Annotated in this window: 75 protein-coding genes, 12 tRNA genes, 3 CRISPR repeat arrays and 1 riboswitch (1 of these 91 only partly in view); of the genes, 26 read left to right on the top strand and 61 right to left on the bottom strand. The window is 49.2% G+C overall.

Annotation, left to right across the window (positions count from 1 at the left end):
- Positions 1 to 274: 274 nt before the first annotated feature.
- The 16 genes from BMW55_RS12610 to BMW55_RS12530 form a co-directional block, all read right to left on the bottom strand.
- Positions 275 to 1,423, bottom strand: a complete 1,149-nt coding sequence (locus BMW55_RS12610) for a peptidase MA family metallohydrolase (RefSeq protein ID WP_089969773.1) — start codon at positions 1,421 to 1,423, stop codon at positions 275 to 277.
- A gap of 350 nt (positions 1,424 to 1,773) precedes the next feature.
- A complete protein-coding gene (locus BMW55_RS12600) occupies positions 1,774 to 3,105 on the bottom strand; it encodes an NCS2 family permease (protein ID WP_089969769.1) in 1,332 nt (443 codons plus the stop codon).
- Positions 3,106 to 3,126: 21 nt separating this feature from the next.
- A complete protein-coding gene (guaA, locus tag BMW55_RS12595; RefSeq protein ID WP_089969801.1) occupies positions 3,127 to 4,665 on the bottom strand; it encodes a glutamine-hydrolyzing GMP synthase in 1,539 nt (512 codons plus the stop codon).
- 323 nt (positions 4,666 to 4,988) lie between these two features.
- A riboswitch (purine riboswitch) is annotated at positions 4,989 to 5,090 on the bottom strand.
- Between the two features lie 26 nt (positions 5,091 to 5,116).
- On the bottom strand, positions 5,117 to 7,366 hold the full coding sequence (locus BMW55_RS12590; protein WP_089969767.1) for a DUF4129 domain-containing transglutaminase family protein: 2,250 nt from the start codon (positions 7,364 to 7,366) through the stop codon (positions 5,117 to 5,119).
- Positions 7,344 to 8,552, bottom strand: a complete 1,209-nt coding sequence (locus BMW55_RS12585) for a DUF58 domain-containing protein (RefSeq protein ID WP_089969764.1) — start codon at positions 8,550 to 8,552, stop codon at positions 7,344 to 7,346. Before BMW55_RS12585 ends, BMW55_RS12590 begins: the two co-directional genes overlap by 23 nt.
- Positions 8,553 to 8,565: 13 nt before the next feature.
- Positions 8,566 to 9,540 (bottom strand): AAA family ATPase, encoded by a 975-nt coding sequence (locus BMW55_RS12580; protein WP_089969761.1) that lies wholly within the window; start codon positions 9,538 to 9,540, stop codon positions 8,566 to 8,568.
- Positions 9,541 to 9,770: 230 nt separating this feature from the next.
- A complete protein-coding gene (locus BMW55_RS12575) occupies positions 9,771 to 10,745 on the bottom strand; it encodes an ROK family protein (protein WP_089969759.1) in 975 nt (324 codons plus the stop codon).
- Positions 10,723 to 11,376, bottom strand: a complete 654-nt coding sequence (locus tag BMW55_RS12570) for a D-sedoheptulose-7-phosphate isomerase (RefSeq protein ID WP_089969757.1) — start codon at positions 11,374 to 11,376, stop codon at positions 10,723 to 10,725. The genes BMW55_RS12575 and BMW55_RS12570 overlap by 23 nt, the downstream gene beginning before the upstream one ends.
- Before the next feature lie 225 nt (positions 11,377 to 11,601).
- The gene (locus tag BMW55_RS12565; RefSeq protein WP_089969755.1) at positions 11,602 to 14,076 is read right to left on the bottom strand and encodes an alpha-mannosidase; all 2,475 of its coding nucleotides are present in this window, start codon (positions 14,074 to 14,076) and stop codon (positions 11,602 to 11,604) included.
- 21 nt (positions 14,077 to 14,097) lie between these two features.
- A complete protein-coding gene (locus BMW55_RS12560; RefSeq protein ID WP_211663677.1) occupies positions 14,098 to 15,948 on the bottom strand; it encodes an MBL fold metallo-hydrolase in 1,851 nt (616 codons plus the stop codon).
- Between the two features lie 361 nt (positions 15,949 to 16,309).
- Complete coding sequence (locus BMW55_RS12555) at positions 16,310 to 17,785, bottom strand: FGGY-family carbohydrate kinase (protein ID WP_089969752.1); 1,476 nt, start codon at positions 17,783 to 17,785, stop codon at positions 16,310 to 16,312.
- The gene (locus BMW55_RS12550) at positions 17,782 to 18,453 is read right to left on the bottom strand and encodes an aspartate/glutamate racemase family protein (RefSeq protein WP_170839915.1); all 672 of its coding nucleotides are present in this window, start codon (positions 18,451 to 18,453) and stop codon (positions 17,782 to 17,784) included. The genes BMW55_RS12555 and BMW55_RS12550 overlap by 4 nt, the downstream gene beginning before the upstream one ends.
- The gene (locus tag BMW55_RS12545; protein ID WP_089969748.1) at positions 18,446 to 20,194 is read right to left on the bottom strand and encodes a TIM-barrel domain-containing protein; all 1,749 of its coding nucleotides are present in this window, start codon (positions 20,192 to 20,194) and stop codon (positions 18,446 to 18,448) included. Before BMW55_RS12545 ends, BMW55_RS12550 begins: the two co-directional genes overlap by 8 nt.
- Positions 20,195 to 20,218: 24 nt before the next feature.
- Positions 20,219 to 21,094: a carbohydrate ABC transporter permease gene (locus BMW55_RS12540; RefSeq protein WP_089969745.1), complete on the bottom strand. Its 876-nt coding sequence runs from the start codon at positions 21,092 to 21,094 to the stop codon at positions 20,219 to 20,221.
- Complete coding sequence (locus BMW55_RS12535) at positions 21,091 to 21,984, bottom strand: carbohydrate ABC transporter permease (RefSeq protein WP_425283862.1); 894 nt, start codon at positions 21,982 to 21,984, stop codon at positions 21,091 to 21,093. Before BMW55_RS12535 ends, BMW55_RS12540 begins: the two co-directional genes overlap by 4 nt.
- Positions 21,985 to 22,119: 135 nt before the next feature.
- Positions 22,120 to 23,430 carry an ABC transporter substrate-binding protein gene (locus BMW55_RS12530; protein ID WP_089969743.1) on the bottom strand — a complete coding sequence of 437 codons (1,311 nt, stop codon included), beginning with the start codon at positions 23,428 to 23,430 and terminating at the stop codon, positions 22,120 to 22,122.
- A gap of 384 nt (positions 23,431 to 23,814) precedes the next feature.
- On the opposite strand from BMW55_RS12530, the gene BMW55_RS12525 reads away from it, so the two are divergent.
- Positions 23,815 to 25,023 (top strand): ROK family transcriptional regulator, encoded by a 1,209-nt coding sequence (locus BMW55_RS12525; protein WP_089969740.1) that lies wholly within the window; start codon positions 23,815 to 23,817, stop codon positions 25,021 to 25,023.
- A gap of 110 nt (positions 25,024 to 25,133) precedes the next feature.
- The gene (locus BMW55_RS12520; protein ID WP_089969739.1) at positions 25,134 to 26,090 is read left to right on the top strand and encodes a phosphotransferase enzyme family protein; all 957 of its coding nucleotides are present in this window, start codon (positions 25,134 to 25,136) and stop codon (positions 26,088 to 26,090) included.
- Positions 26,091 to 26,132: 42 nt separating this feature from the next.
- Here BMW55_RS12520 and BMW55_RS12515 read toward each other — a convergent pair whose 3' ends face one another.
- From BMW55_RS12515 to BMW55_RS19595, 7 genes are all read right to left on the bottom strand, one after another.
- On the bottom strand, positions 26,133 to 27,146 hold the full coding sequence (locus BMW55_RS12515; protein ID WP_089969736.1) for a murein hydrolase activator EnvC family protein: 1,014 nt from the start codon (positions 27,144 to 27,146) through the stop codon (positions 26,133 to 26,135).
- Positions 27,147 to 27,399: 253 nt separating this feature from the next.
- Complete coding sequence (locus tag BMW55_RS12510; protein ID WP_089969735.1) at positions 27,400 to 27,858, bottom strand: DoxX family protein; 459 nt, start codon at positions 27,856 to 27,858, stop codon at positions 27,400 to 27,402.
- A gap of 144 nt (positions 27,859 to 28,002) precedes the next feature.
- Entirely contained in the window at positions 28,003 to 28,437 is a 435-nt protein-coding gene (locus BMW55_RS12505; RefSeq protein ID WP_211663676.1) for an RrF2 family transcriptional regulator, read from the bottom strand.
- Between the two features lie 256 nt (positions 28,438 to 28,693).
- The gene (groL, locus tag BMW55_RS12500; RefSeq protein ID WP_089969729.1) at positions 28,694 to 30,325 is read right to left on the bottom strand and encodes a chaperonin GroEL; all 1,632 of its coding nucleotides are present in this window, start codon (positions 30,323 to 30,325) and stop codon (positions 28,694 to 28,696) included.
- Between the two features lie 68 nt (positions 30,326 to 30,393).
- Entirely contained in the window at positions 30,394 to 30,678 is a 285-nt protein-coding gene (gene groES / locus BMW55_RS12495; RefSeq protein ID WP_089969727.1) for a co-chaperone GroES, read from the bottom strand.
- A 203-nt stretch (positions 30,679 to 30,881) separates the two neighbouring features.
- On the bottom strand, positions 30,882 to 31,157 hold the full coding sequence (locus BMW55_RS12490; RefSeq protein ID WP_244527551.1) for a glycine zipper domain-containing protein: 276 nt from the start codon (positions 31,155 to 31,157) through the stop codon (positions 30,882 to 30,884).
- Positions 31,150 to 31,683, bottom strand: a complete 534-nt coding sequence (locus tag BMW55_RS19595; RefSeq protein WP_211663678.1) for a hypothetical protein — start codon at positions 31,681 to 31,683, stop codon at positions 31,150 to 31,152. The genes BMW55_RS12490 and BMW55_RS19595 overlap by 8 nt, the downstream gene beginning before the upstream one ends.
- Positions 31,684 to 31,836: 153 nt before the next feature.
- On the opposite strand from BMW55_RS19595, the gene BMW55_RS12480 reads away from it, so the two are divergent.
- Genes BMW55_RS12480 through BMW55_RS12470 form a run of 3 tightly spaced genes read left to right on the top strand, consistent with a single transcriptional unit; the run spans position 31,837 to position 37,042 of the window.
- Positions 31,837 to 36,519, top strand: coding sequence for a cation-translocating P-type ATPase (locus BMW55_RS12480; protein ID WP_425283860.1), 4,683 nt, complete (start codon positions 31,837 to 31,839; stop codon positions 36,517 to 36,519).
- 18 nt (positions 36,520 to 36,537) lie between these two features.
- Positions 36,538 to 36,786, top strand: a complete 249-nt coding sequence (locus BMW55_RS12475; protein WP_089969724.1) for a hypothetical protein — start codon at positions 36,538 to 36,540, stop codon at positions 36,784 to 36,786.
- A 19-nt stretch (positions 36,787 to 36,805) separates the two neighbouring features.
- Positions 36,806 to 37,042 carry a hypothetical protein gene (locus tag BMW55_RS12470; protein ID WP_089969721.1) on the top strand — a complete coding sequence of 79 codons (237 nt, stop codon included), beginning with the start codon at positions 36,806 to 36,808 and terminating at the stop codon, positions 37,040 to 37,042.
- Positions 37,043 to 37,127: 85 nt separating this feature from the next.
- Here BMW55_RS12470 and tatC read toward each other — a convergent pair whose 3' ends face one another.
- The 3 genes from tatC to BMW55_RS12455 form a co-directional block, all read right to left on the bottom strand.
- Positions 37,128 to 37,859: a twin-arginine translocase subunit TatC gene (tatC, locus tag BMW55_RS12465; protein ID WP_089969719.1), complete on the bottom strand. Its 732-nt coding sequence runs from the start codon at positions 37,857 to 37,859 to the stop codon at positions 37,128 to 37,130.
- A 44-nt stretch (positions 37,860 to 37,903) separates the two neighbouring features.
- Positions 37,904 to 38,593 carry a redox-sensing transcriptional repressor Rex gene (locus BMW55_RS12460; RefSeq protein ID WP_089969717.1) on the bottom strand — a complete coding sequence of 230 codons (690 nt, stop codon included), beginning with the start codon at positions 38,591 to 38,593 and terminating at the stop codon, positions 37,904 to 37,906.
- 158 nt (positions 38,594 to 38,751) lie between these two features.
- A complete protein-coding gene (locus BMW55_RS12455; protein ID WP_089969714.1) occupies positions 38,752 to 39,330 on the bottom strand; it encodes a 5-formyltetrahydrofolate cyclo-ligase in 579 nt (192 codons plus the stop codon).
- A 117-nt stretch (positions 39,331 to 39,447) separates the two neighbouring features.
- Here BMW55_RS12455 and BMW55_RS12450 point away from each other — a divergent pair, with 117 nt between their 5' ends.
- A complete protein-coding gene (locus BMW55_RS12450) occupies positions 39,448 to 41,355 on the top strand; it encodes an ABC-F family ATP-binding cassette domain-containing protein (RefSeq protein ID WP_089969712.1) in 1,908 nt (635 codons plus the stop codon).
- Positions 41,356 to 41,534: 179 nt separating this feature from the next.
- A CRISPR array of direct repeats spans positions 41,535 to 42,025; the repeat unit is 30 nt; unit sequence GTTTCAATACCAATATGGATACAACTAAAC.
- A 109-nt stretch (positions 42,026 to 42,134) separates the two neighbouring features.
- Here BMW55_RS12450 and BMW55_RS12445 read toward each other — a convergent pair.
- From BMW55_RS12445 to BMW55_RS12435, 3 genes are all read right to left on the bottom strand, one after another.
- Entirely contained in the window at positions 42,135 to 42,458 is a 324-nt protein-coding gene (locus BMW55_RS12445; RefSeq protein WP_089969710.1) for a hypothetical protein, read from the bottom strand.
- Between the two features lie 53 nt (positions 42,459 to 42,511).
- Positions 42,512 to 42,742: a hypothetical protein gene (locus BMW55_RS12440; RefSeq protein ID WP_089969707.1), complete on the bottom strand. Its 231-nt coding sequence runs from the start codon at positions 42,740 to 42,742 to the stop codon at positions 42,512 to 42,514.
- A gap of 99 nt (positions 42,743 to 42,841) precedes the next feature.
- On the bottom strand, positions 42,842 to 43,132 hold the full coding sequence (locus BMW55_RS12435) for a hypothetical protein (protein ID WP_089969706.1): 291 nt from the start codon (positions 43,130 to 43,132) through the stop codon (positions 42,842 to 42,844).
- Between the two features lie 276 nt (positions 43,133 to 43,408).
- Between BMW55_RS12435 and BMW55_RS12430 the strand changes: the two genes are divergently transcribed.
- Positions 43,409 to 44,824, top strand: a complete 1,416-nt coding sequence (locus BMW55_RS12430; RefSeq protein WP_089969703.1) for a tetratricopeptide repeat protein — start codon at positions 43,409 to 43,411, stop codon at positions 44,822 to 44,824.
- Positions 44,825 to 45,086: 262 nt separating this feature from the next.
- Positions 45,087 to 45,908: direct repeats of the CRISPR family, unit length 30 nt; unit sequence GTTTCAATACCAATATGGATACAACTAAAC.
- 196 nt (positions 45,909 to 46,104) lie between these two features.
- Here BMW55_RS12430 and BMW55_RS12425 read toward each other — a convergent pair.
- From BMW55_RS12425 to BMW55_RS12410, 4 genes are all read right to left on the bottom strand, one after another.
- Positions 46,105 to 46,641 (bottom strand): DUF4309 domain-containing protein, encoded by a 537-nt coding sequence (locus BMW55_RS12425; protein WP_244527553.1) that lies wholly within the window; start codon positions 46,639 to 46,641, stop codon positions 46,105 to 46,107.
- Positions 46,642 to 48,091: 1,450 nt separating this feature from the next.
- Positions 48,092 to 48,733 carry a hypothetical protein gene (locus BMW55_RS12420; protein WP_089969698.1) on the bottom strand — a complete coding sequence of 214 codons (642 nt, stop codon included), beginning with the start codon at positions 48,731 to 48,733 and terminating at the stop codon, positions 48,092 to 48,094.
- Positions 48,730 to 49,596 (bottom strand): ABC transporter ATP-binding protein, encoded by an 867-nt coding sequence (locus BMW55_RS12415; RefSeq protein ID WP_089969695.1) that lies wholly within the window; start codon positions 49,594 to 49,596, stop codon positions 48,730 to 48,732. The genes BMW55_RS12420 and BMW55_RS12415 overlap by 4 nt, the downstream gene beginning before the upstream one ends.
- Position 49,597: 1 nt before the next feature.
- Positions 49,598 to 51,703, bottom strand: a complete 2,106-nt coding sequence (locus BMW55_RS12410; protein WP_089969693.1) for a M1 aminopeptidase family protein — start codon at positions 51,701 to 51,703, stop codon at positions 49,598 to 49,600.
- Between the two features lie 264 nt (positions 51,704 to 51,967).
- On the opposite strand from BMW55_RS12410, the gene BMW55_RS12405 reads away from it, so the two are divergent.
- Positions 51,968 to 52,189 (top strand): ABC transporter C-terminal domain-containing protein, encoded by a 222-nt coding sequence (locus tag BMW55_RS12405; RefSeq protein WP_170839913.1) that lies wholly within the window; start codon positions 51,968 to 51,970, stop codon positions 52,187 to 52,189.
- Positions 52,190 to 52,387: 198 nt separating this feature from the next.
- Positions 52,388 to 52,688: direct repeats of the CRISPR family, unit length 30 nt; unit sequence GTTTCAATACCAATATGGATACAACTAAAC.
- A gap of 1,298 nt (positions 52,689 to 53,986) precedes the next feature.
- Here the strand turns inward: BMW55_RS12405 and BMW55_RS12400 are convergent.
- The 19 genes from BMW55_RS12400 to BMW55_RS12310 all read right to left on the bottom strand — a co-directional run bounded on the left by BMW55_RS12400 (position 53,987) and on the right by BMW55_RS12310 (position 61,504).
- Positions 53,987 to 55,621 carry a peptide ABC transporter substrate-binding protein gene (locus BMW55_RS12400; protein WP_089969688.1) on the bottom strand — a complete coding sequence of 545 codons (1,635 nt, stop codon included), beginning with the start codon at positions 55,619 to 55,621 and terminating at the stop codon, positions 53,987 to 53,989.
- Between the two features lie 268 nt (positions 55,622 to 55,889).
- Positions 55,890 to 56,648 carry a 4'-phosphopantetheinyl transferase family protein gene (locus BMW55_RS12395; RefSeq protein WP_089969686.1) on the bottom strand — a complete coding sequence of 253 codons (759 nt, stop codon included), beginning with the start codon at positions 56,646 to 56,648 and terminating at the stop codon, positions 55,890 to 55,892.
- Positions 56,649 to 56,684: 36 nt separating this feature from the next.
- Positions 56,685 to 57,701 (bottom strand): tRNA (adenosine(37)-N6)-threonylcarbamoyltransferase complex transferase subunit TsaD, encoded by a 1,017-nt coding sequence (gene tsaD, locus BMW55_RS12390; RefSeq protein ID WP_089969684.1) that lies wholly within the window; start codon positions 57,699 to 57,701, stop codon positions 56,685 to 56,687.
- Positions 57,649 to 58,161 carry a ribosomal protein S18-alanine N-acetyltransferase gene (gene rimI / locus BMW55_RS12385; RefSeq protein WP_089969681.1) on the bottom strand — a complete coding sequence of 171 codons (513 nt, stop codon included), beginning with the start codon at positions 58,159 to 58,161 and terminating at the stop codon, positions 57,649 to 57,651. The genes tsaD and rimI overlap by 53 nt, the downstream gene beginning before the upstream one ends.
- Positions 58,145 to 58,882, bottom strand: a complete 738-nt coding sequence (gene tsaB / locus BMW55_RS12380) for a tRNA (adenosine(37)-N6)-threonylcarbamoyltransferase complex dimerization subunit type 1 TsaB (RefSeq protein WP_089969679.1) — start codon at positions 58,880 to 58,882, stop codon at positions 58,145 to 58,147. The genes rimI and tsaB overlap by 17 nt, the downstream gene beginning before the upstream one ends.
- Positions 58,879 to 59,340, bottom strand: coding sequence for a tRNA (adenosine(37)-N6)-threonylcarbamoyltransferase complex ATPase subunit type 1 TsaE (tsaE, locus tag BMW55_RS12375; RefSeq protein ID WP_089969677.1), 462 nt, complete (start codon positions 59,338 to 59,340; stop codon positions 58,879 to 58,881). Before tsaE ends, tsaB begins: the two co-directional genes overlap by 4 nt.
- Positions 59,341 to 59,344: 4 nt before the next feature.
- The gene (gene thiL / locus BMW55_RS12370) at positions 59,345 to 60,337 is read right to left on the bottom strand and encodes a thiamine-phosphate kinase (protein WP_089969675.1); all 993 of its coding nucleotides are present in this window, start codon (positions 60,335 to 60,337) and stop codon (positions 59,345 to 59,347) included.
- 72 nt (positions 60,338 to 60,409) lie between these two features.
- Positions 60,410 to 60,483 (bottom strand) — tRNA-Gly (locus tag BMW55_RS12365).
- Between the two features lie 25 nt (positions 60,484 to 60,508).
- A tRNA-Pro gene (locus BMW55_RS12360) sits at positions 60,509 to 60,585 on the bottom strand.
- Between the two features lie 24 nt (positions 60,586 to 60,609).
- Positions 60,610 to 60,696: transfer RNA gene (locus BMW55_RS12355), tRNA-Leu, on the bottom strand.
- An 11-nt stretch (positions 60,697 to 60,707) separates the two neighbouring features.
- Positions 60,708 to 60,791 (bottom strand) — tRNA-Leu (locus BMW55_RS12350).
- Positions 60,792 to 60,812: 21 nt separating this feature from the next.
- Positions 60,813 to 60,888, bottom strand: a tRNA-Lys gene (locus tag BMW55_RS12345).
- 10 nt (positions 60,889 to 60,898) lie between these two features.
- Positions 60,899 to 60,973 (bottom strand) — tRNA-Gln (locus BMW55_RS12340).
- A 3-nt stretch (positions 60,974 to 60,976) separates the two neighbouring features.
- Positions 60,977 to 61,052 (bottom strand) — tRNA-His (locus BMW55_RS12335).
- A 10-nt stretch (positions 61,053 to 61,062) separates the two neighbouring features.
- A tRNA-Asp gene (locus BMW55_RS12330) sits at positions 61,063 to 61,139 on the bottom strand.
- Between the two features lie 20 nt (positions 61,140 to 61,159).
- Positions 61,160 to 61,235, bottom strand: a tRNA-Val gene (locus BMW55_RS12325).
- A gap of 6 nt (positions 61,236 to 61,241) precedes the next feature.
- Positions 61,242 to 61,317: transfer RNA gene (locus tag BMW55_RS12320), tRNA-Glu, on the bottom strand.
- A gap of 13 nt (positions 61,318 to 61,330) precedes the next feature.
- Positions 61,331 to 61,423, bottom strand: a tRNA-Ser gene (locus BMW55_RS12315).
- Positions 61,424 to 61,429: 6 nt separating this feature from the next.
- Positions 61,430 to 61,504, bottom strand: a tRNA-Asn gene (locus BMW55_RS12310).
- Positions 61,505 to 61,809: 305 nt separating this feature from the next.
- On the opposite strand from BMW55_RS12310, the gene BMW55_RS12305 reads away from it, so the two are divergent.
- A complete protein-coding gene (locus tag BMW55_RS12305) occupies positions 61,810 to 62,265 on the top strand; it encodes a DUF3888 domain-containing protein (protein ID WP_089969672.1) in 456 nt (151 codons plus the stop codon).
- A gap of 150 nt (positions 62,266 to 62,415) precedes the next feature.
- Positions 62,416 to 62,634 carry a hypothetical protein gene (locus BMW55_RS12300; RefSeq protein WP_089969670.1) on the top strand — a complete coding sequence of 73 codons (219 nt, stop codon included), beginning with the start codon at positions 62,416 to 62,418 and terminating at the stop codon, positions 62,632 to 62,634.
- 81 nt (positions 62,635 to 62,715) lie between these two features.
- On the opposite strand, the gene BMW55_RS12295 is transcribed toward BMW55_RS12300, so the two are convergent.
- Together BMW55_RS12295 and BMW55_RS12290 are read right to left on the bottom strand one after the other, a co-directional pair.
- Complete coding sequence (locus BMW55_RS12295; protein WP_089969667.1) at positions 62,716 to 63,432, bottom strand: Bax inhibitor-1/YccA family protein; 717 nt, start codon at positions 63,430 to 63,432, stop codon at positions 62,716 to 62,718.
- 196 nt (positions 63,433 to 63,628) lie between these two features.
- Positions 63,629 to 63,955 carry a hypothetical protein gene (locus BMW55_RS12290; protein ID WP_089969666.1) on the bottom strand — a complete coding sequence of 109 codons (327 nt, stop codon included), beginning with the start codon at positions 63,953 to 63,955 and terminating at the stop codon, positions 63,629 to 63,631.
- 132 nt (positions 63,956 to 64,087) lie between these two features.
- Between BMW55_RS12290 and BMW55_RS12285 the strand changes: the two genes are divergently transcribed.
- The gene (locus tag BMW55_RS12285; RefSeq protein ID WP_425283859.1) at positions 64,088 to 65,122 is read left to right on the top strand and encodes a ThiF family adenylyltransferase; all 1,035 of its coding nucleotides are present in this window, start codon (positions 64,088 to 64,090) and stop codon (positions 65,120 to 65,122) included.
- 147 nt (positions 65,123 to 65,269) lie between these two features.
- On the opposite strand, the gene BMW55_RS12280 is transcribed toward BMW55_RS12285, so the two are convergent.
- From BMW55_RS12280 to BMW55_RS12270, 3 genes are read right to left on the bottom strand one after another with little or no spacing between them, the layout of a single operon-like run.
- Positions 65,270 to 66,172: an NAD(P)-dependent oxidoreductase gene (locus tag BMW55_RS12280; RefSeq protein ID WP_089969663.1), complete on the bottom strand. Its 903-nt coding sequence runs from the start codon at positions 66,170 to 66,172 to the stop codon at positions 65,270 to 65,272.
- 15 nt (positions 66,173 to 66,187) lie between these two features.
- A complete protein-coding gene (locus BMW55_RS12275) occupies positions 66,188 to 66,754 on the bottom strand; it encodes a thioredoxin family protein (RefSeq protein WP_089969661.1) in 567 nt (188 codons plus the stop codon).
- 12 nt (positions 66,755 to 66,766) lie between these two features.
- Positions 66,767 to 67,225, bottom strand: a complete 459-nt coding sequence (locus BMW55_RS12270) for a SprT family protein (protein WP_089969659.1) — start codon at positions 67,223 to 67,225, stop codon at positions 66,767 to 66,769.
- Between the two features lie 120 nt (positions 67,226 to 67,345).
- Here BMW55_RS12270 and cmpA point away from each other — a divergent pair, with 120 nt between their 5' ends.
- Positions 67,346 to 67,462, top strand: coding sequence for a cortex morphogenetic protein CmpA (gene cmpA / locus BMW55_RS12265; RefSeq protein ID WP_089969656.1), 117 nt, complete (start codon positions 67,346 to 67,348; stop codon positions 67,460 to 67,462).
- A 109-nt stretch (positions 67,463 to 67,571) separates the two neighbouring features.
- Here the strand turns inward: cmpA and BMW55_RS12260 are convergent, their stop codons facing one another.
- From BMW55_RS12260 to BMW55_RS12250, 3 genes are all read right to left on the bottom strand, one after another.
- A complete protein-coding gene (locus BMW55_RS12260; RefSeq protein ID WP_089969655.1) occupies positions 67,572 to 69,728 on the bottom strand; it encodes a Tex family protein in 2,157 nt (718 codons plus the stop codon).
- 198 nt (positions 69,729 to 69,926) lie between these two features.
- Positions 69,927 to 71,342, bottom strand: coding sequence for a sensor histidine kinase (locus tag BMW55_RS12255; protein WP_170839912.1), 1,416 nt, complete (start codon positions 71,340 to 71,342; stop codon positions 69,927 to 69,929).
- A gap of 20 nt (positions 71,343 to 71,362) precedes the next feature.
- Entirely contained in the window at positions 71,363 to 72,058 is a 696-nt protein-coding gene (locus BMW55_RS12250) for a response regulator transcription factor (protein WP_089969649.1), read from the bottom strand.
- Between the two features lie 162 nt (positions 72,059 to 72,220).
- On the opposite strand from BMW55_RS12250, the gene BMW55_RS12245 reads away from it, so the two are divergent.
- The 14 genes from BMW55_RS12245 (at position 72,221) to BMW55_RS12180 (ending at position 83,636) form a co-directional block, all read left to right on the top strand.
- Positions 72,221 to 72,979: an ABC transporter ATP-binding protein gene (locus BMW55_RS12245; protein ID WP_089969647.1), complete on the top strand. Its 759-nt coding sequence runs from the start codon at positions 72,221 to 72,223 to the stop codon at positions 72,977 to 72,979.
- Positions 72,969 to 75,557 (top strand): ABC transporter permease, encoded by a 2,589-nt coding sequence (locus BMW55_RS12240; RefSeq protein WP_089969645.1) that lies wholly within the window; start codon positions 72,969 to 72,971, stop codon positions 75,555 to 75,557. Before BMW55_RS12245 ends, BMW55_RS12240 begins: the two co-directional genes overlap by 11 nt.
- A gap of 153 nt (positions 75,558 to 75,710) precedes the next feature.
- A complete protein-coding gene (locus BMW55_RS12235; protein ID WP_089969642.1) occupies positions 75,711 to 76,361 on the top strand; it encodes a winged helix-turn-helix domain-containing protein in 651 nt (216 codons plus the stop codon).
- Positions 76,362 to 76,445: 84 nt separating this feature from the next.
- Positions 76,446 to 76,712 carry a PqqD family protein gene (locus BMW55_RS12230; protein WP_089969639.1) on the top strand — a complete coding sequence of 89 codons (267 nt, stop codon included), beginning with the start codon at positions 76,446 to 76,448 and terminating at the stop codon, positions 76,710 to 76,712.
- The gene (locus tag BMW55_RS12225) at positions 76,706 to 77,128 is read left to right on the top strand and encodes a lasso peptide biosynthesis B2 protein (RefSeq protein ID WP_089969636.1); all 423 of its coding nucleotides are present in this window, start codon (positions 76,706 to 76,708) and stop codon (positions 77,126 to 77,128) included. The genes BMW55_RS12230 and BMW55_RS12225 overlap by 7 nt, the downstream gene beginning before the upstream one ends.
- A gap of 4 nt (positions 77,129 to 77,132) precedes the next feature.
- Positions 77,133 to 78,944 carry an asparagine synthetase B family protein gene (locus BMW55_RS12220; protein ID WP_089969633.1) on the top strand — a complete coding sequence of 604 codons (1,812 nt, stop codon included), beginning with the start codon at positions 77,133 to 77,135 and terminating at the stop codon, positions 78,942 to 78,944.
- Position 78,945: 1 nt separating this feature from the next.
- Entirely contained in the window at positions 78,946 to 79,395 is a 450-nt protein-coding gene (locus BMW55_RS12215; RefSeq protein ID WP_089969630.1) for a thioredoxin domain-containing protein, read from the top strand.
- Between the two features lie 5 nt (positions 79,396 to 79,400).
- The gene (locus BMW55_RS12210; protein ID WP_089969628.1) at positions 79,401 to 79,805 is read left to right on the top strand and encodes a MauE/DoxX family redox-associated membrane protein; all 405 of its coding nucleotides are present in this window, start codon (positions 79,401 to 79,403) and stop codon (positions 79,803 to 79,805) included.
- Between the two features lie 20 nt (positions 79,806 to 79,825).
- Complete coding sequence (locus BMW55_RS12205) at positions 79,826 to 81,625, top strand: ABC transporter ATP-binding protein (protein WP_170839911.1); 1,800 nt, start codon at positions 79,826 to 79,828, stop codon at positions 81,623 to 81,625.
- 16 nt (positions 81,626 to 81,641) lie between these two features.
- On the top strand, positions 81,642 to 81,938 hold the full coding sequence (locus BMW55_RS12200; RefSeq protein WP_089969621.1) for a hypothetical protein: 297 nt from the start codon (positions 81,642 to 81,644) through the stop codon (positions 81,936 to 81,938).
- Positions 81,935 to 82,585: a DsbA family protein gene (locus BMW55_RS12195; protein ID WP_089969618.1), complete on the top strand. Its 651-nt coding sequence runs from the start codon at positions 81,935 to 81,937 to the stop codon at positions 82,583 to 82,585. The genes BMW55_RS12200 and BMW55_RS12195 overlap by 4 nt, the downstream gene beginning before the upstream one ends.
- 71 nt (positions 82,586 to 82,656) lie before the next feature.
- Positions 82,657 to 82,839, top strand: a complete 183-nt coding sequence (locus BMW55_RS12190) for a hypothetical protein (protein WP_089969616.1) — start codon at positions 82,657 to 82,659, stop codon at positions 82,837 to 82,839.
- Positions 82,840 to 82,962: 123 nt separating this feature from the next.
- Positions 82,963 to 83,148, top strand: coding sequence for a hypothetical protein (locus tag BMW55_RS12185; RefSeq protein ID WP_089969614.1), 186 nt, complete (start codon positions 82,963 to 82,965; stop codon positions 83,146 to 83,148).
- A 92-nt stretch (positions 83,149 to 83,240) separates the two neighbouring features.
- Entirely contained in the window at positions 83,241 to 83,636 is a 396-nt protein-coding gene (locus tag BMW55_RS12180; protein ID WP_089969611.1) for a vitamin K epoxide reductase family protein, read from the top strand.
- A 142-nt stretch (positions 83,637 to 83,778) separates the two neighbouring features.
- On the opposite strand, the gene BMW55_RS12175 is transcribed toward BMW55_RS12180, so the two are convergent.
- A protein-coding gene (locus BMW55_RS12175; protein ID WP_089969608.1) for a L,D-transpeptidase family protein crosses the window boundary here: on the bottom strand, positions 83,779 to 84,401 show its 3' portion. Its footprint extends 130 nt past the window's final position; the window shows 623 of its 753 coding nt (coding positions 131–753); its start codon lies beyond the right edge, outside the window — the gene reads right to left on this strand; the stop codon is at positions 83,779 to 83,781.

The following is an 84,401-nucleotide window of genomic DNA, read 5'->3' as shown; positions in this document are numbered from 1 at the left end:
CCTGAGCCAGGATCAAACTCTCCATCAAAGTTTGACTGCTCAAAAAGAATCAACAGGTCGTGTGTCACTCTTTAGTTTTCAAGGAACACTTTCTTTCTTTTTTCGTTACCAACCGCTCTCGCGGCGACAAGATACATCTTATCACACCCGCAAGATCGTGTCAACAACTTTTTTCTTGTTTGTTTGCTGCCTCCCTCCTTGCGGGAGACAAGTTGTCGCATCAGCGACGTTGATTAATATAACATGGTCTCTCAATATAAGTCAACACTTTTTTTTACTTTGTTCTTCTCCAATTCCTATCCAGTTCTTCCATACTGATGCCCAGCACTTCCCGAACGGCCTCCCCGGTTTTCTCGTTCAACAACCGAAGTTTTTGGCTGCTGTCTACATCGACGGGGGGACTTTTTCTCAATACGGAGAAAACCTTCTGTATTTGTTGATCCCCATAGGTTTCAATCAAATATGAAAACAGCCGGTAGCAAGTTTGATAGTATCGGGCCGCTTCGCGAGGGGACAATCGTTCCAAGTTGGTATGCTCCAATTCGGATACGGACATCATCTGCTCCGTATCCCATTCCAGCGAATATCCGTCATGCAATCCCGGCAGCAGGTGTAGTTCGTAGTACATCGCAGCACCTTCCTGCAACCAGTAAGCCGCATTATCATTGGTCAGCTCGCTAACCATCTGATGTGTCAGTTCATGAACCAGCCCTGAGGCAAACACGGCGGAATTGGGCAACCCGCCGATCAACTTAATGGATTCGCCTGCTTCGTGCCAGCCTCCCGCCCATGAAGGGAGAGAAGGTTTGACCGATTGGCGGAACAACTCGGGATCGTGATACAGCTTCACTTCGATCCGGGCCGGTGACCAATCAAATCTCTGTTTGAAGACATATACCGCTTTGTTCAAGGTGTCCAGGGCAATATGCGCCTGGTCTTCCAATGAAGAATCCGAATAATAAACGGTTATAAAATCACTTGGCAACTGTTTAAACGCCAAATCCGCATCCTTCCATCCTTGCCGGGTCCTCAGGAATAATAGCGGAAATTTCACGGCATACATCTTTCCGTTTTTCGTATACGACTGATGGACCCAAACGCACATTTGATCTTTGTTCAGCGGTACTACTGACAAAACTTTCAAGCGAAAAGAACCTGCATCGATGTATTGAACAGCATCCTGAAACCACCTTTTTTGCTCCTGGATATACATCTTCTTCGCAGGGTCAAGAAGCCTTAGGTAGGACCGCCACTTTCTTTGATTAACGGCTTGTTCTTTTTGTTTTACCAACTCACGAACCATCTTCTCATCGGAATCGGGACGGGCAGCCATTTCCGCATACGCTTCTGCAAGCCAAATCTGCTGGCTGATTCCCGATATGAGAAGAAGGATACAAAGATGAATCAGTCCGCGTCTTAACAAGTTCCATTTTCCTCCTCTCGGCAACACCTTTTTCTATTTTGAGAAAACAACCGGAAAATATACGGATCAGGAAGGGATTCGGGATGATAAGGAGCTGACAGCCGGTTATAACCCGGGATGAAGCGGATCACCTGTTTGAGCGACAGCGAGTTTGATCACGGCTGAAGCGAGGGGCGAGCGGATAGTTTTTGCTTCTTTGCCGGGGTCAAGAGCGTCGGGCAACACGGCCGGCCGCCCCCCGAAGCAAATCACAGAAACACCCTTAAACAGCACACTTTCACAGAAAAAAAGAGCCTTCTCCCCGGCGATCAGCCTCGCGGGAAGAAAGCTCTTCATCTGACTTTGTTTAGTTAGATGCTCCCCAGGAATATGAATCGCAGAACAAACACAACCCCCAAAACATAAACGATCGGATGAACTTTTTTTCCCTCGCCGGCAAAAAGTTTGCACAGGGGATACAAGATAAATCCAGCCGCAATACCTGTGGCAATGCTAAACGATAAAGGCATCATCACGATGGTTAAAAACGAGGGAACTGCCTCTGAGAAGGATTCCCATTCGATTTTCTTCAAGTTGCTCGCCATGAGCACTCCGACGATAATCAGTGCCGGCGAAGTGATGGCCGCGACAGAAGCAAACGTTTCGACCAGCGGGAAGAAGAACAACGCACCTGCAAAACAAACGGCTGTCGTGACAGAAGTCATGCCTGTCCGACCGCCTGAAGCCACGCCTGCTGAAGATTCGATATACGAAGTGACCGTGGATGTACCCAAAACGGCACCTGTCATGGTGGCAATCGAATCCGTAATCAGCGCGCGCCCGGCACGGGGCAGCTTGTTATCCTTTAAGAGCCCGGCCTGGCTGGTGACTCCCACCAATGTACCGGCATTGTCAAACAGATCTACAAACAAGAAGGAAAAAACGATCGTGATCAGTCCCAAGTCGAAAGCGCCGGCAATGTCCAATTGAAAAAAGGTTGGAGCCAGGCTTGGGGGCAGGTCGAAGATTTTTACCGGAACTTTTACTTGTCCGGTGATCATTCCCGCAACCGCAGTTACCACCATTCCGATAAAAATGGCACCTTTGATCCTGCGAATCATCAAAAACAGGGTAACGAGAAGGCCGAACAGGGTCAGCAGGATGCCCGGATGGGTGGTGATCCCCGGATTAAACGTGACAAATGTCGCTTCGGACGGAATGATGATCTGGGCGTTCTTCAGTCCGATAAAAGCGATAAATAGCCCGATTCCGGCGGAAACCGCGTATTTCAATCCCGCGGGAATGGAATTGATGATCAGTTCGCGAACCTTGGTCACCGTCAACAAAAGAAACAGTACTCCTGAAATAAATACGGCACCCAATGCGGTTTGCCACGGAACTTTCATCCCCAGGACAACCGTAAAGGCAAAGTAAGCAATTAACCCCACTCCCGGCGCCAGCGCAATGGGGTAGTTGGCCACGATCCCCATCAAGAAAGTGCCGATGGCTGCCGAGACTGCGGTTGCCACAAACACAGCTCCCAGATCCATCCCGGCTTTGCTCAAGGTTGCCGGGTTGACAACCAAAATATAAGCCATGGTAAAGAAAGTTGTAAGCCCGGCCAAGACTTCTGTTTTCAAGTTTGTCCCGTGTTCGGCGAAACCAAAATAACGAGCCAGTCGTCCGGATGTTGTTTGCGCCATGGATATTCTCTCCTGTTGTTATTATTCCCATTCAATGGTGGCCGGCGGTTTGGAGGTGATGTCATAAACAACGCGGTTTACATCTTCGACTTCATTAATGATGCGGTTGGAAATACGTTCCAACACCTCATACGGAATTCTTGCCCAATCCGCCGTCATCCCGTCGATCGAGGTAACCGCGCGAATGCCGACCGTGTAAGCATAAGTGCGAACATCCCCCATGACCCCCACGCTGCGGAAGTCGGGCAAGGTGGTGAAGTACTGCCAGATTTCACGATCCAAACCCGCTTTTTTGATCTCTTCCCTTAAGATCGCGTCAGATTCGCGGACGATGTTGAGCTTATGCTCGGTCACTTCTCCGATGACCCGAATGCCGAGACCCGGTCCGGGGAACGGCTGACGCCAGACGATCTCGTCAGGCAAGCCCAATTCTTTCCCAACCTTGCGCACTTCATCTTTGAACAGCGTGTTGAGCGGCTCGATGAGTTCCATCTTCATATCTTCCGGCAATCCGCCCACATTGTGGTGAGATTTAATGGTATGAGCCGTATCCGTTCCCGATTCAATGATGTCGGTGTACAGCGTCCCTTGTCCGAGGAATTGATGGTCGCCAAATTTGGCCGATTCCTCTTCAAAGACACGGATAAACTCATTGCCGATGATTTTTCTTTTTTGTTCCGGATCGGTGACACCGGCCAATTTCTTCAAGAAGCGGTCTTTGGCGTCGATTTTGACCACGTTCATCCGAAAATTGTCGCTGAACGTTTTCATCACGCTTTCCGCTTCACCTTTGCGCAGCAAACCGTGGTCCACAAACATACAAGTCAATTGGTCGCCGACCGCTTTGTGGATGAGAGCGGCCACTACCGAGGAATCCACACCGCCGCTGAGCGCGCACAAGACTTTGCGGTCACCTACGCGCTCCCGGATCTCCTCGACCGCGTCTTCGATAAACGTCTCCATGTTCCAGTTCCCGGAGCATTTGCATATTTCATATAAGAAGTTGCGCAGCATTTCGTTTCCGTATACGGAATGGCGAACTTCGGGATGGAATTGAACTGCATAAATTTGTCTTTCCGGATGGCTCATCGCCGCGATCGGAGCGGAATGCGTTTTGCCGTCCACCCTGAAACCTCCGGGCGGGGCCGTGACTACATCACTGTGGCTCATCCAGACCGTCTGTGTTTTATCCATGCCTTTAAACAATGGAGTTTCAGACACGATATCAAGTTCTGCTTTTCCGTATTCCCGCTTTTCGGCACGGTCTACTTTGGCGCCAAAATGATACGCAATCATTTGCATTCCATAGCAAATCCCCAAAATCGGAAGCCCGAGATTGAACACTTCGGGATCGCATTTGGGGGAATTTTCTTCATAGACGCTGTTAGGACCGCCGGAAAAGACAATCCCTTTCAGATTCATCTTTTTCAGTTCTTCAGCGGAAGTGTTGTAAGGCAATAATTCGCTGAATACACCCAGATCACGGATCCGGCGGGCGATCAATTGATTATACTGTCCTCCGAAGTCCAGGACGACAACACGTTCAAATGACTGATCCATCGCTATTCCCTCTCTTCTTCCTGTGTGATTTGCCCCGATGGCGGTCGCACGGGTGTTCAGGCCTCCCCGGACGATCCAGTTTTCATATCCAGATTGTGTCAGCCGGTGAAAGCCATAGACACGGCGAAACGGAGGATTCTGTTTCCGGCGGAGCAACACTGCACTGCATCGGAGCAAGGCGGAAAACCATTTCCGGAACGCGCTTGCGCACGAATGGACTGGTATACAAAAAAACCAGGGCCTATACCGCTTCTTTGGCGATATAGGACCCGGTTCCCCAGTTTCTTCACAATTCTGTCACATCGTATGAAGAAGCATTAGGCATCCGGCGACCTATAACACGTAGTCCGGCTGTTTACGGCAGCCGGGTAGAAACGTTCAGGCCATATCCCTGAATATATACGAGTCTAGATCAACCAGAAAATATCATACCAGAGCCGTTCTGAAGCGGTCAAGGACGATGCTTTTTTAGCATTACTTTCCAATGTTCCCGTACTTGCTGCCAGTCTGTCTGTCTTTTTTCGTTTTTCCCATAACGCGCTTCTTCATACAATCTGGTCAAAGCCACTGTTTCTTCCGAGGGGGGCATCCAGCGGCCGGAATGCCAATACTCTCTCAGTGTTTGATCTTTCCTCCTTTTTCCGGCCCTTGCTTCCATCCATCCCAGCAAACGTTGATAAGCCTTGACAAATGTCTGGCGATCTTCGGGCCTGCGGAAAAGGTAGAGCATCCACCAACCGATTTTTCTCCTGGACAACCAGAGGAGAAACATACTGATGAGCACCCCCGGCACTACGAGAAAAAGATTTAGCCAAAAAGCAGGCTGCCCGTTCTCGGAAACATTCAGATGCTCGTCATTGGTCTGCTGGTTCCGGTTGTCACGCTCCAACTGTTTTTCCAATAAACGATTTTGGTTCTGCCCCTGGTTCCCGTACGGGTCAGCTTGTGTTGCAGCTCCTTGATCGGCGGACGATGGGAGATCATACAGCGTGGGCAGGTAGAAGGAAGGGGTAGGGTCGAACGGAATCCAGCCGACACCGGCAAAATACACCTCAACCCAGGAATGGGCATCGCTGTTTCTTACAGTTACTTCATATTGGAGTGTCTGCCGGTTGAACCGGCTTTCCCCCTGAGCAAATCCTTTTACCCATCTGGCAGGGATGCCGACGGACTTCAGCATGACCGCCATGGCACTGGAAAAGTGATCACAATAGCCCCGTTTGCTCTCAAACAAAAAGTGGTCGACAAAATCCTGATCCTCCGGCAATTCCGGGGCATGAAGGTCGTACCGAAACTGCCCTCCGGTCTTTAAAAAACTTTCGACCGCTTGTACTTTATCATACGGGTTTTTGGCTGATTGGGTCACTTGGAGCGTTAATTCCCGAATCCTGTCCGGAACGGTTTCCGGAAGGCGGGTCGCTTCCATCATCATCCTCCGCTCCGTCTCAGAGGGTGCCGGCTGTTGGCGCAGCTTTTCTTCATCAATGACCGGAATTTCCGCCTCCAACGAATAGCTTGCAAATTTTTGCTCAGACAGGGAACGGATATAGCTGGTGGAAGAGAACGGATCCGTAATCACATCAAATTTGCCCATCGGCCGGGTTCCGTCAATCCGGTAGATTCGCCTCAATTGGCCCGGGACAAACATGGTCGTGTACATGGGCTTCAAAAAGCGTACATCCACGCGGTTTTTCTTTACTTTCGTATGACCGAACAGATTGGAAAACAATTGCGACTCGACAAGGTCGACCCAGCCGTTCTCTGTCTCTTCCATACTGTTTCTTGGCTGTTGGACAAATTCGCGATCCGTGAGCACCCATCCCCTGCCCGTATAGAAGTTTTTGGCTTCCCCGCGCCAATAATACAATTCCTCTGCTTTCGCCTGAAAGATGATTTTATGATCGAGGTGAAGGGGGCCACCCAGGCGGGTATCATCGCGGCTGTAACCGATCCGCTTGCCCCCGGTCCCCGCGCCGTTTCCTCCTTCCCAATCCCAAAAGGGAAGTTCCCCGTCGGCGGCAGCCGGAAACTTGGGCAGCACAGCTCCCACACAGACAAACAAGATCAAGAGCAGGGCTGTCCATCGTGCCCACCCCCTCGGCGCTTCAACCAGAATCGGCAGACGCAGGCGCAAGGTTTCCCATTGAACCCAGGATAAGCAGCAAACCGCATAAATGATGACACGGATCACGGCGTCCTTTGCCTCATAGCCCGGGCCTCCTTCCAAAACGGCCAGATAAAAAACAGTAAGGACAAAGGGGATATAAATCCATTTTGCGGACATAAACCAGTGAATCCACCATCTGCTTACAGACCAGAGTACGAGAAAAAAGCAGAAGGAACGAATCACGGGATACCGGGCGGTAAAAAAAGCACCCAGGTCCATCTCCCGCCATTCAGCGGCAACATCTGCCATGAGATGGGTATACCAACCGCTATCTGCAAAATGAAGGTCCGGGTAAAAAATACTGTTCATCAGATTGTAAATGACGATTCCTGCAAGCAGGGCCTGAATCCAGAAAGTAAAACGGCTGGAGCGTATGAGAAGGAAGAGGATAAAACCAAAGAAAAAGGTGCCGATCCGATCCGTATCCGTGATTTCAGAAAGGGGTTTCAGCATTTCCCAAAACAGCAAAGCCGCTACCAGAAGCAAACCAGCCTTTTTCAGACGGCTCATTTCATGGAGAGCGCTTTGAGCCAATCCACACACCTCCCTTCATGGACAGGTCAAAGGAAGGCTGATCGATTTTCCATACGGGCCATTGCTGCAAGATTTCGTGCGGTTGCCTGACGGGGGCGGATGAATCGGCAATCCAAAAAAGCTCAGCATCCACTTTTTTCTTCCGTAATTGATGAAGAAAAGCGCCAACCTGTTCATCGATACGCGGACTGATCAGAACCACCCGTTTGTTTTTACTCCACGGGATGCCCCCGTGGCTGACGAGGGCGGGAAGCAAGAGTTGCCCGTCCGGTTTGACATCGACCAAATATTCCAGCACCCTGATCAGATGTTCCCGGCTTCGGCCTCCATTCACATAAAGGGGAGAAGCACCTGTCAAAACTAAAGAAAAAACCAACCGATGGGAGATGGCGTGGTGGATGAGCGAGGCGGCCAGAGAGACCGCCCGTTCAAACAGTTCCCCGGGCAGCCGCTGGTAAGCGCTTTGATCCTGGTCCAGAACAAATATATATTCACAGGCGGTTTCCTGTTCTGACTCTTTAACTTTGATCCCCTGGCCGCGTGCAGTTGCTTTCCAGTGTATTTGTTGCAAGCGGTCTCCGACCCGGTAGTTTCGGAGCCCGGAAACGAAAGTTACATCCTGTGCGTTTGGCCGGTATCTCTGCATCCGGTTCCCCCGATGAACGGCATAAGTCAGCCAGTAGGAAACGGGTTGAATCTCAGGATAGACCCTGACGGTCTGCGGCTCCCAGCAAAACACTTTCCTCTCCACGATGCCAAACAGATCGCCGGCTGTGCATTCCAATTGGTTAAAATGATAACGCCCGCGCCTGACACCGTAAATTTTGTAATCCAGATCCACCGTTCTCTCATTTTCAACCAGAAATGAGGATTTGCCGAGCGACGAGCGCTTCTCCAGATCGTTTTGATCCCGGAGGATCAGCCAAGTAAAGGGAAACACATATGGCCGCGACAGCTTGATGGACACATGCAGGCTCTGCCCTGCCGTGAGAACGGGACTGGAAATTTCCCTCTTGACGAACAAACCCCGAACACACGAGACATAGACGAGGATTTCGTACAAGAGAAGAAACAGCAAACTATAGAAAAGAAAACCGGTTACAAAGCCGCCCCAGGCATAAGTCAGAATCGACCAGATCAGGGTCAAAGCGGCCAATGAGATTAAACCTGTCAGCTCACGGTTCATTTGTCTCACCCTTTTATTTCCGCATCACGGGAACAGACACCTGACTGAGTAAGCGTGCCAAAATTTTCTCCGGAGTCTGTCCTTTCATATGCACTTCCGAGTGTAAGAGAATTCGGTGAGACAGGACATACGGAACCAGAAACTTGATATCATCCGGAATGACGTACATTCTGCCCCGGAGAAGAGCCAAGGCTTGGGAAGCGCGGTAGAGGGCGAGTGAGGCCCGGGGACTGGCTCCAAGATAGATGTCCGCTTCACGGCGGGTGGCATCAACAATGTTCACCATATACTCAATCAGCGAATCTTCGACAAACACCTCGTGAACCTGCTCCTGCAAATGAAGTAACTCCTGCAGAGACCACACTTCTTCCACATCTTCAATCGGATGTTTATACTTAAAACGCTTGAGCATTTCCGTTTCTTGCGAATGAGTCGGGTAACCCAGATGAAGTTTGAGCAGAAAGCGGTCCAGTTGGGCTTCGGGAAGCGGAAACGTTCCTTCATATTCAATCGGGTTTTGGGTAGCCATCACAAAAAAAGGAGCCTTTAAGCAGTACGTAGTTCCGTCGATCGTGACACTGCCTTCTTCTAAGGCTTCCAGCAAGGCCGCTTGGGTCTTGGGCGAAGTGCGGTTGATTTCATCAGCCAGAATGATATGCGACATCAAAGGGCCGGGACGAAACTCAAATTCCAGCGTCTTCTGGTTAAAGATCGAGACGCCCGTCACATCTGACGGAAGCAAATCCGGGGTAAATTGAATCCGGCTGAACCTGCAACCGAGCGAACGAGCCAGCGCCTTGACGAGCATCGTTTTGCCCACGCCGGGAACATCCTCCAACAGCACATGCCCTTTGGAAAGAAGGGCCACCAAACAAAGCTCGATCGCAGAACGTTTGCCGATTAGCACTTTTTCGATATTTTGAATCATCTTTTTTACCCACTCATTTTCCTGATCCCAAGCCGGATTCGGCCCGATTTGGTTCGTCATGATGATTCCTCCGCTTGCATGAAAGTTTCTGCATCAGGGAATATTCAATCGTTTCTATACAATTATTATAGCGGATTTGTTTGACGGTTTGTTAAAAACCGGTTGCAAGCCCAATCAACCGATTTAACCAGGATCCTGCCACGCTTTGCATCCGATTATCCCGGCTCCAGACTCCATTCCCTTGTTCAAACGATGAAGAGAACAAAAGCCGCCGCTAGGGCGACTTCTGCTTACCTGTGTATCTGTTTGCACATTTGCATCGCAACGGACAGGCTGGCCAGATCCCCGACTGATTCGCCGAGCCCGGCGGGAACAATTTGGCAGACGGACAAGTTGTGCGGCAACGCTTCTTTTTGTAATACGTCCATGACGATCGGTTTGAGCAGCTCTTGCTGCCTTCCGTAGATACTGCCGATCACGATCCGTTCCGGGTTGAGAATATCGACCAAGACGGCCAGGCCTTTGCCGAGCTTCTCCCCGACAATACGATAGATCTCCAATGCCAGCGGATCTCCGTTACGGGCGGAACGCCCCACCGTTTCGGCCGTCACATGGGGCAACTCATCCAAATGGCGGCAGAAGGAAGGGGGATTGCCCGCCCGAATCCGTTCTTCCGCCATCTGCCTGGCCAGTCGGGCAATGCCACCTCCGCTGCAGAAACCTTCAAATGAGCCGGCTTTCCCATACCCCACCGGTCCGTCTTCCTCTAACCGGATATGCCCCACTTCTCCCGCCATATCATTCTCTCCCGCATAAAGCTGCCCATTCAAAATAAGCCCTGCTCCCATGCCTGTACCAAACGTTAGAAAGATCATATTGTCACAGCCCCGGCCCGCCCCCCAGGTCCACTCTGCCAGAGCGCAGGCATTGGCATCATTTTGCAAGCCCACGGGGACTCCAAATTCCCGGAACGGCCGGATCACATCGATTCCATCCCATGCCGGCAGATTGGGAGGCGAGAGAATAAGGCCGCGTTTGCTGTCCAGCGGACCTCCGCAACTGATGCCAATCGCTTCGATCCGGTCCACTTTTTCTTCTTTGATCAACTGATGCAAAGATGCGATGGCCCTTTCCAAGGCTTCGTCGGGCGATGGAGGTGTGGGATATTTGATTTTGTTCAAAATCTTCGGTTGCTCTCCAGATACCGTTGCAATCGAGACAGAACATTTCGTTCCGCCAATGTCAAATCCGGCTAGCACTGTCACGGGCAAAAAACTCCTTTTCCAGCATGGTACAAAGAGCATGATAGATCGGAAGATGCTTTTCCTGTATCTCAGGCACGGAATGTTTGGGGACACAGATGACTACATCGCAGCATTCATGCATCCGTCCGCCGGATCCCCCGGTCAGGCCAATCGTTTTTAACCCTTTGGCCCGGGCTACCTGCATAGCGTGGATGACATTTTTGGACCGGCCGGATGTGCTGATCCCGATCAGGACATCCTGTGGTTGGCCGTACCCCCACACCTGCTGGGCAAAGACAAGATCGGCTGCGATATCATTGGCGATCGCGGTTTGCAGAGCGGTCTGATTCACCAGGGAAATGGCCGGCAGTGCCCCTTGGAGGCGTTCGGCCAGATAAACTCCGTCATCACCAAACTGGTCGGCCAGCCTTTTTTTCATCTCAGGCGCGAGGGAGCGCCTGATCATAAAGTCCTTCATCAGTTCGCCAACCATGTGTTCGCTGTCTGAAGCGCTTCCCCCGTTTCCGCATATCAGCACTTTTCCGTTTTGGCGATAACAATCGACCAGCAGTTGATATGCTTGTTTAATCTCTTTTTCACATAATCGCAAATCTTCGTGGTCGGAGAACAATTTCTCCAGTATTTCGTTCATCACCAGCCACCCTCTGCTCTTGATTCCCGTTTGTACACCTCATGGCGAAAAGCCGCTTTCTTACCGAGAAGCCCTGACTTTACCGTTTATGAACCGGTCAAATCACCCCTATGACGGATACCCGGCCGGAAACGGAACCGGATCTGCGTCTGCGGATCGCGTTTGCAAACGAATCTCCATCCTTTGCGGGCTAAGCACATTCCCTGTGATCTTTCGCATCCGCCATCACCGGTTAACCAGGCGCGGATTGCCGTATTCTTCGATGCCTTCCCCATCTGTTTCATCCGTCCATTCCAACAGGTTGGTTTCCACAATGGGTTGTTCCGCATTTTTCGGGACCAGAAAAGTCTTGATTTCACACGGTTTAAAATCGGCTTCGATCACCCGGTTCCATTTCGGCAGTTCGATGCGCGCCGAGCTTGCCCAATGATTCGTTTCCACACAGCGAACGATGAGAGCATCGCTGTCTTCCGCCTTTTTCAGCACGGTCACGATCACGTTGTCCTGATTCACGGTCAAAAACGAATCGATTTGCGGAAGCGGGCCCTCGTGATAGGTCTCGATCAGCGTGACCGGCTTTTGATTCAGCTCCGCTGCCCGTTTGACCGTGCCCGCCGTTTCCCAGCTGCCGGAGTGCGGAAGCAGGGAGTAAGTAAAACGCTGGATTCCCTGATCGATAAAGGAATAGAACCCCTCTTCATCCGGGACAGCCGGATCATGGTGTGCATAGATCGGACTGCGCAGAACCGTGAGCGACATTTCTTTGTTGTGGATGTCAAAGCTGTACTTGCCGTCATTGAGCAAGCTCAAACCGACCAACTCTCCCGTTTCCGGATGGGTTCCGGAGACATCGATCCAGCTTTGGCCCGGTTCTTCTTCGCCGTTATTTTCCCTGACGATATGACCATACGGAATTTCGTAAGTCGATTTGCGGAAAATGAGATTGACCGGAAATTTCAGCTTTAACACTTTAAACTGCTCCTGCCAGTTCACCGTGACATGGACATCGATCTGGTTCAACTCGCGATACATCGTGAAATCTTGAATCAGGGTCGACTTGCCGTACTCGCTGACGACGCGGATCACCGACTTGACCGGCCCGTGTTCCGCCAGGTACACTTTTTTCGCTTTAAAGGAACCCACTTCTTTGTCAAAACGCAGCACATTATGGGACCACGTATCGCTTTTGTCTTCGATCACCACCGGACGGGCCGCCGGTCCTGCCAACAGGTCCAGCTTTTTCTCTTTGTCGAACAAGCGGGTCAAGAACCCTGTCGACGGATCGATCTCGATGCGGTAACGATCATTTTCCAGGGAGTGATTGTCCGCATGGACGGTTGGAAACGATTCCTTCTCTTTTTGCAGGCGGATTTTGTAGACGCGGTAACCCATGGGCGGAAGATCGGCGATAAAGCAGATCCGGTTGCGGCCCGCCGTGGCATGCGACTGTACGGTTTGCACGGGAACCTGATTGCCTTTTTCATCCACCAGGACCGCATCCGGCTTCAGTTTGTTTACCTCTTGTTCCACATTTACCTTGGCGTTCCACGAATGGGGGTTAAAAACAACGATCGGCAGCATTCCCTCTTCCTGTTCAATCCCGATCCTCCAGGAGAGCGATTGGATGGCATAGTTCAACCCGCGGCTGGCGATCGACATCGCTTCCCCGTACATGTTGCGCGCATCTTCATACGCCTCTTCCAGACTGGTTCCGGCCAAAATATCATGAAACTGGTTGAAGAGAACATTTTTCCAGGCCCGGTCGAAATCCTCCGGGTACGGCTGACCCGTGGTCCAATTGGCCAGAATCGAAAATTTCTCGGCAGCCAGGAGCAGATTTTCCGCTTGCCGGTTCCACTTTTTGATGCCGGAATGAGCCGCATAACAACCGCTGGCATGATGCTGCAAGTCATCGTGAACAACCGGGAACGGCAAATCTTGCTTGCTGATTTCAGCAAAGAAGCGGTTGGGTGTGCTGAATACCAGCGTCGGGAACCGGGGGTCGGCATGTAAGCGGCGAATGCTGGCCAGATTTTCTCTGGTTGGTCCTCCGCCGTGGTTGCCCACCCCGTAAAAACACATCAATTCATCAAACGGGGGTCGCAGTTCACCTGCGGTTCGCCGTACATGCTTTTCAATATCTTTGCCCCAGGTGCAATACTCAAAGGGAATACGGAAGGTGAGTACACGTGAACCGTCATCCGACTCCCACCAGAACAGCCGGCCGGGCAAGCCTTTTTCCTGAGGATTGGGACGCATGAAAATATAAAAATCCATTCCGCTTTTCTTTAAAATTTGCGGCAACATGGCGTGATGCCCAAAACTGTCCACGTTGTAACCCACCTTGGCGGTCACGCCAAACTTTTCTTTAAAATAGCGCTGTCCATACAGCCCCTGCCGCACAAACGATTCTCCGCCGGGAAGATTGCAATCCGGCTCCACCCACCAGCCGCCCACAATTTCCCAGCGTCCTTCGGCTATGCGCTGTTTGATCTCTTCAAACATTTCCGGCTCGTTCTTTTCAATCCACTCATAATTGGCCGCCGAACTGGAAGTGAATAAAAACTCGTCGTCTTCTTTCATCCGGTCGAGCGCGGAACGGAATGTGGCTTTCGTCTCCTGAAATCCTTCCTGCCATTGCCACAGCCAAACCGGGTCCAAATGGGCGTTGCCGATCATGTGCAATTTTTTATCTTTCATCTCGCTCGCCTCCAACCGAGGTTATGATGTAATCGTTACCAGCGCTTCTGCCAGCTGGCCCCATTTCCGTCCGCCTGCGTTCACATCAAGACCAATCCGGGCACGGCGCCGGGGCTGGGTAGCCGGGGTTACTTCAAAGCGTGCGGTCCCTGTTCCATGCCCTTGGAGCGTCATCTGCACCGTCTCCGGCTGAGCGGACCAACCATGCGGAACCGCCAGCGATACGCTTACCTCACAGCGATGCGCAAACGGATTGGTGACGGTCGCCTCCAACTGAAACGTTTTCCCGGCCCTTGCTTCGATCTGATAAGGTTCGAGCCATGCTCCTTGCCCGCCTGTGCCAAAGTTGACCTCGTTCAGCGGCAAAAGCTGCTCGTGCAGTTGATGCAAACATTCTCCTTTTTCGAGATTTTTCCGGAAGAAGTCAGGGGTCACCCAAAACGGTTCGGAATGGCCCGTCAGGATCAGATCCGGGGCAAGTTGCTGATACAGTCTGGCACTTTCCACGTAATCGCTGCTCTGGAATCCGTTCTTGTACACATAGTTCCACTGTTCGCATTGATCTCCCCCGTGCTGGTCCCCGATGGCGAGGATCTTTTTCCCGTCCGCTTCAAACGAAATGGCTACCGCATGAGTGGTATGGCCCGGCTGTTCATACAGGGTGAGCGTATACTCCTCCCACCGGATCGGTGTGCGAAGCGGCAATTCCCGGTCGACGGAAATGGGATCGTACCAGAGACAAGGCAAATCATACCGTTCCGGGCGGCGAAGAATAGCAGCGAAATTGCGGGGAACCCAAACCTGTGTCCCTTCCGCATCCCTGAGCAGATTCAAACCGGCCACATGGTCATCATGATAATGAGTCGGGATGGCGACATCCACTTTGGACACGCCAAACCGCTTCTTCAAAGCGTCCAGTGTTGCCAGCCAGGGCCTGCGAGCCGCGCGGTCAGCTCCGCTGGCGAATCCGGCCATGAAGTCATATCCGAAATCGATGAATAGCGCTTTTCCGCTGTCGGACAAAAGCACATAGGAGTAAGCCACGCTGGTCCGATTGCGGAGGAGATGGGGCGTTAATGGTTCATACGGTTGATCGCGGAATTGGAAGAGACGAAGATTATGCCCGCGATGGCGGAGAAGCTCCCACAACCGATCCACGAGCAGATCGATGGCCCGCGGCGGATTAACCATCTGCTCTCCGTGTGAGGGCAGCAGCCATTCGGGCGACTCCTCTTTGACAGAAAGCAAAGACAAAATCGTGTAAGGAATTCCTTCCGCTCCGTTATAGCTCCACTGGGTGGCGGCCAGCGACCAGATTTTCCCCTCCCCGTAAATCAGGTCCCCCGTGAACGCGATTTTCCTGCCGTCCACCGTGGTGAGAAAACTGACCGAACCTACCGTGTGCCCCGGAGTCGGCAAGACCCGGATGTCGACGGGGCCAAACCGGTGAACCGCATAATCTCTCAACGTCCCTGCGATCGGCACCGATTCCAGCAGGGAAAACCGGTCCTGCCTCATGTTGTAGTTGTTGAAAAGCTCACGCGCCTGCCAGTGGTCGTCGACACGGGCAAACAGGTCCTGCTCCGCATGGGGAACCCAGATGCGAATCCCCTGCTGTGCGGCACGTCCCAATCCTTGTCCCTGATCACGGTGATGATGGGTCATCAAGATGTCAGTGATGCGTTCCACCCCGATGTGGGGAAGGGCTTCAAGCACCGCGCCCGATCCGAAATCGACGCAAATCGCCTCCCTCCCGTGTTTGATCACATACACATGGCAGGTATCATCAAATTGAAAGAGATGTTCTGATAACTGTCTCATCCGCTCTCTGCCCTTCTGTTTGACCGGGGCACCACCCTGCTTGGCCCCCAACCGTTTTCTCCATGGATCAATGAAATGCGGCAAAGAACCGTCGCCATCGACCCGTAACGGACTGCCGCAGCCGCCCGGTGATGCCGATCACTTCCTGGTCGCCGCCTTTTTCCTGCTGTAAAAACAATCATTTTAAACAGTGTTTAATAATGGTTGAAATCTTTCCGGCTCATGATGATCGGAACGACCGCTACTGGCAGGCGGACATCTCTTTTTGTGAACTCCGGGCGAGTGGTGGGGATATATTCATCTGTCCGGCGCGCAAAAGGGGAAAACGGGAACCAACGCGCGATGGCGGTAACTGGGTTTCGGAGTGATGATGTTTCCCGGTATTACGATATATTCATTTCCTCGTCGCCGTTCATTCCATTCGCCTGACCCACTCCCCCGCCAGCACATATCCTTGCTCAAAGAGCCGGCGGTAGGCGGCGTGATGATCCGGATTTGGCGATAATTTCTCTGTCTGTTGTGAACGGCTCAGAATAGAGGCTTCCTCCACTCCGCGATAGATCCCGCAACCGATTCCCGCCGTCATGGCAGCACCGAGCAGCGTCGCTTCAGCCAATTGCGGGAGGTACAGCTCGCATCCGGATATATCGGCTTTAATCTGCATCCAGTGCCGGTTTTTAGTGCCTCCGCCCACAGCAATCAGCTCGCGAATGGAGGTACCTGTCACCCGTTCTGCTGTCCGCCGAATCGACTCCATCTCATAAGCGGTCCCTTCCAGAATCGCCTTGAGCAAGTCGGAGCGGGTGTGATGGGCACGCAAGCCAAGCAAGGCTCCCAGCGCTCCCGGATTTGGATGAGGCGCTCCCGAACCGGCTAAATACGGATAGTAGAATATACCCGTTGGCCCCGGAGTTGCTTGACCCAACAGATCGATCACCTGCTCATAGGAGAGAGGCTCTTCTCCAAGCTGTGCCCTCATCCATTCAACAGAGCCCCCGGAAGCGGAACATCCCCCCATCCAAAAACCATAGCCTGGAAGCACATGAATTCCGTAACTGAGTCCTGACTTATATTCTCTGGCTCCCAAGGCCTGTTCCGGCATGATCCCCATTAGCGTCTCTGCCGTGCCGATGGAATCAAACACGACCTGCGGGCGGACAGCGCCGACAGCGAGTGCGGCACAGACATGATCATGGCCGGCAATCGCCACGGGGATGCCGTCAGCGAGACCCAGCTGTCCACACTCCCTCGTTTCGCCGATCTTCTGCCCGCTTGCCACCGCTTCGGGAAATAAGTCGGTTTTCAGTCCGAAATGGCGGATCCACGATTCGTCCCAGCTTTTTTCATCGATGCGGAATGCATAGGTTCGCGCGGCCAGCGTATAATCGGTTGCCAGCACTCCCGTCAGCCGGTAAGCAATGTAATCTGCCGCAGACAACCAGACCGCGCCGAAGGTGATCTGCGGGTCCTGCTCTTTCAGCCATAAAATCTTGGTCAGTCCGTATTTAAAGCTGGGGTGCAACCCTGTCTTGGAAAAACGGGACAGGGCCGGATCCTCCCGGGCGATCTGCTCCGCTTGCGGCAAGCTCCGGCGGTCAAACCACGGGATCATGAAAGATCTCGGTTTCCCTGTCCGCCGGTCGATGAGCAACCCCGTTTCCGCCATACTGGCGATGCCCACAGCCGCAACCGTTTCTCCATTCGCCAGAACTTCCCTGATCGCCGAGGCAACCGAACCCCACAACTCTTCCGGATCAAAATAAGTTTCACCCTTTTGATTTACATGAGCGGTTGTTTTACGGACCGCTGTTTTTCCCGTCCGTCCGTCTGCCCCGAACCATCCTGCCTTCGCATGGGTGGTGCCGATATCGATCGCCAGGAGATTCATTGCCCTGCGCTTCCCTGCATCACATCAGCAACAAGTTTCATACCGAGTTCGGGGCTGGTCAAACATTTCTCTTGTTCCGGTGCAGGGAGTTGAGCCGCGGCTCTCGCCATGGATGCCTGGGCAAGCACCACTACATCCATCTCTTTGCTTAACTCGGACAGCTTTTCGACCAGCAGTTGATCATGACCATCGGCATCCCCTGCCTGTAAGCGGCGGAATGCTTCCTCTACCAGTACCGGGTGCAGGTGAATCTGCTTCCTGTGTTCTGCCGCTTTCGTCTCCAATAACTTTCGGGTTGGAACCAAAGTAGTGGAAAGGGTCGCTACAACCGCGATCCTCTTCCCGCGCCGGATGGCCTCTTCCGCCATCGCCTCATCAATGCGGACAACGGGGACCTGAACCCGTTCTTTCATTTTTTCCGCCACTTCTCCCACAGAGGAACAGGCGTTGAGAATCACATCTGCCCCCGACTGTTCCGCAAAAGCGGCATACTGAACCAGCCGTTCTTCCACTTCTTCGATTTTTCCCCCGTTCTCACGAAGCTGCGGCAGGATCGATTCATCAATAAAATGGATCAGTTTATAATCGGGCAGATAACGAGCGGCCAACTCTTTTAATGATGTGACGGTCACCGGAGTGGTATGAATGATCGCCAGGGTTTTAGCCATCTTTCTGCACATCCTTTGCGGAGCGTTTCCCGGCTGGCTTTTGCCTGCGGGCTTGCTCCCAGGTTTGGCGAATCAGCGCATAATCATCTTCTGTCAACTCTTCCTGAGTGGAATCGATATGGCTCACATAGTACAGGGACGGAACGCCCAGCTGGGGCTGCAAGGCAACATAATCGCGCCAGGCAGCACTGTCCGTCATCGGCCAGTTATCTGTATCAATCACCGCATCCGGACAGGCAATCGACGCTACTTTGGCCCGGTGGGTCATCGCCTTGATCACGTCTTTACCCGTATTGATATCATTGAGCCGGATCATATCGACCACATCGTTGAGATAGGGGTGGGGTGTATGAGTCATCACCAATGCGTCCGGCTTCACTTTTTTCGCTTCATCGTAGATGATGCCGAGATAGAGGCGCATCAGCTCCAATCCCCATGCCTCTCCCGCTTTTTTCACCCCCGGTCCGCTGGCGATCCGCGCTGAAAAGTCTATTTTGAAACCATCGGCATCATATCCGTCAGCGGACAACATGTGACGGACAGACTGTCGGAGCCGCTGTTCAAAGACCGGGTTGGTCGGGTCAACGATCATCGCCATTCCCGAGGCGTTGGTCATGCATTCCGCTGCCGGCACACCTTCAGCATCCCAGGCCTTCAACCAGAGAAGAACTTTTTTTCCCGCCTGATGCTGTTGATCGATAAATCCCCGCAAATCGGGCCATTTCTCCGGGTCCACCTTGTTGTCGCCATAGGCTGCCTGCCATTTGTCGTCAAGGACGATGATGCCCGGGTTGAGCCCCTTTTGATCGAGGGTCTTCATAAACTGTTCATACAGTTGCTGCCGGCAGTAGTCCGGAGCATGTCCCCGTTCCAATGAAGCCGCATAACACTGCGAACCCCACCCGCAAAAAATCGGCTCAACCCACCAGGACGGTATTTCTTTCTCCGGGTTGAACGTGACGTACCCCGCTTGGGCCAGTGAATCAACATGTGCCTTCAATACATCATATTCGCTGTCTGCAAAATCAAAACCGATCGCCGGTAAGCGGTAAGAGCCGCGGACGGTCGTATAACCTTCGTAAGAGAGAGAAAGATAGAAGCCGAATTGTTGCGCGTGATACATATATTCCGTATAGGTGTTGGACCCCGGCTCGGCCTCCACTCCCATGCTGATCCAACCTTTTTCTGTTTCAAAGGCGAAACAAAAAGGCGGCGGGGTGAAGAACCAATCCCCTTTTCCCGGAAGGGGAACTCCGGTCAGGTCGATCACGGAACCGCTGTCCGGTGAAAAGTAATTCTCTTCCTGCATATTCGGTTCGGGATTAAACCCTTGCTTGAAGGAGGTTCCCGACCAGAAAAATCCGGACCCCCAGCGCGGATTGGCCGAACAGTATCCCCCAAAATAATTCACTTCCGCCAGCCTTCCGGTTCCTTCCACTTCCATTTCATATGAAAAACGGTTCGGCCTGCATCGAAAGCGATAGGTTTTCGCCTTCCAGACTGAACTTTCCGCCTGAAGCGTAAACACCACTTCCTGACCGGACCGGCAAACGCTCCAGTTTCCCGCCGTTGTCGTATCATCACGGCCCTGGAGCGGATGGATGCCGGAAAGCACAAAGAGTTCGGCCAGCCTGTTCCCGCTTTCATCTTCCAGATGGACAAACGGCCGATCCTGCGCAAAGATGAGCCGGTAGCGATCAGCGTGCAGTTCAAGCCGCTTGGCTTCATGGATCCATTTCATCCGTCCATTCCTCCACCCAATAACTTAGCCTTTGATGCCGGCGGTAATGTTTGCCCCTTCAATAAAATAGCGCTGGAAAATAAAGAACAGAATGATCACCGGCAAGAGGACGAGCAAGGACCCGGCCATCAAGTAGTTCCATTGGGTCGCTGCTTCTCCTTTAAAAATTTGCAGCCCGATCTGCAAGGTGTACAAAACTTCATCATTCAAATAGAGCAGCGGACCCTGAAAATCATTCCAGGCACTGTTAAAGGCAAAGATCGCAACGGTGGCGATGGCAGGCTTGGCCAACGGCACGGCGATCCTCCTCCAAATGGTAAAATGGCTCGCTCCGTCGATTTTTGCCGCTTCGATCATTTCATGGGGGATGCCCATAAAAAACTGGCGCAGCAAAAAGATATAGAAGGCCGATCCAAAAAAAGGAGGAACAATCAACGGAAGAGCTGTATTCAGCCATCCTAACTTGGAGAACAAAACATATTGCGGAATCAAGGTGACAAATCCCGGAATCATCATCGTAGACAAAACGACGGCAAACAGAACCTTCTTACCGCGAAATCGAATCTTGGCAAAACCGTAGGCAATCAGCGAGTTGGACAACACGCTGCCGATGACGGCAAATGTCGTGATAAACAACGTATTCAGCGTATAAAGGGTAAAAGGTGCAGATTTCCATGTATTGATGTAGTTCTCAAAATGGAATTCCTCCGGAATGATCGTCGGCGGAAATCGGGTAATTTCCTGCATCGATTTCAGGGAAGTGGAGATCATCCACCAGACAGGGGTCAGGATCAGGATGCTCCCTGCAATCAAGAGAAGTGAAATAAGAACGTTCATCCATTTTTTTCGAAGGCGGACACTTTGGAAATAGCTGTGTTTCGGTTGTGTGAATGAACTCATGATTCATCGCCCCCTTCGTAGTGCACCCAGCGCGGAGCCAGTTTCAGGTTGATTAAAGTGAGGATGAGCACGACCACAAACAGAACCCAGGACAAGGCCATGGCATAACCCATGTCAAACACTTCAAATGCCTTGTTCCACATATGCAGATTGTAGAATAGGAGCGAATTCACCGGTCCGCCGTCCCCGTTGTCGGACATCACATAAGCCTCCTGGAAGATCTGGAAGCCGTAGATCAAACTGGTCACGATGTCGAAGAAGATCACCGGAGTGATCATCGGCAGGGTAATATGGAAGAAGCGCTGAATCGCATTGGCGCCATCGATTTCGGCTGCTTCATAAAGAGATTTCGGCACTCCCTGCAGACTGGCGAGATACAACAGCATGCTGCCCCCGACACTCCACATTTTCATGAAGATCAGCGCATTCTTGGTCCAGGCGGGATCGGTCAGCCAAGCAGGACCCTCAATGCCGAACAAGCCGAGAAAATGGTTGACCAAACCTGTGGATGGAGCGAGAAGCTGCATCCACAAGAGATATACCCCCACCCCGGACAGCACGGCGGGCAAGTAAAAAATGGTCCGGTAGAGGCGCATGCCGGGCACTCCCTGGTTGAGCAAGAGCGCCAGCACAATCGCGCCGACCGTTGTCAGCGGCACAGAGAAAAGGACATAGTAGATGGTGTTCCAGAGGGAGATCCAAAACAAATCATCATTGGTAAACATGCGGATGTAGTTATCAAGGCCGATAAAATCCATTTTTGAGGTCACATCGTAATTGGTAAAACTTCCATACAGGGAGAAGAGCATCGGACCGGCCGTCAAACAGACGAAGCCGATCAGCCAGGGTGACAAAAACAGGTAGCCCTGGAGCTCCTCTTTCCTTCGCATCGATAACAGCTTTTTCTTGGGTTTGCTTTTTACATGGGTCATAATCGCCTCCATTGTTTTCATAAACTCCATCTCCTTTATCATCGTAAATCGAAGGGAGTGAACAAGGTCGCCCACTCCCCTTCACCGCTCTTACTATTGTCCGGCCATTTGCTTGAGCACCGCTGCTTGCGCATCCTGGAGCGCTTTTTCCGGCGGTTTGGAACCACGGAGGGCTTGATCCAGCTCCGGGTTGATAAACTTGTCATAATCAGGGGCCTTGATCGGCATGTTTTGCATCACCGATAGTTTCAAATTATCCACAGCGGCCTGGTACACCATTTTGGCCTCCCCGGAAAGCTGTGCCAAAATCTTGTCATTCGCATGCTTGTTGGCTACATTGTCAAAGAGTTTCGCGCCCCAGTAGGTTTGCGCCTCCACATCGGTCAGATACTTGATAAATTCATAGGCTTCTTTCACATGCTTGGAACCTTTCGGAATTTCGGCCACAAATCCGCTGCTCCAACTGTAATGGCCGCTGCCCGGTTTGCGCTCCGGCAACGGGGCCACCCCAAAATTCATTCCCTTCCCGTAATCGCGAATTTGTGTATAAAAAGTCGTATTCTTTACATACATGGCAACTTTTTGCGAGATAAACGGTTCAGACTGTTTTTGTCCAAATTCGCCTTTGAAAGCGTCGATGGTGTTCAAACCGTATTTCTCGTTAAATTTCTTGATCCACTTTAACGCTTCTGCGTTTTCCGGGTCCGCAATCATTGATTTATCGTTTTTGTCGAAGTACGGTTCACCGTCGGCATTGACCATCCATATATCCGGGCCTGCGTCCCAAAGGGGATAGAAGCCGATCCGCTCATATTTGTTTCCGTTTTTCTTGTCCAATTTATGGGAGTATTCCAAGGCCTCATCCCAAGTTTTCGGCGGCTTGTCCGGGTCCAGCCCCGCTTCTTTGAACAAATCTTTGTTGTAAAAGAGCATATATGTGTCCAGGTTAAACGGCAGCGCATACGGTTCGTTGTTGTAGAGGACGGCTTCCCATGCTTGCGGCAGGAAGCGGTCTTTAATGGATGGGTCGTTTTTGACATAAGGGCCCAAGTTTTCAACCTGGTTCTTTTGCGCCCGATGTTTTAACTTGCCCAGATCAGAAATGACAACGTCCGGCGGATTGCCGGCTGCAACTGCTGCCAACTCTTTCGTCCAGATATCACCAAACGGAATAAACGTATATTTTACAAAAATCTTGTCCTGGGACTTGTTGAAATCGTCAACAATCTTCTCGATCACAGGCCGGCGTGTTTCCGAACCCCAAAACGACCAAAAATCAATCTGCACACGGCCGTCTTTTCTTTGCTCCGATTCCGTTGAAGCACCAATTAAATTCCCGCAACCCGTGAGAAAGATCATGAATACCAACACGATTGCCACCAGAGAAGAAAGCGCTTTCTTCATATTCCGCAGTCACCCCTTATGAAAAGATCCAACCAAGCCATTCTCCGAACACTTATTAAACTCTATTTAATAAGTGTTTAAACATGTTTTTATTTATTCCTAAATTAGATTATAGTCTGAATTATATCTTTGGTCAATTTCTATTTTTAATAGATTGATCGTTCACAGTATGGCCGGGCAAGCCGTCCCTTTCACCCATTTCCCCTTTACTCATGGTGAAGCCGGGGAAAAGGAAACTGTTTCCTCTCCGGTCTGTGAATGTCATAAACATTTTTCCGTTTCCACTTTGATTAAAATCTGTTAAGTATTAAGATTATACATAAGAATAACGATTGGGAATCATGGCTCATTTCAGCCATTCCTGAAAAAATAGGGGTCTTCATTATGCAACAGCTGAGAGGAAATCTTCATCTGCTTAAAAAATTAAACCAAACCCGGATTCTGGACTTTATACGCAAACAGGGGCCGGTGAGCAAAGCGGATATCGCAGAGGGAATACAGTTGACCTTTATGGCTGTATCCAAGCTGATTAATGAACTGAACGAGATCGGGATTTTGAGAGTTCAAGGAGTGGGAAAATCAAGCGGCGGCCGCAAGCCGATCCTGTACGATTTGAATCCCGACGCTTTGTATGTGATCGCCATTGATCTGTCGTCAGAGGACATCAAGTTGGAACTCGTGAATTTCCATACGGAATTGATTGCCCAACGGCATATCCCGGCTCCGCCGGATAAAGAGCCGGCATCCTATATCAAAATCATTGCAGAAAGTGTCAGGCAAATGGTTGCCGACGCGAAGATAGACGATACGAAATTAATAGGAATCGGCGTTTCCGCCCCAGGACCGATCAACACCCACTCCGGGGAAGTGCTCTTCCCGCCAAACCTACCCAAATGGGAGATTGTTCCGCTTCAACATCTCCTTCAAGAAGCCTTAAATATACCGGTAAAAGTAGAAAAAAACGCTAATTTATCAGCCTTGGGTGAAAAATGGTTCGGCGTGGGCAGCGATGTGGACAATATCATCTATGTTTTGCTTGGCGACGGAATCGGCGGCGGGATTATCATCGACGGTGTGCTTTATAAGGGGAATCAATTCGGTGCAGGAGAAATCGGACATGTGACCATCGACCACAACGGCCCCCGGTGCAACTGCGGCAACTACGGCTGCCTGGAAGCCATGGCCTCCAGCATCGCAGTTGTCAAACGCATCCAGAAAGAACTGCTGTTAAACGGAGGCAAATCCCATTCATATCCTGCCAACGAACAAGTCAATATCACTGCTGTGATGAAAGCTCTCTCCCATCAAGATGAACTGACCGTCCGGGTGATTGAGGAGGCATCCTACCTGCTTGGAATCGGTCTGATCGGCATCATCAACTCCTTCAATCCCCAGAAAGTCATCATTGGAGGAAACCTTCCCCAAGCTTACCCGAAAATGGTTGAAATCGCTGCTTCTGTGGCTAAAACTCGGGTGATCCCCGTTTTCCGCGATAAATTGAATATTGTGCCCGCAGCTCTGGGAGAACGTTCCGCGATCGCAGGCGCCGCCGCGTTGATTTTGGAAGAGATTTTTACTCTTCACTTGACTTGACGCCGCGAATCAACCGGCTCCCCTCCCCGCCCGGTGTAATCAACAAGCTGTTGCCCCTTTCCCTGATATATAATGAGGATGAGGCCATAAACAAGAGGTGGGAAAATGACATGTGGAAAGAAGAGCTCGTAAAGGAAGCCTGCCGCAAATTCCGGGGAACTGAAAGTTCTCTGAAACGAATCGGTGGCTTCTGGGAAAATGTCTACGAATACGAACGTGACGGGGAAGCTTGTGTATTGAAGCTGATTCCGATCGCTGTCAAAGATAGAAACCTTATTTATTCTGAATTGCAATGGGTGTCGTTTTTAAGAACACAAGGAATCCGCATTCCCAGGCAAATCCTCTCTGTGCATGGGAAAACTGTGGAGGAGATCCGCCGCCTTCCCGTCCCCTGCTGTATCATCTCTTTTCAGAAAGCCCCCGGAAAGTTTGTCAACCCTGAAAATCCGTCCGAATGGAACCGGACCCTTTTCCGCCGCTGGGGACAAGTGATGGGCAGGATGCATTCCTTATCCGGCAAATTTCACCGGCACCAGTCCGTTCCGCCATTTGAAGAATGGAATGAAGGGGAAATTTATCACCGGGATTTATCCTTCGCGGAGAGTTCCATCAGGGACCGCTTGAACGCATGCCTGGCCAGGATCGAGACTTTCCCCAAAAACGAACGTTCGTACGGACTGATACATAATGATTTCCACCATCGGAATTTTCTGCTCAGCTACCGGGGGGAAATGATTCTCTTCGATTTTGCCGATGTGAAGTATCACTGGTTTACCTATGATATCGCGATCGCGTTATACCATGCGCTGAGTTCGGTCGAACAGCAGGACAGGGCAGGGTTTAAAACGATGTTTCTGGAAAGCTTTATGTCCGGCTATCTGCTGGAACACCAACTGGAAGAGGGATGGGAGGAGCAGATTGACTTTTTTCTCGAGTTCCGCCTGCTTTTCTCGTATCTCCATCAGATGACCCATCTGAACAGGGAAAAAGCGAGTGAAGAGACGATCCGGCATCTGCGGCGGATGAAAGAAAAATTGCTGCGCGGCGAATCGGTTCTCGCATCATAAACGACCAAGGCTCTCTGGTTCAGAGAGCCTTGGCTGCAGTGTTTATAAATAAGGTCTCGGATTCACAGGCCTTCCGTTTTTATGGACTTCAAAGTGCAAATGATAACCGCCTCTCGCTCCATACGAACGGCCGGCGTTGCCGACACCGGCGATCCGTTGCCCTCTGCGAACGCGCTGTCCTTCATAGACAGAAATCGTATACCTGTACATATGGGCATACCGGGTGGTTAAGCCGTTCCCGTGACTGATGTCAATATAGTAGCCATATCCTCCGGGATCAGATTTGATCAGCGTTACGGTCCCGTCTTCAGCGGCATAGATCGGAGTCCCGGGTGGCCGTGGGATATCAATCCCGGCGTGGAAGTGGCTTCCCCGGTCCTGCCCGAAGTTCCAGGAAACGTAACCGGGTGTGCTCGGAAACCCGAGTATGCCGTTTCCGTACGACACAAAACCCAGCGCACCCAGCTCTTTCTTTTCCAGCTCCTCAATCGTTTTTTTATGTTTCGCATACGCTTTTTGCAATTCCTCTACCGCTTTCTTTTCTTCTTCCAGGAGAGGAGCCAGTTCGGCTTTCTTTTGGTTCAGTGCTTTGATGTTGTCTTCATATTTCTTTTTTGTCTTCATAAAACTTTGCAAAATGGATGCATCCCGTTTCACGAGGAGGCGAACAACTTCGAACCGGGCCAAAAATTCGCTGAACGAACGCGCTTCCAGCAGCTTCACCGTGTATTCCATTTCACCGCTTAAATAAACACGTTCTATGATCGTTTTAAATCTCTTAAATTGCTCGTTCAACGCTTTTTCATTTTGTTGCTTCTCCTGATTCAACTTCGCAATTTGCGCGTCCAACGGCCCCATTTTTTCTTCGATCTTCTCAATCTCTTTCTTTTTCTCTTCAAGAAGATCCAGGACTTTCTCAGCTTCCTCTTTTTGTTTTTGCTTGTCCTGTTGAATTTTCTTCAATTCCGACTGACTTGCCGCAAAACCGCTGCTTGGCACGAAACCGCAAAACGCCAGACTGATTACGATTAATCCAATGCCGATCCGTCGTTTCATACGAGTTTCTCCTCTGTACAAATGATGGAATTCGGTTCAAGCAACCGCTTGAATCGTCACTTTAAAAATCAGTTATGTAGTCGCCAACTCCACCAACAGGATACCATACTTAAAAACTACTATTTTTTCTGCTCATATTCAATATAATCCCTCTCATTTGACAGCATATTTTGACTGTATGCTCTGCCGCAACCTGAAAAAAAGCTGCCGGACCCGTCAAAAGTCCGGCAGCTGTCCTGAGATCGTCAAGCTTTTACGATTCTGGTGCGTCTTTTTTCTTAAACAAGGAATCCAACGCGTACATCCCGCTGCCGCAAAGCGCGAGGAAAACGGATATGGCCAGCAGTGCGAGATCCAATTCATATCCTGCCGACTTCCCGTTTCCCATAAAACCGGCAGCTCCTTTTACGGTAATGATGGCACCGATCATAGTCAGAGCCAGGAGCAGCGAGAAGATTCTTGTGCCCAACCCGATGATGAGCGCGATCCCGCCCACCAATTCAATGATTGCAACGATATAAGCAAGAAATCCCGGCAGGCCCATCCCCTCAAAGAATCCCGCAACATTTCCAAGTCCGGTCTGGAACTTGGACAGGCCGTGCACGAAAAAGGTGATTCCCAGTACAAGCCGTAACAGCAACGTACCTGCTTCCACTCTGCTCAATGTTCTCCCCTCCACAAAACTAAAACTAATCTGGTTACAGTTAATCATAGAAAACAGTTCAGAATGACAAAACAGAAGAAATCCAAGCCTGCAACCGCTTCTGCTCTTTACTATAACTATTTCAGTTACAGTTAGTCAATCATTTTTACATTCAATTATTTTAAAGGTAAGATCAACGGGAAGCTCGCCATTTCAATTGTCATGCCATCCAGTTTCCGAAACTTCTTTTTGCAGAGCAAATTGGATGGCCCGATCGGCAATTTGCTCGACTGTATACTGTTCTAATGTCTGAATAATGGATTTCTCCACTTCAATAGCAATTTCGTCAAAAGCGAGTGCAATTCCTGCTCCTACGGGACAAGCAGGATTCGGTTCGGCAGGACTGGGGGCCAGCGCATTTTCCAATTCCATCGCCTTGTATACTTCAGCAAGGGTAAGCTGGTTCGCCGGTTTAGCCAGTCGATATCCGCCGTCCCGTCCCTCTCTTGTCTCAATAATTCCCGCTTTGACCAGGCGTGCTAATACTCTTCTCAGAAAAACGGCATTCGTATTGACGCTTCCCGCGATATAACAACTGGTATAACCTTCTTTGGATTGAGCTAAAACGGCCAGAGCATGCAAAGACATCGAAAACCAACCTGAAGCCATAGTTTTCACTCCCATAGATCGGTTCCGGTTAAAAGCATGACCGGTCCCGTAAATAACGACAACAAAAGATGGATTCCCGGTTATTTCTGTATACATGTTATTTTACATGAATCGGTATTCCATACACATGGCCGGCATGGAGATTTCATCATGATCAACGATCGCGATTCCGGATATAAAAAAACTCCCATGGGAATCATCCCACAGGAGTTTTCGGGCCCACTCTTGGCCGGAATTACATCATACCGCCCATTCCGCCCATGTCCGGATTGGCGCCGCCTTTGTTTTCTTCCGGTTTGTCGGCAACAACAGCTTCAGTGGTGAGAACCATTGCTGCAACGGAAGCGGCGTTTTGCAGAGCGGAGCGGGTTACTTTAGCCGGGTCAACGATACCGGCTTGGATCATGTTTACCCATTCACCGGTGAGGGCATTGAAGCCGATGCCGACTTCTTCTTTTTTCAGGCGATCAACGATGACGGAGCCTTCGAGACCGGCGTTGGCAGCGATTTGACGTACCGGCTCTTCGAGAGCGCGTTTGATGATGGCAACACCGGTTTTTTCGTCTCCTACCGGCAAGGAAGCTTCGAGGTCTTCCACAGCGCGGATCACATTGACGAGAGCGGTACCGCCACCGGATACGATTCCTTCTTCCACAGCCGCACGGGTAGCGTTGAGAGCATCTTCAATGCGCAATTTTTTCTCTTTCAATTCGGTTTCGGTTGCCGCACCTACTTTGATGACAGCTACGCCGCCAGCCAGTTTAGCGAGGCGCTCTTGCAGTTTTTCTTTGTCGAATTCGGAAGTGGTTTCTTCGAGCTGTTGACGGATTTGGTTGACGCGGGCTTTGATTTCTGCCGGTTCACCATAACCGTCCACGATGATGGTGTCTTCTTTTTTCACGCGTACTTGACGTGCGCGGCCAAGTGCGTCGAGACCGGTGGTTTTGAGATCGAGGCCCAGTTCTTCCGTGATGACTTGACCTCCGGTGAGGATGGCGATGTCTTGAAGCATGGCTTTACGACGGTCACCGAAGCCCGGAGCTTTCACGGCAACAGCGGTGAAGGTTCCGCGCAGTTTGTTTACAACGAGGGTAGCGAGAGCCTCACCTTCAACATCTTCTGCGATGATGAGGAGCTGTTTGCCTTGTTGAACCACTTTTTCAAGGAGCGGCAGGATTTCTTGGATGTTGCTGATTTTCTTGTCCGTGATCAAGATGTACGGCTCATCGAGAACAGCTTCCATTTTGTCGGTGTCCGTGATCATGTACGGGGAGATGTACCCGCGGTCAAACTGCATACCTTCAACGACTTCCAGTTCGGTGGTGAACCCTTTGGATTCTTCAACGGTGATTACGCCGTCTTTGCCTACTTTTTCCATAGCTTCAGCGATCAATTGGCCGGTGTCTTCATCGTTAGCGGAGATCGCTGCGACTTGGGCGATGTTTTCTTTGCCTTCGATGGTTTGGGCGATCTTTTTGATTTCACTGACTGCGGCATTTACGGCTTTTTCAATCCCTTTGCGCAAAACCATCGGATTCGCGCCGGCCGCTACGTTTTTCAAACCTTCACGGATGATCGCCTGTGCAAGAACGGTCGCAGTGGTCGTACCGTCACCGGCTACATCGTTGGTTTTGGTGGCAACTTCTTTGACGAGTTGCGCACCCATGTTTTCAAATGCGTCTTCCAGTTCGATTTCTTTTGCGATGGTTACACCGTCATTGGTAATCAGCGGAGAACCGAATTTTCTTTCGAGTACCACATTGCGGCCTTTCGGGCCAAGGGTTACCTTTACAGCGTTTGCAAGCGCATCTACACCACGCAGCATCGCGCGACGAGCGTCTTCGCTGAACATAATTTCTTTCGCCATCTTCTTCCTTCCCCTTTCCTTATGTAGGGTTTAATATTTAAGTCCCCATCTGAACGATCCGTTTTCAATTATTCAACGACAGCGAGAATGTCGCTTTCACGGAGAATGAGGTATTCTTTTTCGTCGTATTTCACTTCGGTACCGGCATATTTGGAGAAAATGACCCGATCCCCTACTTTTACTTCCAGAGGAACCCGGTTGCCTTTTTCATCCAAACGACCGGAACCAACAGCTACGATGCGTCCTTCTTGCGGCTTTTCTTTTGCCGTTTCCGGAAGAACGATCCCGCTTGCTGTTTTTTCTTCTTTTTCAACTGCTTCCAAAACAACACGATCACCTAACGGTTTGATCATGGGAATACCCTCCTTCATGAGGTGGATAATTTCATTATTAGCACTCAGTGTCATCGAGTGCTAACACCAATTATTATGATATTCATCTCTGACTCAATTTGCAAGACTATGGGCAAAAAAAATTAAAGGCAACTTGAAGCCAAATAAAAAAAACGTTTTCACCGGACGGAAAACGCTTTTCATGGCTGGGGGCCGGACTTTTTTCAGCGCCCCTCACAGCATTCCATATGGTTGGTGACAGAAACCTTCTCGGCCTTTACTTTAATGATTTGTTGATTACACACCAGATGTCCGGTTTGCTTCCCCACATACCGGCCGAACCGGTCTCCGACTAACCCCCCGATCACTGATCCAACCGCGGTACCCACGCCGGGCAGCACGGATGACCCCAGCAGGGCTCCGTATTCAATCCCAGCCATCACTCCCAGGGCACTCGATACATTTTCCGTTGTTTGTACCGCATACTCCTTTTTATTCAACTTCCCCTTGAGAAAAGCAACCGTGTCTGATAGTTGGGTAACGGCCCCTGTGAGAACACCCGCCCAGAAAGAGCCCCCTCGGATCATTTCTTTCATCACGAAACTCCCCCTTAACTTTGGTCTTCTTTCCAGTTTGATTCTTCCTTTTGAAATGGTTCATCCGGCCTGTTTTGTTCGATCTCCAGCCGGCCGTCCGGTGAAAAGTCGATTTGTGTTTGATTGCGGGCTTTTCCGTCTCTGTTGGTTCTCCGTTTACAGCGTTCGGATGTTTTTGTTCAGGATGTTTCACCTCTGTGCTTGCAAAGCTGCCGAAATCAAATTCATGTTTTTCCTGCTGGCCCGGCATCTTCAGGTCGCCGACCTTATTCCGTATTTCATCTGTCAGCCCTAATACCGCAGCCGTTCCCTTGACCGCCAGCCGGCGAATTGTTTTTCTGGCTTCGGGGGAAGTGGCGATCGCCACAACGCCAGCTGCAATCAGCCATCCAAGCGGGGACCGTGTCGGCAAGATCTTCTTTAATTTCATCTCTGTTGCCCTCCAATTCAGTTACCAAACGCTATTTCCGAGTCTGTCCCAAACCGGGTGATTTATGTACGGAAAAGCTCATTTTCGTTTACATATTTTTAATAAAACCCTTACAAACTAGCCTTTGTACCCTAATACAAAAAGGTGATCGGATTGAGGCAATATAAAGAACGCTTCATTCGCGTCTGCCCCGGAAGGCTGCGAACGGAAGTACACGGGCTTGAGGAGAATCACCGCCTGGCTGAACATTTGACCGCCCGGTTGCTTCAGCTGCCGGGAGTGCAAGAGGTAAAGCCCTGTACGCTCACAGGACGCGTTGCAGTTCAATATGATCCGGGTCAAGTGGACCTGAGTCTGATATGCACATTTATTCAACAGATTGAGGAATGGTTTATCCATTATAAAGAAACAGAGCGTGATGAAAGAACCCATCCTTGCCAACCGATTTCGCCCGTTTATGAGGAAGTGGCCGCGGGCAAAGCGGAGCCGGTTCTTGAATCTCCGGAACAGCCCGCACCGCCGGAGTTTCAGATTCCCGAGCACTTTCATCAAGTATGGAAACCCCCTCAGGGCCAGGAGTCATCTTCCAGAATTCCCTGGGGGCTTACGCTCACGTTAGGCGGTCTCACTTTGCTCGGCGCCAAGCAGATCCTGTTCGGAAAGTCTGCCGTAGCGAGCAGTCCCCTGCTTTTTGCTGCATCCGGCGTTTTATCTGTCGTGACCGGATATCCTTTTTTGCGGCGGGGCATCGATCAGTTGAGCGAGCACCGGAAGTGGAACGCTGACCTGATCCTGGGAACAGCCGCGATCGGTTTGGGGTTGATGAGGGAAAATTTACTCGTTTTGGCAGGGCTCAGCATCCTGCAATATATCCACTGGAAACGAAGTCAGTTAGAGAACGATGAGCCGACGCTTGCCAAAATGGAAGAACAATATCTATCTCCGGACATCCGTCAATACAGCGAAAAAATCGGCAAGTGGGCGTTTCCGATCGCCGGGCTTACCTGGGCGGTTACCCGGGATCCGTTGCGGGGCCTGGCGGTATTGCTCGCAGCCAATCCACGCCTGGTTCTCACTCCGGCGATCGCCGCCTGGAAACAGGCAGAGACAAACATTGTCCGCGAGGGTGGATGGGTGCCTGAAAACGGAACCCTCTCTCAATTGGCCCGGACACGGACGATACTGGTTGAAGACACTTCTCAACTTTTCCATCCTTCCACTCCCGGCTTGCAGCTGCTCGTCAACGAGGAGGCGGAAGAAGAGCGTGTATGGAACCTGGCTGCTTCATTATTGGCGAAAACCCATCATCCCTGGCGGGAAAACATACTCGCCAAAGCCAGACAAACGCACCGGACCATGCGGACCGCGTTTCACGTGGAGGAAGATGAGGACGGGGTCCGGGGAGACATTCATCAAGTCCCGTATTACTTCGGCAAGCTGGCCTATCTGCAAAAGCACGGGCTGAACGTCGACCCCTTCCTGCTCAAACTGAAACGGATGGAAAAAAACCGGACCGAGGCCTATTGTCTGGTCAGAAAATCAGGAACAGAAAGCCAATGTTTAGGCGTGATCTTCAAAGAAAACCATCCGCCTACATCCGCTTTCCTCAGCCTCAGAAAGAATTTGGAACAAGCCGGGAGAACCATCGCCGTTCTCAACAACAGCCTGCGCTTGGAGACACAGGAGCTGGAAAGCTGCGGCATTCAAACGGAATGGCTGGCCCTGAATCCCATGGAACAACAAAAACAACTGGCCCGGTTGCGGGAAGAAGGGGAAGAGTTTTTATTGTTGATACGGCAAGAGGGGAGCATTTCCACTTCACTTACCGGTTTGCTCCCGCATATTACCGCACAGCAATGGAAAGAGTTGCCCCGGTTGTTGCAGATCTCCGACAAAATCGGGGAGCAGGTGGACCGGCAGTTCCAGGCAACGAAACTTTTCAACGTGGCGGGAACCGTCCTGGCTCTTCCATTCCGCGTCAGCGCCATGATGATCAATCTGATGGCAGACGCCCTTTCCCTGGTCTTCTTATCGCGAATCCGGGACGGCCAGCGGCCGATGGAGGACCCTGCTCCATCGAATCAGGCCATGGCGGAAATTGCGGCCGCCACCTGCCTGGAGGCAGAAGCACCTCTGTGGTATACACTGCCTCCCCGTGAAGTGGCTGCCCATTTTTGTCTGGATGAACAGACCGGCCTGACAGATCAGCAAGTACAAGCTTTGCAACACCAGTTTGGCTACAACCAGTTGAGCCAACCAGAGAGTGAACCATGGTGGAAAGCTTATCTGGGACAGTTTAAAGAGTTCACAACGCTGCTGTTACTGGGGACCACCCTTTTGGCCTTTGTTTCCGGTGATATTTTTCACGGGCTGGCCATGACCGTGGTGCTCATGCTAAACGCGGCGATCGGCACCATTCAGGAGCGAAAAGCGGAAAAAGTGGTAGAGGCTCTAAACCAATATCAAGCGCCTCTATGCAAGGTCATCCGTAATGGCGAAGAACAAGTCATCAGCGGAAAAGAGCTGGTTCCCGGTGATCTGGTCCGCCTGGAATCCGGAGACCGCGTGCCCGCAGATATCCGTCTCCTGGAGTGCTGGAACTTCGAAGTGGATAAATCAATGCTGACCGGCGAGTCTGTGTCTGTGGCTAAGACGACTGACAGCGTTCCGGCCCACTCTTCCCTGGCGGAAAGAGCCAACATGGTGTACAAAGGAACAAATGTCTGCAGGGGACGGGCGGTCGGAGTCGTAGTGTCCACCGGCATGCGGACAGAGATGGGACATTTGATGGAGATGATCCGGGATAAGCAGAAAGAACAGACTCCCCTGCAACAAGATGTGGCCCGCATATCCAAAACCTTTATCAAAGCAGCCCTCGCCATCACCCTGTCCATCTTCGTCATCGGTCTCTTGCGGGGAAACTCCTTCATGCAAATGATCCCGACATCCATTGCGCTTGCCGCTTCGGCCGTACCGGAAGGGTTGCCCGTAACGGTTACGATCGCTCTCAGCGCCGGTATTTTCCGGATGGCAAAGAAAAGCGTGCTCATTCGCAGGCTGTCTGCATTGGAAACACTGGGAAGAGCCACGGTCATCTGTACGGATAAGACCGGGACTTTGACAAAAAATGAAATGACCGTGCGTTCCGCAGCCACTCTCGGTCATCAGTGGGCTGTAACGGGCGAAGGGTATAATCCGGAAGGAACGCTGGTCAGCGAGCACCCGGTTTCCCCGGGCCATGAAGAAGACTTGAAACAGCTGGCGAAAATCGCTCTTCTCTGCAATAATTCCAAGCTTTTGCATCAAGAAGGGGAATGGTCCGTCATCGGTGATCCAACGGAAGGAGCCTTACTCACTTTTGCGCATAAAGCAGGCATATCTTCTGACGAGACGGAGCAGTGGAACCGTATGCATGAGGTTCCGTTTGACTCCTCGACGGGTAAAATGAGCGTCGTCTGCCGGAAACCGGAATCCATGCATGAGGAGCAAAACTGCTATGTCCTCACGAAAGGCTCCGTCGAATCCGTGCTGGAGAATTGCCGGTTTGTCCAGTCAGAGGGAAAAGTGGTACCGATCACAGCAGAACACAAACGGCAAATTTTAAAGCAGAATGAAGAGTACGCCAAACAAGCCCTGCGCGTACTCGCCTTCGCCTATCGGCCCATCCATTGGGACGGAAACGGGGACGGGATTGAAAACGACTCCGTCTATGTAGGAATGGTTGGCATGATGGACCCGCCAAAAGCGGGGATCGGAGAGAGCATCCGTGAAGCAAAACAGCTCGGGGTCAAACCGGTCATGATTACAGGTGATCATCCGCTCACTGCCTATGCGATCGCCAGGGAAATCGGGATCGACCATCAGCCTGAATTGTTGACAGGCCAGGAATTGGACCAGCTTTCGGATGAGGAATTGAAAGCGCGAATTGAACAAATTTCCGTCTTTGCGCGGGTCACTCCCGAGCACAAACTTCGCATCGTGCGGGCCTATCAGGAGCTGGGCCACAAAGTTGCCATGACCGGTGACGGCGTCAATGATACCCCCGCGATTAAACAAGCCGACATCGGAATCGCCATGGGACAAACCGGGACGGAAGTCACAAAAGAAACCGCCGATATGGTTCTGGAGCAGGATCACTTTGGCTCCATCGTTCAGGGGGTGAAAGAGGGCCGAACGATCATCTCCAATATCCGCAAAGCGCTGGGGTGTCTGCTGACGGGAAACTTGGCCGAGATTATCGTCACAGGGATTTCGGTGGCCGCCGGGATGCCGCTTCCGCTCATCCCGATCCAGATCTTATTGATGAACCTGCTCACCGATGCCTTACCGGCCATGATCCTCGCTGTCAATCCCGGCAACAAAACCACACAAACAGACCGCATTCAGCTCGCGGACCGGGAACTGTACTCCAAAGTTGTCATCCGGGGATGTTTGCTCGGACTCGGATCGCTGGGCCTGTTCACCGCAATCCTGGCGGCCGGAGGCAGTTTGGCCATGGCGCAAACCGTCGCTTTTGCCACCTTGGTCAGCGGCCAGTTGATTCAAACATTCTCCTGGAGACAAGAAGGTTCTGCGGAAAGCGCGAGAGACTGGATGAAAGACCGGTTCCTCGTGGGAGCTTTAGGCGTATCGGCATTAGCGCTGCTAAGCACGATCTATCTCCCTGGTGTCAATACCTTCTTCCATACCGTTCCCTTGGGAGCCAACCACTGGTTGAAAATATTGCTGGTCTCCGGAACGGTCAGCATGATCTCCAGACCGATTCACCGTCTTATGACCAAAAAGAAAGAAATCACTTCAACAATCCAGCCGATGAATCTGCCGGAAGCCGCTTAAAAAAGGAGTGGATCATTCATGAAACAAGCAGAAAAATGGTTCATCGGGGTTGCCCTGGCGGTGGCCCTTCCCGCCCTTTTGCCCATCGTGAAAAAAACGGCCCGCCCCTTGATGGAACAGGGGGCGGACTGGGCAAAAAAATGGCTCAAACAAGCGCAAATCATGACTGTTAAAGCCAGACACGAACTGGAGGATATCTGGTTCGAAGCCCAATACGAACGAATGCAGAAAAATTGGCAAAGAAAATCTTATACCTATACCGACTAAAGCACGGAGGAATTCTGGCATGGAATCCCAAGCATCCATTGAACAACATTTAAAGCAAGCATTTTTTCATTTAACAGCTGCGGTAAACGAAAGCTTGAATCAAGTGGAAAAGAACGAATCGGAGAAAGTAAGATTGGGAGCCATGTGGGAAGCGTTTCTCTCCCAATTTTTCTCCTATGTCAAAGAAAAAGGGAAAGAAAAGCGGATCAACATGATCGGCTGGATTCCCCTTACAAAAATAGCGAAATGGCTGTGAGCACAGATGAGCCCGGTTTGATCAAGACGGGCCGGGGGATGTTTCAGGGGAAAGCGGAAACGGTTCCCGGCCTGAACAACCGGACTTACTCGGAATCTTCCTGTTCCAACCGGCGGTATAACCAGGCTGAGATCCCGATGCTGATCTCGTAAAGCAAGATCAGCGGGATGGCCACCAGAATATTGGAAATCACATCTGGCGGTGTAATGACCGCCCCGATGATGACGATCACCAGATAGGCCAGACGCCTCGCCTTCTTCAACAACTGGGGAGTGAGCAGTCGAATCCGCGTCAGAAACAGCACGATCACCGGCAATTCGAAAAACAGAGCCACCGGGAACGTAATATTGAACAAAAAGGTGAACGCTTCGTACACCCCGTACATCTCCTGGATTCCCATCTGCCGGTTTAAATGGGTCATAAACGTGATCATATAACGAAAGATGACAAAATAGCCAAAGGCAAGTCCGGCCAGAAACAACCCGATCGCCGCCGGAATGTACATCAGTGCCGCTTTCTGCTCTTCCCGCTTCAGCCCGGGCCGGACAAATTGCCAGAGATGGTACAGGATGATGGGTGAAGTAAAGATAAAGGAGAGAATAAACGAGATCTGCATGAAAATTTTCAAAGGATCGCCCGGATTGAGCGTGTTGATCGGCAAGTGTTGAAAAGCGTTGTCGCGGATCAAATTGAAAATATCCACCGAATAAACAAAGCTGACGACCAACGATACGACGAAAGATAAAAGAATCCAGATAATGCGGCGGCGAAGTTCTTCCAAATGGTCTGTCAACGGTTGCATCTTCTCGTCACTCATAAACGATTGCTCCTTGGAACGCCGGAAAAGGGCATCAATTTTGTTTACGATTCATCGTTCGTGCCGGACAGATGAAGAGGGTGTTCACCCATTTCCTCCTCCCCGTCCGGAAAGTTTTTCAAAAAGTAGATCAATGTCTGCAGTTCGATTGTCAGGTCAATATTGTGAATCCGGACGTGGGCCGGGGCGATCAGACGGGCGGGCGTGAAGTTTAAAATTCCGCGAATTCCCGCTTTCACCAAAAAATCGGCCGTCGATTGGGCAGCATTAACCGGAACGGTCAGGATGGCCACTTCCACGTGATGGAGCTGAATCACTTCTTGAAGGCGATCCAACGAATAAACCGGAATTCCGTCAACGTCCGTCCCGATCTTAGCGGGATCCTGATCAAAACCGGCAACGATCTTCGTATTGTGGCTCCGGTAAAAGTTGTAGCGCAACAAGGCAGTGCCCAAATTGCCCACCCCGACCAGGACCACATTGGTCACCTCATCCTGCTTTAAAAAGTCGCGCAAAAATTGGAGCAGATAGGTGACATTGTATCCGTACCCCTTTTTGCCCAACTCACCCAGGTAAGAGAAGTCCCGCCGGATCGTGGCAGGGTCAATTTGCAGCGCGTCACTGAGATCGGCGGAAGAAACCCGCTGCTTGCCGATCGCATGCAATTTTTCCAAATAGCGGTAGTACAGGGGCAACCGCTTGGCGGTCACTTGTGGAATTTTATGGTCAGGCATTTTGCACCTCCAATTACATCTTGCTTCTTAAATTTTTTATATGTGAGATTCTGAACAAAACCGAATTATAAGTTCAATATACCATATCATCAAGTCATTTCCTTTATTCTTGCCTTGACTTCAGTACGTTCAATTTTTCCCAATATCATTGTACTATATCATCGTGAAGAGAGGGTGAAGAGTTCGTGAGAAGTTATGATCACATCCATGCGCTGATCATGCTCCTCCGGAAATACCGTCTCCACGATTTGTTCGGGAAATGCCACACCGACCCGTTTGCTGTTCAGGGACTGGGCAGCGAAAAAACGGTCATAGTATCCTCCCCCGTATCCCAGGCGGTATCCCTCCCGGTCAAACGCGACACCGGGCACGATCACCAGCGGAATCTGCCGCGGCTTCACCTCTCTCTCCCGATCTTCCGGCGGTTCGGCGATCCCGTAGGCGCCGGTCTTCAGCTCGGCCAAATCCTTCACCCGAAAACATCTCATCGACCGGTCTTCCGGATACGCCTTGGGCAAAATCACCTCTTTGCCCTGCTTCCAGGCAGCATTCATGGCCGGTTTTACATCAACTTCATTTCTGAAGGGCATGTAAAACAGGATGGACTCCGCCTCTTGAAATATCGGGAGCTGGACCAGAGTCCGGCAGATTTGTTCGGAACATTCGCTCATATAGCCGGGGGCCAATTGGTTTCTCACCTGAAGCAAACGCTGGCGCAATGATCTTTTGTCTGACATCTCGGTTCATCCTTTTTGCCTTGATGATTTTATTGTACAACAAATGCTTTGCCGTTTGCCCTTCCGACTTTCCTCATATACACTGGAAAAAGGGTTTGAAAATGGGGTGGAAACAACATGTTACTCAAAGCGGTCAACATAGATAAATCATTCGGGGGAACCGTTGTCCTCGAACAGGTCAATCTCCAGGTGAATGAACAGGAGCGCGTGGGCCTGATCGGACCCAACGGAGCCGGAAAATCCACGTTGTTAAAGATTATAACCGGAACCTTGCTGCCTGACTCGGGAGAAATTCAACTTTCCAAAAAAACGCGTCTCGGTTATCTCGCCCAGCAGTCGGGACCCGATTCGGACCGGACCATCTGGGAAGAACTCGTGTCCGTTTTTGCCGGGCTCCAGCAGATCGAACAGGAATTGCGCCATCTGGAACAAGAAATGGGCCTGGAACACGTCTTCTCCAACGAGCAACGATACCAAAAAACACTGGAAAAATATGCCGCTCTCCAGGAATCATTTGAAGAAAAGGGCGGATACGGCTATGAAGCCCGCATTCGCGGAGCCTTACACGGACTGGGGCTCGCCGGGATCGACTGGAAGAACACCAAAATCCCGGAACTGAGCGGCGGGCAAAAAACGCGGGTCGCCCTGGCAAAAATGCTGCTGGAAGAACCGGACCTCCTGATTCTGGACGAACCGACCAACTACCTGGACATGAACGCCATCTCCTGGCTGGAACAAACGCTGGCCGGCTATAGCGGGGCACTCCTCATCGTCTCCCACGACCGGTATTTCCTCGACCGTCTGGTGAACGTCGTCTATGAACTGGAACACGGCCGCGCGACCCGTTATGTAGGAAACTATTCCGCATACGTGAAACAAAAAGAAGAACGAATCCTGTTGCAGCAAAAAGCGTATGAAGAGCAGCAAGCGCAGATTAAAAAGATGGAGGAGTTTATCCAGCGCAATATCGCCCGTGCCTCTACCACCAAGCGGGCCCAGAGCCGGCGCAAGGCGCTGGAAAAAATGGAGCGGATTGAAAAACCGGTCACCAGCCGCCGCAAGGCAGCGATCCGCTTCGAAACGAAAGCGGCCAGCGGCAGACAGGTACTGGAAGCCAAGGGGCTCGCCGTCGGTTACAACTCGGCGTTGATCGAAAACCTCTCTTTCCGCCTGGAGCGCGGGGAGCATGTGGCGCTCCTCGGACCCAACGGAATCGGGAAATCCACCTTGCTCAAGACGATCGCCGGCAAGCTCCCGCCACTCGGCGGAACCCTCCAGTGGGGAACCAATGTGGAGGTGGATTATTACGACCAGGAGCAGAAGGACCTGCACCCGGACAAACAAGTGCTCGACGAATTGTGGGATGAGCATCCCCAGCTCGACGAAACGACGGTTCGTTCGTGTCTGGGACAGTTTCTGTTCAGCGGGGATGATGTGTATAAACGCGTCAGTGATTTAAGCGGGGGAGAAAAAGCGCGTCTGTCTCTCGCCAAACGGCTTTTGAATCAAGCCAACTTCCTGCTGATGGATGAGCCGACCAACCATCTGGATTTACCCAGCAAAGAGCGTCTGGAAGAAGCCCTGCAGGAATATCCGGGAACCCTGTTATTCGTCTCGCACGACCGTTACTTTATCAACCGGCTGGCCACCCGAATCTGGGAGTTCACGCCCGAAGGAATCCGCGATTACCCCGGCGACTATGAACGATATCTAGAAAAAAAAGCGCTGGAAAAGCTGCAGAAAGCCGAATCATCTCCCAAAGAGGATGCAATAAGCGAATCCGCCCGTCGCCAAAAAGAAAAAGAGGAACAGCGGCGCCAAAAGAAGCGGCAGCAACAGATTGAACGGCTGGAACAGGAGATTGAACAGCTGGAAGCAGACATCGCCCGCATTCAGCAGGAATTGTGCCAGCCCGAAATCTTCTCGGACCCCCTGAAGAGCGCCGACTTGCAAAAGGAGCTGGAAAAGCTGGAACAAACCCTCTCCGAGAAAACCGACCAGTGGGCGGAACTGGCCGATGCCTAAACGAACCCAAGCAGGTGGAATAAGCCACCTGCCTGGGTTTTTTGTGTCATTCATTCACGTTCATGATCGATCGATTTGCGGGCTATGAAAAGCGTTCAATTCCGTCAACCGGCCTTGTAAACCTATCTTTCAATACTAATAACACCTTCTACATACTTGGCCCTGCGTGAGATGTTCATGTTTCAATACCATTATGGATACAACTAAACCGGAAGCTTATCAATACAAGTTAGGAAGATTAAAGTTTCAATACCAATATGGATTCAACTAAACCCATTGGTCACGCTTCTTTAAACGCTCCCTTGCCTTGGTTTCAATACCAATATGGATACAACTAAACCTCCAGGTGGATACATTTCGTTGGATCAGTCCCTGTTTCAATACCAATATGGATACAACTAAACGAGAACCATGAAGACGTATTGTCTTGATCCTGCTAGAGTTTCAATACCAATATGGATACAACTACACCATGCCGTTTTGTTTATTAGAATTGCATATAAAATGGTTTCAATACCAATATGGATACAACTACACGAATTATATCGCTTCTACAAATGGGCTAATATGTTCAGTTTCAATACCAATATGGATACAACTACACGTGGTTTCACGTGGCTAGTAAATTACGGGATAAAATGTTTCAATACCAATATGGATACAACTACACCCGTATGTGAACACCACTAATACCAAGCAATTTCATTATACCAAAAACCAAAAAAATCTGTGAACCTCCGATCTTGCAAAATCCCTGGGAGGTTCACAGACTTTTTATCTCAATCCTCATCCAGCCAGTCTGCCCGCCGTCCGCGAATCCGCTCAATGGCAATCGTACGCGCTTCAAACTCCAAAGAACTTTCACAGTCGGGAACTTGGATCTGATGCTTTTGAATACAGTCCTTGCACACTCGTTTGCTGATGGTGTCACCGGGGCCTTCGACAACCAGCCGGACATCTTTTCTCCAAGTCCAGTTCAGGCAAACCTCACAAAATGCGTAGTTTTCGGTAAGGCAGGGTTGGGGATGGGTCATGATGGTCTGCCTTAACTCGCGCTCGATCTTGTCCGCCAATTTCATTAACAGCTCTTTTCTGTTTGACACGGGACATCCCTCTGCTCATCTAAACTTGGCCACTCTCCACTCTTTTTCAAGATTCATTCTGTTTCAGCTTCTGCAATGGTGGGCAGCCATTCCCTTCTGGCGATCCTGCCATTGGTCAGGTTCGCATCCACGATGCTGCCGCTGTACCTGAAGTTAAAAGTGTTTCTGAGTTCTTTGATCACTCTTTCAATCTCCGGTCGTTTATAGCCGAGCTTGGCCATCGCATACACGACATACCCGACAGCATCGCTTTTCTTGATCAGTTGAGACTCGCCTTTTGTCAATGCGCTTTCCTCCTTCCGCTGTTCTTCCCTCTTCCCAAACGTGGTATAATCGTACTGCACCATTCTTTTTATTTTGGGCCACTCGATATGGCTCTTTTTTTATGCAAACAGATCAACCACTTTACCAACCCACAATGTTTTTCCTTCCTCCATCTCCACACGGATCGCATCCACAAGTGGAATCCGGATGGTTTCCCCGTTTTCCGCAGCCAGTTGAACCACACACATCCGGTGCTTCGGTTGGTGCTGGATGTAACAGAAAACCTTGATGCGGTCTCCCGTTTGTTCACTCACTTCTGTATGAACCAGCTTCATTTGCGGACGTTGTTGTAGATCAGTCAAAAATGCCTGGACACGGTTCGCCTGACCCTTGACCAGCATCGCCAGCAAAATTTTCCGCCTCCTTTTTGTTTAATCCAGCAAAAAGTTAAATGAACAATTGTTTTTCTTCACATACAAATACTCTCATAGTAGAATTTGAATTACAAATATTTTAAATACTGTTTGAAGTACTCATGCTGGCTGTTTATTAACGGAAAATTGAACTCTAATCATAGATTTGACGGAAAAATGGTTCTGAACAAAAAGGCATTTTCAAAAATATAGGGGTTATTTGCCATTTGAGACATTGGTTTTTGGCGAAAATTTTTTGTCGGGGTGAGTAACATGCAATCAAAAGAAAAGGTTTTTGTATCTGAAGACCTTGGAAATATATTCAGAAAGGCTCGACTCAAACGGAATTTGAGTCAACTCGAAGTGGCGAGTGAAATTGAGGTTTCACACACGATGATCAGTAAGATTGAACGTGGTGCATACCTGGCAAAAAGGGAAACTGTAGAAAAACTTTGCAGTTTTTATGAGATGGATTTGGAGCGGGTATCAGAATCCCTTGATATACCAAACACTGATGATGACGAACTGGACCTGCCGCTCCAGTTAAAGGCAATTGAACATGAGTTGTGGGTTGATCCAGACGAGGGGATCGAGGAGTTAAGAAGATTTGAGAAGTATACAAAGCTGGAAGACGGGACAAAGTCGTCCAATATGGCTTTTGTATTCTTTTTGAAAGGTAAATACTATGAGAAGAAAAGAAAATGGAATGAGGCACTAGCCCATTTTGAAACGGCAGTTAAATATGCGAAAGAGTTTTCTGACGAGCTTGAACGCACGAACATCCTGGCTGTTTGTTATAATGGTTTGGGTCGTGTCTGTAACCATGAAAACAAATTAAGCCGGGCATTAAACTATATTGAAAAAGGGATTCAATCGTTTAACCCGGACGGGTTGCGTCCACATGTGTATTACAACCTGATTATCAATAAGGCAAGTGTTCTGGAAAAGTGGAATAGAGATAGTGAAGCATTAAAAATTGTCGAAGACACTTGGAAAGAAATGCACCGGATTGATATAGCAGATGCCCGTTTGAACTTGTATCAGATTCGAGTAGAGCTACTGATTAAATTGAAAAGGTTTGACGAAGCGATCGACATTGCCTCGGAGGGACTGGAAAAAGCGCGTGTTGACCATATGTACGACCGTTGCTTTGAGTTATGGTCGTCCCTTGGTGAAGCATACGCCAATAAACAACAACTATCTAATGCGCAAGTCTGCTTTCAATCTGCGTTGAAATTGGAAAACAAGATCAGAAAAAAATACCTGACAATTACAACCTATACTCAATTAGGTCTGTTATACTTGAAGAAAGGGAAGGTTCAGGAAGCTCAGGAGGCTTTGAAAAAAGCTGTCCTCCTGGGAAGAAACCTCAAAGATGATTACAGATTGGTTAAAGCCCTTTTCGCATATGGTCAATTCTTTTTAAATGGGAATAACGATCTGAAGGCTTTAAAGTGTTTTGAGGAAGCCTTGGATTTGGCTAAAAAACATTCATTGGATCTTTTTGTACTTGACATTTTGTTAGAAATCACTGATATTTGTAAAAAGAAGGACTTGCCAGCTTACCATGATTATATGGATGAGTTTCAGCAGGTTTTAAAAAAATTCCGGAAAGAGGGGTTCGGTCCGATGCTGCCACAAGTATTGCCCAATCAAGTGTCCGTTGTAAACGATCCCCCAGAAGATTGATTAAAACATTTTTCTTTCAATACTAAAAAAAGGGCTTCGCTTTCATGTCGAGAGCCCTTTTTTGTTTGCGCGTGTATTTCCTGGCTGTGTTTTCTACTTCTTTCCTTACACGCCCGTCACCCAAGTCTACCAAACAAAGTTCTCAACGAGTCGAAGGGTCAGACTTAAATAAAAATGGGAGACGGTGCGAATCACGTCTGACAACATTTAAATATATAACTGATAACAGGCAATCAATCGTTCGATTGCCTGTTTTGTTTGTGTTTCAATACCAATATGGATGCAACTAAACTGGGGAGCTGGGAAGCCAATATGTGGGATGGAGAAGTTTCAATACCAATATGGATACAACTAAACGATGAGTTGAAACAAAATTTAGATGCTAATATGCACTTGTTTCAATACCAATATGGATACAACTAAACGTGACGGCAATCCATTACCTCATAAGCTTTTTCCATGTTTCAATACCAATATGGATACAACTAAACTCTTTTGACTTCATCCAGCCTTTTTTGCCAACGGTCGTTTCAATACCAATATGGATACAACTAAACGTGTCGTTTTTTTAGAAGGGTATAGCGGTTATTTTGCAAGTTTCAATACCAATATGGATACAACTAAACGGGAATTACATTTGAAGTTATGGCGAAGTTATGCCAGTTTCAATACCAATATGGATACAACTAAACGAAGTCCGCCACCTTACAGCCGTGAACCAGAACTGTTTCAATACCAATATGGATACAACTAAACTTTTTCATTCAGTTTTTTTCGTGCTATTGTTTCAGCGTTTCAATACCAATATGGATACAACTAAACGAATTTCAGAGGATAGCATCCTCGTCAAAGTCCCCCGTTTCAATACCAATATGGATACAACTAAACCCCGAATTGTTTTAAAGCATGAACATTTTGTTCGTCAGTTTCAATACCAATATGGATACAACTAAACGACGAAGCTCGTCAGGCTATGAAAGATGCCTTGAAGTTTCAATACCAATATGGATACAACTAAACGTAGATGGGTTCACGAAAACTTTGATCCTTATGAGTTTCAATACCAATATGGATACAACTAAACCCGTATGTGAACACCACAAATATCAAACAATTTCATTATATCAAAAACCAAAAAAGTCTGTGAACCTCTGATCTTGCAAAATCCCCGGGAGGTTCACAGACATTTCAGCGAGTTTTACTAAATCATTTCACTACAAACCGAAGAAAAAAATGGAATCCCCCCAGTAAAATCAAAGGGGCGGTTTTTATGCGAAAAGTCACTGATGATTAGGTGTGGGCTTTTGTACAATATACATACTGAGTGCTGGGTCGGGATTAATCCAGGCACTCTCAAACACGAAGATCACCGTATAATTTTCGTTATCGGTATAAGTAACATAGTAGTTACCTTCTTGTTCCTTTTCACTTACAGGGTTGCCAAGCAAGCCCTTCACGTCCGACAAATGAATGGTCTGCAACTGTGGATCAAAATCTTCAATCGCGGTGATCGTTTTTCTTCCTGTTGAACCGTCATAGAGGAATCGGACATGACGGCTCCAATAGTTGGCCGCAACGGTACTCAGGTCTTCCGGTTGGCCCCATTCTTTGACGACCTTTCTCAACGAATCGCCAACAGAAAACGGCACGCTGTTTATCGATTGTTGGGATTCATAGGCTAAACCCATGATCTGACGAACCAGCAGATCCGGTGTTGACTGCGACGATGCCGGAGTCGCAGAAGCGAAAGCGGGCACACTGAACATCATAAGAAGTGCAAGTGTTGAAAGTGTCAAGCTATGGATAAAAAGTTTCACTCGTTTCAACATGAAACACCCTTTCACTTAAGAATGGATGAACGCCACCACACCATTTGAATCACTCTTTCTTCCCGGTGATATCAACATCGGGTTATCACCGTTAACCACGGAATGAAAGTTCCCTCCTTTCGTCATCCATTAGACGTCATCCAATTGAAAAGGTTTCACAAAGGTAAAGCTCTTTTATGAAATTTCCCAATCGGTTGGTTTACCTTAACTGGAACCTGGGGAATTAACCCAACTTACCATGGTCATTGGAAACGCTTTGTTTGGTCCAATGGGGCATAAACCACCAACTGACTACTATGGAGAAAATTTGTCCAAAGCATTAATTCAATCTGAATTATCGGACGACAATTACCATTATATAGTTCTATGATCCCTCAGCGGCTGTATGCTGGTTCTACACCTTATACGCAGTTAAACCGCCAAAATAAAGGGAGGTTATTCCCTTCTTTTTTATTTTTTAGCCCATTGTAATCGTTGCGTGATTCCCATCACTTTCACGTATATGGATACAACTAAACTGTTGTTGGGATAGTCCTAACGATTCTCTGAGTTTTGTTTCAATACCAATATGGATACAACTAAACTCAGTTGTTTTTTCCCGTCGGGAAATCCAAGTGAAGTTTCAATACCAATATGGATACAACTAAACACCTATACTTATAGCTGGCGATCCGGTTTGTTGTCGTTTCAATACCAATATGGATACAACTAAACCCGTATGTGAACACGATGAATATCAAGTAATTTCATTATATCAAAAGACAAAAAAATCTGTGAACCTCCAATCTTGCAAAATCCCCGGGAGGTTCACAGACTTTGTAGCAAGTCTTACTTATCGCATCATTCCCTACCAACCGTAACAGCCAAATCATCTTCTATTCATTATAGTTGTCAATCGCTTGAAGAATATAGCCGGTTCCCCGAATGCTTCATTTTATCTCAATCTTCATCCAGCCTTCATCCAGCCAGTCTGCCCGCCGTCCGCGAATCCGCACAATCGCAATCGTACGCGCTTCTAACTCCAAAGACCATTCACAGTCGGGAACTTGGATCTGATGCTTTTGAATGCAGTCGTTGCACACTCGTTTGTCGATGATGTCACCGGGGCCTTAGACAATCAGCCGGACATCTTTTCTCCATGTCCAGTTTCATGCAAACTTCACAAAATGCGTAGTTTTCGGTAAGGCCAGGGTTGGGGATGGTTCATGATGGTCCGCTTTAACTCGCGCTCGATCTTGTCTGGAAGAAGTGCACCAGGTAAGAGGTTGGCAAGATTCTGCATCCTGAAGGAAAATAAAATGGAACTAAAGAAATGATGATTGACTTCATGTGAAAGGTACTGGTACAACCGTTCAAGCTATATCCCTTGGACAGAGCCAGTCACTCTTTTCTGGCTGGCTCTCTACCGCAAGAGTGGTTTGACCTCACCATTCTTTCCCTAATGAAACCTCTTCAATGTATGGATCAAATACTGGCCAACGCCCAAATTCAAAATCCCGAAAAAAACAGCCAAACTGAGCATGGGGATCATATCGCCCACGTCAAGGATATCCTGGTTGAATAGATAAATGTTTATCCATGGAAACAGTTCTCCTCGTGTCAGGATTTGTGTGCTCGAATAAATGACTACGATGACAAGCGACCATCCGGCATTCAATGTGGCCGCCATCGACACAAAACCCAGGGTACAATAAAAGAATGACTGAATCGCCAGTTGCACATACATCGGGGCAAAAATTCCCGGAGCTGCAAAAGCGTCAACGATCCAGAGCAGGAAAAACAGCAGAAACAAATATAACGCAAAGTAAGACAACACTCTTGTTATACCGAGACTCCAACGGGAGACCGGATATGTAAAAATGGTTTCGCTTCCCGGTTCCTCCAGCAAATCATAAAACAGAAACACACTCCACCAGGCTGCAAAAATGGGGAAAGAAAATTCAAGAGCAGGGATAATTCTCGATGCATCATTCTTTGCAAGAAACGAATATCCGAGAATGAAAAATGCGGCCAAAAATGGCACATAAGCGTTGAATCCCATTGATTTCCAATCAAACACCAGATTGATTTTCCCTTTCACGTTACCTTCTCCCTGCTTTTCATCAGGTACAGATATCCATCTTCCAAAGTGGCGGCGACAGGCTTGGCATCAGGAGGAGGGACATCGGACAAGATTCTCGCTTCGACCCGATCCTCTCTCTTGTAACTGGAAAGTACTTCCCACTCGTCAGCAAGGTCATAAAACTCGTCCTGGGAAACGGTGGTTTCCCATACTTTCCCCTCCGCTGCACGGGCAATCTCTTCGGCCGAACCTTCCTTGATCACATTTCCGGTATGTAGAATGGCCACTTTTTGACAAGTGGTTTCGATGTCTTCCACAATATGCGTGGAAATGATCACGATGGAATCTTTCCCCAGACTTCGAAGCAATTTTCGAAACCGGATCCTCTCTTCGGGGTCCAGTCCAGCGGTTGGTTCATCCACGACAATGATCTTCGGATTGCCGAGGATCGCTTGGGCAATGCCGACCCGTCGAAGCATTCCCCCGGACAACTGACCGATTTTCTTTCTGGCGTGTTCGGTCAAATTCACCTTGTCCAATACGGATTGTACCGTATTTTCAATCTTTTCGACTCCTTTCAGAACAGCGATATGTTTCAATGCCTCATCCACTCTGATCTGTTTGTAAACGGAAAATTTCTGAGGCAAGTAGCCAATGATTTTCCTGACACTCGATGCATCCTTCCAATTTAAATCTCCATACTGCACAGTTCCTTCGGTCGGTGTAATCAACGTGGTCAAAATGCGCATCAATGTGGTTTTTCCCGCTCCATTTGGTCCCAACAACCCGAACATACCGGGTTCAATCACCAGATCGACGTGGTTCAATGCCCGTTGTTTCCCATAATCTTTGACCAAACCGGAAATCCTTAACACATCCATATTATTCTCCTTCTTTCATGAGCTTCCTGACTTCATCCCAAGTCAATGTTTTTGGCTGGTTTAAAGCGAAATGAAAATCCCTGAAAAATTCCCTGATCTCGCGCGTATTCTTCTCATTGACATACTTGATCACATCTTCATAGATGCTGATCTCTTCCTTTAATTGGTTCAACTGTTTTTGATCCAAAGTTCCCTGCATCATTTCTAAAGTTTTCCTCTTCCTTTCCAAGGCTTGACTCATTCCGGAACGACCGTCCTGCACCCAGCCCGGCTCCCGTTGTTCCACCCAATACAGGTAAGCGTCTGAGAACAAATTTTGAATTTCTTGCCCACTGGGGGATGATTTGACAAATGATGAAGCAGTCAACCGAATGAAAAAAGCCCGATCTTTCAACAAGCGGGAATCATCATTGAAAAACTGTTGGATTTTCAGGATTGCGTATCTGTCAGAATGCCATAACAAATGAGTGGTTTCACTTTCGTCCTGAAGTGACAACAAGAACAGAATTTTCGAATCCTGTTTCTTGCTGATCCATAAATCATTCGATACCAATTGAACGGCACCACGGTAGTTCCGTTCCATTTCCTCCAGCTCAGATTCAAGTTTGTAAAAGCTTTTCGGATATACAAAGGTTGTTCCGTTGACCGTTCGGGATGTGACATATTTTCCACCCACCAACGTAATGCCGCCGGCCACCGTATCTTCGAACCGATTTTCTCCCGTTTTCTTCAGATTGGAATACAACGGTTCAGGCCCCTCATAGGTCAAACGGTAATGGACCGGAGCCTTGGGACTAAGATCATTGGGAAATAACAGAGACTCTTCATACCTCATGACCGGATGTGCACCCGGCACCGGCAACCATGCATAATAACCAGGCAACATCACCGCTTGTTCATTTGCGAAATAAAACGGTGAAGAGATACCCTCATACTCGAAGTGGATCGGAAGGGACTCACCCAGGTTGATTGGAGTCGAAAGTTGGACTTCAATCTGATCCCCGGATTGGCGATACGACAGTGAATTCCCGTTTGACGTTACCTTCTTGACCTTCAGATCACGATAAAGGGTGAACACCAGTTTTCTTCCTTTTTCACGAGGAACCACAACCATGTCGAGATTGACGGACAGTTTTCGATATACGTTTAATTTTACATCATAGGAAGATACGTCAAACGGCACTTGATCCTGAATACTTGGCACTGGATGCTTTTTGTAGTAGTGCCAGTCATAACCCAAAACGCCGTATTTCCGGTTACCGGTGTAAATCACCTGAGATTCCTTTGCATATTCAGCGGACAACCAAGTGAGAGACAGCACCATCACGGCAAACACGATCGCCCATCGCATTGTAAATTTCACTTTGCACTTGATTATGGCCGTCAAAATAAAGAAACCGGCAGCACCCAATCCGATTATTCCCTTTTGGATCCAGCGGGGAATCTCCATTGGAAACCCATAAATCGGATCAAAAGGCTCATATGGATTGGTTTGACCTAAATTCAAAAAGTCCATCAGAGGAGTCGGATCCACGGACGGAACCAGAAAAAAAAACTGGCTGAAAATGTCATAATTGAGTGGTCCGGTCAAAAGCCAGATCACGGTCAGCACGGCAAATACGAGTCTTGACCTCATGAGCAGTCCGGAGACCATCCCGACCATCCCCGCAACAAGAAACGGAATCACCCAGTACAGCAACAGATAGAAAACCGCTTGAGAATAAAAAACGGAGGGGACATTGTAGATGAAATACATGCAGAACAAAATTAAGGCGGCGATTGCAGAAAAAGTTACGACGCAAGTCAGCAATGCCAACCATTTTCCCCAAATCTTCGCGAAATAGCCACGGTCGATCACGTGGAAAAGTTCATAGGAAGAACTCACATGTTCATTCCTAACCAAGGTCAATCCCAGAATCATGCTGGCAAAGAGCCCACCCAGGACGATAAACGCAGTGGATGTCACCGCCCGGCCAGGGTCGTTCATCTCAAGGTGAGTCTGGTATTGAATCACCACTACTATCGCCGCAGCCACAAAAACAAGCCAAGTCCACAAGCTTCTTGAAATCAGCAACATCTCTACTTTCCATGAATTGATCGTCTTCATTCCTCAACTCCCGATCACCAAATTGTATTCAAGGAAATGGCATCCGGACAAATCTGCAACCGAAAAGCCGGATGCCGATCAAAATTATAAAAATTCCGACCCGGATATTACTCTATCAGCGACCGGTGGAATCGTCAATCAATCACCGAGCCCCATCCGTTGCACCCCTTCCACAAGGCAAGACGGATCCAGATGTACTCTTGCATGTATCTCGGAGTTACCTGATTCCCGTCCCACCTTAACTATTACACCCCGGAATAGATTTTGAGTAAATTCCCCTTATTCGGTATAATTGGCACAAGCTACGTTTCTTCGGTAAAGGATTTTGAAAAGCTGGAAACAGACATCGCCCGCATTCACAGGAATTGTTCCATCCCGAAATCTTCTCGGCCCCTGAAGAGCGCCGACTTGCAAAAGGAGCTGGAAAAGCTGGAACAAACCCTCGCTGAAAAAACCGACCAGTGGGCGGAACTGGCCGATGCCTAAACGAACCAAGGCAGGTGGAATGAGCCACCTGCCTTGGTTTTTGTGTCATTCTTTTTCATTCACGATCGATTGATTAGCGGGCTATGAAAAGCGTTTCGCCCTGTCAACCGCGCCCTGTAAACCAATCTTCCCTAAGTTTCAATCAATATGGATACAACTAAACAAAGCCTACTGGACGGATAAGATCGGCGTTGTGTAGTTTCAATACCAATATGGATACAACTAAACATAACTCAGGGGGATGCAAAAATTTCTGTTAAGAGTGTTTCAATACCAATATGGATACAACTAAACCCTCTCTAATTAATTCCCGGCCTTTTTCTGTTAGTTTTGGTTTCAATACCAATATGGATACAACTAAACTTTAACAGCAAGTCTGTTTATATAGATTGAGGTGATCACAGTTTCAATACCAATATGGATACAACTAAACCAGATAATGTCTTCTTCGGATCCGCGTTTCCTTGCCGTTTCAATACCAATATGGATACAACTAAACCCGTATGTGAACACCACAAATATCAAACAATTCCATTATATCAAAAGCATAAAAAATCTGTGAACCTCCGATCTTGCAAAATCCCCGGGAGGTTCACAGACTTTGTAGCGAGTCTTATTGCATCATTTCCTACCAACCGTAACAGCCAAACCATCTTCTATTCATTACAGTTGTCAATCGCTTGAAGAATATAGCCAGTCCCCAAATGCTTCATTTTATCTCAATCTTCATCCAGCCAGTCTACCGCCCGTGAATCCGCTCAATGGCAATCGTACGCCAAAGACCATTCACAGTCGGGAACTTGGATCTGATGCTTTTGAATGCAGTCCATGCATACTCGTTTGCCGATGGTGTCACCAGGGTCTTCGACAACCAGCCGGACATCTTTTCTCCATGTCCAGTTCAGGCAAACTTCACAAAATGCATATTTTTGTGCAAGTATGGTCGGGAAGTAGCTTAATTGTTTAAAAAATAAAATACTATTTATTATATTTACATATTTTTAACAATATCATCCATTCGTATTTTTCGATATTGACTTAGCTTGATGAGCATGTGGTTCTACCCCAATAAGGTGTCTTTTTAATTTTTTACTGTCCTATGGGATCGGTTTGCCTTGGCATATGGCTGGGGCGATGTCCCAGAAGGAGAATCTAACAAAGAAACTATAATTAGTGTCGCATCATTTCCGGGAAGAGAATTGAAAGCACAATAAAATACAATCTCTCCCGCTACGAATGCAATGGCCCAGATTATTGCCTTGCGTGATGGCAGCGGGCCGTCGCGCAACACTTTGACGCCTAGTGGGACTAATGCTATGCAGAGTCCAAGTAACAGAATAGGTACTATAATATTAAATTTACCAGTCGATTTTCTAGAAACATAGTGTTCATCTTAGGAAACGTATTGCGGTGGTTACTGGCGTCAGTCGTAGTCAAGTATTGGAACAGCGATCTGTCGTCAATTGGAAAGTCTTGGAGCAGATATCTTTTTCACTTATAGGCAGGCTGAAGCGAAGTGGCCAAGATGTACTGCGCGGTGAAATTCAATCTCTAGGAGTTCGATGCGAGAGTATCGAGATAGATTTATCAAAACGGGATGCTCCCTTTTCGATAGCATTTCTTAAAGAACCTTTAGAGATATGAGAATAGCTCTTACTTGATAGCCTCGATCATCTGGCTTGTTATCCCCAGCATCGAGTTATCCACAAAGTTATTCACAGCTTATACACTTTGTCCACAACTTGCAGACAAAAAAAAACAGCACCTGAAAAGGTGCGGAGAAATGATCGACTCGGGTTAATTTTTCTTTTTGCTGATATAGGCCCACTTCAGATCGTATTCCGCTCCGTAGGGGTGGCGGTACAGGTCTTTCACATACGGCCTTTGCAAAAATGAGTTGGTCTCGTAATAAAGAGGGACAAGGGCCGCTTCCCCATCTTCGCCCACCAGCAGTTTTTCCGCTTGAGCGAGATAAGATGTCTTCTTATCCTGGTCAGTGGTTAGCTCGGCTTTTTCAAGCAGCCGTTCGAATTCCTGATTTTGGAATTTCATATAGTTGAGGCCTGAGTCGGACTTCCAGATCTCCAAAAAGCCGATCGGGTCGCTGTAATCGGCGAACCAACTGGACATGGTCAGATCGAAATCGCCTTTCAGCTCACGGGGAACTTTTAATTTTCGGGGGACGGAATCCAGTTTGACTTCCAACCCCAATGCCTCGCGCAGCTGTTTTTTCACAGCGAGCGCCACATATTTGCGATGGTCATCAAAACTGAGCAGGGTCAGCGATGTGGGCGGCTTGGATAATCCGAGTTCCTTCAAGCCCTGTTGAAAGTATCTTTGGGCTTTTTCCACATCTCGTTTGACAAATTTTTCCCCGGCCAGTTCGCGGTACGATTGATTGTCCACATACAACGCAGGAGGGACAAGGGCACCCGCCGGTTTGGAGCCGTCTTTCAATATCTGGTTGGCAATTTCTTCGCGGTCGATCGCCAGACTGATCGCCCGTCGGATATTGTCATTTCTTAAAATCTTGTTTCTTTGGTTCAGCAAGATATACTGAGACGAAGCCAATTCCATGTTGAGATAGTCGGGAGTCTGGACATACGCGGAAACAAACTCCTGATCCAGCTTGGCGGTATCTGCTTGACCGGAATTATACAGACTGATTCTTTTGGGCGTATCTGCTGCAACGATGATTTCCACCCGGTTTAACGTTACCGTGTTGGCGTCCCAGTAGTTTTCATTTTTTTTCAGGACCACTTTTTGCGGAGTGACGGATTGGATGACGAAGGGACCATTATACACCATTTTGTCCGGGGACTTGCTGTACTCATCCCCGTATTTTTCCACAATATCCTTGCGTTGGGGAAAATAAGTCGATTGTGTCGTCAAGCTTAAAAAAGTGAGTTGGGGCTTCTTCAGCCTGACTACCAGCGTATGGTCATCAACCGCTTTCACACCGACCCCTTCCTTTTTTCCCTTCCCTTTGTTATACTCTTCCGCCCCTACGATCGAATATAAGATATAAGCATACTCCGATTTTGTCTTCGGGTCTAACGCCCGTTTCCAGGCATATTCAAAATCATGGGCGGTCACCGGTTCCCCGTCGCTCCACATGGCTTCCTCGCGCAATTTGAATGTATAAACCTTTTTGTCCGGGCTGATTTTCACCTCTTCGGCGATTCCGTACACAGGCTTATTTTCTTTTCCCAGGCGCATGAGGCCTTCATTCACATTGTACAAGACGTTCCAGGAGACAATATCTACGTATTTGGCACTATCCAAACTGGATATTTGATTGGTTTCCGTCAGCCGCAAGACTTGTTCATCACTTAAACCGCTTTTATCCGTCGCTGCCTGAGACATGCATGCAGACAGCAGGAAGGTAAATACAACGACAAGCCCGACAGCCGCTTTCCATCTGGTTGGCAACAATCATCCCCCCGTTCTGTATCAAGCAAGTGCTTTTAACCCGCTTTCGCGCATTTTACTCGATGGAATGTATAAAAATACATCATTCATTATACTAGAATACTCAAATATATCAATCTGTAACTTTTGTTAATTAAAGTATTAAATAAAATAGAAAATCATTTCTCAGGCTAGTTCAGTTTCCGCCGGACCCGAAACCGGCCTGCCGGACGGATAAAAAAAACCGCTCCAACCCGGCAAAGCCAAAGGTTGAGCGGTATCGGAATGATTAAAGGAAACCGCGGTGATTTTCCCGGTTCCAGCGATCAATCACGGAGGCCCCCTCTTCCATCAGGACCTGATGACACGAACCGATCACACTCAGGCAGGCTTCATATCCTGATCCTAAAGAGAGAGGAAACATTGAAACGTGATCCGGCAAGGAATGAGCGGAATCCCATCTGATTAACCGGGGCGGTTGGTTCCGTCCCGTCACACTCACCTGTTTCAGGGGAACGGATAAGCCCAGCCCCAAAGCTTTGAGAACAGCCTCTTTTCGGGTCCAGTAAACATAAAAAGCCTCCTGTTTCTCGGCCTCGGGAAGAAGAGCGAATTCCCGTTGTTCCAATGGAGATAAAATGTCAAGCGCCAGCTGGTCCACAGGGACATCTCTCCGTATTTCCTCGACATCGATGCCGATCGGAACCGAACGGGCCAAGGCGATCACGACCAACTGGCCCGAATGGGAAACAGATATCTCGATCGATTCGGGAGAGGTCTCCAACAGCCTGGGTTTGCCGTGCTCTTTTCCACAATCGGGGCAAGCGCGGGAAATGGGAATTTCTTTGGGATCTTTGTGTAATATCTGTGCCAGGAGCAGGCGCAACAATCCGTAAGAGATGAGCCCCCGCTTTCGATCTTCTTCTTTTCGGAACGCGTCCAGACGTTCCAGCTCTTTCGCATTCAACAGGTGCCGAAGGGCGGGAGCTGCGGCAGACAGGGGAGCGGACCATATATGTACGGCCCCCGGTTGCAGTGTTTTCCTCAACCGTACACCTCTCCTTCAGATTGGCATCTTTTTCCGTCACACCAGTGAAAGATTGGGCTCGGCGTTCAAACTCAGTTCGGCAAAATTCCCATCCAAATATTGGTAAGTTCCGGCCGAAGCGATCATCGCCGCATTATCGGTACAAAGCTCGAGCGGCGGAATCAGGAGCTCGATCTGTTCCTGTGCACAGCGCTGATGCAACCGGACACGCAATCCGCTGTTGGCCGACACCCCACCGGCCAGCACGAGCCGTTTGACGCCGGTCCTTTTCACGGCGCGGAGCGATTTTTCGACCAATACGTCCAACACAGCCTCCTGGAAACTGGCGGCAAGATCAGCTTCGCGAATCGCTTCATTTCGCTGGGACGCATTGTGAATCAGATTCATGACCGCCGATTTTAACCCGCTGAAGCTGAAGTCGAGCGAATCAGCTTCCAACCAGGCCCGCGGCAAATCATAACCGGGATTCCCCTGTGCCGCCAGGCGGTCGATATGGGGCCCGCCGGGATAGGGAAGATTCATCAGCCGGGCCACTTTGTCAAACGCTTCACCAGCGGCGTCATCACGGGTTCGCCCCAATCGCTCATAGCGATTATGTCCCTCCATATATATCAGCTCGGTGTGCCCGCCGGACACGACCAGGGCAACCAGCGGGAATTCAAGCGGCTTCACCAGATGGTTGGCATAGATGTGACCGGCGATATGATGCACGCCGACCAGCGGGATTCCCGTGGCAAAAGATAACGCTTTGGCCGCAGACACCCCGATCAGAAGCGCTCCCACCAAACCCGGCCCCTGCGTGACAGCGATCGCATCCAAATCTTTGATCGACACGCCGGCCTGTTCCAATGCTTTTTGCATGATCAGCGTGATCCGTTCCACATGCCGCCGCGATGCGACTTCGGGAACGACTCCGCCAAATTTGCGATGAACATCCATCTGGGATGAAATCACATTGGATAACAGGCGGGTTCCGCCTTTGACGACGGCGGCGGAGGTTTCATCGCAACTGGTTTCGATTCCCAGTACCAAGATTTCTTTTTCCCTGTTCATTTAACGTCACCCACATAATGATTGCGTCTTCTTGGTTATCCGTATAATACTTGGGCCGGATGCCGGAACGTACAAAACCCAGTTTTTCATACAACGACTGGGCAGCGGTGTTGGAGACGCGCACCTCCAGCGTCATTTTGGTCGCTCCCATCGCTTTGGCCATCTCCATCACATGCGTAAGCGTCGCTTCACCTAAGCCCCGCCCCCGGTAATCGGGATGGATGGCGATATTGGTAATGTGCGCTTCATCCAGGATCAACCAGCAGCCGCAATACCCGACCACTTTTCCATCCACCGTGACCACGGTATAATGGGCAAATTGGTTATAAACCAGCTCGTTATAAAAGGCCTGTCTCGGCCAGGGTGCAGTGAAAGACTCGTTTTCCACCAGCTCAATCTGCGGCAGATCTGAAATCTGCATCGGACGAAAAGCAACTTCCCCTTCAGCTTTTTTGGGCATGTGAAGTCTCTCCATTTCCCTGCTTTTTTATCCAGTTGGCTTCCGCTTCTGTCATCTGCAGGTAATTCGGTGAAAAATCAGCATGTTCCGGTGGCTCGTGGTTGGCCCATTTATGCCGGCAAAGCATTCCCAATTGGCTCGCCCGCGGGATATTTTCCGCTGCGGTTCCAAACCGGGCCTTTTCTCCCAGTCGGCGGCGAATCACTTCCTCAAAGCGGACCACATCATCCCCCAAAAACAAGGCTGGCTGATTCAATTCTGCAATTTGCTCCAACCAGAGATCCACCTCGACCACTTGTTGGGGGATCTGTTCCACCATGCGTTCCCCTTCTCTTCGATAAACCCCGGAATAAACCCTGCGGCGGCGGGCATCAAAGAGAGGAACCACCACCCCGTCAAACCTCAAACCGTTCATCGCCAAAACGGTTAAGCTGGATTCGCTGTAAAGAGGAAGGCCGAGTGCCCAGGACATCGTTTTGGCTGTGGTCACCCCGATGCGGATTCCCGTATAAGAACCGGGCCCCGCCGACACCGCCAGCGCTTGAATGTCCGACATGTTCAATTCCAGGTCGCCGAGCAGTTGATCCAGAGCGGGCATCAGCCGGACCGAGTGATTTTTATGCAGGTTGGTGGTCAGTTCCCCCAACACCCGTTTCTCTTCCAAATGTAAAACGGCAATTCCCATCACCAGGGTTGAAGTATCCATGGCCAGCATTTTCATGTTGTTTGCAACTCCTTACACAGGCGAATGGCCCGGGAATGCGTCGATGTAATCAGAATCCGGCGCGTACCATTCGGCTCAACCTTCAGGTGGAACCACAGGGTATCTTCCGGCAGGATCGGTTCGATCCGTGAAGCCCACTCCACCAAACAAATTCCTTCCCCGTAAAAGTATTCTTCAAGCCCTAATTCTTCTTCCGGCGAATCGACGCGATAGACATCCATATGATAAAAAGGAAGTTTTCCTTCATATTCCTTCACAATGGTAAAGGTAGGACTGTCGACCGGTTGTTCAATCCCGAGCTCTTCCGCCATTCCCTGCGCAAAGGTGGTTTTTCCGGCACCCAGATCCCCTTCCAGGGCAAGGACGGCTCCCCGATCCAGCAACCTGGCGATTCGCCGGGCCAGCTCTCTGGTTTCGCGTTCATTCTTTGTGATAAAGGAACAAGCTTCTCGCATGACATCACCTGTCTGCAAAATGATTGTAACCCTTTCTGGGCAGAGGAATCCGTTTTCCCTGAAGTTCTGCTTCCACACAGGCTTCCCCTGCCTCCACTTTTCCAATCACGGTGACGGGCACTTTTAATTCGGCCGCGATTCTCTTGAGGCCTTCCCATCCCTTTGGATGAATCGTGCCGATCAGTTGATAATCTTCCCCGCCATACCAGGCCCAATCATAGGGGTTCTTGTTCATCTCCCGCGCGAACTGCACACACTCGTCGGATAGCGGGAGTTTTTCTTGCTCAATGACGAGTCTTACCCGGCTTGCCTCTGCGATTTCCCACGCTTCCTGGGCCAGGCCGTCGCTGACGTCATCACACGCAGGATGTAATCCGCATTCCGCGAGCCATTTTCCGATCTCCAGTTGCGGAACCGGCCGGCAGTGCGCTTGAATGAGGGCGGGAAACCTGCTTTTCATAGCAGGTTGATGAAGCAACAGAGACAGACCGGCCGCAGAATTCCCCAAGGTACCGGTGACAAAGATGAGATCTCCCGGTTGGGCCGCAGAACGGCGCAAGGCTTTTCCCGGCATTCCCTCCCCCAACAGAGTCAGGGTAAGAAGAAGGGGACCGGGTGTGCGCACCGTATCTCCTCCCATCAGTGTAACATGATACCGGTCGGCACATTCGTACAATCCTCGATAAATTTCCTCGATTTCACTCATTGGCCAGCCGGGCGGAACCGCTACCGACAAAAGGGCAAAAGTGGGGACGGCCCCCATCGCCGCTATATCACTCAGATTGGAAGCCATCAACTTCCAGCCGATGTCCTGCCCCATCATCGTTTCACGCAAGAAATGAACCGTTTCCACCATCGTATCACAGGTCATGACCAGCGACCGCCCGGAAGACGGGAGGACCACTGCCGCATCGTCCCCCACATCCACTTCGATCCGCCCGCTCCAACGGGTACGCCCGGCAAGCATGGAGCGAATGAATGCAAATTCATCGTTCACGCCCGATTCCCCTTTTCTCCATAAAAAATAAAAAATAATGGACCGCAGCAGGTGCCGCGATCCATTCTCGTTTGGAGCGGGTGAAGGGAATCGAACCCTCGCATTCGGCTTGGAAGGCCGATGTTCTACCACTGAACTACACCCGCAGATTATGAGGTTCTTCCATATAAATGGTCGGGGTGACAGGATTTGAACCTGCGACCTCCTCGTCCCGAACGAGGCGCTCTGCCAAGCTGAGCCACACCCCGAAAAACCAATGGATGGAAGTGATATGGTGCGGTCGGCGAGACTCGAACTCGCACGGCCATACGGCCACTACCCCCTCAAGATAGCGTGTCTGCCAATTCCACCACGACCGCTCGATCTATGCTGGTGCGGGTGGAGGGACTTGAACCCCCACGCCAGAGGCGCTAGAACCTAAATCTAGTGCGTCTGCCAATTCCGCCACACCCGCTTGCATGGATGGGATGGGTAATGGTGAGCCATGAAGGACTCGAACCTTCGACACCCTGATTAAAAGTCAGGTGCTCTACCAACTGAGCTAATGGCTCATATTTCAAATGGCTGGGGAGGTAGGGATCGAACCTACGCATCGCGGAGTCAAAGTCCGCTGCCTTACCGCTTGGCTACTCCCCAACATGGGGCGACCGGTGGGAATCGAACCCACGAATGCCGGAGCCACAATCCGGTGCGTTAACCACTTCGCCACGGCCGCCGCAAGATAATGGCGGAGCTGACGGGATTCGAACCCGCGATCTCCTGCGTGACAGGCAGGCATGTTAGGCCTCTACACCACAGCTCCGCAATGAGATAAAATTTTCATGGTGGACGCTGACGGGATCGAACCGCCGACCCTCTGCTTGTAAGGCAGATGCTCTCCCAGCTGAGCTAAGCGTCCAAAAGATGGTGACCCGTAGGGGATTCGAACCCCTGCATGCCAGCGTGAAAGGCTGGTGTGTTTACCGCTTCACCAACGGGCCAACTGCAAAGTTCTGGCGGAGAGAGAGGGATTCGAACCCTCGCGGGGCCTGTTGACCCCCTAACGGTTTAGCAAACCGTCCTCTTCGGCCTCTTGAGTATCTCTCCGCAAGATGGCTCCTCAGGCAGGACTCGAACCTGCAACCTACCGGTTAACAGCCGGGCGCTCTACCATTGAGCTACTGAGGAACGTTTATCATTTTTCAGCGACAAGTCCAATTATAACTCATTCGGTTTCATATTGCAAGAACTTTTTTTGAAGTTCTTTTTGATTTGTTGAAGTCTCTTCTGCTGAAGACAGTTAATAGATTATCACGGAGACTTGACGTGAGTCAAGTATTTTTTCGAAGGCACATGATTTTATTTTGGTCGGTTCTGCTGATCATGAATGGAAATTTTATGAAGCTGGTGTCCGTTACATGAAGCCATTCCGCATCAAATAGTGAAGGATAAGGAATCATACCATAGAAACGCAGTTTCAGGAGAGATCCAACATGAAGAAAATCGCAATGACTGTCTTTCTATCGACCGCCATGATTTTGACTCTGCCCATCTCCTCCCATGCCGGTCATGCAAATCATCAGCCCCAGGAATCCAAAGAGCTGCTGTATCAAGATATGCTGATGCTTTTTCTCCTTCCACACATTGATCAAGCAGTCCATGATTTTTATGCGAAACAGCTGACAGCCAGTCCCGTCGTGTACCCCTACCAAGTCGAAGTGAAAAAAGCGGAACGAGTGGGCGGCTCCCGCAGTTTTCATTTTTTGATCACGCTGGAAACGACACCCGTTGTCGGCCCCCATATCCCGGTGGGAACGGACCGTTTAAGGTTTGAGATCGACCCGACCCTGCCGGGCCAAGTGAAGCTGATTCAATTTGAACACCTGAAGTCGCATGAGCTTCCGCCTCGTTGGCGGCACATGATCAGAAGACCTGAAGCGATTCGATAATTGGAAGCATAAAACAGCCGCCTGTGAAATGATGGCTGTTCATCCGGGCTAAAAATCAACAACAATTTACCCCGCATGATTGTTTGGATCAAGATAAAGATGTGTGCGCATCCTGTATTCCGGAGGGGATAAGAAAGGAGGGAACGGAAGATGGAGCAAGGGCAAATTCAAGATACCCTGGAGCAAATCTTTACTCAACCTGAACTTGGACAAATCGTTTCGGCCCTGAAGAACGCCTATTTTGAGTTGAAGAGCCATAACGAAGCGGATAAATTGGCTCCGATCGAAACCGCTCTGCAAAAAATCGGGTGGGTGATTGATGAAACCCAGCCGGACCAAATCCGTACCTTGCGCGATTATGAGCTGTAACCGGAATGGTTGGCCGTATTTCCCTCTCCAGAAAAACCCCCTCACAAACCGCATGTGGGTTTTGCAAGGGGGCTCCTGTTTTTAGTCGTCACTGCTCAGGATGTTGAGAATGTACAGAAGTTCTTTAAAGATGACGATAAAGTCGATGTAGAGCATCAGTGCGCCGAAGATGGCCAGTTTGGAAGCCGCATCTTCCTCATACGCGTGTGCGCTCATCTCTTTGATTTTCTGGATGTCAAACGCGGTGATCACGCAGAAAAGGATGACCAGCGCACAAGAGATAATGAAGGTGATGATTCCACTCTTCATCCAGAAGAAATTGACCAATGAGGCCAGGACTAGACCGATCACCAGCATCAAGGCAATGTTTCCGATTTTGGTCAGATCCATTTTGGTGGTATAACCGATCACGGCAAACAGCCCGAACATGCCGGCAGCGATAAAGAACGCCGGGAAGATGACACCGAGATCAAAGATATGCAAAATAAGCGTAAAGCTGATCCCGTTCAAAGCCGCGTACACGAAGAAACCCAGCGTGGCGGCAAAGACGGACAGACGATGGAGCAGTAAGGATAAACCAAACACGATCACCAAGTTAGCAATCCAAATTCCCCAGAGTACACCCTGGTTTTCCATCAAGAAAGCAGGAACGTTCGGATTCATGCTGAGTGCAAGAGCGATGATGGCCGTCATGGACAGTCCGGCAAACATCCAACCGAACACTCTTTGCATCAGGCGCTGATGAGTCCGAACGACTGTGCCTGTGTTCATTCCAGGAAAATGTGGTTGTTGTTCCACGAAAGGTTCCCTCCATCAGAAAATTGTTTATCTCACATTCAGTATATTCACTACCCGTCCCAAGTTCAAGTCATCCGGAGGCGACAAGCGGACGAAGAATCGTATATTGCCGAATATTTCATTTATTGGGTGCCCGGGCGCCTTATGTTCCACGTTCAGGACATGGAAGTAAAAAGGCGCTCTCCACGACCCGGGCCTATTGAACCAGCCCGGATTCCCTCATTTTTTTCTTCGTCTCATCCGTTCCCAGCTCGTAGATCATGCGGTAGATCTCATCGATCTCGGCGTCTTCTTTTTTGCTTTCCTGCATCCGTTCCCGTGTCTCATAGGGGATGTGGGCTTTGATAAAGGTGCTGAAATCCGTTTCCTGCGTCCGCTCAAACAGTTCTTCCAGCCGGGAGATTTCCTCCGGGGTGGCTTGGATCTCAAAATCGTAGAGCGGATCATTCAGGTTGATCTCTTCGCGGATCTCGCCTGTATGCGGCCCAATATCCACCGTTACATAGTAAGTCTTTTTTTCCATCTCGATCGCCTCCTCACTTCCTATTATCCCCTCCTTCCTATTTTTTTACGTCCGGGTTAACAGATCCGGCAAGTCATGAGAAAATGAATGTTGGAAAACCTACTCCGAATTTATGACAAGGGGAAGACTTTCATGAGTGTGGACATGACCCGGTATTCAAGACAAATTCTGTTCTCCCCGATCGGGACGGCCGGACAGGAAAAACTGCAAAAGTCCCGGGTGGCCATTGTCGGCCTGGGCGCCCTGGGCACGGCTCTGGCCAATCATATGGCCCGTGCCGGTGTGGGTTATCTGCGTCTGATCGACCGCGATTTCGTGGAGGCGAGCAATCTGCAAAGGCAGATGTTGTACGATGAGGCGGACGCGGAGGCGCAACTGCCCAAAGCAACGGCCGCTGCCGACAAGCTGAGAGCGATCAATTCTTCCGTCACCCTCGATCCGCATGTGACCGATCTGACGTGGAGAAACGCCGAAGAGCTTCTCACCGGTGTGGATCTGATCCTGGACGGTACAGATAACTTTGATGTCCGTTATCTGATCAATGATATCAGCGTGAAACACTCCGTCCCCTGGGTGTACGGCGGGGCTGTCAGCGCCAGGGGGATGACCTTTACCATTCGTCCCGGCATCACTCCGTGCCTCCGTTGCCTCTTTCCCCACCCGCCCGCTCCCGGTGTGTCGGAAACCTGTGATACGGCCGGAGTCATCGGACCGATCGTGCAGGTAGTCGCCGCTTATCAGGCCACGGAAGCGTTCAAACTGCTGGTGGGCGCGACGGATCACCTGGAAACCCGCCTGCGTCACTTTGAGCTGTGGATGAATCATGATACGGCTATGGAAGTATCCGGGCACAGGCGGGAAGATTGCCCCGCTTGTGTCGAGCGGCGCTTTGAATATTTGGACCCTGAAGACAAACAAGCCAAAGAAGTTTCCCTATGCGGGCGGGAAACGGTGCAGATCACCCCGCCCGACCCTGACCAGATCGACTTGGATCATCTGGAAAAGCGTTTGCAAACGGTGGCCAAAGTGGAGCGAAATCCGTTTATGCTGCGGGTTCAGCTGGATGCCCACCGCCTGGTCATCTTTCCGGACGGGCGCATCCTGGTGCAGGGAACGAGCGAAATCCCGCTGGCCAAGTCGATTGTTGCCAGGTATATCGGCGTGTAGTCTATGAAAAACGAGCCCTGTTGGTTTCGGGGCTCGTTTTTTGTGTGAGTTTGTTCTGTAAAGGAGCTCTAAGATGGTACATCGGGGCAGTTGTCCGTGTTGCTCTCCGTGCTCTTGAGGAAGCGAATCAGCAAACGGCCCACTCAGTTACTCTTTCGGTGTGATGGAGACATTCCCCAGCTGTTCCATAACGCGGATCAGGGCGTGTGTCCCGTCATCATTGCCGCCGTAAGCCTGCACGGAACGCAAAAGTTGCTGGACAACCGCTGTTCCCAACAGTGGAAGTTCCATCCGTTCCGCCTCCTGCAGCACGATCCGCAAATCTTTTTGCTGGAAGCGGACGGAGAAACCGGGAGCCAAATCCCCTTTCGCGATCCGCGGCCCGAGATTGGACAACGCCCAGGAACCGCCCGCTCCTTGGGTGGTTACCTGGAGCATTTTTTCCAAATCGACGCCCGCTTTTTTGGCAAAGGCGAATGCTTCGACCATCCCCAACAGATTCAGCCCGCATAAAATCTGATTGCAGGCTTTGACGGTCTGCCCGGCCCCCACCGGTCCGCAATGAACGATCGATTTGCCCATCGCTTCCAAAACCGGCCTCACTTTTTCCAACACTTCCGCATCCCCGCCAACCATGATGGACAGGGTACCGTTTCGAGCCCCGATGTCGCCCCCGCTCACCGGGGCATCCAGCATGGCCACTCCCCGCTCCGCCGCGCGGGCGGCAATCTCCCGGGTCGCATCCGGGGAAATCGTGCTCATGTCAATCAGCACAGAACCCGGTCGGGCACCGGAAAGCACCCCGTTTTCCCCTTCGATCACTTCCCGGACGTCCGGGGTGTCACCCACCATCGTGATGATCAGGTTGCAGTTTTGGGCCACTTCTTTCGGCGAAGAGGCGGTCAGCGCTCCCCATTTTACCGCTTCTTCCATCTTGGAAGGCGTACGGTTCCAAACCGTGACGGGAAATCCGGCTCGATAAATATTTCGCGACATGGATCGCCCCATGATTCCCAACCCGATAAAGCCCACTTTCCAATCTTTCGCCATATTCATCCCCCGTTTTCAGTTTGCGAGAGGTTGTGTCAGACGTTCCCGAATGCTGTCAATCACGGTCTGCCAAACGGACGGATTGGAAGAGATCCTGTCTCTGAAGGCCCGATACATCTCGCGCTGCTTTTCTTCAAATTGCGGATCTTCTTTGTCCGGCAGCCTCTCTCTCATCTCTTCGACCATCCGTTGCACCTCGGGGGAACGCGGGCCCCAAACCGCTTGTTGCTGCCCCTGTTGGTCGATAAAGATAAAGATGGGAATGGAACGAGATTTCCCGTTGGTCAAATATTGATCCATCAGTTCCAGGTTTTCATCGCGGATGAGGAAGCGCAAATCAAACTGGGCCGCCTCGGCGATCCGCTTCAAGATGGGCACACAGAGCATGGCATCTCCGCACCAGTCCGCGGTCAGCACGATCACCCGCCAATTTTTCTCCTGTGCCCGGGCGAAAAAGGCTTTCTCCTCACCGGACAGCTCCACCCGTTCATAAATGTCCAGCATTCGTTCCCTGTTGACATTCATGCTGTCCACATACTGTTCATAGGTCATTCCCTTTTCAAACCAGTCATTGAGTTGCATGCAAAGCACTCCTTATGGTGTCAGGTTTTGTTGTTCCAACGGGCCGCGGCACCCTCCGCAAACATAACGGGAAATATCAACCCTTCGCTTTCGCGGATACGTTTTTCCACACTGCTTGCAAATGAGCAGGTACTTCGCTTCCCGGTTTTTCGGAGGTTGAAGGGGCGGTGCATAACGCAGTCCCCCCACCCGGTTCAGCAACGCGCGAAATTCAGGGTCGCGGTGACGATATCCCTTTCCTTGCAAATGCAAATGGTAGTGACAAAGCTCATGCAAAATGATTTTGGCAAAGACTTCCTTCCCGTGCACGCGCAAATGATCGGGATTCATTTCGATGCGGTGGTCGGAAAGGTGATATCGTCCGCCGGTCGTGCGCAGCCTTGAATTAAATCTCGCCTCATGGGTAAAAGGAGCCCCAAAATGGATGAGAGAGAGCTCTTCCACCCACTTTTGCAATTCTTGATCCGTCATATGTCCCATTTCCCCTATGCTGCAGTCAGCAAACAAAAGGAATGAAGAATTTTATACACAAACCCGGCTTCCGGTTCATAAACTGTAAACAACAGGCCGATCCCGAGGGAGGAGAACGACATGCCCAAATGGCTGGTCAAGCAACTGATGCGGGCCTTCCATGTGAAAGATCGCCGACAGATTAAATTTCTTAATGAATGCTGGTTTAACTTCCGACAAAAGAATGTTCAGGGTTGATACAAGGAAGGGTGTCCGAGGGCTTGGACACCTTTGTTCTAAATATGTGCTTCCCGGCGGTCAGGGAGGCGAAGAAGAAAAACCAGCCGGCGAGATCATAACGGTTGATTCAGCTTTCCTTCCCCTGTTCCACCGGAATCATGCTCAATCCCACTCGTTCCCGCTCCACGTCTACCCGGACGACCCACACATCGACGATATCTCCGACAGTAACGATATCCATCGGGTTTTTCACAAACTTCTCGCTCATCCTGGAAATGTGAACCAATCCGTCATTTTTCAAACCAATGTCCACAAATGCCCCGAAATCCACCACATTGCGGACGGTTCCCTGCAAGTGCATTCCTACGTGCAAGTCTTCGATTTTCAGGACATCCGAACGGAGCAAAGGAGCAGGAAGTTCATCCCGCGGGTCGCGCCCGGGCCGGAGCACAGCCTCGATGATATCTCTGAGTGTCGGGACTCCGCAGTTTAAAGCCGATGCGGCTTCTTCCACATCCACCCGCCGCAACTCCCGGTTGCACTCTTCGCTTCCGATCCGGTCGGGAGAAAGTCCCAGTTTGGCGAACAGTTTTTCAACAATCGGGTACGACTCGGGGTGAATCGGCGTTTTATCCAGTGGGTTGGTTCCGTCATTGATCCGCAGGAAGCCGATGCACTGTTCATAAGTTTTGGCTCCCAGGCGCGGTACTTCTTTCAATTCTTCCCGATTCTTGAACCGGCCCGCTTCTTCGCGGCGCTTCACGATATTTTTAGCCACTGTTGCATTGATCCCGGATACATACTGAAGAAGAGCCGGTGAAGCCGTATTGACATCCACTCCAACGTAGTTCACCGCCGACTCCACCACATTCGCCAAGCTTTCACTCAGCCGTTTTTGGGAAACATCGTGTTGATATTGTCCGACTCCGACCGATTTGGGATCGATTTTAACCAATTCGGCCAGAGGGTCCTGCAGGCGCCGGGCAATGGAAACCGCGCTGCGCCGGGCGGCATCCAGGTCCGGAAATTCTTCTTTGGCCAGCTTGGAGGCAGAATAAACGCTTGCTCCCGCTTCATTGACAATCACATAGTAGACAGGGCGGCCGGCTTCCTTGATCACATCAGCGACAAAGGCTTCTGTCTCTCTTGAGGCCGTTCCGTTGCCGATCGCGATGATGTCAATGGGATACCGGTCCAGCAAATTCAACAGGATCTCTTTGGACTCCTCGATCTTGTTTTGCGGGGGAGTCGGATAGATCACGCCCACATGAAGCAGCTTTCCTGTATCGTCCACCACCGCCAGCTTGCAGCCGGTCCGGTACGCCGGATCGATGCCCAGCACCGTTTTCCCGGGAACGGGAGGCTGCAAGAGAAGGTGGCGCAAGTTCTCGGCGAAAATGCGAATGGCTTGTTCCTCCGCGTTTTCCGTCATCGTTGCATGCACTTCACGCTCAATTGAAGGGGCGATCAGTCGCTTGTAGCTGTCTTGGGCCGCCTGTTTCAAGTAAGCATGCGGTTGGCGGGGAAACCATTCTTCCAAACGGCGCAAGATCGGTTCCTCATCCACGGTGATCTTCACTTTCAAAAATTCTTCCCGTTCACCGCGGTTGACGGCCAGAACGCGATGAGAAGGCATTTTATGTACGGGTTCGCTGTAGTCATAGTACATTTCATACACGGACCGCTGCTCGGGGTCTTTGGCTTTGGAGACGAGCATACCTGTTTTCCAGGTATATTCGCGCACCCATTTGCGGATCTCGGCGTCTTCGGACAGTTCTTCCGCCACAATATCCATCGCTCCCTGCAGGGCCATGTCCGCTGTTTCCACACCCGCCTCCGGGTTTACATAGTCAAGGGCGGCGCTTTCCACGGATTCTTCATCCGTCACTTCCAGCATGTACCTGGCCAGAGGTTCCAACCCTTGTTCTTTGGCGACGGAAGCCCTTGTTTTCCGCTTCGGCCGATAAGGGAGATACAAATCTTCCAGTTCCTGGAGTTTGGCGGCCTGGTTGATTTTTTGCCTCAGTTCATCGGTCAGCTTCCCTTGCTCATCGATCAGGCGAATGATCTCTTCTTTACGTTTATTTAACTGGGTCAGATATTGGAAGCGTTCGTCAATCGCCCTCAGTTTCTCCTCATCCAGCTCTCCGGTACGCTCTTTGCGGTAACGGGCGATGAAGGGGATGGTGTTTCCTTCTTCCATCAACTCCACACTCGCACGTACCTGCCGCTCTTGAATTCCCAGTTCACCAGCAATGATCTGAAACATTTTCTCTCTTTCCATCCGGTTACCACCACCTGAACTCTCTATCTTTATAAACTTTTGCAGTTATTAATTTTTACAAACTCATTTTATCGTTTTTGCCATGTAAATAAATGCGAAAGAGTATCATTTTCGTGAAAAGTCTTCGGTCATCCTTTTCATCCGGCATCACTGCTTTCCCATTTCCACCCGCACCACCTGCAAATTTATGAGCGAACTTTAATTCTCGCAGACTGGGAGATGGATCGTAAACCGGGTTCCATTGACGGTATTGGCTGCGGTTATTTCACCCCTGTGCTTTTCAATGATATGTTTCGTGATGGCAAGTCCCAGTCCTGCTCCCCCCGTTCGGCGGCTTCGTGATTGTTCGATGCGGTAGAGCGGCTTAAAAATATGGTGCAGATGTTCAGGCGGAATTCCCGGACCCTCATTGGTGATTTGGATGGTAACCTCCCGGCCGGATCTTGTGCATGACAACGTGATGGTGCTGTGTTCAGGAGAATGATGGATGGCGTTATCAATGATGTTGCCGATGGCCCGGTGAAGCAAGTAGGGATCGGCTTTCATTGTAAAGGAATCCTCGGGAAATTCCCTTTTGACCGACATATGCTTTTGCTTCAACGTATGTTCAAAAGAGTCGGTCAGGGATGTCAGGAATTCTATAAACCGAATGTGTTGATAATTGGGTTCGTCTTCAAGGTAATCCAGTTTTGCATACAAAAACAGATCGGAAATGAGCCGTTCCAGTATCCTGCATTTATCCAGGCTGACGCTGATGTATTTTTTGACCATTTCGGGTGTCTGCGCGATTCCCTGCTGAAGTCCTTCCAGGTAACCGCGTATGGAAAAGAGGGGCGTCCGCAGGTCGTGAATAATCGAGGAGATGAATATTTTCCTCTCCTGCTCGATTTGAGCTTCCCGCTTCAATGTCCGTTGCAGGGTCGTTTTCATCAAGGCAAACGCGTTCATCAGTTCCGTGATTTCCCGGACAGGGGTTTTCACCGGTGACAGTTCGAAATCGAAGTCCTTATGGGAGACGACCTTGGATGCCTGCTCCAATCTGGTCAGGGGAGTAATGACATAGCGTTTGACGAACCATGACTGGATGAGGAGTAATGTGGCCAGGATCCCCAGCCCGCTCACGGGGATCACCAGGTCCCCGACCGAATACAGAATATTACTCAATTTTTTCGTCTGGCCGCCCACGATGGGATTTGGATAGAATAGGGCCGCGCCTATGTATTCCTCTCCTTTGTAGATCCGATGTATGACGACTGGCGAGGTGATGTAGGTATATTCTTCTTTTCGTTCCATGCCGGCAGAGGATCCTCGTGTATCCGTTACCCTTGAAAATATGATCGCATTGGAACGGTCCAGTAACTGCACTTGCATCTGAAAGGTTTGCAGGCGTGAATCAAGGGAACGTTGCCACGCCTCGTCTGACCAGCGGTCGGGATTGGACAAGATCTCTTCTTTCACCCTGTTGATCTGCATCTGGTCCTGCGGTTCTTGTCCGGAACCGCCGGGCAGATTTTCAGGAGAGATGAAAAATTTGACGACAATGATGGTGATGAGCGGAAGTACGAGCAGAGCAGGTGTCCAGATATAGATAAACCAGGCCTGAAAAGAAAACATTTTCTGATCATCGGAACGGTTTATTTTCCTGAAAATTTGTAACCAACTCCCCAAACGGTTTGAATCCATTCAGGCTTGGAAGGATCCTCTTCAATCTTTTCGCGAATGCGGGAAATGTATACGCGAACGAGATGGCTGTCCTCCAGATAATCTCCCCAAATGGATTCATACAGCTGTTCGTGAGTAAACACCTGGTTGGCATGTTCCGCCAGGAATCTTAATAGTTCGAACTCTTTGGCCGTAAACGTGATCTTTTCGTTATTCAACCATACTTCATGCGACAGCACATCGATTTTCAGCGAACCGAAATCTAAATGGGAATCTTTTACGGGCGCAGGCATATGTTGTTTGCTTCTGCGCAAGACCGCCTTTACCCGCGCGACAATCTCTCCCGGCGAAGAGTTTTTGGTTATATAATCATCGCCCCCGATCCCCAATCCGCGAATAATATGCAGATCCTGATCGAGAGCGCTCAAAAACAAGATCGGTACGTTATTCGTCTGCCTGATCCTCTTGCATATATCAAATCCTGTCTGTCCGGGCAGCATGATGTCCAGGAGAATGCAGTCAATCCGGTGTTGTTCCAACAGGCGAAAACACTCTTCGCTGTCAGCGGCCAAAAAGACCTGGTAATTTTCCGCTTCAAGAAAATCTCTCAGCAATTCTCCTATTGCCAGCTCATCGTCAACGATCAGGATCGTGTCTTTGGTCGTCAATCGAAATCCACTCCTTAAATCTCCTCTAACATTACTATAAGTCAAAAAAAAAGCAATCACCAACTTTTGATCCACTTTTGATGTTTTGTTGATACTTTTGAAATTTTGTATAGACACCCTGCCGGTAGAATGGATAAGACACGGCAAAGGAGGTTTATAACCATGAGATATATTTTAGAAACAAGCAAGCTGGTAAAGACGTACAAAATGGGAAGAAACGATTATCATGCCTTGAAGGGAGTGGATTTGAAAGTACGCACGGGTGAGTTTGTATCCGTGATGGGCCAGAGCGGTTCAGGGAAATCGACGTTGCTCAATCTGGTGTCAGGTCTGGACAATCCAACATCCGGCAGTGTCATGTTAGATGGCATGAAGATCAGTCAATTAAATGATGCGGAACGGACGCTCATGCGCCGGCAAAAGATCGGCTTCATCTTTCAGTTCTTTAACCTTATTCCCGTGTTGAACGTATTGGAAAATGTTACGTTGCCGCTGATGATTTCAGATAAAAAGACCAGAGAATCAGAAGCTAAAGCGAAGGAATTATTGAAACTCGTCGGTCTTGCCGATAAGCTCACTGCCTATCCGGCGGAATTGTCCGGCGGACAGCAGCAACGGGTCGCCATCGCAAGAGCCCTGGTAACCCAGCCGGCGTTGATTTTGGCGGATGAACCGACAGGGAGCCTGGATTCCAAAAACAGCAGGGATGTAATGATGCTGCTCAAAGATTGTCAGTCCCGGATGAAACAGACAATCGTGACCGTTACCCATGATGCGGAAGTGGCTTCGTATTCCGAACGGGTACTGTTTATGAAAGACGGAGAGCTCTTTGATGAGCTGTTTCTGGATCCGGACGTGCCCCGGAGCCGGCGGATTCGTGAAATCACAAGCAGAATCGAGGTGATGACCTATGGTGCGTAAACTGGGAGACCTGGCTTGGCGATTCTTTTTAAAGAGAAAAGCCAGAGCCTTGTTCTCCATCGCAGGTGTATCCCTCGGGGTTATGCTGTTGACGGTGTCACTCATCATGACCAAGTCGATCGAATTATCTGTGGAACAGACGATCATCAGCAAATATGGCGAACGGGATATGTCGGTCGGATACCTGTCCGGAGAAGGTATGGTGACGAAAAGCCAGCTATCGGGCCTATTGTCGCTGCCGGAAGTGAAAAAAGGGGCAGCCGTCTGGTATCCATATACCGGAGAAAACATTCCCAAAGAAGAGGTGTATAAGGATATACTCAACCTCCCCTTATATGTGGGAACAGAGTTCAATGCGCTCAGCATGGCAGGAGCGATTGAAATTGCCGAGGGATCATTTCCCGAAGCAAATGAAGTAGCTGTATCTTATGACTTCAGCAAAAAAGAGAAGTTGCGGGTTGGTTCAGAAATTTTATTGCCGTTTCCTCCGTATGGAAAACAGAAGGTGAAAGTTTCAGCCATCTTCGCAAAGCATGAGAAAGTTACGAATCTCATGGTCTTCGACCGGCACTGGCTGTCAAAAAAGCTGAAGCAGCCCGATCAAGCGAGTACCGTTTATCTTAAGCTTCATAGCTACGAGCTGAAAGAAAAAGCAGCCCAAAAAATAAAACAAATGTATCCCCGAATGCGGATTGACAGCCGCAACTACATGGATAAAGAGCGGGAAAATATTTCCGGCATCAAACCGATTGTGACGGGACTGATCGTCATTTCCGTTTTTGCGAGTGTTCTCATCGTGATCGGCACACTGCAAATCTCCGTGCGGGAAAAACAAAGAGACCTGGCCACATTGCGGCTGCTGGGAGCCAAGACCAATCAGATCATGCAGTTGATCATGTTTGAATCGCTTTTCATCGGCATCTTTTCCGTCATATGCGGTACGGTATTGGGCGTGGGATTATCCTACCTGTCGAAAAATCTCATTGAAATGTTGATGAAGATTCCAATGCAGGGTATTGAAATTCCGTGGGCACAAGTCTCCGTTAGCTGTTTGGCCATGGTCGCCATCATCGCCCTGTCAGGAGCCATTCCCGGTTATATGGCCAAACGGCTGTCGCCCATGGCAGCTTACCAGCGCAATATGGCGGATACTGTCTTCACAAAGGTAAATAACCTTCAGGGCAGCATGGCATTTGTCCTCTCCCTCCTCTTTGTCGCTGTATTTGTCGCCAATACCCTGATGAATTGGGGTGAATGGGTCTCTTTGCTCAGCGCCATCGGATTTGCTCTCTGCATTCTTTTTGGACTTCCCTGGACCCTGACGATGGCGATGAGAATGCAGCAGTGGTTGCTCACAACACTGTTTGGCAGCGAGGGAATGCTGGCTTCGCGCAATGCTCTGCGACAGATGAGAAAAAGCATTCAGATCGCCGGAGTCCTGATGTTGGCTCTTTCTGTGGGGTGCATGGGAACAATGATCCTTCAATCGATCTTTCAACAAGGTCTTTCAGATATTCAACAGGAGTATCCGGTCAGGTATATGATCAAGTCGTCTGAGCGCGGCAGCGGATTCAGTCCGTTCTTAAGCCAGCAGATCTCCAGGATCAAGGGAGTCCAATCCGTACCCGTACACAAAGTTGAGCACTTGCTGACCTTAAATTTAAAGAAATCTGACTTCAATGCGCAATTCTTCACGGTGAATGGAAAAAAACAGATTCATTTTGGAATCAGCGCCACCGACTTAACCGAGTTGGATCGTCTCATTCCGATTACAGTGGTGAAAGGAACGATCGATCAAGAAGCGTTGAAAAAAAACGGTGTCGTGATTGGTGAACAGACTGCGAAGAACTGGGGTTACAAATTAGGGGACACGATACAATTAGCCAAATTTGATGACGTGTTTGTCAAAGGGAAGAAAGAGTATCCCACCTTGTCGCTGAAAGTTGTGGGGATGATTAAAGCAAGCGGTTTAAACCGAATCGATGAAACACAGATATTTACAGATGCGGAGCTGTTAAGGAGACAGTTTGGCACGTATGAAACCAAAATCATCTACTTCAATATTGCCGACAAAGCCAGGGAAACGGCGATTCGCGAACAAATTCAATCCATTTTGGATAACGGGTTCGGCGACCTTGTACTCTATGACCGGGAGGAAGAGATCCGGACTCTTTATCAGCAAATGCAACAGCGATGGTTTATTTTGATCGCCTCCACATGCGTGATCGTCATCATCGCCCTGTTGGGATTGTTTAACAGTATGGCAAGCAGTTTGCGTGAACGCATACGCGAATTTGGAGTATTGAGAGCGATTGGGGTCGTTCCGAAAAAGATTGTACGATTAGCCCTGCTGGAAGGGGCAATGATCAGCTTTGCGGGTGGAATGCTGGGCTTGTTTGTCGGTGTTTTATTGGGATATCAACTGCTCCATGCATTGGATGCTCAATTTTACCAATTTCCAACGGTCTGGGTTCTCATCGGGATATTCGGCAGTCCGATTCTCGGCATACTGGCCACGCTTTCCCCCGGGTACTGGCTGGCCCGACAGGAGTTAACCAAAATATTGCAACAAGAGTAGGCGAAGGAGGAACTAGCTTCATTGTGCCGATTCATCGGGTCCGCGATTTTCACGGGTAAGTGAGGAGGCAGGTAGATGTAACGCCTGCCCCACTCGCTCTTTCTTTGTCAGGTCTGACATGAAAAGCAATTTCCTGCATGGGGATGGGAAAAAATGAACATTATTATGTATTCACAACATATTGGCGTGATTAAATACATCGAAACGATCTTGATGAAAAGTGATTATAGGCTGATCACGGTAACCAAGCTGGAACAGTTAAATAAGGTGATTAATGACATAAAGAATTGCGTGGCCATACTGATTGAAATGGAGAATCTGACAGAAAAGGAATTCAACATCTGGAAAAGCTTGTATCAAAAAACGTCTGTACCCGTTTTTTTATTTTCACTGGGGAAACATTCAGTCACAAAAATATACCAAAATATCACCAATGTACTAACAGACGCCATTCCCCGGTTTTCCAAGAAGTTATTGGATGAAGACATGACGAAAGTTCAGTTGAGACCCGGATTGGTCTTCGATTTGGAGGGGTTTTGTCTGATGAACGAAGAGGAATCTTTCCAACTTACGGCACAAGAGTATAAAATCCTAACGTATTTATGCAAGAATCAGGAGCGATTCGTTACAAGTAAAGAAATTATCACGCATCTGAATTTGGTAGGCCCCAATTCTTTATATGTGTACATCAAAAGATTAAGAGAAAAAATCGAAGTAAATCCTAAAAAACCCAACATTTTGCTGGTAAAGCGCGGGAAGGGTTATATCCTGAATATATTTAAAAAAAATAAGATTGATTCTTAAAAGATTTAAAGGACAAATAAATTAATTAAGATTATTATTTATTTAGATTATAGTTAGTCCTCGCGTTCAAGGAGGTATGATTCATTGGACAACATAAAACTACATATAAAAGATGAAACGATATTAACAGAAATAGATGGAGAAGCAGTCTTATTAAATATTGATAAAAATGCATATTATGGTCTTGATGAGATCGGACTTTTGATCTGGAAACTTCTTGAAGAAGGAAAAAGCTATCATGAAGTGAAAGGAGAAATCTTATCCCGATATGACGTTGAAGAGCAAGTGGTGACAGAAGATCTTAACCGATTCTTATCGGATCTTAAGGAGAAAGGTCTTGTGACATGGTAAGCCGCTTATTCCTTTATCTGAAAGTGATGCGGTTAGTCTGGATGGTTGATAGAAAATTAAAAAGCTATGGATTCCGGGCTGTATATATGGACTGCTTTGCCAAAGATAAGCGCTTGGCACCCGTACGGGATCTGTCAAAAGATGAGATTGACTATATTCAAAAAGTTTTGCTCATCATTGATAAAGTATGCTTTTACTTTACCGGCAATGCCCGCTGTCTTCACCGCTCTGTAGTTGGATTTCATCTCTTCAGAAGCAAAAATATTCCGATCGATTTAGTTATCGGTGTTTCCAAAAAACCTTTTATGTCCCACGCCTGGTTGGAGTACAGAAACCATGTCGTAAATGATTCCCCTGACCTGATCAAAACGTTAACTGTTCAACTCCACACGAAATCCATCAGAAAAGCTGGGTGATTGGATGAGCGCGATCTGTGGCTTTTATGACACAGAAAAAAGAAAGGATTACAGGCTGAAATTGCCTGAGATGCTAAAAATTCTTCAGTTCTGGGGTCCTGATTGGCAAAGTTGCTGGAATGAGGATCACGTCGGATTGGGACAAGCGACACTTGTGACTGTTCCTGAGGCCAAGCGCGAGATGAACTCTGTTTTTCAAACAAATCACCTGCGTATGGTGGCCGACTGTCGAATAGACAACCGGGAAGAGCTGTTGCCACAACTGGGGATCACAGCTGGACAAGATCTTTTTTCAGATGAAGAGATCCTGTTATACAGTTATTTGAAATGGGGTGAAACTTGTGTAAGCAGGATTGTCGGTGACTTTGCCTTTGCTCTTTGGGATGAGAAAAGGAAGGAACTATTTTGTGCCAGGGATCCTTTAGGAATGAGGCCTTTGTATTATAAATGGGACGGGTCGGTCTTTGTCTTCGCTTCACAGATCCGAGCGATTCACCCGACTCTTACCTCTGATTGGAATATGGATTATTTTGTCGATTATTTGTACTTAAGGGGCAATTCCACTGACCACAGTACGCCGTTTCAAGGAGTTTACCGTTTGCCCAGAGGGTCATACGTGAAGGTAAGTGAAAAAGAGTTTACAGTGAAATCATATTGGTCGCTCGAGAACACAAAATCTGTTGAATATAGAAACGACCGTGATTACGATGAGCACTTTCGCGACATTTTTTTCAAAGCTGTCCGGTCGCGTCTGAGGAGTATCGGACCTGTCTCTGTCATTATGAGCGGAGGCCTCGACTCTACTTCCATCTTTTCCGTGGCGAAGTGCAGCGCTCCCGACAAGGATATCTTTCCTGTCTCCGCCGTTTTTGACCGGTATAAAGAGTCGGATGAACGAGATTACATTCAAATGGTATTGGATCAATATAAAATAAACGACAACGAATTTGTCATCAGCGATGATTTGTATATGCTGAAGGATTATCCCGAGTACTCTCCATCAACAGATGAACCCAGTTTGCCCCAATTATCCTATGCGCTCAATTACCAGCTCTATCAACGGGCTGCAAAGAGAAAAGCCAAAGTAGCGTTACAAGGGTACGCGGGGGATGAAATCTTCGGATTCCATCGCAACTATATTTCCGATTATCTCAGAAAACTGAGACTGTTCAGATTTATGAGGGAAGCCGGCCAATTGGCGAAGTGCTATAACGAAACGATGCTGAATGCGGTAATTGACTATGGATTGAAGCCTTTATTATTTGAGGAAAAAGAGCATCCTGTTTTGTTGCCGAAGTATTTCAATGAGGCCAAACAACGGTTTGTGGAAGGTTATTCCATTTACGACCCTGTACGCAGAGCGCAGTATGAATATATTAATCGCGCACGCAATTTTAGCTTTGTTCAGCATTATGTCTCGGAAGCCTTGGGAATGGAGACAAGATATCCTTTTTTGGATCAACGGCTGGTTGAATTTATGTACAACGTCCCCCTGGAACAAAAAATTAAAGAGGCACAGACAAAAGTCTTGTTGAGACGGGCACTGAAAGGAATCCTGCCGGATGGAATCGCGAGTCGGCAGACGAAAACATCACATGATCACTTGCTGTTTGACGGTCTGAAACATGAATGGAACCACCTTTACCCGATCTTGCGCAAGCCCGTATTAGAAGAAATGGGGTTGATCTATCAAGGACGTTTGTTAAACCAAATCACTCTTTACCGTCATGGTCAATTGAGCAATGGAATGCAATTTTATGCTGCTCTGTCATTGGAGTTATGGCTAAGAAAATATGTAAAGTCCGAGGTAGCGTGATATGGGATTATTACTGGTAAGTTCGTTGTTTGTTTTGTTGCTCGGAGTGACGGTCTACCGGATCAACCGGTCGGCAAATGTGGTTCACCGTCTTACATCACCGGTGAGCCAGCTGGTTCCGTTTATAAAAAGACACGACATCTGCGTCGTCATGTTCTATGATGCCTACACATGTGTTCAAACCATGAAATATATGAACAAACTGCATCAATTTTGTTCAAAACATCACATTTCCTTTATGGCTGTAAATGTGACCGAGGGTGCGGACCCGCTCTCGGGTACATGTCCGGTTTGCCCTTACCTTGCTGAATTGCAAGTGAAATTTGTGCCCGCGGTATTCGTGTATCGGGATCAGAAGGTTGTCGATTCGTTAATGAATCAACCGGATCGATTGCCCTTTGATAAGATCGTTCATTTCATTCAATCCAAACTGCTTCAAACCGGCAGGTGACGGAGATGGAACATATCATCTATCAACTCCTCTGTGTCGTAGTGGGCTTTCTCTACATGAAAAGCAGTCTGGGCAAAATTAAAAATCCCTATTCTTTTTATCGCGTGATGGAAGGGTATTCCCTTATCCCCAAAGGGAGAATCGCGCAGTGGCTGGCTGTCTTGATCGGCCCTCTTGAATTTATGGTTGGAGTTACCATTTGCCTCAATATTCTCAGATTTGAAGGAATCATTGCAGGGGCCGTATTACAAGTCAATTTTATTGTGCTGATGTTGGCCCATATGAATCAAATTCTACCATTTGGATGCGGATGTTTTGGCATGCATGCACCTGAGAAAGTAACCTGGCGAAAAGTTGCATGGAACGGCGTTTATCTGGGAGCTTTAATCGTATTGTTCATCGGAATATGACCGAAAATGAGGTTGATATCATGCACATTGGCCATAAACCGAATATTGCCGAACCCTCCTCCTTGTATATATGGAAAAGAGTAGTCCATTTGTCGGGAGGACGGTGGGGGATCGTCGCCGGCCTGTCACTTCTCGTACTGGCGCAAGCATGCCTCTCACCGATGACTCCACTGATCATCGCGGAACTGGTGGATCACGGTTTTTCCGGCACGAGTGCGTATAGTTTCTCAACATTACTGCTGGCTCTGTTCGGTGTGGCGATTCTTCAGTCTTTGTTTTACTCCGTGCAAAGCCTGCTGATCACTGGTTTTTCCACTCATATTGTAATGAATCTTCGAAAGCGTTTATTCGCCAAGATTCAGGAGCAATCCATCCGCTTTTTTACCGAAGAGAAGTCGGGCGAAATCATGAGCAGGCTAACATCAGAGACCCATTCCATGGGGGATACCGTACTCAAGCCGATTCTGTTTACCGTTCAGTCCGGATTAACCATCGTTGTCACATTATTTATGATGTTTGCCCTCAACTGGAAGCTTTCTCTGCTCATCCTCGTTGTGGTACCCTTAATGTTTTTACCTGTCTCGTTGTTTGGAAAGCTCGCCTATAAAACCACGAAACAATTGTTAAATAAAAATAGTGAAAGCCAATCGTTTATCGCAGAAAACCTCACAGTAAGCGGAATGATGTTAAGCAAGTTGTTCAACAGCAAAGACAGCGTATTTCAGCGTTATTCCCGTCTGTTGGATACGATCCGAGACTTGACGCTGAAACAGTCAGCTTATGGAAGCGCGTTTTCCTTTATTCTTTCCATGGGGACTTCCATTGCTCCGATTCTGGTTTATTGGTTTGGCAGACCCGGAAGCCCGTTAGAGGTCAGCGCGGGGATCGCAGTGGCTTTTGCAGCCTATATCGGGACGCTCTTTAATCCGATTCAGCAAATGGGCCAATTGGGTATGATGCTCAAAGGGGCCCGCGCCATGTTTGAACGCATATTGTCGTATATGGACATGGAACCCGATTTACTGCCGGTAAAAAATCCTGTCAATCCGGATCAGATCAAAGGACAGGTGGAATTCAAAGATGTCAGTGTCAGCTATGATAAGCGTCATCCGGTACTAAAAGAGATCAATCTCAAAATCGCGGCCGGAGAAAAAGTGTATATCGTCGGAAAAAGCGGAGCGGGAAAGACCACCTTAGCCTATCTGGTATGTCGCTTATTGGACCCGCAGTCAGGACAAGTACTTCTGGACGGGATCGATATCAGGCAGCTGGCATCAACTACGGTTCATCGCTTTGTGGGCGTGTTATCTCAAGAAGTATATTTGCTCCATGACACAATCCGCGAGAATATTATGCTGGCCAATCCTGAAGCATCGGAAGCGCAAATGATCGAAGCAGCGAGGCGGGCTTGTATCCATGAGAAGATTATGCAGTTGGAACATGGTTACGATACGGTAGTGGGCGAACGGGGTTATAAGTTATCCGGCGGCGAAAAGCAGCGCATCGCCATCGCCCGCATGTTTTTGAAAAACCCCCAGATTCTGGTGTTGGACGAGCCTACGTCGGCACTGGATTCACAATCGGAAAAATGGGTTCAAGCTTCACTCGAGTCTTTGATTGAAAAAAGAACCGTTCTCGTGATTGCCCACCGGTTATCGGGAATTCGGCCGGAAGATCGTATCATCGTTTTGGATAAAGGCTCCGTTATACAAGAAGGACTGCACCATGACCTTATAAGGCAGGATGGACTGTATGCATCTTTGTATAAACAATTTCACTCCCAAGACATCCCTGCACAAATTCATTCATCGAAAGCGTGATGAAAGGACGGTTGCCATGAAAAACAAGTGGAACCTGCTATTGATCTTGTCTTTAATCGGTTTCTTGATTTTTGCCGGATTATTTATCCGTGAGAAAAACATTCAAATTGCTAAGACAGATGCCCTTGTAAAGCAAAGCATCGAACAAAGCCCGCCTCCAGGAGGTTTGCCCCCGAAGCCGGCCAATGTGGAAAAACCATCGTCGATGCCGGGCATCGAATATGAGATTGCGGCAGGAGCATGCTTGCTGATCACAGTCGCGGCTCTGATCGGGAGGCGGTCAGCGAGGTCTAAAGGAGAGCATGGCCGATGAGCAGGAATGCAAAAATCGTCCTGTGGCTCAGTTTATCGATGGTTGCGGCATTGCTATATTTTCAGTTTGTGTTTAACCCAACTGTTGAACCAGTCAAAGCAAAGCAGACGTTTCGGCATCCGGACATTCTGAAATCCAGTTCCGGTACCGTTGTGGGGTCGGCACAGGCAGAACTTACACTGATCATTTTTACAGACTACGGGTGTGGTGCTTGCAGGATCCTGCATCAAACGCTAAAAGAGGTCGAGGAAGAGAAGCAGTATGTGAAAACCGGCAAGATCAAAATCGTATACAAACAGGTTCCCAATCACCCCAATGCGAAAGAGGCGGCCATGGCGGCATTTGCAGCAGACCGACAAAACACCTTTGAACAGATGAATGACCTGTTATTCCAGAAGCAAGCCGAATGGAGCCGGGCCAACCCAGCCATTTTCCAACAGTATGCTTCAACGCTTGGGTTAGATACAAACAAATTTAAAAAGGATTTTGACTCGGATGAATTTGTCGAAGAATTGGATCAGATGCAAAAGGAATTCGAACGTATCCAATTTATGGCTACGCCCATCGTTATCATAGGCGATCAGCAAATCAATGCGGCTCCACCCAAAGAGACGATCATTCGAACCATTGAAGAGCAGCTGGAATAAGCCTTGAATCTTGGTCTCTGATACTGCAACTTCGGTGCAGTTTTCTATAAAAGAGTTTGAGGAGGAAAACGATGAAAAAATATGTGAGTCCTTCTGTAGTCGAATTTGGCAAGGTATCCGAACTGATTCAAGGTTGCGGAGGTTGGGGAGGCGAATTTCCAAGCTTAAATGATGCTGACTCCGACTGGCGATGGGTATACAACAACCCGGACGGCTGGCGCTGTCTGTGTGCAAGTATCGGTAGCATCTGTTAGATTGCCGGAGTCTACTTAGGGGTCAGTGATAAGGGGTAACAATTAGACCGAGTTGCAGTATCAGAGAGCATTTCTTATCACTTCCCTCGGTTATGACCTCAATTATTTAAGGAGGATTTTAAAATGAAAAAATACGTAAGTCCTTCATTGGCGGAGTTTGGTAAAGCTTCCGAGTTGATTCAAGGCTGCGGGGGACTCGGTGTGGAAACCATCGCGTTTTACGATTCCGACAGAAGATGGCGCTGGATCTACACCAGTGATTCGGGTTGGATCTGTGTTTGTACGACAGTATCCGGTGAACGCTGCTAGTCCGGGTGGTTAACAACAAAGCATACAGTGAGGAAGACTCACTGTATGCTTTGCTTTATAAGGAGTGAGGCAGATGAGGATTACATTGTCCGTTGTCGGATTTCTTCATCTCTCTTTATTTGCTGTTAACAAAATGGGTCAACGAAATACAAATGGTTTGCCCGATCAAAGGCTGTGATAAGGTAAATACCAGCGAGTATTCCATGATTGCCGGATTTCCCGTGGCTTTGTTAGGAGTGCTGTTCTTCCTGATCCTGATCAATCTGCAGGCGCTTAAGAAGCGAACGGTTTTATATAATCAGTTATATACGCTCTTTACACTGATCGGTATACTGTTTTGTTCATATTTAACCTATGTAGAGATCGCTGTCATCCATGCTGTTTGTTTTTGGTGTGTAACCGTATTTCTTATCATTTGTGCACTGTTTATGATATCGGTCTTTCGCCTGAAAAAACAGGGACCGGGGGTGCCGTTAGCCCGGAAATAGCATCGTCGCCTATAATAATAAAAGGTTTGCCAACGAGAATCAGGTGACCCCGTGAAGGTCACCTGAGCAAAAAATGCCGCGAGAAGAAAAAGTTATTTCTTGCATGGTTGAATGATTGGTCGTTTCCCCGCATTGTCAGGCGCTATTTGAATAAAACCTCCACCCACGCCATCATTCCCGACGATTTTGTACTGCTGGCGTAAGCTTTATATACAAAAGCGATTCGTCCATTCGGCAATTTGACTTGATACCAATCCCCGGAAACGCCTGTTTTGGTTAAAATCGTTCCTCTTTCCAGGGTTGTAATCACAAAGGAGCCTGTCGATGGACCCGTTCGTGCATTCACTTTGCTTCCCGTTATTTTCACCAAACCCGAAGAGGGTTTCAGCCCCACCCGGGAATCACCGCGCCACTTGTTGTTGCTGGTTCCGCTGTGAATCCAAACAGGAACGCCTTCGTAGATGGTGTTATACAGCTCAATGACATCTTTGTTATACATCCGCACACATCCGCTGGAAGCATGTGTGCCGATGGAGCCGGGGTTGTTCGTTCCGTGAATCCCATAAGTCCGTCCCTTATCCCCCCGGACACTGAGGCCGTTCCAACGTTCACCAAGCGGATTGTCCGGATGCCCGCCGGGAATCCCTTTCCAGCCTGGTTTGCTGATTTTCACCACAATCGGCCAGGTTCCTTCCGGAGTGAGTGATTGCGTTCTCCCTGTCGCTACCGGATAGACCTTCATGACCGACCCGTTTTTATAGAGAT

It is taken from the genome of Lihuaxuella thermophila (assembly GCF_900110165.1).
Lineage (GTDB): Bacteria > Bacillota > Bacilli > Thermoactinomycetales > Thermoactinomycetaceae > Lihuaxuella > Lihuaxuella thermophila.
The sequence above is the reverse complement of the archived record's forward strand: the minus strand, read 5'-3'. Positions and strand labels throughout refer to the sequence as shown.

Excerpts from the sequence above, each read along its gene's own strand:
- BMW55_RS12600 (WP_089969769.1), bottom strand. The coding sequence starts at position 3,105 with ATGGCGCAAACAACATCCGGACGACTGGCTCGTTATTTTGGTTTCGCC.
- guaA (WP_089969801.1), bottom strand. The coding sequence starts at position 4,665 with ATGGATCAGTCATTTGAACGTGTTGTCGTCCTGGACTTCGGAGGACAG.
- BMW55_RS12585 (WP_089969764.1), bottom strand. The coding sequence starts at position 8,552 with ATGAACCGTGAGCTGACAGGTTTAATCTCATTGGCCGCTTTGACCCTG.
- BMW55_RS12580 (WP_089969761.1), bottom strand. The coding sequence starts at position 9,540 with ATGACGAACCAAATCGGGCCGAATCCGGCTTGGGATCAGGAAAATGAG.
- BMW55_RS12570 (WP_089969757.1), bottom strand. The coding sequence starts at position 11,376 with ATGAACGAAATACTGGAGAAATTGTTCTCCGACCACGAAGATTTGCGA.
- BMW55_RS12565 (WP_089969755.1), bottom strand. The coding sequence starts at position 14,076 with ATGAAAGATAAAAAATTGCACATGATCGGCAACGCCCATTTGGACCCG.
- BMW55_RS12555 (WP_089969752.1), bottom strand. The coding sequence starts at position 17,785 with ATGAATCTCCTGGCGATCGATATCGGCACCACCCATGCGAAGGCAGGA.
- BMW55_RS12550 (WP_170839915.1), bottom strand. The coding sequence starts at position 18,453 with ATGGCTAAAACCCTGGCGATCATTCATACCACTCCGGTGACCGTCACA.
- BMW55_RS12545 (WP_089969748.1), bottom strand. The coding sequence starts at position 20,194 with ATGAAATGGATCCATGAAGCCAAGCGGCTTGAACTGCACGCTGATCGC.
- BMW55_RS12540 (WP_089969745.1), bottom strand. The coding sequence starts at position 21,094 with ATGAGTTCATTCACACAACCGAAACACAGCTATTTCCAAAGTGTCCGC.
- BMW55_RS12535 (WP_425283862.1), bottom strand. The coding sequence starts at position 21,984 with ATGCGAAGGAAAGAGGAGCTCCAGGGCTACCTGTTTTTGTCACCCTGG.
- BMW55_RS12530 (WP_089969743.1), bottom strand. The coding sequence starts at position 23,430 with ATGAAGAAAGCGCTTTCTTCTCTGGTGGCAATCGTGTTGGTATTCATG.
- BMW55_RS12525 (WP_089969740.1), top strand. The coding sequence starts at position 23,815 with ATGCAACAGCTGAGAGGAAATCTTCATCTGCTTAAAAAATTAAACCAA.
- BMW55_RS12520 (WP_089969739.1), top strand. The coding sequence starts at position 25,134 with ATGTGGAAAGAAGAGCTCGTAAAGGAAGCCTGCCGCAAATTCCGGGGA.
- BMW55_RS12515 (WP_089969736.1), bottom strand. The coding sequence starts at position 27,146 with ATGAAACGACGGATCGGCATTGGATTAATCGTAATCAGTCTGGCGTTT.
- BMW55_RS12510 (WP_089969735.1), bottom strand. The coding sequence starts at position 27,858 with ATGATTAACTGTAACCAGATTAGTTTTAGTTTTGTGGAGGGGAGAACA.
- BMW55_RS12505 (WP_211663676.1), bottom strand. The coding sequence starts at position 28,437 with ATGTCTTTGCATGCTCTGGCCGTTTTAGCTCAATCCAAAGAAGGTTAT.
- groL (WP_089969729.1), bottom strand. The coding sequence starts at position 30,325 with ATGGCGAAAGAAATTATGTTCAGCGAAGACGCTCGTCGCGCGATGCTG.
- groES (WP_089969727.1), bottom strand. The coding sequence starts at position 30,678 with ATGATCAAACCGTTAGGTGATCGTGTTGTTTTGGAAGCAGTTGAAAAA.
- BMW55_RS19595 (WP_211663678.1), bottom strand. The coding sequence starts at position 31,683 with ATGAAATTAAAGAAGATCTTGCCGACACGGTCCCCGCTTGGATGGCTG.
- BMW55_RS12475 (WP_089969724.1), top strand. The coding sequence starts at position 36,538 with ATGAAACAAGCAGAAAAATGGTTCATCGGGGTTGCCCTGGCGGTGGCC.
- BMW55_RS12470 (WP_089969721.1), top strand. The coding sequence starts at position 36,806 with ATGGAATCCCAAGCATCCATTGAACAACATTTAAAGCAAGCATTTTTT.
- tatC (WP_089969719.1), bottom strand. The coding sequence starts at position 37,859 with ATGAGTGACGAGAAGATGCAACCGTTGACAGACCATTTGGAAGAACTT.
- BMW55_RS12460 (WP_089969717.1), bottom strand. The coding sequence starts at position 38,593 with ATGCCTGACCATAAAATTCCACAAGTGACCGCCAAGCGGTTGCCCCTG.
- BMW55_RS12455 (WP_089969714.1), bottom strand. The coding sequence starts at position 39,330 with ATGTCAGACAAAAGATCATTGCGCCAGCGTTTGCTTCAGGTGAGAAAC.
- BMW55_RS12450 (WP_089969712.1), top strand. The coding sequence starts at position 39,448 with ATGTTACTCAAAGCGGTCAACATAGATAAATCATTCGGGGGAACCGTT.
- BMW55_RS12430 (WP_089969703.1), top strand. The coding sequence starts at position 43,409 with ATGCAATCAAAAGAAAAGGTTTTTGTATCTGAAGACCTTGGAAATATA.
- BMW55_RS12415 (WP_089969695.1), bottom strand. The coding sequence starts at position 49,596 with ATGGATGTGTTAAGGATTTCCGGTTTGGTCAAAGATTATGGGAAACAA.
- BMW55_RS12410 (WP_089969693.1), bottom strand. The coding sequence starts at position 51,703 with ATGAAGACGATCAATTCATGGAAAGTAGAGATGTTGCTGATTTCAAGA.
- tsaD (WP_089969684.1), bottom strand. The coding sequence starts at position 57,701 with ATGAACAGGGAAAAAGAAATCTTGGTACTGGGAATCGAAACCAGTTGC.
- rimI (WP_089969681.1), bottom strand. The coding sequence starts at position 58,161 with ATGCCCAAAAAAGCTGAAGGGGAAGTTGCTTTTCGTCCGATGCAGATT.
- tsaB (WP_089969679.1), bottom strand. The coding sequence starts at position 58,882 with ATGAAAATGCTGGCCATGGATACTTCAACCCTGGTGATGGGAATTGCC.
- tsaE (WP_089969677.1), bottom strand. The coding sequence starts at position 59,340 with ATGCGAGAAGCTTGTTCCTTTATCACAAAGAATGAACGCGAAACCAGA.
- BMW55_RS12305 (WP_089969672.1), top strand. The coding sequence starts at position 61,810 with ATGAAGAAAATCGCAATGACTGTCTTTCTATCGACCGCCATGATTTTG.
- BMW55_RS12300 (WP_089969670.1), top strand. The coding sequence starts at position 62,416 with ATGGAGCAAGGGCAAATTCAAGATACCCTGGAGCAAATCTTTACTCAA.
- BMW55_RS12290 (WP_089969666.1), bottom strand. The coding sequence starts at position 63,955 with ATGGAAAAAAAGACTTACTATGTAACGGTGGATATTGGGCCGCATACA.
- BMW55_RS12285 (WP_425283859.1), top strand. The coding sequence starts at position 64,088 with ATGAGTGTGGACATGACCCGGTATTCAAGACAAATTCTGTTCTCCCCG.
- BMW55_RS12280 (WP_089969663.1), bottom strand. The coding sequence starts at position 66,172 with ATGGCGAAAGATTGGAAAGTGGGCTTTATCGGGTTGGGAATCATGGGG.
- BMW55_RS12275 (WP_089969661.1), bottom strand. The coding sequence starts at position 66,754 with ATGCAACTCAATGACTGGTTTGAAAAGGGAATGACCTATGAACAGTAT.
- BMW55_RS12270 (WP_089969659.1), bottom strand. The coding sequence starts at position 67,225 with ATGACGGATCAAGAATTGCAAAAGTGGGTGGAAGAGCTCTCTCTCATC.
- cmpA (WP_089969656.1), top strand. The coding sequence starts at position 67,346 with ATGCCCAAATGGCTGGTCAAGCAACTGATGCGGGCCTTCCATGTGAAA.
- BMW55_RS12260 (WP_089969655.1), bottom strand. The coding sequence starts at position 69,728 with ATGGAAAGAGAGAAAATGTTTCAGATCATTGCTGGTGAACTGGGAATT.
- BMW55_RS12255 (WP_170839912.1), bottom strand. The coding sequence starts at position 71,342 with ATGTTTTCTTTTCAGGCCTGGTTTATCTATATCTGGACACCTGCTCTG.
- BMW55_RS12245 (WP_089969647.1), top strand. The coding sequence starts at position 72,221 with ATGAGATATATTTTAGAAACAAGCAAGCTGGTAAAGACGTACAAAATG.
- BMW55_RS12240 (WP_089969645.1), top strand. The coding sequence starts at position 72,969 with ATGGTGCGTAAACTGGGAGACCTGGCTTGGCGATTCTTTTTAAAGAGA.
- BMW55_RS12235 (WP_089969642.1), top strand. The coding sequence starts at position 75,711 with ATGAACATTATTATGTATTCACAACATATTGGCGTGATTAAATACATC.
- BMW55_RS12225 (WP_089969636.1), top strand. The coding sequence starts at position 76,706 with ATGGTAAGCCGCTTATTCCTTTATCTGAAAGTGATGCGGTTAGTCTGG.
- BMW55_RS12220 (WP_089969633.1), top strand. The coding sequence starts at position 77,133 with ATGAGCGCGATCTGTGGCTTTTATGACACAGAAAAAAGAAAGGATTAC.
- BMW55_RS12215 (WP_089969630.1), top strand. The coding sequence starts at position 78,946 with ATGGGATTATTACTGGTAAGTTCGTTGTTTGTTTTGTTGCTCGGAGTG.
- BMW55_RS12210 (WP_089969628.1), top strand. The coding sequence starts at position 79,401 with ATGGAACATATCATCTATCAACTCCTCTGTGTCGTAGTGGGCTTTCTC.
- BMW55_RS12205 (WP_170839911.1), top strand. The coding sequence starts at position 79,826 with ATGCACATTGGCCATAAACCGAATATTGCCGAACCCTCCTCCTTGTAT.
- BMW55_RS12200 (WP_089969621.1), top strand. The coding sequence starts at position 81,642 with ATGAAAAACAAGTGGAACCTGCTATTGATCTTGTCTTTAATCGGTTTC.
- BMW55_RS12195 (WP_089969618.1), top strand. The coding sequence starts at position 81,935 with ATGAGCAGGAATGCAAAAATCGTCCTGTGGCTCAGTTTATCGATGGTT.
- BMW55_RS12190 (WP_089969616.1), top strand. The coding sequence starts at position 82,657 with ATGAAAAAATATGTGAGTCCTTCTGTAGTCGAATTTGGCAAGGTATCC.
- BMW55_RS12185 (WP_089969614.1), top strand. The coding sequence starts at position 82,963 with ATGAAAAAATACGTAAGTCCTTCATTGGCGGAGTTTGGTAAAGCTTCC.